The organism is Rhodococcus sp. BE178 (assembly GCF_050433545.1).
In the GTDB taxonomy this organism is placed as follows: Bacteria; Actinomycetota; Actinomycetes; order Mycobacteriales; family Mycobacteriaceae; genus Prescottella.
This window is the reverse complement of sequence record NZ_JBNPXA010000015.1, coordinates 1-112,342: the sequence shown is the minus strand read 5'-3', so window position 1 is coordinate 112,342 and position 112,342 is coordinate 1. Positions and strand designations below refer to the sequence as shown.

Annotated in this window: 115 protein-coding genes, 1 tRNA gene, 1 other RNA gene and 1 pseudogene (1 of these 118 cut by a window edge); 47 read left to right on the top strand and 71 right to left on the bottom strand. The window is 68.8% G+C overall.

Annotation, left to right across the window (positions count from 1 at the left end; translation table 11 throughout):
- The 3 genes from ilvC to J2X34_RS22835 form a co-directional block, all read right to left on the bottom strand.
- Positions 1-840, bottom strand: partial view of a ketol-acid reductoisomerase gene (gene ilvC / locus J2X34_RS22845; RefSeq protein WP_174914848.1) — the 5' portion only. The gene continues 162 nt to the left of window position 1, outside the view; 840 of the gene's 1,002 nt are visible here — the first part of the coding sequence; its start codon is at positions 838-840; its stop codon lies beyond the left edge, outside the window.
- 77 nt (positions 841-917) lie between these two features.
- A complete protein-coding gene (ilvN, locus tag J2X34_RS22840) occupies positions 918-1,421 on the bottom strand; it encodes an acetolactate synthase small subunit (RefSeq protein WP_114722510.1) in 504 nt (167 codons plus the stop codon).
- Positions 1,418-3,358 (bottom strand): acetolactate synthase large subunit, encoded by a 1,941-nt coding sequence (locus J2X34_RS22835; RefSeq protein WP_114722511.1) that lies wholly within the window; start codon positions 3,356-3,358, stop codon positions 1,418-1,420. Before J2X34_RS22835 ends, ilvN begins: the two co-directional genes overlap by 4 nt.
- Positions 3,359-3,626: 268 nt before the next feature.
- On the opposite strand from J2X34_RS22835, the gene J2X34_RS22830 reads away from it, so the two are divergent.
- The 4 genes from J2X34_RS22830 (at position 3,627) to J2X34_RS22815 (ending at position 7,250) form a co-directional block, all read left to right on the top strand.
- Positions 3,627-4,160, top strand: coding sequence for a PH domain-containing protein (locus J2X34_RS22830; RefSeq protein ID WP_114722512.1), 534 nt, complete (start codon positions 3,627-3,629; stop codon positions 4,158-4,160).
- Positions 4,161-4,347: 187 nt separating this feature from the next.
- Positions 4,348-6,189, top strand: coding sequence for a dihydroxy-acid dehydratase (gene ilvD, locus J2X34_RS22825; RefSeq protein WP_174911663.1), 1,842 nt, complete (start codon positions 4,348-4,350; stop codon positions 6,187-6,189).
- 155 nt (positions 6,190-6,344) lie between these two features.
- Entirely contained in the window at positions 6,345-6,827 is a 483-nt protein-coding gene (locus tag J2X34_RS22820; RefSeq protein WP_114722514.1) for a hypothetical protein, read from the top strand.
- Positions 6,828-7,088: 261 nt separating this feature from the next.
- Positions 7,089-7,250, top strand: coding sequence for a hypothetical protein (locus J2X34_RS22815; RefSeq protein WP_429519871.1), 162 nt, complete (start codon positions 7,089-7,091; stop codon positions 7,248-7,250).
- Positions 7,251-7,328: 78 nt separating this feature from the next.
- Here J2X34_RS22815 and J2X34_RS22810 read toward each other — a convergent pair whose 3' ends face one another.
- Positions 7,329-8,255, bottom strand: a complete 927-nt coding sequence (locus tag J2X34_RS22810) for a DoxX family protein (protein WP_429519870.1) — start codon at positions 8,253-8,255, stop codon at positions 7,329-7,331.
- 111 nt (positions 8,256-8,366) lie between these two features.
- Between J2X34_RS22810 and J2X34_RS22805 the strand changes: the two genes are divergently transcribed.
- Positions 8,367-9,512, top strand: a complete 1,146-nt coding sequence (locus J2X34_RS22805) for a PQQ-dependent sugar dehydrogenase (protein WP_429519869.1) — start codon at positions 8,367-8,369, stop codon at positions 9,510-9,512.
- Positions 9,513-9,515: 3 nt separating this feature from the next.
- Here J2X34_RS22805 and J2X34_RS22800 read toward each other — a convergent pair whose 3' ends face one another.
- The 5 genes from J2X34_RS22800 to J2X34_RS22780 form a co-directional block, all read right to left on the bottom strand.
- Complete coding sequence (locus J2X34_RS22800; protein ID WP_174911668.1) at positions 9,516-10,748, bottom strand: cation:proton antiporter; 1,233 nt, start codon at positions 10,746-10,748, stop codon at positions 9,516-9,518.
- Positions 10,749-10,770: 22 nt separating this feature from the next.
- The gene (gene gatB, locus J2X34_RS22795; protein WP_114722604.1) at positions 10,771-12,282 is read right to left on the bottom strand and encodes an Asp-tRNA(Asn)/Glu-tRNA(Gln) amidotransferase subunit GatB; all 1,512 of its coding nucleotides are present in this window, start codon (positions 12,280-12,282) and stop codon (positions 10,771-10,773) included.
- A gap of 22 nt (positions 12,283-12,304) precedes the next feature.
- Complete coding sequence (locus J2X34_RS22790; protein WP_114722519.1) at positions 12,305-13,336, bottom strand: ATP-dependent 6-phosphofructokinase; 1,032 nt, start codon at positions 13,334-13,336, stop codon at positions 12,305-12,307.
- 82 nt (positions 13,337-13,418) lie between these two features.
- Complete coding sequence (locus tag J2X34_RS22785; RefSeq protein WP_114722520.1) at positions 13,419-14,081, bottom strand: response regulator; 663 nt, start codon at positions 14,079-14,081, stop codon at positions 13,419-13,421.
- 9 nt (positions 14,082-14,090) lie between these two features.
- A complete protein-coding gene (locus tag J2X34_RS22780; RefSeq protein WP_114722605.1) occupies positions 14,091-15,254 on the bottom strand; it encodes a sensor histidine kinase in 1,164 nt (387 codons plus the stop codon).
- Positions 15,255-15,496: 242 nt separating this feature from the next.
- On the opposite strand from J2X34_RS22780, the gene J2X34_RS22775 reads away from it, so the two are divergent.
- Genes J2X34_RS22775 through J2X34_RS22765 form a run of 3 tightly spaced genes read left to right on the top strand, consistent with a single transcriptional unit; the run spans position 15,497 to position 18,080 of the window.
- Entirely contained in the window at positions 15,497-16,150 is a 654-nt protein-coding gene (locus tag J2X34_RS22775; RefSeq protein WP_429519868.1) for a hypothetical protein, read from the top strand.
- Entirely contained in the window at positions 16,147-17,508 is a 1,362-nt protein-coding gene (locus tag J2X34_RS22770) for an alpha/beta-hydrolase family protein (protein ID WP_429519867.1), read from the top strand. The genes J2X34_RS22775 and J2X34_RS22770 overlap by 4 nt, the downstream gene beginning before the upstream one ends.
- Positions 17,509-17,552: 44 nt before the next feature.
- The gene (locus J2X34_RS22765; RefSeq protein ID WP_114722523.1) at positions 17,553-18,080 is read left to right on the top strand and encodes a mycothiol transferase; all 528 of its coding nucleotides are present in this window, start codon (positions 17,553-17,555) and stop codon (positions 18,078-18,080) included.
- Here the strand turns inward: J2X34_RS22765 and J2X34_RS22760 are convergent.
- The 3 genes from J2X34_RS22760 to gatC all read right to left on the bottom strand — a co-directional run bounded on the left by J2X34_RS22760 (position 18,007) and on the right by gatC (position 21,430).
- A complete protein-coding gene (locus tag J2X34_RS22760; RefSeq protein WP_114722524.1) occupies positions 18,007-19,521 on the bottom strand; it encodes a flavin-containing monooxygenase in 1,515 nt (504 codons plus the stop codon). The genes J2X34_RS22765 and J2X34_RS22760 overlap by 74 nt on opposite strands.
- Positions 19,522-19,649: 128 nt before the next feature.
- On the bottom strand, positions 19,650-21,134 hold the full coding sequence (gene gatA / locus J2X34_RS22755) for an Asp-tRNA(Asn)/Glu-tRNA(Gln) amidotransferase subunit GatA (protein ID WP_429519866.1): 1,485 nt from the start codon (positions 21,132-21,134) through the stop codon (positions 19,650-19,652).
- Positions 21,131-21,430, bottom strand: coding sequence for an Asp-tRNA(Asn)/Glu-tRNA(Gln) amidotransferase subunit GatC (gene gatC, locus J2X34_RS22750; protein WP_031938977.1), 300 nt, complete (start codon positions 21,428-21,430; stop codon positions 21,131-21,133). Before gatC ends, gatA begins: the two co-directional genes overlap by 4 nt.
- Before the next feature lie 186 nt (positions 21,431-21,616).
- On the opposite strand from gatC, the gene J2X34_RS22745 reads away from it, so the two are divergent.
- Positions 21,617-22,267, top strand: a complete 651-nt coding sequence (locus tag J2X34_RS22745) for an ACT domain-containing protein (RefSeq protein WP_114722526.1) — start codon at positions 21,617-21,619, stop codon at positions 22,265-22,267.
- Between the two features lie 2 nt (positions 22,268-22,269).
- Here the strand turns inward: J2X34_RS22745 and J2X34_RS22740 are convergent, their stop codons facing one another.
- The 7 genes from J2X34_RS22740 to J2X34_RS22710 form a co-directional block, all read right to left on the bottom strand.
- Entirely contained in the window at positions 22,270-22,758 is a 489-nt protein-coding gene (locus J2X34_RS22740; RefSeq protein ID WP_114722527.1) for a GNAT family N-acetyltransferase, read from the bottom strand.
- A gap of 340 nt (positions 22,759-23,098) precedes the next feature.
- Complete coding sequence (gene ligA, locus J2X34_RS22735; RefSeq protein WP_429519889.1) at positions 23,099-25,177, bottom strand: NAD-dependent DNA ligase LigA; 2,079 nt, start codon at positions 25,175-25,177, stop codon at positions 23,099-23,101.
- 134 nt (positions 25,178-25,311) lie between these two features.
- Positions 25,312-26,343: a methionine synthase gene (locus tag J2X34_RS22730; RefSeq protein WP_114722529.1), complete on the bottom strand. Its 1,032-nt coding sequence runs from the start codon at positions 26,341-26,343 to the stop codon at positions 25,312-25,314.
- Positions 26,340-27,428, bottom strand: coding sequence for a tRNA 2-thiouridine(34) synthase MnmA (gene mnmA, locus J2X34_RS22725; protein WP_429519865.1), 1,089 nt, complete (start codon positions 27,426-27,428; stop codon positions 26,340-26,342). The genes J2X34_RS22730 and mnmA overlap by 4 nt, the downstream gene beginning before the upstream one ends.
- Positions 27,429-28,655, bottom strand: coding sequence for a cysteine desulfurase family protein (locus J2X34_RS22720; RefSeq protein ID WP_429519864.1), 1,227 nt, complete (start codon positions 28,653-28,655; stop codon positions 27,429-27,431).
- A gap of 53 nt (positions 28,656-28,708) precedes the next feature.
- Entirely contained in the window at positions 28,709-29,557 is an 849-nt protein-coding gene (locus tag J2X34_RS22715; RefSeq protein ID WP_114722532.1) for a lysophospholipid acyltransferase family protein, read from the bottom strand.
- A complete protein-coding gene (locus J2X34_RS22710) occupies positions 29,554-30,384 on the bottom strand; it encodes a GNAT family N-acetyltransferase (RefSeq protein WP_114722533.1) in 831 nt (276 codons plus the stop codon). Before J2X34_RS22710 ends, J2X34_RS22715 begins: the two co-directional genes overlap by 4 nt.
- 479 nt (positions 30,385-30,863) lie before the next feature.
- Here J2X34_RS22710 and J2X34_RS22705 point away from each other — a divergent pair, with 479 nt between their 5' ends.
- Together J2X34_RS22705 and J2X34_RS22700 are read left to right on the top strand one after the other, a co-directional pair.
- On the top strand, positions 30,864-31,157 hold the full coding sequence (locus J2X34_RS22705; protein WP_429519863.1) for a hypothetical protein: 294 nt from the start codon (positions 30,864-30,866) through the stop codon (positions 31,155-31,157).
- The gene (locus J2X34_RS22700; RefSeq protein WP_429519862.1) at positions 31,127-31,438 is read left to right on the top strand and encodes a hypothetical protein; all 312 of its coding nucleotides are present in this window, start codon (positions 31,127-31,129) and stop codon (positions 31,436-31,438) included. The genes J2X34_RS22705 and J2X34_RS22700 overlap by 31 nt, the downstream gene beginning before the upstream one ends.
- A 123-nt stretch (positions 31,439-31,561) precedes the next feature.
- On the opposite strand, the gene J2X34_RS22695 is transcribed toward J2X34_RS22700, so the two are convergent.
- Both J2X34_RS22695 and J2X34_RS22690 read right to left on the bottom strand, forming a co-directional pair.
- Entirely contained in the window at positions 31,562-32,518 is a 957-nt protein-coding gene (locus J2X34_RS22695) for an electron transfer flavoprotein subunit alpha/FixB family protein (protein ID WP_114722535.1), read from the bottom strand.
- Positions 32,519-32,563: 45 nt separating this feature from the next.
- The gene (locus J2X34_RS22690; protein ID WP_114722536.1) at positions 32,564-33,364 is read right to left on the bottom strand and encodes an electron transfer flavoprotein subunit beta/FixA family protein; all 801 of its coding nucleotides are present in this window, start codon (positions 33,362-33,364) and stop codon (positions 32,564-32,566) included.
- Positions 33,365-33,604: 240 nt separating this feature from the next.
- Here J2X34_RS22690 and J2X34_RS22685 point away from each other — a divergent pair, with 240 nt between their 5' ends.
- From J2X34_RS22685 to J2X34_RS22675, 3 genes are read left to right on the top strand one after another with little or no spacing between them, the layout of a single operon-like run.
- Entirely contained in the window at positions 33,605-34,420 is an 816-nt protein-coding gene (locus J2X34_RS22685) for a class I SAM-dependent methyltransferase (RefSeq protein WP_429519861.1), read from the top strand.
- Positions 34,417-36,003, top strand: coding sequence for a 1,4-alpha-glucan branching protein domain-containing protein (locus J2X34_RS22680; protein ID WP_429519860.1), 1,587 nt, complete (start codon positions 34,417-34,419; stop codon positions 36,001-36,003). The genes J2X34_RS22685 and J2X34_RS22680 overlap by 4 nt, the downstream gene beginning before the upstream one ends.
- Complete coding sequence (locus J2X34_RS22675) at positions 36,003-37,247, top strand: glycosyltransferase family 4 protein (protein ID WP_429519859.1); 1,245 nt, start codon at positions 36,003-36,005, stop codon at positions 37,245-37,247. The genes J2X34_RS22680 and J2X34_RS22675 overlap by 1 nt, the downstream gene beginning before the upstream one ends.
- Before the next feature lie 29 nt (positions 37,248-37,276).
- Here J2X34_RS22675 and J2X34_RS22670 read toward each other — a convergent pair whose 3' ends face one another.
- The 3 genes from J2X34_RS22670 to ald form a co-directional block, all read right to left on the bottom strand.
- Positions 37,277-38,056 (bottom strand): acyltransferase, encoded by a 780-nt coding sequence (locus tag J2X34_RS22670; RefSeq protein ID WP_429519858.1) that lies wholly within the window; start codon positions 38,054-38,056, stop codon positions 37,277-37,279.
- A 53-nt stretch (positions 38,057-38,109) separates the two neighbouring features.
- Positions 38,110-38,457, bottom strand: coding sequence for a hypothetical protein (locus J2X34_RS22665; RefSeq protein WP_254622589.1), 348 nt, complete (start codon positions 38,455-38,457; stop codon positions 38,110-38,112).
- Positions 38,458-38,580: 123 nt separating this feature from the next.
- On the bottom strand, positions 38,581-39,705 hold the full coding sequence (gene ald, locus J2X34_RS22660) for an alanine dehydrogenase (protein ID WP_429519857.1): 1,125 nt from the start codon (positions 39,703-39,705) through the stop codon (positions 38,581-38,583).
- 193 nt (positions 39,706-39,898) lie between these two features.
- Here ald and J2X34_RS22655 point away from each other — a divergent pair, with 193 nt between their 5' ends.
- Positions 39,899-41,206, top strand: coding sequence for a PQQ-binding-like beta-propeller repeat protein (locus tag J2X34_RS22655; protein ID WP_429519856.1), 1,308 nt, complete (start codon positions 39,899-39,901; stop codon positions 41,204-41,206).
- Positions 41,207-41,209: 3 nt separating this feature from the next.
- On the opposite strand, the gene J2X34_RS22650 is transcribed toward J2X34_RS22655, so the two are convergent.
- The 8 genes from J2X34_RS22650 to ctaD form a co-directional block, all read right to left on the bottom strand.
- Entirely contained in the window at positions 41,210-42,367 is a 1,158-nt protein-coding gene (locus J2X34_RS22650; protein ID WP_429519855.1) for a THUMP-like domain-containing protein, read from the bottom strand.
- Between the two features lie 17 nt (positions 42,368-42,384).
- Complete coding sequence (locus J2X34_RS22645) at positions 42,385-43,368, bottom strand: class I SAM-dependent methyltransferase (protein WP_114722542.1); 984 nt, start codon at positions 43,366-43,368, stop codon at positions 42,385-42,387.
- Positions 43,369-43,497: 129 nt separating this feature from the next.
- Positions 43,498-44,277 carry an enoyl-CoA hydratase/isomerase family protein gene (locus J2X34_RS22640; protein WP_114722543.1) on the bottom strand — a complete coding sequence of 260 codons (780 nt, stop codon included), beginning with the start codon at positions 44,275-44,277 and terminating at the stop codon, positions 43,498-43,500.
- 10 nt (positions 44,278-44,287) lie between these two features.
- Entirely contained in the window at positions 44,288-45,151 is an 864-nt protein-coding gene (locus tag J2X34_RS22635; RefSeq protein WP_114722544.1) for an NUDIX hydrolase, read from the bottom strand.
- A 55-nt stretch (positions 45,152-45,206) separates the two neighbouring features.
- Positions 45,207-46,037: an ABC transporter ATP-binding protein gene (locus J2X34_RS22630; protein ID WP_114722545.1), complete on the bottom strand. Its 831-nt coding sequence runs from the start codon at positions 46,035-46,037 to the stop codon at positions 45,207-45,209.
- Between the two features lie 60 nt (positions 46,038-46,097).
- Positions 46,098-46,847, bottom strand: coding sequence for a peptidyl-tRNA hydrolase (locus tag J2X34_RS22625; RefSeq protein WP_429519854.1), 750 nt, complete (start codon positions 46,845-46,847; stop codon positions 46,098-46,100).
- The gene (gene serB, locus J2X34_RS22620) at positions 46,844-48,067 is read right to left on the bottom strand and encodes a phosphoserine phosphatase SerB (RefSeq protein WP_429519853.1); all 1,224 of its coding nucleotides are present in this window, start codon (positions 48,065-48,067) and stop codon (positions 46,844-46,846) included. Before serB ends, J2X34_RS22625 begins: the two co-directional genes overlap by 4 nt.
- Before the next feature lie 154 nt (positions 48,068-48,221).
- A complete protein-coding gene (gene ctaD / locus J2X34_RS22615) occupies positions 48,222-49,958 on the bottom strand; it encodes an aa3-type cytochrome oxidase subunit I (RefSeq protein ID WP_114722548.1) in 1,737 nt (578 codons plus the stop codon).
- A gap of 391 nt (positions 49,959-50,349) precedes the next feature.
- Between ctaD and J2X34_RS22610 the strand changes: the two genes are divergently transcribed.
- The 3 genes from J2X34_RS22610 (at position 50,350) to J2X34_RS22600 (ending at position 52,858) form a co-directional block, all read left to right on the top strand.
- Positions 50,350-51,315, top strand: coding sequence for an ABC transporter substrate-binding protein (locus tag J2X34_RS22610; RefSeq protein ID WP_397484727.1), 966 nt, complete (start codon positions 50,350-50,352; stop codon positions 51,313-51,315).
- 99 nt (positions 51,316-51,414) lie between these two features.
- Positions 51,415-52,374, top strand: coding sequence for an ABC transporter substrate-binding protein (locus J2X34_RS22605; protein WP_429519888.1), 960 nt, complete (start codon positions 51,415-51,417; stop codon positions 52,372-52,374).
- Between the two features lie 7 nt (positions 52,375-52,381).
- Complete coding sequence (locus tag J2X34_RS22600) at positions 52,382-52,858, top strand: NUDIX hydrolase (RefSeq protein WP_429519852.1); 477 nt, start codon at positions 52,382-52,384, stop codon at positions 52,856-52,858.
- A 15-nt stretch (positions 52,859-52,873) separates the two neighbouring features.
- Here the strand turns inward: J2X34_RS22600 and J2X34_RS22595 are convergent, their stop codons facing one another.
- Entirely contained in the window at positions 52,874-53,260 is a 387-nt protein-coding gene (locus tag J2X34_RS22595) for a VOC family protein (protein WP_429519851.1), read from the bottom strand.
- A gap of 144 nt (positions 53,261-53,404) precedes the next feature.
- Here J2X34_RS22595 and J2X34_RS22590 point away from each other — a divergent pair, with 144 nt between their 5' ends.
- Positions 53,405-53,893: an RDD family protein gene (locus J2X34_RS22590; RefSeq protein ID WP_114722553.1), complete on the top strand. Its 489-nt coding sequence runs from the start codon at positions 53,405-53,407 to the stop codon at positions 53,891-53,893.
- A gap of 78 nt (positions 53,894-53,971) precedes the next feature.
- On the opposite strand, the gene nrdF is transcribed toward J2X34_RS22590, so the two are convergent.
- From nrdF to J2X34_RS22570, 4 genes are read right to left on the bottom strand one after another with little or no spacing between them, the layout of a single operon-like run.
- Positions 53,972-54,946: a class 1b ribonucleoside-diphosphate reductase subunit beta gene (gene nrdF, locus J2X34_RS22585; protein WP_114722554.1), complete on the bottom strand. Its 975-nt coding sequence runs from the start codon at positions 54,944-54,946 to the stop codon at positions 53,972-53,974.
- A 34-nt stretch (positions 54,947-54,980) separates the two neighbouring features.
- Positions 54,981-57,167, bottom strand: coding sequence for a class 1b ribonucleoside-diphosphate reductase subunit alpha (gene nrdE / locus J2X34_RS22580; protein WP_114722555.1), 2,187 nt, complete (start codon positions 57,165-57,167; stop codon positions 54,981-54,983).
- A complete protein-coding gene (gene nrdI, locus J2X34_RS22575; RefSeq protein WP_114722556.1) occupies positions 57,125-57,583 on the bottom strand; it encodes a class Ib ribonucleoside-diphosphate reductase assembly flavoprotein NrdI in 459 nt (152 codons plus the stop codon). Before nrdI ends, nrdE begins: the two co-directional genes overlap by 43 nt.
- A 50-nt stretch (positions 57,584-57,633) precedes the next feature.
- Positions 57,634-57,867, bottom strand: a complete 234-nt coding sequence (locus J2X34_RS22570; protein ID WP_114722557.1) for a redoxin NrdH — start codon at positions 57,865-57,867, stop codon at positions 57,634-57,636.
- Positions 57,868-58,432: 565 nt separating this feature from the next.
- Between J2X34_RS22570 and J2X34_RS22565 the strand changes: the two genes are divergently transcribed.
- A complete protein-coding gene (locus tag J2X34_RS22565) occupies positions 58,433-59,323 on the top strand; it encodes a siderophore-interacting protein (RefSeq protein ID WP_429519850.1) in 891 nt (296 codons plus the stop codon).
- Positions 59,324-59,396: 73 nt separating this feature from the next.
- On the opposite strand, the gene J2X34_RS22560 is transcribed toward J2X34_RS22565, so the two are convergent.
- Positions 59,397-59,969: an NADPH-dependent FMN reductase gene (locus tag J2X34_RS22560; protein ID WP_114722558.1), complete on the bottom strand. Its 573-nt coding sequence runs from the start codon at positions 59,967-59,969 to the stop codon at positions 59,397-59,399.
- 102 nt (positions 59,970-60,071) lie between these two features.
- Between J2X34_RS22560 and J2X34_RS22555 the strand changes: the two genes are divergently transcribed.
- The gene (locus tag J2X34_RS22555) at positions 60,072-60,686 is read left to right on the top strand and encodes a TetR/AcrR family transcriptional regulator (RefSeq protein WP_114722559.1); all 615 of its coding nucleotides are present in this window, start codon (positions 60,072-60,074) and stop codon (positions 60,684-60,686) included.
- Between the two features lie 9 nt (positions 60,687-60,695).
- Positions 60,696-61,517 carry an META domain-containing protein gene (locus J2X34_RS22550; protein ID WP_114722609.1) on the top strand — a complete coding sequence of 274 codons (822 nt, stop codon included), beginning with the start codon at positions 60,696-60,698 and terminating at the stop codon, positions 61,515-61,517.
- A gap of 15 nt (positions 61,518-61,532) precedes the next feature.
- Here J2X34_RS22550 and J2X34_RS22545 read toward each other — a convergent pair whose 3' ends face one another.
- On the bottom strand, positions 61,533-62,096 hold the full coding sequence (locus tag J2X34_RS22545; RefSeq protein ID WP_429519849.1) for a nucleosidase: 564 nt from the start codon (positions 62,094-62,096) through the stop codon (positions 61,533-61,535).
- A gap of 108 nt (positions 62,097-62,204) precedes the next feature.
- Here J2X34_RS22545 and nadE point away from each other — a divergent pair, with 108 nt between their 5' ends.
- Both nadE and J2X34_RS22535 read left to right on the top strand, forming a co-directional pair.
- Positions 62,205-63,050, top strand: coding sequence for an ammonia-dependent NAD(+) synthetase (gene nadE, locus J2X34_RS22540; protein ID WP_114722561.1), 846 nt, complete (start codon positions 62,205-62,207; stop codon positions 63,048-63,050).
- Positions 63,051-63,074: 24 nt separating this feature from the next.
- Positions 63,075-63,842 (top strand): SDR family oxidoreductase, encoded by a 768-nt coding sequence (locus J2X34_RS22535; protein WP_429519848.1) that lies wholly within the window; start codon positions 63,075-63,077, stop codon positions 63,840-63,842.
- A 9-nt stretch (positions 63,843-63,851) separates the two neighbouring features.
- Here J2X34_RS22535 and J2X34_RS22530 read toward each other — a convergent pair whose 3' ends face one another.
- Both J2X34_RS22530 and moaA read right to left on the bottom strand, forming a co-directional pair.
- The gene (locus J2X34_RS22530; protein WP_258557957.1) at positions 63,852-64,121 is read right to left on the bottom strand and encodes a MoaD/ThiS family protein; all 270 of its coding nucleotides are present in this window, start codon (positions 64,119-64,121) and stop codon (positions 63,852-63,854) included.
- Positions 64,114-65,187: a GTP 3',8-cyclase MoaA gene (gene moaA, locus J2X34_RS22525; RefSeq protein ID WP_429519847.1), complete on the bottom strand. Its 1,074-nt coding sequence runs from the start codon at positions 65,185-65,187 to the stop codon at positions 64,114-64,116. The genes J2X34_RS22530 and moaA overlap by 8 nt, the downstream gene beginning before the upstream one ends.
- Before the next feature lie 62 nt (positions 65,188-65,249).
- On the opposite strand from moaA, the gene J2X34_RS22520 reads away from it, so the two are divergent.
- Genes J2X34_RS22520 through J2X34_RS22510 form a run of 3 tightly spaced genes read left to right on the top strand, consistent with a single transcriptional unit; the run spans position 65,250 to position 67,871 of the window.
- Positions 65,250-66,464 (top strand): molybdopterin molybdotransferase MoeA, encoded by a 1,215-nt coding sequence (locus J2X34_RS22520; protein WP_429519846.1) that lies wholly within the window; start codon positions 65,250-65,252, stop codon positions 66,462-66,464.
- Positions 66,465-66,478: 14 nt separating this feature from the next.
- Positions 66,479-67,465, top strand: coding sequence for a bifunctional molybdenum cofactor biosynthesis protein MoaC/MoaB (gene moaCB / locus J2X34_RS22515; protein ID WP_174914857.1), 987 nt, complete (start codon positions 66,479-66,481; stop codon positions 67,463-67,465).
- Complete coding sequence (locus J2X34_RS22510; protein ID WP_174911765.1) at positions 67,458-67,871, top strand: molybdenum cofactor biosynthesis protein MoaE; 414 nt, start codon at positions 67,458-67,460, stop codon at positions 67,869-67,871. The genes moaCB and J2X34_RS22510 overlap by 8 nt, the downstream gene beginning before the upstream one ends.
- Before the next feature lie 110 nt (positions 67,872-67,981).
- Here J2X34_RS22510 and J2X34_RS22505 read toward each other — a convergent pair whose 3' ends face one another.
- Entirely contained in the window at positions 67,982-68,194 is a 213-nt protein-coding gene (locus J2X34_RS22505) for a hypothetical protein (RefSeq protein WP_147283537.1), read from the bottom strand.
- Here J2X34_RS22505 and J2X34_RS22500 point away from each other — a divergent pair.
- On the top strand, positions 68,157-69,656 hold the full coding sequence (locus J2X34_RS22500; RefSeq protein WP_258557958.1) for a DEAD/DEAH box helicase: 1,500 nt from the start codon (positions 68,157-68,159) through the stop codon (positions 69,654-69,656). The two genes, J2X34_RS22505 and J2X34_RS22500, sit on opposite strands and share 38 nt — an antisense overlap.
- Positions 69,657-69,673: 17 nt before the next feature.
- On the opposite strand, the gene bluB is transcribed toward J2X34_RS22500, so the two are convergent.
- Together bluB and J2X34_RS22490 are read right to left on the bottom strand one after the other, a co-directional pair.
- Entirely contained in the window at positions 69,674-70,303 is a 630-nt protein-coding gene (gene bluB / locus J2X34_RS22495; RefSeq protein ID WP_174911768.1) for a 5,6-dimethylbenzimidazole synthase, read from the bottom strand.
- A 59-nt stretch (positions 70,304-70,362) separates the two neighbouring features.
- Positions 70,363-71,433, bottom strand: coding sequence for a CobW family GTP-binding protein (locus tag J2X34_RS22490; protein ID WP_174911771.1), 1,071 nt, complete (start codon positions 71,431-71,433; stop codon positions 70,363-70,365).
- Between the two features lie 182 nt (positions 71,434-71,615).
- Here J2X34_RS22490 and J2X34_RS22485 point away from each other — a divergent pair, with 182 nt between their 5' ends.
- The 3 genes from J2X34_RS22485 (at position 71,616) to J2X34_RS22475 (ending at position 73,453) form a co-directional block, all read left to right on the top strand.
- Complete coding sequence (locus J2X34_RS22485) at positions 71,616-72,332, top strand: (2Fe-2S)-binding protein (protein ID WP_174911774.1); 717 nt, start codon at positions 71,616-71,618, stop codon at positions 72,330-72,332.
- A 275-nt stretch (positions 72,333-72,607) separates the two neighbouring features.
- The gene (locus tag J2X34_RS22480) at positions 72,608-72,904 is read left to right on the top strand and encodes an antibiotic biosynthesis monooxygenase family protein (protein ID WP_114722616.1); all 297 of its coding nucleotides are present in this window, start codon (positions 72,608-72,610) and stop codon (positions 72,902-72,904) included.
- A 69-nt stretch (positions 72,905-72,973) separates the two neighbouring features.
- Positions 72,974-73,453 (top strand): GNAT family N-acetyltransferase, encoded by a 480-nt coding sequence (locus J2X34_RS22475; RefSeq protein WP_174911777.1) that lies wholly within the window; start codon positions 72,974-72,976, stop codon positions 73,451-73,453.
- Between the two features lie 76 nt (positions 73,454-73,529).
- Here J2X34_RS22475 and J2X34_RS22470 read toward each other — a convergent pair.
- The 3 genes from J2X34_RS22470 to J2X34_RS22460 all read right to left on the bottom strand — a co-directional run bounded on the left by J2X34_RS22470 (position 73,530) and on the right by J2X34_RS22460 (position 75,294).
- Positions 73,530-73,602, bottom strand: a tRNA-Ala gene (locus J2X34_RS22470).
- A gap of 366 nt (positions 73,603-73,968) precedes the next feature.
- On the bottom strand, positions 73,969-74,718 hold the full coding sequence (locus J2X34_RS22465; protein ID WP_114722567.1) for a DsbA family protein: 750 nt from the start codon (positions 74,716-74,718) through the stop codon (positions 73,969-73,971).
- Positions 74,719-74,805: 87 nt separating this feature from the next.
- Positions 74,806-75,294: a MauE/DoxX family redox-associated membrane protein gene (locus J2X34_RS22460; RefSeq protein WP_114722617.1), complete on the bottom strand. Its 489-nt coding sequence runs from the start codon at positions 75,292-75,294 to the stop codon at positions 74,806-74,808.
- Positions 75,295-75,367: 73 nt separating this feature from the next.
- On the opposite strand from J2X34_RS22460, the gene J2X34_RS22455 reads away from it, so the two are divergent.
- Positions 75,368-76,123 carry a VIT1/CCC1 transporter family protein gene (locus tag J2X34_RS22455; protein ID WP_254622592.1) on the top strand — a complete coding sequence of 252 codons (756 nt, stop codon included), beginning with the start codon at positions 75,368-75,370 and terminating at the stop codon, positions 76,121-76,123.
- A gap of 39 nt (positions 76,124-76,162) precedes the next feature.
- Here J2X34_RS22455 and J2X34_RS22450 read toward each other — a convergent pair.
- From J2X34_RS22450 to J2X34_RS22430, 5 genes and pseudogenes are all read right to left on the bottom strand, one after another.
- Positions 76,163-77,362 (bottom strand): annotated as a pseudogene (locus J2X34_RS22450) (MFS transporter); the annotation flags it as partial.
- A gap of 35 nt (positions 77,363-77,397) precedes the next feature.
- On the bottom strand, positions 77,398-79,035 hold the full coding sequence (pgm, locus tag J2X34_RS22445) for a phosphoglucomutase (alpha-D-glucose-1,6-bisphosphate-dependent) (protein WP_174911782.1): 1,638 nt from the start codon (positions 79,033-79,035) through the stop codon (positions 77,398-77,400).
- An 81-nt stretch (positions 79,036-79,116) separates the two neighbouring features.
- On the bottom strand, positions 79,117-79,461 hold the full coding sequence (gene crcB, locus J2X34_RS22440; RefSeq protein ID WP_114722618.1) for a fluoride efflux transporter CrcB: 345 nt from the start codon (positions 79,459-79,461) through the stop codon (positions 79,117-79,119).
- On the bottom strand, positions 79,458-79,820 hold the full coding sequence (locus J2X34_RS22435) for a fluoride efflux transporter FluC (protein WP_114722571.1): 363 nt from the start codon (positions 79,818-79,820) through the stop codon (positions 79,458-79,460). Before J2X34_RS22435 ends, crcB begins: the two co-directional genes overlap by 4 nt.
- Positions 79,821-79,843: 23 nt before the next feature.
- The gene (locus tag J2X34_RS22430; protein WP_220181929.1) at positions 79,844-80,065 is read right to left on the bottom strand and encodes a cupin domain-containing protein; all 222 of its coding nucleotides are present in this window, start codon (positions 80,063-80,065) and stop codon (positions 79,844-79,846) included.
- On the opposite strand from J2X34_RS22430, the gene J2X34_RS22425 reads away from it, so the two are divergent.
- Positions 79,967-80,440 (top strand): N-acetyltransferase family protein, encoded by a 474-nt coding sequence (locus J2X34_RS22425; RefSeq protein ID WP_429519845.1) that lies wholly within the window; start codon positions 79,967-79,969, stop codon positions 80,438-80,440. The two genes, J2X34_RS22430 and J2X34_RS22425, sit on opposite strands and share 99 nt — an antisense overlap.
- Here the strand turns inward: J2X34_RS22425 and J2X34_RS22420 are convergent.
- From J2X34_RS22420 to J2X34_RS22405, 4 genes are all read right to left on the bottom strand, one after another.
- On the bottom strand, positions 80,410-81,201 hold the full coding sequence (locus J2X34_RS22420) for a DUF1295 domain-containing protein (protein WP_114722619.1): 792 nt from the start codon (positions 81,199-81,201) through the stop codon (positions 80,410-80,412). The genes J2X34_RS22425 and J2X34_RS22420 overlap by 31 nt on opposite strands.
- A 103-nt stretch (positions 81,202-81,304) precedes the next feature.
- The gene (locus tag J2X34_RS22415) at positions 81,305-82,534 is read right to left on the bottom strand and encodes a class I SAM-dependent methyltransferase (protein WP_429519887.1); all 1,230 of its coding nucleotides are present in this window, start codon (positions 82,532-82,534) and stop codon (positions 81,305-81,307) included.
- 68 nt (positions 82,535-82,602) lie between these two features.
- Positions 82,603-83,355: a DUF1365 domain-containing protein gene (locus J2X34_RS22410; RefSeq protein ID WP_114722574.1), complete on the bottom strand. Its 753-nt coding sequence runs from the start codon at positions 83,353-83,355 to the stop codon at positions 82,603-82,605.
- On the bottom strand, positions 83,352-84,674 hold the full coding sequence (locus J2X34_RS22405) for an NAD(P)/FAD-dependent oxidoreductase (RefSeq protein ID WP_174911793.1): 1,323 nt from the start codon (positions 84,672-84,674) through the stop codon (positions 83,352-83,354). Before J2X34_RS22405 ends, J2X34_RS22410 begins: the two co-directional genes overlap by 4 nt.
- A gap of 170 nt (positions 84,675-84,844) precedes the next feature.
- Between J2X34_RS22405 and J2X34_RS22400 the strand changes: the two genes are divergently transcribed.
- On the top strand, positions 84,845-85,339 hold the full coding sequence (locus tag J2X34_RS22400) for a DUF5994 family protein (RefSeq protein ID WP_181818821.1): 495 nt from the start codon (positions 84,845-84,847) through the stop codon (positions 85,337-85,339).
- A gap of 63 nt (positions 85,340-85,402) precedes the next feature.
- Here the strand turns inward: J2X34_RS22400 and ssrA are convergent.
- Positions 85,403-85,774, bottom strand: a transfer-messenger RNA (tmRNA) gene (gene ssrA / locus J2X34_RS22395).
- A 226-nt stretch (positions 85,775-86,000) separates the two neighbouring features.
- On the opposite strand from ssrA, the gene J2X34_RS22390 reads away from it, so the two are divergent.
- A complete protein-coding gene (locus J2X34_RS22390; RefSeq protein ID WP_114722575.1) occupies positions 86,001-87,209 on the top strand; it encodes a lipase family protein in 1,209 nt (402 codons plus the stop codon).
- 204 nt (positions 87,210-87,413) lie between these two features.
- Positions 87,414-89,429, top strand: coding sequence for a peptidase (locus J2X34_RS22385; RefSeq protein WP_429519844.1), 2,016 nt, complete (start codon positions 87,414-87,416; stop codon positions 89,427-89,429).
- A gap of 74 nt (positions 89,430-89,503) precedes the next feature.
- Here J2X34_RS22385 and smpB read toward each other — a convergent pair whose 3' ends face one another.
- The 6 genes from smpB to prfB form a co-directional block, all read right to left on the bottom strand.
- The gene (gene smpB, locus J2X34_RS22380) at positions 89,504-89,977 is read right to left on the bottom strand and encodes an SsrA-binding protein SmpB (RefSeq protein ID WP_114722577.1); all 474 of its coding nucleotides are present in this window, start codon (positions 89,975-89,977) and stop codon (positions 89,504-89,506) included.
- Positions 89,978-90,060: 83 nt separating this feature from the next.
- A complete protein-coding gene (gene ftsX / locus J2X34_RS22375; RefSeq protein ID WP_114722578.1) occupies positions 90,061-90,966 on the bottom strand; it encodes a permease-like cell division protein FtsX in 906 nt (301 codons plus the stop codon).
- Positions 90,967-91,029: 63 nt separating this feature from the next.
- Positions 91,030-91,719 carry a cell division ATP-binding protein FtsE gene (gene ftsE / locus J2X34_RS22370; RefSeq protein WP_114722579.1) on the bottom strand — a complete coding sequence of 230 codons (690 nt, stop codon included), beginning with the start codon at positions 91,717-91,719 and terminating at the stop codon, positions 91,030-91,032.
- 65 nt (positions 91,720-91,784) lie between these two features.
- Positions 91,785-92,273, bottom strand: a complete 489-nt coding sequence (locus J2X34_RS22365; protein WP_429519843.1) for a hypothetical protein — start codon at positions 92,271-92,273, stop codon at positions 91,785-91,787.
- On the bottom strand, positions 92,270-93,172 hold the full coding sequence (locus J2X34_RS22360; protein ID WP_114722581.1) for a mechanosensitive ion channel family protein: 903 nt from the start codon (positions 93,170-93,172) through the stop codon (positions 92,270-92,272). Before J2X34_RS22360 ends, J2X34_RS22365 begins: the two co-directional genes overlap by 4 nt.
- A 5-nt stretch (positions 93,173-93,177) precedes the next feature.
- A complete protein-coding gene (gene prfB / locus J2X34_RS22355) occupies positions 93,178-94,281 on the bottom strand; it encodes a peptide chain release factor 2 (RefSeq protein WP_114722582.1) in 1,104 nt (367 codons plus the stop codon).
- Between the two features lie 327 nt (positions 94,282-94,608).
- On the opposite strand from prfB, the gene J2X34_RS22350 reads away from it, so the two are divergent.
- From J2X34_RS22350 to J2X34_RS22330, 5 genes are all read left to right on the top strand, one after another.
- Positions 94,609-95,658 carry an ABC transporter substrate-binding protein gene (locus J2X34_RS22350; protein WP_181818822.1) on the top strand — a complete coding sequence of 350 codons (1,050 nt, stop codon included), beginning with the start codon at positions 94,609-94,611 and terminating at the stop codon, positions 95,656-95,658.
- Positions 95,655-96,482, top strand: coding sequence for an ABC transporter permease (locus tag J2X34_RS22345; protein ID WP_114722584.1), 828 nt, complete (start codon positions 95,655-95,657; stop codon positions 96,480-96,482). Before J2X34_RS22350 ends, J2X34_RS22345 begins: the two co-directional genes overlap by 4 nt.
- A complete protein-coding gene (locus tag J2X34_RS22340; RefSeq protein WP_114722585.1) occupies positions 96,482-97,282 on the top strand; it encodes an ABC transporter permease in 801 nt (266 codons plus the stop codon). Before J2X34_RS22345 ends, J2X34_RS22340 begins: the two co-directional genes overlap by 1 nt.
- Positions 97,282-98,322: an ABC transporter ATP-binding protein gene (locus tag J2X34_RS22335; RefSeq protein WP_429519842.1), complete on the top strand. Its 1,041-nt coding sequence runs from the start codon at positions 97,282-97,284 to the stop codon at positions 98,320-98,322. The genes J2X34_RS22340 and J2X34_RS22335 overlap by 1 nt, the downstream gene beginning before the upstream one ends.
- A 69-nt stretch (positions 98,323-98,391) precedes the next feature.
- A complete protein-coding gene (locus tag J2X34_RS22330; protein ID WP_114722587.1) occupies positions 98,392-99,387 on the top strand; it encodes an Lrp/AsnC family transcriptional regulator in 996 nt (331 codons plus the stop codon).
- 174 nt (positions 99,388-99,561) lie between these two features.
- On the opposite strand, the gene J2X34_RS22325 is transcribed toward J2X34_RS22330, so the two are convergent.
- From J2X34_RS22325 to J2X34_RS22315, 3 genes are read right to left on the bottom strand one after another with little or no spacing between them, the layout of a single operon-like run.
- The gene (locus J2X34_RS22325; RefSeq protein WP_114722588.1) at positions 99,562-100,035 is read right to left on the bottom strand and encodes a DUF3830 family protein; all 474 of its coding nucleotides are present in this window, start codon (positions 100,033-100,035) and stop codon (positions 99,562-99,564) included.
- 42 nt (positions 100,036-100,077) lie between these two features.
- Positions 100,078-100,812, bottom strand: a complete 735-nt coding sequence (locus J2X34_RS22320; protein WP_114722589.1) for a gamma-glutamyl-gamma-aminobutyrate hydrolase family protein — start codon at positions 100,810-100,812, stop codon at positions 100,078-100,080.
- The gene (locus J2X34_RS22315) at positions 100,805-102,304 is read right to left on the bottom strand and encodes an aldehyde dehydrogenase family protein (protein WP_114722590.1); all 1,500 of its coding nucleotides are present in this window, start codon (positions 102,302-102,304) and stop codon (positions 100,805-100,807) included. Before J2X34_RS22315 ends, J2X34_RS22320 begins: the two co-directional genes overlap by 8 nt.
- A gap of 185 nt (positions 102,305-102,489) precedes the next feature.
- On the opposite strand from J2X34_RS22315, the gene hisN reads away from it, so the two are divergent.
- Positions 102,490-103,272 carry a histidinol-phosphatase gene (hisN, locus tag J2X34_RS22310; protein ID WP_429519841.1) on the top strand — a complete coding sequence of 261 codons (783 nt, stop codon included), beginning with the start codon at positions 102,490-102,492 and terminating at the stop codon, positions 103,270-103,272.
- Positions 103,273-103,389: 117 nt separating this feature from the next.
- A complete protein-coding gene (locus J2X34_RS22305) occupies positions 103,390-103,716 on the top strand; it encodes a hypothetical protein (protein ID WP_114722592.1) in 327 nt (108 codons plus the stop codon).
- 9 nt (positions 103,717-103,725) lie between these two features.
- Here J2X34_RS22305 and J2X34_RS22300 read toward each other — a convergent pair whose 3' ends face one another.
- The 3 genes from J2X34_RS22300 to J2X34_RS22290 form a co-directional block, all read right to left on the bottom strand.
- Positions 103,726-105,216, bottom strand: a complete 1,491-nt coding sequence (locus J2X34_RS22300; protein ID WP_114722621.1) for a DUF4153 domain-containing protein — start codon at positions 105,214-105,216, stop codon at positions 103,726-103,728.
- Positions 105,217-105,313: 97 nt separating this feature from the next.
- Positions 105,314-106,309 (bottom strand): HAMP domain-containing sensor histidine kinase, encoded by a 996-nt coding sequence (locus tag J2X34_RS22295; RefSeq protein WP_114722593.1) that lies wholly within the window; start codon positions 106,307-106,309, stop codon positions 105,314-105,316.
- Positions 106,306-106,962 carry a response regulator transcription factor gene (locus J2X34_RS22290; RefSeq protein ID WP_114722594.1) on the bottom strand — a complete coding sequence of 219 codons (657 nt, stop codon included), beginning with the start codon at positions 106,960-106,962 and terminating at the stop codon, positions 106,306-106,308. Before J2X34_RS22290 ends, J2X34_RS22295 begins: the two co-directional genes overlap by 4 nt.
- A gap of 216 nt (positions 106,963-107,178) precedes the next feature.
- On the opposite strand from J2X34_RS22290, the gene J2X34_RS22285 reads away from it, so the two are divergent.
- Together J2X34_RS22285 and J2X34_RS22280 are read left to right on the top strand one after the other, a co-directional pair.
- Positions 107,179-108,588 carry an acyl-CoA dehydrogenase family protein gene (locus J2X34_RS22285; RefSeq protein WP_429519886.1) on the top strand — a complete coding sequence of 470 codons (1,410 nt, stop codon included), beginning with the start codon at positions 107,179-107,181 and terminating at the stop codon, positions 108,586-108,588.
- A 44-nt stretch (positions 108,589-108,632) separates the two neighbouring features.
- Positions 108,633-109,853, top strand: a complete 1,221-nt coding sequence (locus tag J2X34_RS22280; protein ID WP_429519840.1) for an acyl-CoA dehydrogenase family protein — start codon at positions 108,633-108,635, stop codon at positions 109,851-109,853.
- Here J2X34_RS22280 and J2X34_RS22275 read toward each other — a convergent pair.
- Both J2X34_RS22275 and J2X34_RS22270 read right to left on the bottom strand, forming a co-directional pair.
- Positions 109,846-111,108 carry a tyrosine-type recombinase/integrase gene (locus J2X34_RS22275; protein ID WP_429519839.1) on the bottom strand — a complete coding sequence of 421 codons (1,263 nt, stop codon included), beginning with the start codon at positions 111,106-111,108 and terminating at the stop codon, positions 109,846-109,848. The two genes, J2X34_RS22280 and J2X34_RS22275, sit on opposite strands and share 8 nt — an antisense overlap.
- Positions 111,109-111,324: 216 nt before the next feature.
- Positions 111,325-111,591, bottom strand: coding sequence for a helix-turn-helix transcriptional regulator (locus J2X34_RS22270; protein ID WP_429519838.1), 267 nt, complete (start codon positions 111,589-111,591; stop codon positions 111,325-111,327).
- Between the two features lie 119 nt (positions 111,592-111,710).
- Between J2X34_RS22270 and J2X34_RS22265 the strand changes: the two genes are divergently transcribed.
- Positions 111,711-111,968, top strand: coding sequence for a helix-turn-helix domain-containing protein (locus J2X34_RS22265; protein WP_429519837.1), 258 nt, complete (start codon positions 111,711-111,713; stop codon positions 111,966-111,968).
- Positions 111,965-112,201 carry a helix-turn-helix domain-containing protein gene (locus J2X34_RS22260; RefSeq protein ID WP_429519836.1) on the top strand — a complete coding sequence of 79 codons (237 nt, stop codon included), beginning with the start codon at positions 111,965-111,967 and terminating at the stop codon, positions 112,199-112,201. The genes J2X34_RS22265 and J2X34_RS22260 overlap by 4 nt, the downstream gene beginning before the upstream one ends.
- Positions 112,202-112,342 lie beyond the last annotated feature (141 nt).

Here is a 112,342-nt window from a genome sequence, read left to right as displayed (position 1 = left end):
CTGGATGTCGGCCAGGATCGCCTTCATGCGCTCCTTGGTGCCGGCGTCGATAACGCGCGGGCCGGACAGGTAGCCACCGAACTCGGCGGTGTCGGACACCGAGTAGTTCATGCGGGCGATGCCACCCTCGTACATGAGGTCGACGATCAGCTTGAGCTCGTGCAGCACCTCGAAGTAGGCCATCTCGGGGGCGTAGCCCGCCTCGACCATGACCTCGAAACCGGTCTTGACCAGTTCCTCGGTGCCACCGCAGAGCACGGCCTGCTCACCGAAGAGGTCCGTCTCGGTCTCTTCCTTGAACGTGGTCTTGATGACGCCGGCGCGGGTGCCACCGATGCCCTTGGCGTAGGACAGAGCCAGGGCCTGGCCCTCACCCTTCGGGTCCTGGTGGACGGCGATCAGGGCCGGGACGCCCTTGCCGTCGACGAACTGACGACGCACCAGGTGGCCGGGGCCCTTCGGGGCGACCATGCCGACCGTGACGTTCTCCGGAGCCTTGATCAGGTCGAAGTGGATGTTGAGGCCGTGGCCGAAGAACAGCGCGTCGCCGTCCTTCAGGTTCGGCTCGATGTCGTTCTTGAAGATCGACGCCTGAGCGGTGTCGGGGGCGAGCACCATGATGACGTCGGCCCACTCGGCAACCTCGGCCGGCGTGCCCACGGTCAGGCCCTGCTCCTCAGCCTTGGCGCGGGACTTCGAACCCTCCTTGAGGCCGATGCGCACATCGACACCGGAATCGCGCAGGCTCAGCGAGTGCGCGTGGCCCTGGCTGCCGTAGCCGATGACCGCGACCTTGCGGCCCTGGATGATCGACAGGTCTGCATCGTCGTCGTAGAACATCTCGACTGCCACAGTTCTTACCTTCCCTCTGGGTTCTATGAACGCTTGATTGTCTGTTGTTGTCGGGTGTGACGGTACTAGCGGGTGGCCGTGATGGACTTCGGCCCACGGCCGACCGCCACCACACCGGACTGCACGATCTCGCGGATGCCGAACGGATCGAGCATGCGCAGGAGCGCATCGAGCTTGGAGTGGGTACCCGTGGCCTCGATCGTGACGGCCTCCGGCGCGACGTCGATCACCTTGGCGCGGAACAGGTTCACCGTCTCGATGACCTGCGTGCGCACGCTGGCATCTGCGCGCACCTTGATCAGGATCAGCTCGCGCGCTACCGACGCGTCGGTGTCCTGCTCGACGATCTTGATCACGTTGACCAGCTTGTTGAGCTGCTTCGTAACCTGCTCGAGCGGGAACTCGTCGACCGTCACGACGATCGTCATGCGCGAGATGTCGGGGACCTCGGTGCCGCCGACGGCGAGCGACTCGATGTTGAATCCCCGGCGGGAGAAGAGTGCGGCGACGCGCGCCAGCACGCCCGGCTTGTCCTCGACGAGAACACTGAGGGTGTGACTGGTGCTCACTGGCGATCCTCTCCTGCTGCGGCCTCGCCGGCACGCTGCTCGCGTTCCATGGCCTCGTGGATGGCGGCGGGCTCGGACACAGCCTCGTCGTCGTCGAACAGCGGCCGGATTCCCCGGGCCGCCATGATCTCGTCATTGCTGGTGCCGGCGGCGACCATCGGCCACACCTGGGCGTCGGCGCCCACGATGAAGTCGATGACGACGGGCTTGTCGTTGATCGACTGTGCGGTGCGGATCGCGTCCTCGACGTCCTCCTCGCGCTCGACCCGGATGCCGACACAGCCGAGAGCCTCCGCCAGCTTCACGAAGTCCGGGATCCGCACCGCGCCATGGGTGCCCAGGTTCGTGTTGGAGTAGCGCTCGTCGTAGAACAGGGTCTGCCACTGGCGGACCATGCCGAGGTTGCCGTTGTTGATCAGCGCGACCTTGATCGGCACGCCCTCGACGGCGCACGTGGCCAGTTCCTGATTGGTCATCTGGAAGCAGCCGTCACCGTCGATTGCCCACACCTCGGTGCCGGGCATGCCCATCTTGGCGCCCATCGCGGCGGGCACCGCGTAGCCCATGGTGCCCAGGCCGCCCGAGTTGAGCCACGTGCGCGGCTTCTCGTAGTTGACGAACTGCGCGGCCCACATCTGGTGCTGGCCGACACCGGCACAGTAGATCGCATCGGGGCCCGCGAGGCGGCCGACGGTCTGGATCACGTACTCGGGCGAGAGCGCGCCATCCGCCGGGCGGTCGTACGCCAGCGGGTAGGTGCGCCGGATGCCGTCGAGGTACGCCCACCACTCGGTGAGGTCGAGGGTGGTGCCCGTCGCCTGGTCGGCACGGATCGCCTCGATCAGCTCGGTGATGACCTCCTTGCAGTCGCCTACGATCGGGACGTCCGCATGGCGGTTCTTGCCGATCTCGGCAGGGTCGATGTCCGCGTGGATCACCTTGGCGTCGGGCGCGAACGAATCGAGCTGCCCGGTGACGCGGTCGTCGAAGCGAGCGCCGAGCGTGATCAGCAGGTCACTCTTCTGCAGCGCCGCAACGGCGGCCACGGTGCCGTGCATGCCCGGCATGCCGCAGTTGAGCTGGTGGCTGTCCGGGAACGCGCCGCGCGCCATGAGCGTGGTGACGACGGGGATGCCGGTGAGCTCGGCCAGTTCGAGCAGCTCGGGCGAGGCGTCGGCCTTGATCACGCCGCCGCCGACGTACAGGACCGGCGACTTGGCGTCGGCGATGAGGCGCGCAGCCTCACGGACCTGCTTGCCGTGCGGCTTGGTGACCGGGCGGTAGCCGGGCAAGTGCATCTCCGGCGGCCACGAGAACGTGGTCTGCGCCTGCAGGATGTCCTTGGGGATGTCGACGAGAACCGCGCCCGGGCGGCCGCTCGACGCCAGGTAGAACGCCTCGGCCAGGATCCGCGGGATGTCGACGCCGTCGGTGATGAGGAAGTTGTGCTTGGTGATCGGCATGGTGATGCCGGAGATGTCGGCTTCCTGGAAACCGTCGGTCCCGATCAGCGAACGCGCCACCTGGCCGGTGATCGCGACGACGGGGACCGAGTCCATCTGAGCATCGGCGAGCGGGGTCACCAGGTTGGTCGCACCCGGACCCGACGTCGCCATGCAGACGCCGACCTTGCCGGTCGCCTGGGCGTAGCCGGTCGCGGCGTGACCCGCGCCCTGCTCGTGACGCACCAGGACGTGCCGAACCTTCTGCGAATCGAAGAGCGGGTCGTACACCGGCAGAACGGCACCACCCGGGATACCGAACACAGTGTCGACCTCGAGCTCCTCGAGGGCGCGGACCACGGACTGCGCGCCGGTGACCCGCTCGGGGGCGACCTGACGACGGTTACCGGTCGGCGTGGCGGCGGCCGCGGTTGTCGGGCTGGCTGCTCCCGACTTGCGCGGCGTGGGTTGAGGCCGTGCGGTTGGTGCGCTCACTGGAAAGTCCTCTGATTCTGGCTCCGGGCAACAAAAAACCCTCGTCAGCATCCGCTGTACGAGGGTGGCGCGTCGTTATCTGGCGAGTTGTAAGAACCGGCTCAGGCGACGACGCGCCGGCCGATTACGAGCAACTCATTCTGCTTCACGCGCTCGACGGTAGGCGCGTCAATGGTAGACAGTCAACTTTGGTGAGTGCGCTGTCCCAGAATGTAAGATGCCTCGGCTGCAGTGCGAAGATGTAGAGGTGTCATCTCCTCAGCAGCCCGTGCCACCGGTGCCATCATCCCATACGCCCTCAGACGACCGACAGGTCATCCGGATTTCCCCACTCGCCCTGATGGCGTGCTTGTTCCTGTTGTTCTGCTTGAGCTTCCCGGTTCTCGGATGGCCGGCCGCGTTCGGCTGGACGCTGGTGATCCCGTTCCTGATCGGGGCCTGGGTCCTGCGCGTGCGGACCACTGTCGGCCCGGACGGCCTCGAGCTGCGCCGAGCCTTCTCTTCGCAGTCCATATCGTGGGATCAGATCAAGGGCTTCCGCTTCCCCAAGCGCGGCTGGGCACGCGCCGAACTCCTCGACGGCAACGAGGTCTCCCTGCCCAACGTGACCTTCGGACGCCTCCCGCAGCTCGCGTCGGCGAGTGGCGGCCGCGTCACCGACCCGTACGCCGCAGCCCGCGAGGCACAGGCGGAGAAGTCTCGCGCCGAGGCCGCGGCGGCCGACGAGGCCGCCCAGTCCGTCGAATCTCCGGGGGCCGCGAAGCCCGAGTCCGCCGGCGATTCGGAGCCGGATACCGACTAGCTCGCGCGCGGGGGTAGCGTCCAACCAGGATGTCTCTCGCTCCCACCGGAGATGACGAGGCTGCCACACCAGCCGAAATCGGGTCCAGCGACCAGCACCTTCACGGACCCACCAGTTCACGTATTACGCCGCGCTCGGCGAGCACAGCCCGCCGCCGAGAACCGCTGATCGACGAAGGAATTCGCCCATGCCCCCGCTGAGGTCACGCACCACCACCGTCGGACGCAACGCTGCCGGAGCCCGTTCGCTCTGGCGCGCAACCGGTATGACCGACTCCGACTTCGGTAAGCCGATCGTCGCGATCGCGAACTCCTACACGCAGTTCGTGCCCGGCCACGTTCACCTGAAGAACGTCGGCGAGATCGTCGCCGAGGCCGTCCGCGCAGCGGGTGGCGTGCCGCGCGAGTTCCACACCATCGCCGTCGACGACGGCATCGCGATGGGCCACGGCGGCATGCTCTACTCGCTGCCGAGCCGCGAGATCATCGCCGACTCCGTCGAGTACATGGTCAACGCGCACACCGCCGACGCCCTGGTGTGCATCTCGAACTGCGACAAGATCACCCCCGGCATGCTCAATGCCGCGATGCGCCTGAACATCCCGACAGTCTTCGTCTCCGGCGGCCCGATGGAGGCCGGCAAGGCCGTCGTCGTCGGCGGCGTCGCGCAGGCCCCCACCGACCTGATCACCGCGATCTCGGCGAGCGCCAACGACTCCGTGTCCGAGGAGGGCCTGGACGAGGTCGAGCGCAGCGCGTGCCCCACGTGCGGTTCGTGCTCGGGAATGTTCACCGCCAACTCGATGAACTGCCTCACCGAGGCACTCGGACTCGCACTGCCCGGCAACGGTTCCACGCTGGCCACCCACGAGGCGCGTCGCGCCCTCTTCAGCAAGGCCGGCACCACCGTCGTCGAGGCGGCGCTGCGCTACTACCGCGACGAGGACGAGTCGGTTCTGCCCCGGAACATCGCCTCCCCCAAGGCGTTCCGCAACGCGATGGCACTCGACGTCGCGATGGGCGGCTCCACCAACACGGTGCTGCACACCCTCGCGGCCGCGCAGGAAGGCGAGGTCGACTTCGACCTGAGCACCATCGACGAGATCAGCCGTCGCGTGCCGTGCCTGTCGAAGGTCTCCCCCAACTCGGACTACCACATGGAGGACGTCCACCGCGCCGGTGGCATCCCCGCTCTCCTCGGTGAACTGCGCCGCGCGAACCTACTCGAGACCGACGTCTCGACCGTCCACACCAAGAGCTTCGACGAGTGGCTCGACACGTGGGACATCCGCTCCGGCAAGGCGTCCGACGAAGCACTCGAACTGTTCCACGCAGCCCCCGGCGGTGTGCGCACCACCGAGCCGTTCTCGACGAACAACCGCTGGTCCGCGCTCGACACCGACGCCGAGGGCGGCTGCATTCGCGACCTCGAGCACGCGTACACCGTCGAGGGCGGCCTGTGCGTGCTGCGCGGCAACATCGCCGTCGACGGCGCGATCCTCAAGACCGCGGGCATCGACGAGGAGCTGTTCTCGTTCCAGGGTCCGGCCGTCGTCGTCGAGTCCCAGGAGGCGGCGGTCTCGGTGATCCTCCAGAAGCAGATCAAGCCGGGCGACGTCATCGTCGTGCGTTACGAGGGCCCCAAGGGTGGTCCGGGCATGCAGGAGATGCTGCACCCCACTGCCTTCCTCAAGGGTGCCGGTCTCGGCAAGGTGTGTGCACTGGTCACCGACGGTCGCTTCTCGGGTGGCACGTCCGGCCTGTCGATCGGGCACATCTCCCCCGAGGCTGCGTCGGGCGGTGTGATCGGTCTGGTCGAGGACGGCGACCAGATCCGCATCGACGTCGCGACCCGCACCCTCGAGGTCCTCGTCGACGACGAGACGCTCGCGCAGCGCCGCGCCAAGATGGAGGCCTCCGAGCGCCCGTGGCAGCCGGTGGATCGTCAGCGCTCGGTCACCACCGCACTGCGCGCCTACGCGGCGCTGGCCACGTCGGCCGACAAGGGCGCCGTCCGCCACGTGCCGTAAGAGGTCCTGCCGCTCCGCTTTTCGCTGTGCCGCGTCCCCGATCGGGGGCGCGGCACAGCCGTTTCCGGAGCGGCAGATCTGTGGATACCGAGAAATCCATCCACAGATCGCGGATCGAGCACCGTCGACGGCTCCGGCGACGTCAGGCTCGATACATGGATTTCGACGGCACACCACTGGTGTTCAGGTCCGACGCACTCGGTCGCGGCTTCACCGACCACGAACTACGCGCGGCCCGACGGTCGCGGGAACTGCTCGCGGTCCGACCCGGGGCGTACGTCCGCGCCGCCGACCTCGCCCGACTCGATTCCGTCGCGCAACACAGACTGGCGGTCCTCGCCGCGGCGTCGTCGTGCCCGGATGCCGTCGTCAGCCACGTGTCGGCGGCGGTACTGCACGGGATCGCCGTGTGGGCCGTGCCGCTGCGGCGGGTGCACTCCACCCTCGACCGCGCCTCCGGCGGCAAGATCACCACTCGTCGACATGTGCACGTCGCACGCTGCCCGCCGAGGACATCGTCGTCGTGGACGGTGTGCCGGTCACAGCGCCCGCCCGAACGATCGTCGACCTCGCGCGGACGACGCCGTTCGAGAGCGCGGTGGTGTCGGGTGACAACGCGCTCGCCACCGGACTGGTGACGCCCGAGGATCTCGACGACGCGCTCGTCCGGTGTCGTGGCCGACGCGGGGCGGCACAGGCGGCGCGGGCGGTCGCGTTCATGGACGGTCGGAGCGAGAGTGTCGGCGAATCCCGCAGCCGTGTACTGATCCACCGCGCCCGGCCGCCGGCACCGGAACCAGCGGGACCTGTTCGACGGCGATTCCTGGATCGGCCGTGTCGACTTCTGGTTCGAGGGCGAGCGCGCGGTCGGCGAGTTCGACGGGCTCGGCAAGTACGCCGTGCATCTGCGCCCCGGTCAGACCACCGAACAGGCGGTCATCGAGGAGAAGCTGCGCGAGGACCGGATCCGCACGGCCGGATACGGCGTCGCGCGATGGGGTTGGCGGGAGCTGAGCACACCCGAGGAGGTGGTGCGACGGCTGCGGTGCGCATTCGGCTGAGCCCGCCGCCGCTCCGGAAATGGTCGTGCCGCTCCCCCGATGGGACGAGCGGCACGACGAGAACCGGAGCGGCAGGCGTCAGATGACGGGGTTGGCCCCGTTGAGGAAGATCCACACACCGACACCCACGGCCGCACCGAGGATCAGGATCACCGTCGATCCGACGTACGGGCGGGTGGCCCACTTGCGGCGGCCGTCCAGGGAGATCCGGCCCGGACCGGTCAGGATGATCGCGGCCGCGGCCGCACCGAGCACCGTCTCGTACTCGATGCCCTCGGGCGCGAAGTACTCGAGGCCGGGCACCATGGACTGCTTGAGGCACCACGCGTTGATCATCACGGCGACCACCGTGGCGGCCGCGATCGGAGTGAGCAGGCCGAGGATCAGCAGTGCACCGCCGGCCACCTCGCCGACCGCGCCGGCCACCGCGAGAACCCGCGCGTGGTCGAAACCGGAGTCCACCAGGATGTCCCGGTAGCCGCCGAGGCCCGGCCCGTTCCACCATCCGGTGAGCTTCTGCAGGCCGTGCGCGAGCAGCGTGCCGCCGACCACGAGTCGCAGGACCAGCAGACCGAGATCCAGCGTGCCGCGCCGGTTGTCCGCCCCGCCGTCCGAGCCCGGCATCGGCGGGACCGCGACCGGGGCGGCGACCGTCGACGCATCGCCGATCGGCTCCGACACGATCGGCTCGGACACGATCGGCGGGGACACGATCGGCGGGGACAGCGTCGGCGTCGGCACGGTGGCGTCGTCGCGCTGGATCACGGTGGTGGGCTGGTCCTCGATGCCGGTCGGCGCGGGAGCGGGGCGGAAGGCGGGAATCTGCTCCGTCGGCAGACTCGAGGCGCCCCTGTCGTCGAAGTCGAGGTCGTCGTCGGTGTGCGCCAACGGTCGGCTCCCCCGGTCGACGGACTGCGCGGCGAACCTCTCGGTCGGCTGATCGAACGGGCTCGGCGCGGACCCCGCGCCGGTGGACTCGGTGTGATCTTTCGACTTGTCAGTCACGCATGGCAGCCTAGGACGGTTCGTGGAGCTTGACCGGGTAGCGAGGCCCGGCGCGCCGGTCACACCGCGCCGCGTGGCGCACCCCGCCCGGCCTTCCGTAACGTCTGCACCATGACGAAGGGTGTACCGGGCCGGAAGGTGCGAGGGGCGGCCACGGCAGCCATCTGTTCGATCGCTGTGGTGGCGGCCGCCGGATGCGCGCGGTTCGACGACTCCACATCGTCGCCGTTCACCCCCGAGCCGACGTTCGGTTCCGGTGCGGAGGTGCAGCCTCGCGAACCGTCCGCACCCTCGTCGGTGCTGCCCGAGCCGTCGACGCCGAACGACCCCTGCTTCGACCGCGACCCCAATGTCATTGCCACGTGCCTGGATGCGACCGGCGGGCTGGTGATGCTGCCCGACGGCGGCTCCGCGTTGGTGGCGGAGCGTCGCACCGGGCGCATCGTGCGGGTGGCGCCGGGTGAGAAGCCGACCGAGTTCGCCAGGATCCCCGTCGATTCCGGATCCGACGGCGGCCTGCTCGACATCGCGCTGTCCCCCACGTACACCGAGGACAACCTCCTCTACGCCTACATCACGACGGGCAGTGACAACCGGGTGGTCCGCATCGCGCCCGGGGACACGCCCAAGGACGTCCTCACCGGAATTCCGCGCGGCGACGTCGGAAACGCCGGCGCACTGACGTTCTCGACGCCCGGCGAATTGATGGTCCTGACGGGCGACACCGGCAATCCCGCGGCCGCGGCCGATCCCGCGTCGCTCGCCGGGAAGCTGCTCGGTGTGACCGCGCTGTCCTCGACCCCGAATCCGCCACGGCCCGCCGTCGTACTGTCCGGGCTGGGTCGGGCGGGCGACGTGTGCGCGGATCCCGGTGGTGGCGTGTGGGTCACGGACCGTACGGCACTCGAGGATCGGATCCAGCGCGTCCGACCGGACGGAACCGTCGGGGCGCCCGCGTGGACGTGGCCGGACAAGCCCGGGGTCGCCGGATGCGCCGCCGCACGGGGCGCGGTCGCGGTCGCCCTGACCGACGCGCAGGCGATGGCGGTCCTGGCTACCGAGCACGACACCGGTGCCGTCACCTCGGCGCCGGCCCTGCTGGCGCAGAAGCTCTACGGCCGTCTCGGTGGGACGGTGATCAGCGGTGCCGGCGAGATCTGGGCGGCCACGGTGAACAAGTCCGGCGGGGAGCCCGGTCCCACCGACGATCGTGTCGTGAAGCTTCCGCTGCCGAGCGGTGGCGGCGGGACCGACTGACGCTCAGGCGCTCGCGGGTCTGGCCGTCTGCGGGTCTCGCCGATCTCCGTGCTCGCCCCGGTCGCCGCGTGCCAGCGCGCTCGCGAGCATCGGCAGCACCAGCACCGTGATGGCTCCGGCCGCGACGAGGATCGACGCCGTCGCATTGGACATCTCGCCCGCCGACACCGCGACGCCGGTGACCGCGACGATGAGCGGAAGACCCGTGGTCGAGTACAGCGCGATCTGGAGTTGCTCGCGGGTGTCGAAATTCGCGCCGGCCGGTCCCCGGTCGTAGCGCGACGCGACGAACACCGGGAGACCGCGGGCCACCAGCAGCAGGCCGAGGAAGGCGAGCAGGACCACCGGCTCGCCCGCCACCGCGGACACGTCGATCGCCATCCCGGACGTGACGAAGAAGATCGGGATCAGGAGCCCGAACGCCAGGCCCTCGAGTTTCGCCTCGAGCTGCTCGTTGCCGTCGGGCACCGCGCGTCGCAGGATGAATCCGGCCGCGAAGGCGCCGAGGATGACGTCGAGGTCGAACACCGCCGCGACGGCGATCAGCGCCACCAGCAGGAGCATCACCAGGCGAACCGTCGTCTGGGCCGTGGTGTCCGCGCCGCGGCGGATCACCGCGAGCAGGTCCGAGCCCTCGCGCAGGATCCTGGTCGGCAGCATCGCGACGACGACCGCCACCACCGCGAACGCCGCGAGCACGACGAGGGACATGATCGCGCCGCGGGCGCCGAGCAGCACGGCCATCGCGATCACCGGGCCGATCTCGCCGACAGCGCCGTGGTTGAGCACCGCCTTGCCGATCGGCGTCTCGACGAGCCCGCGATCCTTGAGGATCGGCAGCAGCGTGCCGAGTGCCGTCGACGTCAGCGCGATCGCCACGGCGATCTCCGAGTGCACCAGACCCGCCGCCCCCAACGCGGCGACGATCCCGAACGCGACGGCCAGGCACACCAGCCACGTGACGAGGGCGCGCCGACCGCCGCGGCCGGTCAGCTCCTCACGGTCCACCTCGTATCCGGCGAGGAGGAACAGCATGCCCAGTCCGAGTTCCCGCAGCATCTCGATCTCGCTGCCGGCGTCGGCAAGTTCGAGCACGTAGGGACCGATCACGATCCCGGCCACGAGCAGCAGCACGACCTCGGGCACGAGCTTGCGGGGCAGTGATCCGGCGACCAACGGCGCGACCACGGCCGCGACGGCGATCCAGAACAGTGAGGTGGCGACGGCGGCGTCCATGCGCCGCTACATTACTGCCCGATCAGCTGCACGCCGCGATGACGAGCTCCTTGACACGCGCCGGGTCGGCCTGCCCGCGAGTTGCCTTCATCACGTCGCCGACAATCTTGCCGGCCGCCGCGACCTTGCCGCTGCGGATCTTGTCGGCGATGTCGGGGTTCGCGGCCAGGGCCTCGTCGACCGCGGCCTGCAGCTTGCTGTCGTCACGCACGACCACGAGCTCCGGGTGCGCGGCGAGGATCTGTGCGGGATCGCCCTCACCGTCGAGCACGTAGTCGACGACCTTGCGGGCGAGCTTGTTGGTGAGCTTGCCCTCGGCGACGAACCCGATGACCTCGGCGACCTGCGCGGGCGTGATGGGCAGCGCGGTGAGCTCGACGCTCCGGGTGTTCGCCTGCTGGCTCAGGTAGGCGACCCACCACGAGCGGGCCTCGGACGCGGGCGCGCCGGACTCGGTCGTCGCGATCACCAGGTCGAGGGCGCCGGCGTTGACGAGGTCGCGCATCTCCTCGTCCGAGACACCCCACTCCTGCTGGATGCGCGCGCGGCGCAGCCACGGCAGCTCGGGCAGCGTGCCGCGGAGTTCCTCGACCCAATCGGCGTCAGGCGCGACGGGCTCGAGGTCGGGCTCGGGGAAGTAGCGGTAGTCCTCGGCGGTCTCCTTGCGGCGACCGGCGGACGTGGTGCCGTCGGCCTCCTGGAAGTGCCGGGTCTCCTGGATGATCTCGCCACCGGAGACGAGGACGGCGGCCTGACGGCGCATCTCGTAGCGGACGGCGACCTCGACGCTCTTGAGCGAGTTGACGTTCTTGGTCTCGGTGCGGGTGCCGAACACCTCCGCGCCGATCGGCATCAGCGAGACGTTCGCGTCGCAGCGCAGCGAGCCCTGGTCCATGCGGACGTCGGAGACGTCGAGGGCCTTGAGCAGATCACGCAGGGCGGCGACGTACGCGCGGGCCACCTCGGGCGCGCGCTCACCTGCACCGGTGATGGGCTTGGTCACGATCTCCACGAGCGGGACGCCGGCGCGGTTGTAGTCCAGCAGCGAGTGGCTCGCACCGTGGATTCGGCCGGTGGCGCCACCGACGTGCAGCGACTTACCGGTGTCCTCCTCCATGTGCGCGCGCTCGATGTCGACACGCCACGTGCTGCCGTCGTCGAGCACCACGTCGAGGTAGCCCTCGGTCGCGATGGGCTCGTCGTACTGCGAGATCTGGTAGTTCTTCGGCTGGTCCGGGTAGAAGTAGTTCTTCCGCGCGAACCGGCCCCACGGGGTGATCGAGCAGTTCAGCGCCAGGCCGATACGGATCGCGGACTCGACGGCGGCCTGATTGACCACCGGCAACGCTCCGGGCATGCCGAGGCACACGGGGCACACCTGGGTGTTGGGCTCGGCACCGAACTCGGTGGGGCACGGGCAGAACATCTTGGTCTTGGTGTGCAGCTCGACGTGCACTTCCATGCCCAATACGGGCTCGAACTTCGCGAGGACGGCGTCATAGTCGAGAAGGTCAGCGGACACGGCGGCAGTCATGGCCATGAGTTTATGCGCCCCGTCACCCGAAGAACGCGGCCGCCTCCCGGTAGCGCTCGACGGGCACGGTCTTGAGCTGTTTGGTCGCCTCCGACAGCGGCACCAACTCGATGTTCGTGCCGTGCAGCGCCACCATCTGACCGAACTGGTTGCTGTGCGCGGCGTCGGTCGCGTGGACGCCGAATCGGGTCGCGAGGACCCGGTCGTACGGGGTCGGCGTCCCGCCGCGCTGCACGTGCCCGAGCACCGTCGTGCGCACCTCCTTGCCGATGCGGTGTTCGATCTCGACGGCCAACTGCTGCGCGACACCGGTGAAGATCTTGTGTCCGAACTCGTCGATGCCGCCCTCGCGGAGCGTCATCGACGCCGGGTCGGGCGAGGCCCCCTCCGCGACCACGCAGATGAAGTGCGAGTCGCCGCGCTGGAAGCGCTTCTTGACCAGCGCGCACACCTCGTCGACGTCGAACGGCTCCTCGGGCACCAGCGTCAGATGCGCGCCCGACGCCATGCCGGACTGCAACGCGATCCAGCCCGCGTGCCGGCCCATCACCTCGACGAGCATCACCCGCTGGTGTGATTCGGCGGTGGTGTGCAGCCGGTCGATCGCGTCGGTGGCGATGGTCAAGGCGGTGTCGAAGCCGAACGTGACGTCGGTGCAGTCGATGTCGTTGTCGATCGTCTTGGGCACCCCGACGACGGGGACACCGCTGTCGGCGAGCCAGCTCGCGGCGGTGAGCGTGCCCTCGCCGCCGATCGGGATCAGCACGTCGATGCCGTTGTCGTCGAGGGTCTGTTTGATCCGGTCGAGGCCGTCGTGCAGTTTCTGCGGGTTCACCCGCGCGGTGCCGAGGATGGTGCCGCCGCGCGCGAGGATCCGGTCAATGCGGTCCTCGTTGCGCATCTGCATCTTGCGGTCCTCGAGCAGACCCCGCCAGCCGTCCTGGAACCCGACGACGGTACTGCCGTAGCGCGCGTCCGCAGTGCGCACGACAGCGCGGATGACGGCGTTCAATCCGGGGCAGTCGCCGCCCCCGGTCAGGATTCCGATGCGCATCACGGCCCCTCTCGGCCATCGCGGAGCAGAGCGGTCCCTTCTCATCTTGCCGCGCCCGCGCCGATCAGGCACGCCGAGTCGATCAACCGGGCGTGACCAGTCCCGTTTCGTAGGCGAGGACGACGGCCTGCGCACGATCCCGCAGCGACAGCTTCGCCAGCACCTTCCCGACGTGCGTCTTGACGGTCTGCTCCGCAACGAACAGGCGTTCGGCGATCTCGGTGTTCGACAGCCCGGCCGCGATGAGTTCGAGGACCTCACGCTCGCGCGGCGTGAGCGACTCCAACCGAGTGTTCCGCGGGCGCGGCGCCGAACGCCGACGGGTGACGTCCGCGATGAGACGACGCGTGACGCTCGGCGCGAGCAGCGCCTCACCGGCCGCGACCACCCGCACCGCCCGGATCAGCTCCTCGGCCGGCGCATCCTTGAGCATGAACCCGCTCGCCCCCAGCCCGAGGGCCTCATAGACGTACTCGTCGATGTCGAACGTTGTGAGCATCAACACCCGAACCGGATGTTCCGTTGTGGCGGAAAGGATTTCACGTGCCGCGTCGAGACCGTTCATCTCCGGCATCCGCACGTCCATCAGCACCACATCGGGGCGCAGGCGCTTGACCTCGCTGACGGCGACCCGCCCGTCCGGCGCGTCACCGATGACACTGATGTCCGGCTGTGCACCGAGCAGCGCGCCGAAACCCTGCCTCACCATCGCCTGGTCGTCCGCAATGAATACCGTGATCGCCACCGTGACAGACTAGGCGGCCGGCCCGGCCGGGGTGCCGGCCACAACCGGGACACTCCCCGGAATATGGGCCCGGACCTCGAATCCCCCGCCGTCGAGTGCGCGGGTGTCGAGTGTGCCGCCGACGGCGCGGGCACGATCCCGCATGCCGGCGATCCCGCTGCCACCCGACGACTCGGGACGCGGTTCGGCTCCCACCGCGGGACCGTTCGTCACGACGAGCGACGTAACGGCGGGCGAGAAGTCGACGACGACCTCCACGTGCGCGCCCGGACAGTGCCGGCTGGCATTGGCCAGCGACTCCTGCAGGATCCGGTACACCGTCAGCCCCGTCGTCTCGGAGATCGCGGACGGCTCCCCGGAGATGCTGCGCGACAGCGACATACCGGCACGGACGCTGCCGTCGAGCAGTTCCTCGATCTGCGCGACGCCGGGCTGCGGGGCCCGCTCGGTGGTGTCCCCGTCGCTGCGCAGCACGCCGAGCAGGCCTCGGATCTCGTTGAGCGCCTCCCGCGCGGTGGCACCGATGGATTCGAACTCCGCCCTCGCCTCGTCGGACACCGAGTCCAGCCGATACGGCGCGCTCTGCGCCTGCACCACGACCATCGACATGTGGTGGGCGACGACGTCGTGCAGGTCACGGGCGATCCGCGCCTTCTCCTCGAGGATCGCGCGGCGGGCTCGTTCGAGTTCGCTGGTCTGCTCCTGGGCGGCGAGCTGGCGCCGCGAGATCACCAGCCAGCGGATCAGCAGCCCGAACAGCACGAGGACCGTGAGACCCACCGCCCAGCCGCGCCCGTCCTGGCCCGGCGTGTCGGCGAGGAAGAGCAGCGTCGTCGCGCCCCACGCGACCGCGACCACCGGGATCGGCGACCGCAGGCTCACCGCCAGCAGCAGCGCCATCAGCACCATCACGTGGACCACCTGCCACGGGAAGTCGTAGTCGTCGGCGCGCTGGTACACCACCGGGATCACCAGCGCGCCCGCCGCCGAGATGGCCCATCCCAGCGCCGGATTAGCCCGGATCAGCAGGAGCGGCAGCGCGGCGAGCCCTCCGATCAGCGGCTGCACGCCGGCGGGCACATGGTGCGTCACGTGGAGCGTGGGCCACGCGATCGCGTACAGCACCGCGGTCACGAACAGCACCACCAGGTCCAATCGCTGCCCCGTGCTCATCCGCTTCAGGCGCGGGGCCGCGGCCGAGACCGCGCCCTGTGCCGCACGGTCGAGTGCACGATTTCGTTTCCTCACACCCGGAAACACTAGGAACCGGGACTCGAAATGTCCTCATACCCAGGGGTGAGATGCGACTGGCTCCGGGGTATCAGGCGCCGGCCGCGATCACTCCCGCGACGTGCCACGGTTCGGCACCGCGGGGTGATGTCGCAGGGTAGCGCCCATTTCTAGCGTCGTTTGTCATGCGAACTACGAGATGGATCGGATCCGTCCTCGCCGTGACGATCGGCGGGATGACGCTCACCGGGACGGTGTCGGCCCCCACCGCCGACGCGCACTCCCCGGCACGGGAGAACCGAGCGGCCGCGGCCGCCGTGACGTTGCTGACCGCCGACGACCACGCCCTCGCCGCGTCCGCGATTCCCGACGACTTCGCCGCCGTCATGGGATATCGGCCGACGGTGATCGACGGCACGGTCGTCAATCCGCTCGGCGCGTGCTCGTCGCCGATACCGCTGCCTGCCGAGTTCGACACGGCCTGCAAGGCACACGATCTGGGGTACGACCTGCTGCGTTACGCACACCGCGGCGGCGGCGACCTCGGGGCCTGGGCGCGCACCGAACTGGACGCGCAACTCGACCGACGGATGCACGCGGCGTGCGACGCCCGGGCTGCAGACCGGACGTCCTGCTTCGCGATGGCGAACACCGCGACGGCCGCCGTGGGGATGAACTCGATGCGTCAGGGGTTCGGCGCACCGGTCGACGAACCGTGGATCCGGTACGGCCTGGGTGGGCTGCTCGGCACCCTCGGAGCGCTGCTCGTGACCCTGACTCTGCGGAGGATCAGGCCGATGCTCGGCCTTGTCGCTCCCAGCCCGGCGGTGGCGGCATGAGCGCGATCCCCGGCGCGCATGCCGGGAGCGCCCGATTCGCGGTCACCGTTGCGTTGCCGCGGGTGAGCACGTCGGTGGCCATCGCCACCGGAGCCGTCGCCTCGCTGGCGCCGTCGCTACTCCCCCGAACCCCTGTCGCGCAGGGCGTGTTCACCGGAATTCTGGTGGCGCTGTGCTGGGGCGTGGCCGCACTGCTCCGACGGCTGCGACCGGCCCGCGGCAGCCACACGCACGACGCCGCCCGGGCCGGCGCAGCCGTGCCGGCAGGCCTGATCCTCGCGTGGTCGGTGGCGTCGGCGGACCACTGGCAGAACGCGCTCCGCTCGGCGATGAGCCTGCCCGCGATCGGTCCGGGACACTGGGCGCAGGTCGCGTTCTGGGCGGTCGCGGTGTGTCTCGTACTGTTCGGCCTCACCCGGGGATGCGTCACGCTCGCGCGACGCCTGGGATGGGTGCGCTGCGTCGGCCTGCTGGTGGCGATCGTCCCCCTCGCGGGCCTGATCGCGGTACCGCGGGCGGCTTCGGCTGCAGCGCAGCATTTTCGGACCACCAGCTCGGTCATCGACACCAGTCTCGTTGCAAACGAACAAAACTCGATCGTTCCATGGAAGACGCTCGGCGCGGAGGGCCGGCGGTTCGTGGCCGGCGTATCCGATCCGCGGGCCGTCCGCACGTATGTCGGGCTCGACTCGGCGCCCGACGTCGCCGCCCGGGCCGCGCTCGCGGTGGACGAGCTCGACCGCACGGGCGCGTTCTCCCGATCGCACGTCGTGGTCGCCGTCCCGACGGGTTCGGGATGGATCGACGGCGAGGCCGCCCGCGGTATCGAGCGCAGGTTCGCCGGCGACGTCGCGACCGTCGGCATGCAGTACTCGTACGCGCCCAGCTGGGCGACGTTCCTGTTCGGCCGGGCCGACGCGGAGGAATCTGCGCGGACACTGTTCGCGGCGGTGTCGGCACGGATCGCCGAACTGCCCGCCGATGCCCGGCCCGCGCTGCACGTGTACGGCCAGAGCCTCGGGTCGGTGGGCGGCAGCGCGATCTTCGACGACGCCGACGACCAGCGGGCGCGCGCGTGCAGCGTTCTGTGGGCCGGCCCCCCGGCCGGGGCGGTGCGCACCGACGGTGCGACGGTGCTCGCGAACAGTTCCGATCCGGTGGTGTGGTGGTCACCGTCGCTGCTGACCCGGGCACCCGACCTCGGCGACGTCCGCGTCGACGCACCTGTGCCGCAATGGATTCCCGGTATCAGCTTCCTGCAGACCGGCGTGGACATGCTGTTCGCGCTCGACGCTCCCACCGGGCACGGGCACCGGTACGGCGCCGATCAGGGACTACAGATGCCGGACTGCGCCTGATCCGAAGACGCCCACGACCGGCGGTGTGCGCTTACCGTGGACACATGACCCCACAGAAGGAGACGGACGCGGCCCGCGAGATCCTGCGGGACAACTTCGAGCGCATCCGGGAACTCGCGGTCGAGGTGTGCGCCGGCCTGACACCCGAGATGTCCGACTACCGGCCGGGGCCGAACGCCAACTCGATCGCGTGGCTGATCTGGCACCTGACCCGGGTCCAGGACGATCACGTGAGCGACATCGCCGACGTGGAGCAGGCCTGGACGTCCCGGGGTTGGCGGGAGCGGTTCGCCCTGCCGTTCCCGGCCGGCGACGTCGGCTACGGGCACAGCAGCGCCGACGTCGGCATCGTGCACGCGGACGCCCGATTGCTCGCCGACTATCACGGCGACGTGCACCTGGCGACGCTCGAGTACATCGACGAACTCACCGCCGACGAGCTGGACCGGATCGTCGATCGCCGCTGGGATCCGCCCGTGACCGTCTCGGTGCGCCTCGTCAGTGTGATCGGCGACTGCCTGCAGCATCTGGGGCAGGCCGCGTACGTGCGGGGGTTGTTCGAGGCGCGGTGATCCGGAAGTCGCGGCGGTCGGGGCGTCGGGTCCGGCGCCGGTAGGCCGTGACCGTGCCCGGCCAGTTGGTGGTGATCTTGCCCGACGCGGTGCGATACCAGCTGCTGCACAAGCTCCACACCGAGTCGGCGAGCTTGCGTTGGATGCGGTCGTCGAATCGGCGCTCGACACCGGCGTCCACCTCGACCGCACACCCCGGCTGCTCGACGAGCCACTCGACGAGTCCGGCGATGTGCCGGGCCTGGGACTCGAGCATGTACACGATCGATCCCGAGCCGAGGTTCGTGTTGGGACCGTACATCAGGAACAGGTTGGGGAACCCGGCCGTCGTGACGCCGAGATACGCGTGGGCGCCGTCGGACCAGGCGTCGTCCAGACTCCGTCCGGCGCGTCCGCGAATCTTCATAGGCGCGAGGAATTCCGTTGCGGCGAAACCGGTCCCGTAGATGATCACGTCGGCCGGGTGCAGGGTTCCGTCGACCGTCCGCACACCGTCGGGTTCGATGCGGTCGATGGCGCCGACGACGACGTCGACGCTGCCGCGCGTCAGTGCCGGGTAGTACTCGTCCGACAACAGCATCCGCTTGCAGCCGGGCTCGTAGTCCGGCGTCAGTGCCGCCCGTAGCGCCGGATCGGTGACCTGCTTGCGCAGGTGCCTGCGCGCCAGTGCGCCCGCGATGCCGCCGCGCCACCTGGTGTCGAGCAGGCCGACGGTGAGCAACTCGAATATCCCCCAGGTGACGAGGCGTTCGCCCCGCAACGTCGCCGGCACCGACCGGAAGATCCGGTGATGCCGGTCCCCGTACACACGATCGGGTTTCGGGAGGATCCACGGCGCCGATCGCTGGAACAGCGTCAGCCGGCCCACGTCGGCGGCGATCGCCGGCACGAACTGGACCGCGCTGGCACCGGTGCCGATCACCGCGACGCGTCGGCCCGCCAGATCGACGTCGTGGTTCCACTCGGCCGAGTGGAAGGCGGGCCCGGCGAACGTCTCGCGTCCCGGAATGTCGGGCAGCGCCGGGCGCGACAACTGGCCGACCGCGGTGACGAGGACGTCGGACTCGACGATCTCACCATCGGCGGTCCGCACCGACCACCGGTTGACGTGCTCGTCGAACTCGGCCTCGATGACCGTGACCCCGAACCGGATCAGCGGCCGCAACTGATGCCGCTCGGCGATGTCGCGCAGGTACGCCAGGATGTCGGGCTGCTCCGAGAACCGCCGCGACCATTCGGGATTGGGCTCCGACGAGATCGAATACAGCGGCGACGGCACGTCGCACGCCGCGCCGGGATACGTGTTGACGCGCCACACACCGCCGACGTCGTCGCCCTTCTCCAGGATCGTGATGTCCGTGAGCCCGGCACGACGCAACTCGAGCGCCATTGCGATTCCGCCGAATCCGGCGCCGATGATCGTGATCGACGGCTTTCCCACTTCGATCCTCCTGGCATCCCGCACACATCCTGCTGCCCCGGAGCCTAGTCCCCCACGACAGCGAACAGCCCGGATCCGAATGTCCGGATCCGGGCTGTTGCCGAACGCGTTCGGTGACGCGCCGGGCGTCAGCTCACGGGCGACGCGATCGGCCCGCGGGCGGCCTCGTAGGCCGCGCCGACGCGGTACAGGCGCTCGTCGGCCAGAGCCGGGGCCATGATCTGCAGACCGACGGGCAGGCCGTCATCCGCGGACACACCCGACGGAACCGACATCGCGCAGTGGCCCGCCAGGTTGGTCGGCAGGGTGCACAGGTCGGACAGGTACATCGCGAGCGGGTCGTCGACCTTCTCGCCCAGCTTCCACGGCGTGAACGGGCTGGTCGGCGAGACCAGCACGTCGACCTTCTCGTACGCGGCGTCGAAGTCACGCGCGATCAGCGTGCGGACCTTGAGCGCCGAACCGTAGTAGGCGTCGTAGTAGCCCGACGACAGCGCGTAGGTGCCGATCATGATGCGGCGCTTGACTTCCTTGCCGAAGCCGGCAGCGCGGGTCGCGGCCATGACCTGCTCGGCGCTCATGTCGCCGTCGTCGACCCGCAGGCCGTACCGCATGGCGTCGAAGCGCGCGAGGTTGGACGACACCTCGCTGGGCAGCACCAGGTAGTACGAGGCCAGCGCGTACTCGAAGTTGGGGCACGAGACCTCGACGACCTCGGCACCGAGGGCCGTCAACTGCTCGACCGCGGCGTCGAACGACGAGATGACGCCCGGCTGGTAGCTGTCGGAGTGCAGTTCCTTGACGACGCCGACGCGCACGCCCTTCAGGTCGCCGGTCGCGCCCTGGCGGGCCGCCTCGACGACGGGGCGGACGGGCTCGTTCAGCGACGTGGAGTCACGCGGGTCGTACCCGGCGATCACCTCGTGCAGCAGCGCGGTGTCGAGGACGGTGCGGCCGCACGGGCCACCCTGGTCGAGCGACGACGCGCAGGCGACGAGACCGAAGCGCGAGACGGTGCCGTACGTGGGCTTGGTGCCGACGGTCGCGGTGACCGCGGCGGGCTGCCGGATGGAGCCGCCGGTGTCGGTGCCGATCGCGAGCGGGGCCTGGTACGACGCGAGCGCCGCGGCCGAGCCGCCGCCCGAGCCACCCGGGATCCGCGTGGTGTCCCACGGGTTGCGGGTGGGCCCGTACGCGGAGTTCTCGGTGGACGAGCCCATCGCGAACTCGTCCATGTTGGTCTTGCCCAGGATCGGGATCCCGGCCTCGCGCAGCTTGGTGGTGAGCGTCGCGTCGTACGGCGACACCCAGCCCTCGAGGATCTTCGACGCGCACGTGGTCGGCATGTCGGTGGTGGTGAAGACGTCCTTGAGCGCGATCGGCACGCCCGCGAGCGCCGACGACGGCGCCTCACCGGCAGCGAGAGCGGAGTCGACCTCCTTGGCCGCGACCAGCGCCTGCTCGCCCGCAATGTGCAGGAACGCGTGCAGTTCGCCGTCCACCTGACCGATCCGGTCGAGGTGTGCCTGCGTGGCCTCCACCGACGAGATCTCGCGCGAGTGGATCTTCGACGCCAGCTCCGAGGCGTCGAGACGAGTCAGATCGGTGCTCATTCGCCCTCTCCCAGGATCTGCGGAACGGCGAACCGATCCTGTTCGACGGCCGGCGCACCCGACAGCGCCTGCTCGGGCGTCAGCCCCGGCACGATGACGTCCGGCCGCGTCACGTTCGCGATCGGATTGGGGTTCGCGGTGGGCGGGACATCATCTGCCGCGACCTCGGACACCGCCTTCACGTGGCTGAGAATCGAATCCAGCTGACCGGCGAACTCGTCGAGTTCTGCGTCGGTCAGGGCAAGCCGGGACAGCCGGGCGAGGTGGGCGACCTCGTCACGGGAGATGGCAGGCACCTTCGGTGACCCCTTTCAGGTCGAAGTGAACGTTCCCGACCAGCCTAGAGCGTGGCCGGATCGGTCGTGCAGCCCGTCACCCCAGCGGACGCGAGCCCGGGGTGAAAGGATAGGGAACGGCGGGGGTGCGCACTGTGTCCCGTCTTCGGCGTCGGACCCGGCACCGAACGAACGGAAAGGCAGCACGTGTCCTACCTGCTCCGCGTCCAACTCCCCGACCGACCCGGCAGCCTCGGCGCACTCGCCGTCGCACTCGGCTCGGTGGGAGCGGACATCCTCTCACTCGACGTCGTCGAGCGAGGATCCGGATTCGCCGTCGACGACCTGGTGGTCGACGTCGAGGCCGGGTCACTGCCGGACACTCTGATCACCGCGGCGGAGAAGCTCCCCGACGTCCGGGTCGACTCCATCCGCCCCTACTCCGGCATCCTCGACACCCACCGCGAGCTGGAGTTGATCGACCACGTCGCCACCGCGCACTCCGACCGCCTGCAGGTCCTCGTCGACGGGGCGCCGCGGGTGCTGCGGGTCGGCTGGTCCACCGTCATGGACATCGGCCCGCACGGCTCGTTCCGTGTCGTCGGTAGCCCGGGCGCACCCGAGACGCACGCCGGCGACGCGCCCTGGATGCCACTGAAGAAGGCCACGGTCCTCGACGGCAACGACGACTGGGTGCCGCAGGTGTGGCGCGACATGGACACCACCCTCGCGGCCGCCCCGCTCGGCAGCACCGGCCGGGCACTGCTACTCGGGCGCCCCGGCGGACCGGAGTTCCGCCCGTCGGAGGTGGCGCGACTGGGCTACCTCGCCGGCATCGTCGCCACCGTCCTGGGCTGACGTCAGACGAGTTCGCGCACCAGCGCGGTCAGCTCCATGCCGGGGATCGGCTCCCAGTTGCGCTCGGGCGCGGGAACGAAACCGTTGCGGTCGTAGATGCGTCGCGCGTCGACCATGTCGGGCTGCGTGGAGATGACGACCGCGCGGTCGCCGCGGTCGTACGCGACGTCGAGCACGTGGCGCACCAGCGCGGAGCCGACGCCCTTTCCGCGCGCCGACGCCGCGACCGCGAGCATGCGGAACTCGAGTTCACCCTTCTCGGCGACGTCCGCGAACGGCGACTCCGGCTCGGCGATGGTCACCGAGCCGACGATCTCGCCGTCGACCAGTGCCACCACGACGTCGGCCTGGTCGGCACGGGTCGCGGTGTCGCGCAGTCGCTCCGCGTACATGTCGCTGTCCGATACGAAACCACCGTCGATGTAGACGTCGGCAGTGAGCTCGCCGACAGTGTCGTAGTCGGCAGGTGTGACGGGCCGGATATCGATCATGGCGTCACTATGTCAGCCACTGGCCGCCGTCAGAAAACCGATTCAGATGCCCCGAGCGGCGCAAATGAGACACGCGCCACATTTGGGACGGTCTGCGATCGAGGCCGCCACTGCCCCGGCCGACGCCGCAACTCCGGGCGCACGCCCGCCCCCGAACTATTCCGACCAGCATCGATGGCGCGAAGTTCACCATGCGCACACTCGGCGGTCCGTCGCGAATTTCCGGCCGTCGGAATTCCACCGAAAACGACACCACGTCGTAGCGTGGCGTTCATCACGTAGACAAGCGCGGCGCGACAGTGTGAATGTTCCTGTCGCGCTGCGCTTCTGCCACGAAACGTCAGATGCCGTCCGGTCCGTTTTCGAGCAGACGGCGGAATCCTGCCTCGTCGAGGATCGGCACACCGAGTTCCTCTGCCTTGGCCGCCTTGGAACCGGGGGCGTCGCCGATCACGACGAACGCCGTCTTCTTCGACACCGAACCGGCCGCCTTGCCGCCGCGGATCAGGATCGCTTCCTTCGCCTCGTCCCGGGAGAACCCCTCGAGCGAACCGGTGACGACGATCGACAGGCCCTCGAGGCTGCGCACGATCGACTCGTCACGCTCGTCCTCCATCGACACCCCCGCCGCGCGCCATTTCTCGACGATGTCCCGGTGCCAGTCGACGGCGAACCATTCGACGACGGCCGCCGCGATGGTGCCGCCCACCCCGTCCACCGCCGCCAGTTCGTCGACACCGGCGTTCTCGATGCGCTCCAGGCTGCCGAACTCGCCCGCCAGCGCCCGCGCCGCCGTCGGGCCGACGTGCCGGATGGACAGCGCGACCAGCACGCGCCACAGCGGTTGCTGCTTGGCCGAGCCGAGGTTGTCGAGCAGGCGCCGGCCGTTCGCCGACAGCTTCCCCGCCTTGGTGCGGAACAGCGACGCCTGCATCAGGTCGTCCTCGGTGAGCGAGAACAGGTCGCCCTCGTCGCGGATGACGCCGGCCTGCAGCAGCGCCGTGGCCGCCTCGTACCCGAGGACCTCGATGTCGAACGCGCCTCGGCCCGCGACGTGGAACACGCGCTCGCGCAACTGCGCCGGGCACGACCGCTGGTTGGGGCAGCGGATGTCCGCATCGCCCTCCTTGGCCGGGGCGAGCGTCGTGCCGCACTCGGGGCACTCGGTGGGCATGACGAACTCGGTCTCGGTGCCGTCGCGCACGTCGACGACCGGGCCGAGCACCTCGGGGATCACCTCTCCGGCCTTGCGGATCACGACGGTGTCGCCGATCAGCACGCCCTTGCGCTTGACCTCGGAGCCGTTGTGCAGCGTCGCCAGCGCGACCGTCGAACCGGCCACCAGGACCGGCTCCATGTACGCGAACGGGGTGACCCGGCCGGTGCGGCCGACACTGACCCGGATGTCGAGGAGTTTGGTGGTGGCCTCCTCCGGCGGGTACTTGTACGCGACCGCCCAGCGGGGCGCGCGCGACGTGGAACCGAGGCGGCGGTGCAGGGCCATCTCGTCGACCTTGACGACCAGACCGTCGATCTCGTGCTCGACGTCGTGGCGGTGCTCGTCCCAGTACTGCACCTTCTCGACCACCGCGTCGATGCCGACCACGCGCGACGTGTGCGACGACACCGGCAGCCCCCACGCCGCGAGTGCGGTGTAGGCGTCGTACTGGCCGACCGGGTCGAAGCCCTCGGTGCGGCCGAGCCCGTGACAGATCATGCCGAGCCGGCGCCGCGCGGTGACGGCCGGATTCTTCTGCCGCAGCGAGCCGGCCGCCGAGTTGCGCGGATTCGCGAAGGGCGCCTTGCCTTCCTGGACCAGGGACGCGTTGAGGGCCGCGAAGTCCTCGAGCCGGAAGAACACCTCGCCGCGCACCTCGAGCAGCGCGGGAATCGGGTATTCGTCACTGGGCGTGAGAGTTTCGGGGATGTCGGCGATGGTGCGCGCATTGAGCGTGACGTCCTCGCCGGTGCGACCGTCACCGCGGGTGGCCGCGCGGACCAGCTTGCCGTTCTCGTACACCAGATTGAGCGCGACGCCGTCGATCTTCACCTCGCACAGGTAGTGCAGATCAGGACCGGTCTCGACTTCTACACGCCCGGCCCAGGTGCGTAGTTCGTCGTAGTCGAAGACGTTGTCGAGGCTGAGCATCCGCTCGAGATGGTCGACGGCCTTGAACTCGGTCGCGAACCCGCCGCCGACGAGCTGCGTGGGCGAGTCCGCCGTCCGCAGGTCCGGGTGGCGTTCCTCGAGCGCGTTCAGCTGCCCGAACAGTGCGTCGAACTCGCCGTCGGAGACGACCGGCGAGTCGAGCACGTAGTAGCGGAACTGGTGGTTGCGGACCACCTCGGCCAACTCCTGCCAGCGTTCGCGATCCTCGGCACTCGCAGGCTCCACCGCGGCGTCGGACGGGCTGGTCATGGCGGTAGCGGCTTCGTTCTGGTCCACCTGGGAAGGTTATCGCAGCCAGCTGACAGGTTTCGCCTCGCGACAGTGCTCCTCGAACGGGAACTCCGGTCACGCCGACAGCGCGAAAACGTGCCGCGAACTCCCGTTCAGGCCATGGCGGACGGGTCGGCACCGTCGGCGAAGGCACGGGTCAGCTCGTTCGCCGACCGCAGGGCCGTGCGGGCCCAGTCCGCGTCCGCGCCCGCCAGACCGCACGCCGGGGTCACCGTCACGCGCGACGACAGCAACTCACGCGCGAAGCCCAGGCGATCGAGCAGACGGGTCGCCGGCTCGGCCAGGTCCCGCCAGCCCGGTGTGCGTTCGGGCGCGGTGGTGGGCACCAGGCCCAGCGCCAGGTCGATTCCCGCGTCGAGCAGTTCGCCGATGCCGTCGAGGTCCGCGGTGCGCAGCGTGGTCACGTCGAGGCCCACCATCGACGCACCACTGCGATGCAGCAGACCGAGGGGGGCGTCGGCGGCGCAGCAGTGCACCAGCACGGGCGCGCCGACCCGCTCGATCGCCGACTGCAGCAGTGCCAGCGCCTCCGGTTCGGGCAGCGCACGCGGGGTCTGCAGGATCGACACCCCGGACAGCGAACCCGCGAGGACCGCGGGCAGTCCGGGCTCGTCGAACTGGACCACGACCGGTGAACCGAGGCGCCGCGCCGTGTCCGCGACATGGGCCGCGACACCCTCCGCGAGCGATTCGGTGAGATCGCGCAGCGCACCCCGATCGGTGAGCACCCGGTGCCCGGCGTGCAGTTCCAGTTGCGATGCGAGCGTCAGCGGGCCGACGGCCTGCACCTTCACCGGCTGGTCGGTGCCCCGGCGTCCCGCCAGCTCCCACGCCTCCTCGAGGGCATCGAGGTCGCGGGCCAGCAGGTCGCGGGCGGTGCGGGTGGCCGCGCCGACCCGTTGCGTGAGGCGGTAGCCGGTCGTGGAGGTGTCGAGCGGCATGTCGATCAGCAGCGCCGCGGCCCGGCCGATCATGTCGGCCCCGATGCCGCGGGCCGGAAGTTCCACCAGGTGCGGCAGGGCGGGCAGTTCGCCGACGACGATCTCGGCGGCCGCCCGCGGATCGGTCCCGGGCCAGGAGCCGACGCCCGTCGCGACGCCGACGGGAACGCGGGCGCCCGTCACGGACGGTCCGCGGAGGTTCCCGAGATGGTGCCGCTGCCGATGACCACGTCCCCGTCCTCGTCCGGGTGGTACAGGACCACGGCCTGCCCCTTCGCGACACCGGTGAGCGGTTCCGACAACTGCACCGAGATCCCGCCGTCGACTTCCTCGGCCACCGCGCGGGCGGTGCCACCGTGGGCACGCACCTGAACGACGCACTCGATCGGACCCTCGGGCGCCTGCCCGGACGTCCAGATCGCGCGCTCGGCGGAGATGGTCCACACCTTGAGCCGCTCGGCCGAACCGACCCGGACCGTACCGGTTTCGGGCTCGATCGACGTCACGTAGCGGGGCTGACCGTCCGCGGCCGGGCCCTGCACACCGAGCCCCTTGCGCTGACCGATGGTGAACCCGTGGACGCCGTCGTGCTCGGCGAGGACCTCACCGGAGTCGGCGTCGACGACCGCGCCGGGACGGATCCCGATCTTGGCGCCGAGGAACGCGCGGGTGTCACCGGACGGGATGAAGCAGATGTCGTGGCTGTCGGGCTTGTTCGCCACGGCGAGGCCGCGCTCGGCGGCCTCCTCGCGGATCTGCTCCTTGGGGGTGTCACCGACCGGGAACATGGCCCGCGACAACTGCTCCGAGGTGAGCACCGCGAGCACGTAGGACTGGTCCTTGTCGGCGTCGACGGCGCGGCGCAGGACGCCGTCCTCGAGCCGCGCGTAGTGACCGGTCGCGACGGCGTCGAAGCCCAGCGCGATCGCGCGGTCCGCGAGCGCCGCGAACTTGATCTTCTCGTTGCATCGCAGGCACGGGTTGGGGGTCTCCCCCGCCGCGTACGCCTCCACGAAGTCGTCGATCACGTCTTCCTTGAAGCGGTCCGCGAAATCCCAGACGTAGAAAGGGATTCCGAGCACATCCGCCGCACGCTTGGCGTCGCCCGCGTCCTCCTTGGAGCAGCAGCCACGCGACCCGGTCCGCAGTGTGCCCGGCGCCGTCGACAGTGCGAGGTGAACACCGACCACGTCGTGGCCGGCCGCCACCGCACGGGCCGCCGCGACCGCGGAGTCCACGCCGCCGCTCATCGCTGCCAGAACTCGCATCTACCGATTCCCTCCGTGTGTTCCCCGAGCGCCGGCACTCGCCAGTCCGGCGGCGCGGGCACGCTCGATCACCTGCGGCAGCGCCGACAGCAACGCCTCGACGTCCCGCTCGGTCGACGTGTGCCCCAACGAGAATCGCAGTGATCCACGCGCGAGGACGGGGTCGACGCCCATCGCGGTCAGTACGTGACTCGCGCTCGCGACGCCGGCCGTGCACGCCGAACCCGTGGAGCACTCGACGCCGGCGACGTCGAGCAGCATCAGCAGCGAGTCGCCCTCACAGCCGGGAAAAGTGAAGTGCGCGTTACCCGGAAGCCGCGCGGCACCGGTGGCGCCGTTGAGGATCGCATCGGGGACCGCGCGCCGGACGCCGTCGATCAGGCTGTCCCGCAGGGCCGCCAGCTCGGCGCCGCGCACGTCCATGTCGGCGGTCGTGATCTGCAGCGCGGACGCCAGTCCGACGATCGACGCGGTGTCCTGGGTTCCGGAGCGCAGGTCGCGCTCGTGCCCGCCGCCGTGCAGCAGCGGCACACACGACACCTGCCGGCCCAGCAGCAGGGCGCCGACGCCCTGGGGGCCGCCGAACTTGTGCCCGGCGATGCTCAGCGCCGACAGGCCGCTCGCTGCGAAGTCGACCGGCAGATGCGCCGCCGCCTGCACCGCGTCGCTGTGGATCGGGACGCCGAACTCTGCGGCGACGGCCGCGATCTGCGCGATCGGGTTGATCGTGCCGATCTCGTTGTTGGCCCACATGACGGTGACGAGGGCCGTCTCGTCGGCGTGCACCGACAGGTCGGCCCGCACGACGTCGGGGTCGACGGCACCGTCCGCGTCCACGGGCAGCCACGTCACGTGGGCTCCCTCGTGGGCCACGAGCCACTCGACGGCGTCCAACACGGCGTGGTGCTCGACGGCACTGGCGAGGATGCGGGTGCGTTTGGGGTCGGCGTCGCGGCGGGCCCAGTAGATGCCCTTGACGGCGAGGTTGTCGCTCTCGGTACCACCGGAGGTGAAGATCACCTCGGACGGCCGGGCCCCGAGGCAGGCGGCGATGGACTCGCGGGACTCCTCGATCCGGCGCCGGGCCGACCGACCCGATCCGTGCAGTGACGAGGCGTTACCCACCGTGGCGAAGACCTCGGTCATCGCCTCGATCGTTGCCGGATACATGGGTGTGGTCGCGGCGTGGTCGAGGTAGACCGCTGAGCTGGTGGCAGACGAGATCATGACTCGACAAGGATAGCCGTTCACCCGGACCCGTCACGCCGCGGAGACCCCCGTCACGCAGCACGTGCGCGACGACGACCTTCCAGACGCGCAAGGATGCGGTCCGCGCCCACCGCAGCGCCGCGGCGGACCTCGCATTCACACCGCTCGGCCAGCTCCCGACGGTCGCGGCCCGGGGCCTGCAGCGCCCCCAGCGTCACCCGGGCCCGCAGGCCGCGACTCCTGAGCACCCGGCGCATCGAGGCTCCGATCGAGTCGTCGCCCACGAAGCACGGCCCGGTCGTGTGCGCCCCCGCCGCGTCGACATACTCCACCAGCACCGGCTGGACGGGCCGCTGCGCGTCGACCGCGGCCTGGAACAACGCCGGCCGGAACCGACCGAACGCCCGACCACACCACGTGGTCCCCTCCGGAAAGACGATCACCGTGTCCCCCGCGAGCAGCCGATCCCGCGCGGTGGCGACCGTGTCCGGCAGGCCGCGCAGGTTGCCCCGCTCGATGGGGATCACCCCGGCCCGCCGGGCCACGCCACCGAGCAGCGGCCAGGTCAGCAGGTCGGCGCGGGCGACGAACCGACCCGGCAGCACCGCCGCGAGCACCAGGACGTCGAGCCACGAGACGTGCCCGGCCACCACGAGCGTCCCGCCGGGCACTCGGGCCGGCGACGCGGACACGTCGATCCGGATACCGATGCCGCGCAGTGCTGTTCGCGCGAACATTCGATGGCATGCCACCCGCGGCTGCCGCGGGAGCAGTCGCACGATCGGCAGCAGCACCGACGCCGACGCCACCGCCACCAGCGCGATCCAGCGGCCGCACGCGACCGCGACCGGGACCCGCTCGGGGCGCCGCGGCAGGCAGCCGTCGCCGCACGGGCTCGTCGGTAGCCACGAATGACTCATGCCGCGGCCTCGATCACCGCCGACGCGCGCCGCAACCGCTCGAGGTAGCGGGTGTCGGCGTCGTGCAGGCTCTGCAGGGCCACGAAGTCGGCGACACCGAAGTCCGGGTCGTGCGCGGGTTCGCCGCAGATCTTCGCGCCCAGCCGCAGGTAGCCACGCAGCAGCGGCGGCACCGACGGCCGCAGCGGCGCGGCGATGTCGTCGAGGGGACGGCCGTCCACCCGGACCGGACGCAGCGGTCGCGCCCACGTCGACGGATCGGCGGCGTGGCGGCTCAGCAGGAAATCGCGCACGCCGCGCACGTTCGCACCGGCAACCGCGTCGGGGCGGTCCTGCATCGGCACCGACACACAGCCCATGACGGTGTCGTGGCCGGTGAGCTGCAGGTAGTGCAGGATCCCCGCCCACATCAGTGCCAGGACCGAGCCCGAGCGGTGGTCGACGTCCACACAGGCCCGTCCCATCTCGACGACCCGCCGTCTCGCGGGGTCGAGCGCCGACAGGTCGAACTCGGTCGCGGTGTAGTAGCCCCCGGCCGCGACCGCGGCGTCGGGCGGCAGCATCCGATAGCAGCCGACGAAGTCACCGGAGACGTTGTCGCGGACGAGGAGATGGTCACAGAAGTCGTCGAACCGATCGGCGTCGATCCGCTCGGCAGACGGGGGGAGGACGAAGCCGGGTTCGGCGGCGAACACGCGGTAGCGCAGGCGCTGCGCCGCCTCACGATGCTCGCGGTCGGAGGAGACGAGGAGGGAGTAGCGGGATCTGGTGGTCCCTGAAGTCACGGGCGCGGTGTAGACGGTCTCGACGAGTGGCGAAGTTGTCATGCCAGAGGTCTATCGAGCCCGTCCGGCGACGAGGCATCAGCCGCATGTCGACGGGATGCCGGTTCGGTGAACGTCACTGCCGCGCGCGAATTGACGCCCCGCGCGCACGATTGCACGCGCGGGAGACGAATTCGCGCGCGCGGCGGCTGTGGACAACGTCGGAGTTGTCCACAGCAGCGCGAACAGGCGTCGCGCATCGCATCTGCGACGTCGAAGATCGAGGCCATGACCGAGCCTGCACCTCGAACACTGAGACGACGCGATGCGCTCTCCCGAGGCTTCACCGACGCCGAGATCCGCACGCTCTGCCGAAACGGAGGTCTGCGCAGGCTCCGTCCGGGCACATACCTGAGCGCAGTAGCCGATGCCTCGATGGACCCCGCGCAGCGACACCGCGAACTGATCCGGGCGACGCTACCGGGACTGAATCCCGACGCCGTCGTCAGTCACCAGTCCGTCGCGGTGACCGAGGACGGTCATTGTGGGACATCCCACTCGACCGCGCACACGTCACGCGGAACCGGACGGGAGGTGGACGGCGCACCCGGCACCTGCACTCGCACAGCGCACCCCTCCTCGACGGGGACGTGATCGTGCGCGACGGCATCCAGCTGACGTCCGTCGTACGCACCGTTGCAGACCTGTGCCGAACGGAATCGTTCGAAGCTGCGGTCGTCGTGGGCGATTCGGCGCTGCGCTCGGCGGCCGAGAGCCCCGGCGCGGTGGCCGCAGCGCTCTACAGGTGTCCCTCCTCGACCCCGACGGTCTGCTGATCGGACGCGTCGACTTCCTGTTCGCCGCCGCAGGCGTGGTGGGCGAGTTCGATGGGAAGGTGAAGTACGGCAAGTACCTTCGCCCAGGCCAGGATGCCGGCGATGCCGTGTTCGCAGAAAAGCAACGTGAGGACAGGATCCGCGACGCCGGCTGGGAGGTCGCGCGGTGGACGTGGCGAGACCTCGACCGTCCGGACGTGATCGGAGCGAGAGTTCGTCGATCGATGCAGCGGCGCGACGACCGGCCCCGCCCCCTGGGCGCGGTGCTGCGCGCGAATTGACGCCCCGCGCGCACGATTGCGCGCGCGGGAGACGAATCCGCGCGCAGCGGGAAGTGGACGGGCACAACACAAAACCCCCGCCACCGGAACCGGTGACGGGGGCGTGCGAGCCTGGGACCGGGATCAGCCCTTGTGAGCCTTGACAGCCTCGGTGAGCTGCGGTGCGACGTTGAACAGGTCGCCGACGACGCCGAAGTCCGCGATCTCGAAGATCGGGGCCTCTTCGTCCTTGTTGACCGCGACGATGGTCTTCGAGGTCTGCATGCCGGCGCGGTGCTGGATGGCACCGGAGATGCCGAGCGCGATGTACAGCTGCGGCGAGACCGTCTTACCGGTCTGACCGACCTGGAACTGGCCCGGGTAGTAGCCGGAGTCGACGGCGGCGCGCGATGCACCGACGGCGGCACCGAGTGAATCGGCGAGCTCCTCGACGACCGAGAACTTGTCGGCGCTGCCGACGCCACGGCCACCGGAGACGACGACCGACGCCTCGGTGAGCTCCGGACGATCGCCACCGACGATCGGGGCACGCGAGACGACCTTGACGGCGCTCTCGTCCTGAGCCGGAACCTCGACGACGACCTGCTCGCCGGCAGCAGCCTGCGGCTGGGCCTCGACGGCACCCGGGCGGACCGAGATGACCGGAACCTCGCCGTTGGCCTTGGCCTCGACGGTGAACGCGCCACCGAAGATCGAGTGGACGGCGCTGCCGTCGGCCTTGACCTCGACGACGTCGGACAGCAGGCCGGAGCCGATGCGAGCTGCCAGGCGACCGGCAACTTCCTTGCCCTCGGTGCTGGCGGCGGTGACGACGGCGGCCGGGCCGGCGGTCTCGACCAGGCCGGCGAGGACGTCGACCTTGGGGGTCACGAGGTAGCCGTCGATGTCGTCGGACTCGGCGACGTAGATCTTCGCGGCACCGGCGGCAGCCAGCGCGTCGGCCAGCTTCGCGGCGGTACCGGCCGGGCCGGTGACGACGGCAGCCGGCTCACCGAGAGCGCGGGCGGCCGTGATGAGCTCGGTGCTGACCTTCTTGAGTGCACCCTCGGCGTGCTCGACGAGCACGAGTACTTCTGCCATTGCTTACTTCTCCCTGTCTTCTCTGCTGGTCTCGAGGGGGCGCGATCAGATGATCTTCTGGCCCACGAGGTACGCGGCGATCTTGGAGCCGCCGTCGCCCTCGTCGGCGACGCGCTCACCAGCGGTACGCGGGGGCTTGGGGGTGGATGCGGTGACGGTGGTGCCGGCGTTGGCGACGCCCACGGTCTCCGGATCGACGCCGAGGTCGGCCAGGGTGAGGACCTGAACTTCCTTCTTCTTCGCGGCCATGATGCCCTTGAAGGACGGGAAGCGGGGCTCGTTGATCTTCTCGGTGACCGAGACGATGGCCGGCAGACCGGCCTCGAGGCCGAAGACGCCCTCGTCGGTCTCGCGCTCGCCGGTGACCTTGCCGTCGGCGAGGGTCAGCTTGCGCAGCTGCGTGAGCTGCGGCAGGCCCAGGTACTCGGCGATGATGGCCGGGACGGCGCCGATGCGGCCGTCGGTGGCCTCGTTGCCGGCGATGACGAGATCGGCGGCCTCGCCGTTCTCGAAGCCGATCTGGCCGAGGGCCGCGGCGAGGGTCCAGCCGGTCTGGACGGCGTCGGAGCCGTGCAGGGCGGGATCGTTGACGTGGACGGCCTTGTCGGCGCCCATCGACAGAGCCTTGCGGATGGCGTCGGTGGCACGGTCCGGTCCGGCGCACAGCACGGTGACCTCGCCGCCCTGGGCCTCCTTGATGAGGAGAGCTTCTTCCACTGCGCGCTCGTTGATCTCGTCGAGCACGGCGTCGGCGGCCTCGCGGTCAAGCGTGAAGTCGCCGTCGGAGAGCTTGCGCTCGGACCACGTGTCGGGGACCTGCTTGATCAAAACGACGATGTTCGTCATGGGTCTTCGTCGACCTCCTGTGTCTATCTACCTGATGATCGCGAGCGGCTCCGCGAGATGCCGAGCTCTCGTAAGTAATTTCGTTGCACGTTGGCTGTGCGACAGATTACCCCACGTTAAGTTACCCACGGGTAACTTAGGCGAAATCCGGTCTCACCATAACCGCCTACCGGGCGTTTCATGCGTGTGATGTGGACCACCCCGACCGCCGTCGACACCGCGGGCACTAACCTCGCTGGGGTGAGCGAATCCACAGTTGGTTCCACCGCCGAGTCCCTCGACACCACGACGCCGTCCCCCGACGACGCCGCGACGCTGCCGTTGACCGGCGAGCGGACCGTGCCCGGAATCCCCGAGGAGAACTACTGGTTCCGGCGCCACGAGGTGGTCTACCGCGACCTGCTCCCCCGCTGCACCGGCCGCACCGTCCTGGAGGCCGGATCCGGAGAAGGCTACGGCGCCAACATGATTGCCGACGTCGCGAGCAAGGTCACCGGGCTCGACTACGACATCTCCGCCGTCGAACACGTCCGTGCCCGGTACCCCCGGGTGGAGATGCTGCACGGCAACCTCGCGGAGCTTCCGCTCGCGGACGGTTCCGTCGACACGGTCGTGAACTTTCAGGTGATCGAGCACCTGTGGGACCAGGCGCAGTTCCTGCGCGAGTGCCACCGTGTCCTGACGCCGGGCGGCGAGCTGCTCGTCAGCACGCCCAACCGGATCACGTTCTCCCCCGGCCGGGACACCCCCCTCAACCCGTTCCACACGCGTGAACTCAACGCCGCCGAGCTCACCGAACTGCTCGTCGAGGCCGGCTTCCGGGTGGCGGTCATGACCGGCGTCCACCACGCCGCGCGTCTGCGCGCGCTCGACACCAAGCACGGCGGCTCGTTCATCGACGCCCAGATCGACCGCGCCCTGGCCGGCGAGCCGTGGCCCGAGGATCTCACCCGGGACGTCGAGGGCATCGACGTCGACGACTTCGAACTCCGCGAAGCCGACATCGACGACAGCCTCGACCTCGTCGCCATCGCGATCAAGGATCCTGTGGCATGACCGACACTCAGGGGGGTCGGGCCGCCGAGGCCCGAGAGCCGGGCATGTTCTGCCTGGTACTGCACTCGCATCTGCCGTGGCTCGCGAACCACGGCCGGTGGCCGGTGGGTGAGGAGTGGCTGTACCAGTCGTGGGCGGCGACGTACCTGCCGGTGACGGCCGTGTTGCGCCGGCTCGCCGCGGAGGGCCGCTCACGGCTGCTGACGCTCGGCATCACGCCGGTGCTCGCTGCCCAACTGGACGACCCGCACTGCCTCGACGGCATGCACCACTGGCTCGGCAACTGGCAGATCCGCGCGCACGAGGCGGCGGGGATGCCGTCGGCGTCACACAAGGAACTCGGTGCGCGCGAGCACCGCGCGTCCGCCACGGCGCTCGCGGACTTCGAAACCCGTTGGCGCCACGGCGGATCCGCGGTGATCCGCGAACTGATCGACGCCGAGGCGATCGAACTGCTCGGCGGCCCGCTGGCCCATCCGTTCCAGCCGTTGCTCGATCCCCGCCTGCGCGCGTTCTCGCTCGCGGAGGGCCTCGCGGACGCGAAGGCCCGCTGGGACCACACACCGTCCGGCATCTGGGCGCCCGAGTGCGGCTACACGCCGGGCATGGAAATCGGTTACGCAGCCGCGGGCGTGTCGCACTTCATGGTCGACGGCCCCGCGCTGCGCGGCGACACGTCGGAGGGTCGGCCGGTGTGGGACTCCGACGTCGTCGCGTTCGGCCGCGACCTCGAGGTCAGCTACCGCGTGTGGTCCCCCAAGACCGGGTACCCGGGCCACGCCGCCTACCGCGACTTCCACACGTACGACCACGACACCGGGCTCAAGCCCGCGCGCGTCACCGGGCGCAGTGTGCCGTCCGAGCAGAAGGCCCCGTACGACCCGGACCTGGCCGCCGCGGCGATCGACAAGCACGTCGAGGACTTCGTCGAGACGGTCCGACGACGACTCCGCAGCGAGTCCGAGCGCATCGGCAGGGACGCACTGGTCGTCGCCGCGTTCGACACCGAACTCTTCGGGCACTGGTGGTTCGAGGGCCCGCAGTGGCTCGAGAAGGTGCTGCGCGCGCTGCCCGAGGCCGGGATCGACGTCGGCACCCTCGCCGATGCACGCGCCCGTGGCTACGTCGGCGCACCCGTGGAACTGCAGGACTCGTCGTGGGGTTCGGGCAAGGACTGGCGGGTGTGGGCCGGCGACCAGGTTTCCGACCTGGTCCAGCTCAACGCGGAGGTCGTGCAGACCGCACTCGACACCATCGACAAGTCGCGCGATGCGAATCCGGGCAGACCGGAACTTCGCAATCGGGTCCACGACCAGATGTTGCGTGAGACGCTGATGGCGGTCTCGAGCGACTGGGCGTTCATGGTCAGCAAGGACTCGGCAGCCGGGTACGCGCGGGATCGGGCCCACAAGCACGCCCACGCGCTGCGGGAAATCGCCGACGCGGTCGCGTCCGGCCGGGACGACGTCGCACGCCGTCTCGCGGACGGATGGAACGCCGCCGACGGCCTGTTCCCCGCCCTCGACGCGCGGCGCCTGCCCGGTCCGCTGACTGATACAGCCGCATTCGCTGGGAGCGTGTGATGAAGATTCTGATCGTGTCGTGGGAGTACCCGCCGGTCGTGGTCGGCGGGTTGGGACGGCACGTCCATCACCTCGCGACCGAACTGGCCGCCGCCGGCCACGAGGTGGTGGTGCTGTCGCGGCGGCCGTCGGGCACCGATCCGACGACGCACCCGACCGTCACGGAGATCTCCGAGGGCGTTCTGGTGGTCGCGGTCGCCGAGGATCCGCCGCACTTCATCTTCGGTGAGGACATGCTGGCGTGGACGCTCGCGATGGGCCACGCGATGGTCCGCGCCGGGGTCGCGCTGTCGAAGGGCGGCATCGGTGAGGGCTGGCAGCCCGACGTCGTCCACGCCCACGACTGGCTGGTGGCGCATCCGGCGATCGCCCTCGCCGAGTTCTACGACGTCCCGCTGGTCTCGACGCTGCACGCGTCGGAGGCAGGCCGGCACAGCGGCTGGATCTCGGGGCGGATCAACCGTCAGGTCCACTCGGTGGAGTGGTGGCTGGCGAACGAGTCGGACTCGATCATCACGTGCTCGGCGTCCATGGAGGACGAGGTCACTCAGCTGTACGGACCCGAACTGCCGCCGATCACGGTGATCCGCAACGGCATCGATGTCACCACGTGGAGCTACCGCCCGCGCGCACCGCGGTCGGGGCCGGCGACGCTGCTGTACGTCGGACGGCTCGAGTACGAGAAGGGCGTGCAGGACACGATCGCCGCACTCCCCCGAATCCGGCGCAGCCACCCGGGCACGACGCTGGCCGTCGCGGGCGAGGGGACCCAGTTCGAGTGGCTGCAGCAGCAGGCCCGCACGCACCGAGTGGCACGTTCGGTGACGTTCCTCGGCAACCTCGACCACGAGGAGCTGTTGAGCTGGCTGCACGGCGCCGACGCGATCGTGCTCCCCAGCCGGTACGAGCCGTTCGGGATCATCGCCCTCGAGGCGGCCGCCGCGGGCACACCGCTGATCACCTCGACCGCGGGCGGGCTCGGCGAGGCCGTCGTGGACGGCGTGACCGGACTGTCGTTCGAGCCGGGGGACGTGGACGGACTGACCTCCGCGGCCCGCGAGGTGCTCGACGATCCCGCCGCCGCTCAGACGCGGGCGCGGGCGGCTCGCGAGCGGCTGACCGCCGACTTCGACTGGCGCAAGGTCGCCGAGGAGACGGTCCAGGTGTACTCGGCGGCCAAGCGCCGCGTGCGGCATCCTTTGGCACGCCCCGAGATTCCCGAGCGCCCGCTACCCGGTCGGTAGCGGGCCGCCCGGCCCACGCCCGAGCCCACTCACTGTGAGGCGCCGGCGCCGTTCCCGTTGACGGCGGCGGCGCCGTTCATGGTCTTCTTGCGGGCGATGTCCTCGAGCGCGGCGATGTACTTCGCCCGCTCCGCGGCGCCGGCCTCCCAGTCGACGCGACGGTTCTTGACCGCCTTGGCGGGCGAGCCGACGGCGATGCTGAAGTCGGGGATCTCGCCCTTGACGACGGCGTGCGCGCCCAGCACGCAGCCGCGGCCGACGCGCGTGTTCCGCAGGACCGTGACCTTCGCGGCGATCCACGTGTCCGGTCCGATGCGCACCGGTCCCTTGACGATGCCCTGATCCTTGATCGGGACGTTCACGTCGTCCGTCCGGTGGTCGAAGTCGCAGATGTAGCACCAGTCCGCGACGAGGGTCGACGCACCGATCTCGATGTCGAGGTACGTGTTGACGACGTTGTCCTTGCCGAAGACGACCTTGTCGCCGATCCGCAGGGATCCCTCGTGGCAGCGCAGGGCGTTGCCGTCACCGATGTGCACCCACTTGCCGATCTCCAGGCGGGAGAGTCCCGGCGTCGAGTGGATCTCCACGTTCTTGCCGAGGAACACCATGCCGCGCGTGATGATGTGTGGGTTGGCGAGTTTGAACTTCGCCAGACGGTAGTAGCGAACCAGGTACCACGGTGTGTACGCCTTGTTCGCGATGACCCACTTCAGCGAGGCCGGCGTCAGGAAACGTGCCTGCTCACTGTCCCGACGTCGGGATCCACGCCACCTCGAGCGCAACGGTGCGCCCCACATGCTCGTCATGACACGTAAGCCTACGGACCGCCACTGTGCGCCCCGTCACGTGCCCCGTCCGGTCAGAGGGCGGCGTGCCTGCTCACGCTGTGGCCGCCCCACGAGTGACCACTCCAGCGCGGCTTGACCCACACCTGACGCCGCCGGGTGCGCCGACGACGCGACGCCCGGACCCAGTCGTCGTCGTGCGCGACCGCATACGCCACCAGCGCCCCACCGAGTGCGGTGACGAGCATCGCGACCACCGACGCCATCACCAACCCGATCGCGCCGGCGATGCCGGCGACGAGCATCGAGGTGACGACACGGCCCGCGGACGGCGATCCGAGGAGGTGGTTGTCGATATCGGAGACCCCAGGACCGGGGTCGACTGTGACCGCTTCGGATTCTGTCCGCGTTCCCGGCTGCATGGATCTATTAGACACAATTCCTCGCCGCGTGTCGCAGCGGATTTCGATAAACGATCGGCAACGATAGTTTCCCCGACGAATTACATCCGTGGCGTTCACGCCAACAGGACAATTCAGTCGGGATCAGCCACACAGTGCGGTCTCGACCGAGACGTACGGCAACGCGTGCGCCAGCGCCACCGGCGCGTGCGTCACCTGACCCGACCAGGCATTCAATCCCATCGCCAGCGCAGGGTCGGCGCGCATCGCCCCACGCCAACCCTTTTCCGCGATCACCGAGACAAACGGCAACGTAACGTTTACCAACGCGCGGGTGGACGTATGGGGAACAATGCTCGGCATATTGGGAACCGCATAAATAATAGAATTGTGAACCATATAGGTGGGTTGGTCGTGGGTCGTGGGACGCGAATCCTCGAAGCACCCGCCCTGATCGATCGCGATGTCCACCAGCACACTGCCCGGCAGCATCCGGGACACCTGCTCGGACGAGACCAACCGCGGCGCGCGGGCACCGTGCACCAGCACGGCGCCGATCACCAGATCCGCGTCGACCAGCGTCCGCTCGAGTTCCGTCCGGGTCGACACGACGGTCGAGATACGGGCCCCGAAGCGGGCGTGCAGCGCGCGTAGGCGCTCGACGTCGCGGTCGAACACGGTCACCCGTGCGCCCATCCCCACCGCGACCGCCGTGGCGTGGGTCCCGGCGCTCCCGGCGCCGATGACCACGACACCGGCGGGTGGAACGCCGGGCACCCCGCCGAGCAGGATGCCGCGTCCGCAGCCGCCCGCGGTGGATTGCAGCGCGTGCGCCCCGACCTGCGTGGCGAGGCGGCCGGCAACCTCGCTCATCGGCGCCAGCAGCGGGAGCGAGCCGTCGGCGCGTTCGACCGTCTCGTACGCGATCGCGGTGACGCCACTCGACAGCAACGCCTCGGTGCACTCGAGCGACGCCGCGAGATGCAGGTAGGTGAACAGCACCTGCCCCCGTCGCATCAGTTCGAACTCCGGCGCGAGCGGCTCCTTGACCTTCACGATCAGGTCGGCCTCGGCCCAGACGTCTTCGGCGTGATCGACGATCCGGGCCCCCGCGGCGACGAACTCACCGTCGGACATCGACGAACCGTCGCCCGCCCCACGCTCGACGACGACGTCGTGTCCCTGCGCACGCAGTTCGGTGACCGAGAGCGGGGTCAACGCGACCCGCAGCTCACCGCTCTTGATCTCCTTCGGCACACCAATTCTCATGATGCCTCCTCCGCGCGGACCTGCCGGGTCACGGAACTGCCGGGTCCCGACGCGCTGCGGATCGGGCGGGATCGAAGCGCGGATCGGGGACCTTCATCGAGGGTCCCACGAAATGCGCCGGGGCGGTTCGGCGACCGCACATCGCAGCCGGGATAATCTCTGGTCCGAGCAGATCCCTACCCAAGGAGATGTAATGCGGCGTGCCCTACGGTCGTCGGCGGCGGCGCTGACGGCGATCTCGGCCCTCCTCCTCGCAGGATGCGGCGGGGATTCCGGCACCGCGGACGTCTTCGGTGCGGGCGGATGGCCGGGAATGCACGCCGATGCGCGGAGCAGCAACACGAGCCCGGTGACGGGATCCCGGTCGCTCGACTTCCAGTGGTCCCGCCCGATCGGCGGCCCCACCCCCACGAACGCCTCGGTGGCGGCGAACGGACAGGTCTTCCTCACCGCACGCACCGACGAGGGCTGCAACCTCCTCTCGTTCCAGATCGACACCGGCCGCAAGCGCTGGTGCACCCGGATCGGCCCGGGCGCCGCGACCTCGACTCCCGTGGTGGACGCCGCCACCAACATCTACATCGGCGACGAGGGCGCGATGAGCTCGTTCAACGAGCGCGGCCAGTTGCGCTGGCGTACACCTGTGTCCGGCACTCCGCGGTCCGCCCAGTTCACCAGCGACGGCAACCTGCTGTTCATCACGCAGCTCGGCCAGATCAACGTCCTCGATCCGCAGACCGGCTTCAAGGTGGCGCCGTCGTACGACCTGATCCCGCCGGCGTCGTACACGCAGGGTGTGAATGTCGAGCCCGTTCCGAACGACCAGGGCCTCGACGGGTGCCTCGCCGGCGGGCAACAGTGCCCGGTCGCGAACACGCCGGCGATCGATCTGGACAACGGTCGCTTCGTGTTCACATTCTGGCGCCCCTTCGCCCCACAGGCCGACCTGGTCGCGATGCGCTACACCGGAGGTGACGATCCGAGGATCGTCGAGGACTGGTCGACCGGCACGCTGCCGGGCGGCCCCGCCGGCGGCCCGAACCTGTCCGCGGACGGAAAGACCGTGTACACCAACGACAATGCCGGGCACCTGTGGGCCGTCGACGCCGAGACCGGTGAACCGCGGTGGAGCTACGACGTCGGCTACCCGACCCTGGGCACCCCGTCCACGTCCGCCGGCGGACTGATCATTCCCGCCGGCGCGGAGAAGGGTCGGCTGCTGGCGCTGCGCGATCGCGGCGACCACGCCGAACTGGTGTGGGAGCGAGCCGATCTGCTGCAGCTCGGCGTGCCCGCGCAGACCGCCGGCACCACCGGATACACCGTCGTCCGGGACGGCGACGCCGGACTCGCACTGCTGACATTCGACACCGAGACCGGCGAAACGCTCGACCAGGACCCCCTGCCCGGGGCCACCGGGTTCACCGTCGGTACCTCGATCGGACCGGACGGCGAGGTGCTCACCCCGACCCTGATCGGGGAACTGTTCGTCCTGAAGTAGGCGTCAGTCCCGCGCGGCACACACGAAAGCGACGGGCGTCCGGCCGATCCTGGTGAGTACCACCGACATCGGCGTGGTGCCGCGCAGTTTCAGGCGCGGCCGCAGCACCGCCGGATCGATGTCGAGACCACGGACCAGGATCTCCGCCGACCCGCAGTCGCGCGCGGCCAGTTCCTGCCGCAGCGCCTTCTCGGTGTACTTGAGCCGCGCCAGTACCCGGAAACCGCGCACGCCGTCGGGCACGCTGTCGCCGGTGAGGTAGGCGATCCGCGGGTCCAGCTGCCACAACCCGTGCCGGGCCGCGTAGTGGCGCACCAGGCCGGACCGCACGACGGCTCCGTCCGGGTCGATGATCCACTCCCCCGGTTCGCGCTCCGGGATGTCGTCGGGCTCGGCGTCGGTGATCTCCCAGGCCGTCCCGTCCGAACGCAGCACGCTCGCCCGGCGCCGCACGCCTGGGCCTGCCAGCCCCGGCGACCACAGGCACGCCTCGCGCACCCCGCCGTCGAGCGAGACCACCTCCACCTCGCCGTCCCAGTCGAGCCGGTCGAAGTCGAGGCCCGGGGCGCACTTCACCGCGAGATCACGCCCGGCGTAGACGTCGAGCAGGTCCGGCAGCGGCGGCATCAGGGCCGCCGGGTCGTGTGTGCGCCTACCGCCGGAACGTCGTGCGGGGTCGGCGATCACGACGGTGTCGCGGGTACAGGGTCGTAGCGCGTCGGCGCGCACGAGCGTCGCGCCGGGAACGTTGTGGGCCGCCATCGCCAACCGGACGGGGTCGAGATCGCTGCCGATCACGGTGTCCGCCAGCGGAACCAGCGCCGAAAGCTCGGCACCGATCGAGCAGGTGACGTCGTGGACGCGGCGGCCCGCGAGCCGGACGCCGCGGTGCCGCGCCACCACGATCGGCGTCGCCTGCTGCAACGCGTCGTCGGTGAACAGCCAGGACCCGGCACCGTCCAGCTTGGCCTGCGCCTTGCGCCGCAGCAGCACCGTCTCGATCAGCAGTGCCGCGCGGTCACCGAAACGCGCACGCGCCCGGCCGATGTCGGCCAGTCGCGTACGCGTCGACAGCTCCGATTCCGCCGTCTCCGCCAGCGCCGCGATGCCGTCCGCGCTGCGCAGGTATCCGACGTCGTCGGTCGTGAAGTCGTATCCCAAAGCTCGTTCGGCTCAGTTCAGTCGGTGGCGCCCGGCTTCACGCCGGTGATCATCACGTTGTAGAAGAAATTGCGCGGAACCACGTGCTGGAGCACCTTGTCGTCCAGCCAGCTCAGCGACTTGAAACCACCGAACGCGAACCTGGCCCAGCCCCAGCCCAGCTTCTCCGGCGGCACGGCGGCCTCGAAGGTGCGGACCGGCCAGCCGAGCAGCGCGGCGGCGAACTCCTCCGTCTTGGCCTTCACCTCGACGGCGCCGGCCGACTTCGCGATGTTCTCGAGGTCGGTGGGATCGAACGTGTGCAGGTCGACGACGGCCTCGAGCGCGGCGGCACGGGACGACTCGTCGAGCTCGGCCTGCGGACGACGCCAGTCGGACAGGAACGGCAGCTTGGTGACGTTCGTGGTCGCAGCCCACGTCGCGCGCCCGAGCCAGCGGGCGTAGAAGTTGCCGATGGTGCTGGGCTCGCCGGCGAAGACGAACCGGCCGCCCGGCTTGAGCACGCGCAGCACCTCGCGCAGCGACTGCTCGACGTCCGGGATGTGGTGCAGGACCGCATGGCCGACGACGAGGTCGAAGGTGTCGTCCTCGTACGGGATGGTCTCCGCATCGGCGACGCGGCCGTCGACGGGCAGCCCGAGGTGCTCCGCGTTGCGCATCGCGACCTTGACCATGCCCGGGGACAGGTCGGTGACCGAACCGGTCTTCGCGACGCCACCCTGCATGAGGTTGAGCAGGAAGAAGCCCGTTCCGCAGCCCAGTTCCAGCGCCCGCTCGTACGGCAGCGGCTGATCGCCCGCGACGGCGTCGAACCGGCCCCGCGCGTACTCGATGCAACGCTCGTCGTACGAGATGGACCACTTGTCGTCGTAGGTCTCCGCTTCCCAATCGTGGTACAGGACCTGGGCGAGCTTCGTGTCCTTCAACGCAGCCTCGACCTCTTCGGCGGTTGCGTGCGGGTTCGGCGCGGGATCGATCCCGTCGTTCGGGCTAGCAGTCATGCAGCGAATCCTACCCAATGGTAAGGAATGAACAAGTTCTAGTTTTGGGCCTCGGGGGGCCCGATTTGCGCACTTGCCGCGGTTCCGGACGACCGGAAACGCCGACAAGTGCGCAAATCGCGGTGAGCTCTACTTGCCGGTGAACTTCGCCTTGCCGGGGCCGTTCTCGACGAACGACTCCATGCCGATGGTGCGGTCCGCGGTCGCGAACAGCGACGCGAACAGGTGCTGCTCGATCTTCAGGCCGGTCGCCAGGTCGGTGTCGAGGCCCTGATCGATCGCGGCCTTCGCGGCGGCGATCGCGCGGCTCGCGGCGCCGGTGAACTGCGACGCCCACTTGCGGGCGGCGTTGTACACCTCGTCGGGAGCGACCATCTCGTCGATCAGGCCGATCTGCAGGGCCTCCTCGGCGCCGACGAAGCGGCCCGTGAACACCATGTCCTTGGCCTTCGCCGGGCCCACCAGGCGGGCGAGGCGCTGCGTGCCGCCACCGCCGGGGATGACGCCCAGCAGGATCTCCGGGACACCGAGCTTGACGTTGTCGCCGGCGATGCGACGATCCGCACCCAGCGCGACCTCGAGGCCGCCGCCCAGCGCGTAGCCGGTGATGGCGGCGACGGTCGGCTTCGGGATGTCGGCGATCGCACCGAGCGCCGACTGCAGGTCGGCGATGATCTCGCTCATCTGCACGAAGTCGAGCTCCGCCATCTCCTTGATGTCGGCGCCCGCGGCGAACACCTTCTCGCCGCCGTAGACGACGACAGCCTTGACCTCCGGATCGACGGTGGCCTGCCGGGCCGCGGCCCGAATCTCTTCCTGCACCTGACGGTTCAGCGCGTTCATCGGGGGGCGCGCCAGACGGATCGTGCCGATACCTTCGGAAACCTCGAGGGTCACAAACTCAGCCATGTGACTGAGGCTACTGGTCGGCGCCCCAGGGCAACGCCCCGGTGTCGTAGTACCCCTCGTCGCCGGGGAAGGCCACCCGCGGCTTGCCGTCCACGAAGCTCAGCTCGGGCAGGATCGGCGAGATCTCCGGCTCCGCAGAAAGAATCGCGTCGACGCCGTCGAACCGGCCGAGCGCGTCGAGCTGACTCCACGTGGGCGGCAACAGGACACTGCGACGCTCACGCCAGTCGTCGACGGCCGCAGCCGGAGTCCGCCACGAGACCTCCGCGGCCTCCGACGTGTCACCGTCCGCCAACTGCCCCTCCGGGAGCACCGCGACGAAGAAGCGCGTGTCGTACCGGCGCCCCTCCTGGACGGGGGTGATCCAGTTGGCCCACGGACGCAGCAGATCCGTTCGCAGGACCAGGTTCTCGCGCGCGAGGAAGTCCGCGAACGACAGCTCCCGCGACTCGAGCTGGCGACGCGCCTGCGCGTACCCGGTGGTGTCGGCGACGACGGTGTCGACGGTGGGGCCGGCCAGCAGCACGCCGCACTCCTCGAACGTCTCACGAACCGCCGCGCACACGAGGGCCTTGGCACGGGCATCGTCGACGCCGAACCTCTCGGCCCACCACGACAGCGGCGGACCGGCCCAGCGGACGTCGGCGTCCCCGTCGGACGGATCCACGCCGCCGCCGGGAAACACCGTCATACCGCCCGCGAATGCCATCCCCGCCACACGCCGCAGCAGGAAGACCTCGACGCCCGCGTCGCCGTCGCGCACGAGCATCACGGTGGACGCGTCCTTCGGCGCCGGGACGGTGGTGGCCGGTGCGGTGGTATCCGGTGCGACGGCGCCGACGGAAGCGGCGCCCGACTCTCGAGAAGTTCCCATATCCGGAACCTACGCCCCGAGTGACGAACGCCTCACCACCGGTCCGGTCCGCGTGTCAGGCCCGGTGCAGGCCGGGATGCCGCGTGCGGCGGGCGAAGAATCGGCCGTCGACGCGGTCGAGGGTGATCGCCTGGCTGAAAGCCTCGCTCAGGTTCTCGGCCGTGATGACGTCGTCGAGCAGGCCCTGCGAGACCACGCGGCCCTCCGAGAGCAGCATCGCGTGCGTGAAGCCCGGCGGGATCTCCTCGACGTGATGGGTGATGAGCACCGTCGCCGGCGAATCCGGGTCCGCGGCCAGGTCACCGAGGCGCGCGACGAGTTCCTCACGGCCACCGAGGTCGAGGCCCGCGGCAGGCTCGTCGAGGAGCAGCAGTTCGGGGTCGGTCATGAGCGCACGAGCGATCAGCACGCGCTTGCGTTCACCCTCGGACAGCGTCCCGTAGGTGCGGGTCGCGAGATGCTCGGCGCCGAGACTCTCGAGCATCTCGACGGCCCGCTCGGTGTCCATGTCCTCGTAGCGTTCCCGCCAGCGTCCGAGCACCGAGTAACCGGCCGACACCACCAGGTCGCTCACGATCTCGTCGGCCGGAACCCGATGCGCGAGCGCCGACGACGACAGCCCGATCCGTGGCCGCAGCTCGGTGATGTCGACCTTGCCGAACGTCTCGCCGAACAGTCGGGCCACGCCGGCGGTCGGGTGGACCTCGGCGGCGGCCATGCGCAGCAGCGACGTCTTGCCGGCGCCGTTGGGGCCGAGCACGACCCACTTCTCGTCCAACTCCACTTGCCAGGAGACCGGGCCGACGAGGGTCGCTCCGCCACGGCGAATCAGGACGTCTTCGAAATCGATGAGGAGATCAGGATCTGGTTCCGACACAGCGACCATCTTCCCGTACTCGGTTGCGGCCGCATCGACTGGACCCGGACCTGCGTGTCGCCCTGGGGATCAGGGAATCGGGGCGATCACCGTCATCGAACCGGGCGCCACCTCGGTGAACCCCGCATCCCGCACCGCCACAGCGGCACCCCTGCCGACTTCGTCACACAGCGCGGCCCACGACCGCGGGTCGGCGTCCCGGACGGCACAGCGGAATCCGTCTGCCGCCCACTGCCGCACGCGGTCGACGGGCATGGCACCCGCCAGGATCATCGACGCGTGCCCCACCTGGGCGGCGGCCTTGCCGACCGTCATCTCGAGGGACGCGTCGATCCACAGCGTCGGCAGTGCCGGGTCGACCGGTCCCGGCTCGTCGTGGTCCAGGTCGGTGCCGCCGATCTGCAGCTTCTTGATCCGCGGATCGAGGTCGCCCACCCGCCCCGGGACGAGCGCGCGGGCCTGCGCGCCGTCCACGTCGACGGTGACGCCGTCGACGTCGCACGCCGCGAGCCACTGGGCTCCGCGGGCGCGGCGGGCCACCTTGCGGATGCGCGCGTCGGTCCACTCCCGGAGCGCGTGCTGCCACGGCCCCGGATCGCCGCCGGCGTCCGGCCCGACACGCTCGTCGAGACACAACGCGACCGTCGCGGAGGCGGCCGCGGCGAGCAGCGCGCTCCGCGCGGGCGGTTCGATCTTCGGGATGTGCAGCACGATCGGCATCGCCAGTACCTGAGCCGGATCGGCCGGATCCGGTCGATTACCGTATCCGGCGGCCAGCACGGCGTGGCGTGCCGCGAAACCGTCCCCGGTCAGGGTCATGCGATCGGCACGCGCCGCACGACACCGTCCACCGCGTCGGCGGCCTCGACCTCGTCGCGGGTCACGCCGAGCACGAACAGCACCGCATCGAGGAACGGATGCGACAGCGCGGTGTCCGCGACCTCGCGCAGCGCCGGCTTGGCGTTGAACGCCACACCCAGACCGGCCGCGGTCAGCATGTCGATGTCGTTGGCGCCGTCGCCGACCGCGACGGTCTGCTCCATCGGCACCCCGACCTCGGCGGCGAACTTGCGCAGCGCGACCGCCTTCGCGGCGCGGTCGACGATGTCGCCGACCACGCGCCCGGTGAGCTTGCCGTCGACGATCTCGAGGGTGTTGGCCTGGACGAAGTCGAGCTCGAGCTCGTGCGCGAGGCCCTCGATCACCTGACGGAAACCACCCGACACGACACCGCAGTGGTAGCCGAGGCGCCGCAGCGTCCGGATCGTGGTCCGCGCACCGGGCGTGAGCTGCAGATCGGCGGCGACGTCGTCGATGACCGACGCGTCGAGTCCGGCGAGGGTCGCGACGCGCTGGTGCAGGGACTCGGTGAAGTCGATCTCGCCGCGCATTGCCGACTCGGTGACCGCGCGGACCTCGTCCTCGACACCGGCCCGCGCCGCGAGCATCTCGATGACCTCACCCTGCACGAGCGTCGAGTCGACATCGAACACGATGAGCCGCTTGGCGCGCCGGGCGAGCCCGCCGCGCTCGACGGCGACGTCGACGTTCTCACCGGCCGCGACCTCGGCCAGGCCGGCACGCAGCTGCGCGTCCGCCTCGGCGCCGGTGCCCGACGCGGTAACCATCAGCTCGAGGCCGGTGACCGGATAGTCGGCGACACCACGGATGGAGTCGATATTGGCGCCCTGCCGTGCCAGCTCACGCGACAACGAACGGAACGCCCGGGCGCTGACCGGGCTGCCGAGCACGACGACCGCGTGGGTCGACACCTGACGGCTCGCCGCGTCGGCGCCGATCTCGACATCGACGTTCATGCCGACCGTGTCCATCGCCTCCTCGAGCTCCTCCTGGAGGGCTTCCGGGTCGGCGGGACACAGGACCAGCACGCCGAGCGTGAGGCGACCGCGGATCACCACCTGCTCGACATCGAGCAGGCTCACATCGTGGCGGGACAGTGCCCCGAAGAGCACCGACGTGACGCCGGGCCTGTCCGGACCTGTAACCGTCACCAGAACAGTGGCGTCTGACGCACCCACCGAGAACTCCGTTCGTTTGGGCTCGAACTACGTACAAAGAAATCCGGCCCCCATTCTGCCAAGTCGAGGTGGCGGCACGGGAAAGGCCCCGCCAGCTCCCTCGACATCGGGGATCGGGCGGGGCCTTCCGGTAGAGCAGGGACCTTCCGGTCCGCTAGGACTTGCTGTCTTCCAGGACCGCGGTGGCGTGCTTGCCGCCGTGTCCGATACCGACATGAGCCTCGTCGCGCAGGCGCTCGACCATGTGCGGGTAGTGCAGCTCGAACGCCGGACGCTCCGAACGGATCCGGGGCAGCTCGGTGAAGTTGTGGCGCGGCGGCGGGCAGGTGGTGGCCCACTCGAGCGAGTTGCCGTAGCCCCACGGGTCGTCGACCTTGACGACCTCGCCGTACCGGTAGCTCTTGAAGACGTTCCACAGGAACGGCAGCGTCGAGGCACCGAGGATGAACGAGCCGATCGTGGAGATCGTGTTCAGCGTGGTGAAGCCGTCGCTGGGCAGGTAGTCCGCGTAGCGACGCGGCATGCCCTCGGCACCGAGCCAGTGCTGGACCAGGAAGGTGGAGTGGAAGCCGACGAACGTGGTCCAGAAGTGCCACTTCGCGAGGCGCTCGTCCATCATGCGGCCGGTCATCTTCGGGAACCAGAAGTAGATACCCGCGTAGGTGGCGAACACGATGGTGCCGAAGAGCACGTAGTGGAAGTGCGCGATCACGAAGTACGTGTCGGTGACGTGGAAGTCGATCGGCGGGCTTGCGAGCAGGACGCCCGACAGGCCACCGAAGAGGAAGGTCACGAGGAAGCCGACCGAGAACAGCATCGGCGACTCGAACGTCAACTGTCCCTTCCACATCGTTCCGATCCAGTTGAAGAACTTCACACCGGTCGGGACCGCGATGAGGAACGTCATGAAGGAGAAGAACGGCAGCAGGACGGCGCCCGTCGCGTACATGTGGTGCGCCCACACGGCGATCGACAGGGCCGCGATGGCCATCGTGGCGTACACCAGACCGCTGTAACCGAAGATCGGCTTACGCGAGAAGACCGGGAAGATCTCCGAGACGATGCCGAAGAACGGCAGCGCGATGATGTACACCTCGGGGTGACCGAAGAACCAGAACAGGTGCTGCCACAGCAGGACGCCACCGGTTGCCGGGTCGAAGATGTGGCCACCGAGGTGACGGTCGACGAACAGGCCCATGAACGCGGCGGTGAGCAGCGGGAACGCCAGCAGGATGAGGATGGCGGTGATGAGGATGTTCCACGTGAAGATCGGCATCCGGAACATGGTCATGCCCGGTGCGCGCAGGCACACGATGGTGGTGATGAAGTTGACGCCACCGAGGATGGTGCCCAGACCGGCAACCGCGAGGCCCAGGATCCACAGGTCCGCACCGATGCCGGGCGAGTGCAGCTCGCTCGTCAGCGGGGTGTAGGCGGTCCAGCCGAAGTCGGCCGCGCCACCCGGAGTGATGAAGCCGGCGGTGGTGATGATGGCGCCGAACAGGTACAGCCAGTAGCTGAACGAGTTCAGACGCGGGAACGCCACGTCGGGCGCGCCGATCTGCAGCGGAACGATGTAGTTGGCGAAGCCGAACACGACCGGGGTCGCGTACAGCAGCAGCATGATCGTGCCGTGCATCGTGAACAGCTGGTTGAACTGCTCGTTGGACAGGAACTGCAGGCCCGGAACAGCGAGTTCGGTTCGCATCAGCAGGGCCATGAGGCCACCGATGAGGAAGAAGGCGAACGACGTCACCAGGTACATGATCCCGAGCACCTTGGGGTCGGTGGTCGTGATCATCTTGTAAATGAACGAGCCCTTGGGTCCCTGCCGTGGCGGGTAAGGCCTCGCTGCTATCTCTGGGACTGGCTGGGGCGCTACGGCAGTCACTAATCCTCCTGAATGTGCCCTTGATCGCTCCGCAGGCTCCGCTCTGAGCGCCGATCCCGGGCTGGCGAGATAGGCGTTCGCTGGCTTGCGCTCATCGAATCGTAGACGGTGCCTTCGGGGCCCGCGGACCGGGTCCTACTCCCTGTCGTACTCGGGCCGTAGTTCCCTCGGCCCACAGAGCCGCGAGCAGGACTTTAGTCCCCCACCGGACCATCCGCCGGATGCGTCACGGCGTGTCGGTGCGGGTCGACCGACGCCCGAGCGTCACACCACAGAAGTCGACCACCGGGAACCCCACCTCCCCGATTGTTAAGGTTTTGCTTACCTAACCCCCTTCCTCTTGGAGTCTCGACCCGTGCACACACAGACCCGACGCCGCACCCTCACGTCCCTGGCCGCAGTCGGCGTGGCCGTCAGCCTCGCCCTCACCGGTTGCTCGTCCAGCGGGAGCACCGCCGATACAACGGCGTCCGCGACCGACGAGTTCCCGCGGACCGTCCAGCACTTCCGCGGCGCGACCGACATCGACGCCCAGCCGCAGCGGATCGTCACGCTCGACAACAGCTACGCGGACGCCGTCCTGCTGCTCGAGTCCCCTCTCGTCGGCTACGTCGACTACCGCGGACAGGGCCTGCCCGACTACCTCGGCGACGCACGCGACAAGTACGCCGCCGACGCCACCTCGGTCGGCAAGGTGTCCAACGCGAGCCTCGAGAAGGTCGCGCAGCTGCAGCCGGACCTGATCCTCTCCGCCGAGGTCCGCGACGGAAAGAACTACGAGGCGCTCTCCACCCTCGCCCCGACGGTGTTCTCCCAGTCGACCGGCCCCACGTGGAAGGACAACATCCGCCTCGTCGCGAAGGCTCTCGGCAAGGAGGATCTGGCCGAGCAGAAGATCGGCGAATACGAGGCCCGGGCGAAGGCGATCGGCGACGAGATCAACGCCAAGGCGGACAACCCCGACGTCTCCGTCGTGCGCTTTGCCGGCGAGCCGACCGCCCGCCTCTACCGGACGACGTCGTTCAGCGGCATCGTCCTCGCCGACGCCGGACTGGCCCGGCCGGACAGCCAGGGTCCGGACCCGGCCGACGCCGGCAGCATCATGAATTCGATCAGCCCCGAGCGGATCAACGAGGCCGACGCCGACGTCATCTTCGTCGCGACGTACGAGGATCCCGAGGGCAAGTCGATGAAGGCGGCGGAGGCCTTCCTGCAGAACCCGCTGTGGGGGACGCTGAAGGGCCGCATCGTGGAGGTCGACGACGCGATGTGGATGACGCCGGTCAGCATCCAGGGCGCGCACAAGATCCTCGACGACCTCGCGCAGGCATTCGGGGTGGATCCGCACAACGGCTAACCTGAGTCGGCCGCACCCGCCGAGCTCGTCGAACAGGAAGTCGTCGCATTGTCCAGTTCCCAGCCCGTCCGCACCGTCCGTCGAACCGCCGTGGCCGCGATGGCGGCCGCGACGCTGGTGGGACTCGCCGGCTGCAGCAACACGCCGGACGACGACGCGAGCACGATCGTGCGGACCACGACGAAGATCGCCGGCGCGGGTGTCGTGGGCATCGAACGCGACACCCACGCCGCGTGTGCGCCGGCCACCCCGGCCGACCCCGGGGCCCCGGATCCGCAGCGCATCGTCGTACTCGACAGCGCCGCAATGGATTCGGTGTGCGCACTGGGACTGTGGCAGCGCGTCGTGGGTGCCGCGACGTCCGACGCCGGAACCCCGCAGCCGTCGTACCTCGGTGCCGGGGTCTCGGCGCTGCCGAACGTCGGACCCGCCGGCTCCCCCGACGTCGGCCTGATCGCGGCGGCCGCCCCCGACCTGATCCTGGGCTCCGAACCGGCCGATCCGGCACTCGCCGACCGCCTTCGGGCGGTGGCACCCACCGTGTTCGTCGGCGCCGACCCGGTGCAGTGGAAGGACCGCTTCCTCGCATCGGGGAAGGCGCTGGGTCGCGGCATCTCCGCGCAGCAGGCTCTCGACGCCTACACCGCGGATGCCAACCGAGTCGGGGCCGAGATCAACGCCCGGCAGACGCAGGCGTCGGTGGTCCGGTTCGGCTCGGATTCCTTGGCGATCGAGGGGCCGGGCAGCTTCTCGGGTCAGGTCCTGGCCGACACCGGCGTACAGCGACCGGCGTATCAGCGACTCGACGTGGCGTCCAAGGACATCGACGATCTCGGCGACGCGGAGGGCGATCTGATCTATGTCAGCTTCGACGGATCGGGCGGGCTCGAACACGGAACGTCCGTCATGGAGTCCGACGACTGGCACGAACTCGGTGCCGTGACCGACAAGCGCGTCTTCGCCGTCGACGACGCGATCTGGAACGACGGCAACGGCCTCGTCGCGGCACGGGCGGTCGTCACCGACCTGCAGCGCAGCCTCAACGAGTACGTCAGCTAGGCCGACGATGCCGGTCCCCGAATTCGTTGCGGCCCTACGTGAACACGTCGGTCACACCCCGCTGTTCCTGTCGGGCGTCAGCGCCGTCGTGATCGACGACGACGGTCGCCTCCTGCTCACCCAGCGGGCCGACAACGGCCGGTGGGCCGTCGTCTCCGGCATCCTCGAACCCGGCGAGAAACCCGGCGCCGCCGTACTGCGGGAGATCCGCGAGGAAACCGGGGTGGACGCGGAACTGGTGCGTGTCACCAGCGTCGACACCGCCGGCCCCGTCACGTATCCCAACGGCGACATCGCCAGCTATCTCGACGTGTGCTTCCTCGTGCGCGCCGTGTCGGGTGAGGCGCGCGTCGCGGACGAGGAGAACCTCGACGTGCGTTGGTTCTCGCCCGACGGCCTCCCCGCCGACCTGACCGAGTCGTCACGGATGCGGATCGAGAAGGCGCTCGGCGACGACCCGCGGGCCTGGTTCGTCCGCGAGTGAGTGCGTCACTCCCCCTCAGCCTTTCGCGGTCTCCCACAACCCCATGACGTTGCCCTCGGTGTCCCGGAAGTAGGCGGCGAAGCCCATCTCGCCGACGGGCTGCTTCGCCGAGACCGTCGCGCCACCGAGCGACTCGATCTTCGCGAGCGCGGCATCGATGTCGGGGACGTCGATCGTGATCACCGGCCCCTTGGGATCCTGGTCCGCGCGCCGGAACATGCCGCCACCGATGTACCCGGGTTCGGTCGGCATCCCCGAATCCTCGACCGGCCCGGTGGACACGCCGGTGTACTCGAGCTCGGGCATCTCGGTGACGTTCCAGCCGAATGCCACCTTGTAGAAACTTCGTGCCCGGTCACCGTCGTCGAACGGTACCTCGAAATGCACTACTCGACCACTCATTGCCGTCTCCTCGATCGTCGTCGGGCATCGTCGGCTCGGTCCTACAACCTCGACACTAGGCGCGGCTCACCTCCGCGACAACGGTCCGAACGAAACCTGGCCCTCGCCATTGCCTTTCGCGGCAGCTTCCGTCACTCTTCTGCGGTGACCACATCAGGGTTCGACGCAACCAGGCCCCCGGGAACGACACCGGTGCCGACGGAACTTCCGGACAAGCACGGCGAGTCGGACGACCCGCGGTATCCGTCGCCGCGCCAACTGCGTCAGGCGATCGCCTTCGTCATCGACCTCGTCCTGCACATCGCAGTCGGCGTCGTCGGAATGATCGTGTGCCTCGATATTCCGGCAGTGTCGGATTGGGCACCGCTCGCGCTCCCGATCGGATGGATCCTCGCGTCACTCCTGCAGCGCGTCGTGGCCCAGCGAATCTTCCACACGACCGTCGGCAAGGCACTGACCGGCGTGTGTGTCATCCGCCCGTCCGACGGGCAGTGGCCGACCACCGGCTGCCTGCTGAAGTGGTGGCTGATCGGGGCGTTCGACGTGGTCGGCACCTTCACGGACAGCACGTGGTTGGGCGACTACGACGACTCGCCGGCCGTCGTCCGCCGCAGGGACGTCACCCTTCCCTGAAAACACCGACGGCCGAATGTCACACCGGTTCAGTCCAACTGAACCGGTGTGACATTCGGCCGAAGTGGTGCGGGTGGGCTAGAAGTCCCAGTCCTCGTCCTCGGTGTTGACAGCCTTGCCGATGACGTAGCTCGAACCGGAGCCCGAGAAGAAGTCGTGGTTCTCGTCCGCGTTGGGCGAGAGCGCCGACAGGATCGCCGGGTTGACGTCCGTCTCGTCCTTCGGGAACAGGCCCTCGTAACCGAGGTTCATCAGCGCCTTGTTGGCGTTGTAGCGCAGGAACTTCTTGACGTCCTCGGTGAGCCCGACCTCGTCGTACAGGTCCTGCGTGTACTCGACCTCATTGTCGTACAGCTCGAACAGCAGCTCGAACGTGTAGTTCTTGAGATCGTCCTTCTCGGCCTGGGTCAGCTGCTCGAGTCCGCGCTGGTACTTGTAGCCGATGTAGTAGCCGTGCACGGCCTCGTCACGGATGATGAGGCGGATCATGTCGGCCGTGTTGGTGAGCTTGGCCCGCGAGGACCAGTACATCGGCAGGTAGAAGCCCGAGTAGAACAGGAAGCTCTCGAGCAGCGTCGAGGCGACCTTGCGCTTGAGCGGGTCGTCACCGCGGTAGTAGTCGAGGACGATCTGCGCCTTGCGCTGCAGGTTCGGGTTCTCCTCCGACCAGCGGAACGCGTCGTCGATCTCGCGCGTGGTGCACAGGGTCGAGAAGATCTGCGAGTAGCTCTTCGCGTGCACCGACTCCATGAACGCGATGTTGGTGAGCACGGCCTCCTCGTGCGGGGTGACCGCATCGGGGATCAGGCTCACGGCACCGACGGTGCCCTGGATGGTGTCGAGCAGCGTCAGGCCGGTGAACACGCGCATCGTGAGCTGCTGCTCGTTCGGCGTGAGAGTGGCCCACGACTGGATGTCGTTGGACACCGGCACCTTCTCCGGCAGCCAGAAATTGCCGGTGAGGCGATCCCACACCTCGGCGTCCTTGTCGTCGGGCACGCGATTCCAGTTGATCGCCGACACGCGACTGACCAGCTTGATCTTCTCGCTCACGATTCCCTCACTTCGTTCAAGCTCTTCACTACGGTCACAGCATGCACGAGACGCAACCCTCGACCTCGGTGCCCTCGAGTGCCATCTGACGCAGGCGGATGTAGTACAGCGTCTTGATGCCCTTGCGCCACGCGTAGATCTGCGCGCGGTTGACGTCACGCGTGGACGCGGTGTCCTTGAAGAACAGCGTCAGCGACAGGCCCTGGTCGACGTGCTGCGTGGCCGCAGCGTAGGTGTCGATGATCTTCTCGTACCCGATCTCGTACGCGTCCTGGTAGTACTCCAGGTTGTCGTTCGTCAGGTACGGCGCCGGGTAGTAGACGCGACCGATCTTGCCTTCCTTGCGGATCTCGATCTTCGCGGCCACCGGGTGGATCGAGCTGGTGGAGTTGTTGATGTACGAGATCGAGCCGGTCGGCGGGACGGCCTGCAGGTTCTGGTTGTAGATGCCGTACTTCTGCACCGACGCCTTGAGCTCACGCCAGTCGTCCTGCGTCGGGATGTGCACGCCGGCGTCCGCGAACAGCGCACGCACCCGCTCGGTGGCGGGCTCCCACACCTGGTCGGTGTACTTGTCGAAGTACTCACCCGACGCGTACTTGGACTGCGGGAAGCCCTTGAAGTGGGTGCCGCGTTCCTTCGCGATCTCGTTCGACGCACGGACCGCGTGGAACACGACCGTGTAGAAGTAGATGTTCGTGAAGTCGACGCCCTCTTCGGAGCCGTAGTGGATCCGCTCGCGAGCGAGGTAGCCGTGCAGGTTCATCTGCCCCAGGCCGATCGCGTGAGAGTCGTTGTTGCCCTGCTCGATCGACGGCACCGAGTAGATGTGGGTCTGATCCGAGACGGCGGTCAGCGCGCGGATCGACGTCTCGATCGTCTTCGCGAAGTCCGGCGAGTCCATCGTCTTGGCGATGTTCAGCGAGCCGAGGTTGCACGAAATGTCCTTGCCGACATGGCTGTAGGACAGGTCGTCGTTGAACGTCGACGGCGTCGAGACCTGCAGGATCTCCGAGCACAGGTTGGAGTGCGTGATCTTGCCCTCGATCGGGTTCGCCCGGTTCACCGTGTCCTCGAACATGATGTACGGGTAGCCCGACTCGAACTGCAGCTCGGCGAGGGTCTGGAAGAACTCACGCGCCTTGATCTTCGACTTGCGGATCCGCTTGTCGTCGACCATCTCGTGGTACTTCTCGCTGACGTTGATGTCCGCGAACGGCACACCGTAGATGCGCTCGACGTCGTACGGCGAGAACAGGTACATGTCCTCGTTCTTCTTCGCGAGCTCGAACGTGATGTCCGGGATCACGACGCCCAGCGACAGCGTCTTGATGCGGATCTTCTCGTCCGCGTTCTCACGCTTGGTGTCGAGGAACCGGTAGATGTCCGGATGGTGGGCGTGCAGGTACACCGCGCCGGCGCCCTGACGCGCACCGAGCTGGTTGGCGTACGAGAACGAGTCCTCGAGCAGCTTCATGATCGGGATGACGCCGGAGCTCTGGTTCTCGATCTTCTTGATCGGGGCGCCGTGCTCTCGAACGTTACTGAGCAGCAACGCAACTCCGCCGCCGCGCTTGGACAGCTGCAGGGCCGAGTTGATCGAACGACCGATCGACTCCATGTTGTCCTCGATGCGCAGCAGGAAGCACGACACGGGCTCGCCGCGCTGCTTCTTGCCGGAGTTGAGGAACGTCGGGGTGGCCGGCTGGAAGCGACCGGCGATGATCTCGTCGACCAGCTCGGTCGCGAGCGTCTCGTCGCCCGCGGCGAGCGTGAGCGCAACCATGCAGACGCGGTCCTCGAAACGCTCGAGGTAGCGCTTACCGTCGAACGTCTTGAGGGTGTAAGAGGTGTAGTACTTGAAGGCACCGAGGAACGTCGGGAAGCGGAACTTCTTCGCGTACGCACGGTCGATCAACGACTTCACGAACTCGCGGGAGTACTGGTCGAGCACCTCGGGCTCGTAGTAGTTCTCCTTGACCAGGTAGTCCAGCTTCTCGTCCAGGTTGTGGAAGAAGACCGTGTTCTGGTTGACGTGCTGGAGGAAGTACTGGTTGGCCGCCTCGCGGTCCTTGTCGAACTGGATCTCACCGTTCGGTCCGTACAGGTTCAGCATCGCGTTGAGCGCGTGGTAGTCCAGCTCCCCCGCCGACGCGTCGGGTCGTGCCGCAGCGCGCTCTACACTCCCAGCCGGGGCTGAATCTGTGATGGTCGGTGCCACTGTTCACTCTCCATGAATTGTTCGAGGCCCTCGCGCACGGCGATGACATCCTCTGGTGTTCCCATTAGTTCGAAGCGGTACAGGTACGGCACCTGACACTTCTGAGAGATCACGTTCCCGGCGAAGCAGTACGACTCGCCGAAGTTCGTGTTGCCGGCAGCAATCACCCCGCGGATGAGCGAGCGATTGTGCTTGTTGTTCAAGAATCGGATGACCTGCTTGGGCACGTAACTCGTGTCGCGCCCCATCGCCGTCGTGCCGCCCCCATAGGTGGGGAGGATCAGGACGTAGGGCTCGTCGACTCCGAACGCGCCTTCACGGTCATGGAGCGGGATGCGCGCGGCGGGGACACCGAGCCGCTGGACGAATCGGTGTGTGTTCTCCGACACGCTGGAGAAGTACACCAGCGATGCCATCGGTGTTCACCCTCTTACTCGAGCTGAGATTCGACCGGCCCCGCGACGCTTCAAGCAGCGTTTGCGGTGAGGGTCTTGATGCGATCGGGACGGAAGCCCGACCAGTGGTCGTCACCGGCCACCACGACGGGGGCCTGGAGGTATCCGAGGGCCATCACGTAGTCGCGTGCCTCGGGGTTCTCGGAGATGTCGACGATGTCGTATTCGAGACCGGCCTTGTCGAGGGCGCGGTAGGTGGCATTGCACTGAACGCAGGCGGGCTTGGTGTAGACGGTGATGCTCATGATGGTCCCTCTTTCCACGGCCTGACGAGCTACGGATGCGTGCTCTGCATGCCGAGGAAAAGAGCCTGTTTTCCGACCCGGGATCCGTTTCGTTCCCGTTGTGCCCCTCGGCTGTGTAGACACTACACCTAGTGGCCGACAGAAACGCACAACCCGAGATCTTGTGAGTGACACGGTTGATATTCGCAGGTTGACCCCCTCCCGGCGGCGCGCCGAGACCCACTTTCGGCGTGTCGCAGATCACGTTTGCGCCGGTGATTTCGGTCACCTCCGAACCGTCTCGGACGCGCCCCGGACGCGACACGCCGCGGACACGCCGAAGACGCGCCGGCGGTGCCGTCACAAGCACCCTCGACGTGTGTTCACGGACACACTCACAACCCCTCGCCGCCCCACTCGCGCAAACGTCGGGAGCGCCGGTGCGGATGCCGGCCCCAGGTTTGGGGCGGAGGGGTCCGGACGTCGCGCCGACCACCCCGAGCGACGCACCCCGCGGCGCGTAACTGGCCGGTAACTGGCAGGCGGCTTCCGCCGTCGCCGCACCGCGGTGTGCCAATGTGATCAGGTGCCGTCGAACGAGAGCCCCTACTACTTCGCGACCGTGTCGCGGGTAGTTCGCGTGACGCCCAACATGCAACGGATCACCCTCGCCGGCGGCGACCTGACCCGCTTCACCTCGAGCGGCGACCCCGACGAGCGGCTCCTGGTGGTGTTCCCGCCCGACGGCACGGACCGCCCGCCCGCGCCGGAACCCGTCGGAGACGGATGGGACTTCCCCGGCACGGAGAGTCCCGAGATGCGCAGCTACACCGTTCGCCGCTGGGACGCCGCAACCCACGAGATGGACATCGACTTCGCCGTGCACGACGGCGGCGCCGCCGTGCGATGGGCCCTGCAGGCGCGCCCGGGGCAGGCGCTCGGGGTGACGACGGCGTCCGGCTGGTACCGCCCGCCGACCGAATCACGCTGGCAGCTGCTGATCGCGGACATGACCGCGCTACCCGCAGTGGTGCGCATCGTCGAGGGCCTCGAGCCCGGCACGCGCGTCCACGTGATCGCGGAAGTCACGACGGCCGCGGACGCGCAACGCCTCGACACCGCCGGCGACGTCACGTTCACGTGGCTGCACGGCACCGGCAACGGCGTCGGGCCCAGCGCCCTCGCCGCCGCCGCGAGGTCGTGGACCCCACCCGACGGCCCCGGCTACGTGTGGTTCGCCGGTGAGGCAGGCCTCTCGCGCGAGGTGCGCCGGTGGGTGCGGCACGACCTGGGCTGGCCGTCCGACCGGTACGACGTCATCGGCTACTGGCGCGCCGACAAGGAGGCCTGGACCGCGCGGTACGAGCAGGCGCGCGAGCAGATCGAGGCGGCTCAGCTGGCGGCACTGACCGCGGGCGGCGACTTCGACTCGGTCCGCGACGCCGTCGACGCGGCGATGGAGCAGGCCGGGCTGTGAGCACTTCCTGAAACGCCGAATGTCACATACGTTCAGTCGAACTGAACGCATGTGACATTCGGCGAAAAGGACGTCAGGCGTTCGCGAGGGCCTCGGACGCCTCGGACGCCTCGACCAGCGCGGCGACGACGCCGGCGACCTGCTGCGCAACCTCGGCGTTCTCACGCGGGTGCTGGTCGCCGAACTTCTGGATGGTGCCGCCGATGGAGAGTTCGACGTCGAGCACGTTGCCGCCGGCGATGCCGAGAGCCTTGCGGGTGTCGTCGTGCGCCCACTTGGCGGCGTTGGGGCTCGGGGACGCGCTGATCACGGCGACCGGCTTGTCCTTGACGGCGCCGGTGCCGTACGGACGCGACAGCCAGTCGATGCCGTTCTTCAGGACGGCGGGGATGGTCCCGTTGTACTCCGGGGTGACCAGGAGCAGGGCGTCCGACTCGGCCGCAGCCGCGCGCAGCTCATCGGCGCCGGGGATCATGGCACCGGGGACGTCGACGTCCTCGTTGTAGAAGGGGAGGTCGCCGAGACCCTCGTAGATGGTGAGCTCGACACCCTCGGGTGCGACAGCTGCCGCGGTCTCCGCGACCTGACGGTTGACGGAGCCGGCACGGAGGCTGCCGACGAGGACGAGAACGCGGGACTGAGACATGGGAAGTTCCTTCGGTGATCCGGTCGATAACGCCGTGGACATGTATAGCAGCACAAACGGACCGCGGTCCACTTGCATTCCCGCCTGGGCTACGATGCTCACGTGAACAGCCCGCTGCTTCCGCTGGTGGACGCCGAGATCCCCGAGCGATGTGATGCCGCCCGCAATCGGAAACTGCTCCTCGACGCTGCCGCTCGACTGGTCGCCGAGCGAGGCGTCGACGCCGTGACGATGGAGGCCGTCGCCGCCACGGCCGGAGTCGGCAAGGGCACCGTCTTCCGCCGCTTCGGCAGCCGCTCGGGCCTGATGAACGCGCTGCTCGACCACACCGAGCGCGAACTGCAGCACGCCTTCATGTTCGGGCCCGCACCGCTCGGGCCGGGCGCCGACCCCGTCGTCCGCCTCGTCGCGTTCGGGCGTGCACGCCTCGACATGGTCGCCGTCCAGGGAGACATCCTGCGGGCCGCCGAGGACTCCCCCGAGTTCCGGTTCGCCGGTCCGGCCCGGGCCGTGAGCCTGCGACACATCGTGACGCTCCTCACCGTCGCGGGCGTCGACGGGGACACCGAACTTCTCGGCACAGCCCTGCTGGCACCGCTCGAGGCGAGCCTCGTGCTGCACCAGATCCGCACCCTCGGAATGTCGGAGAGACGGATCGCCGACGCCTGGGAAGACCTGGCCCGCAGGATCACCCGTTCGGCGCCGCCCGCCGACTAGGGTGTGGTCATGCGCACGTCGTTGGTCGTCCTCGCCCTCCTGTCTGCAGCCACGCTGACCGCGTGTGGCAGCAGCACCGACGGTGCGGATGCCGGGACGACGTCCGCGAGCACGTCGGCGTCGGCCGCTGCTGCGCCCGAGGACGCGCTGTGGGGGCACACATACCTCTCGGTCGCCGTCACCGGTACCGCCATCCCCGGCGGCGGCCCGCTCGAGGTCGCCTTCCCCGAGAAGGGGAACATCGCGATGAGCGCGGGCTGCAACCGCGGCGTGAGCAGCGTCGACCTGTCCGGCGGAGTCGTGAAGACCGGTCCGATCGCGACCACCATGATGGCCTGCCCGGGCGACCTCGCGGGCGCCGACAAGTGGATGACCGACCTGTTCGCCACCCAACCGTCGTGGACGCTGACCGGCGACATCCTTACGCTCTCGTCTCCCGGAACCACCGTCACGCTCGCCGACAAGAAGACCGCGAATCCGGATCGCCCGCTCGTCGGAACGACGTGGGTGGTCGACTCGCTGATCGGCCCGAACGCGATCTCGACGTCGGCGGCCCTCGAGACGTCGGCACCGACGTTGACGATCGGCGACAACGGGCAGGCCACCGGATCCACCGGATGCAATCGTTTCAACGGTCCCGCCCAGGTCGGCGAGGGCACCGTCACGTTCGGTCCGCTGGCCACCACCAGGATGGCGTGCCCGACGGACGTCGCCGAGGTGGAGCAGGCCGTGCGGCACGTCCTCGACGGCGAGGTCACCTACACGATCGACGGCGACACCATGAAGCTGATGCGCGCCGACGGCACCGGCCTGGGACTGCGCGGCCAGTAGGCGACCACGCCGACGTCAAAGCGTCTCGCGCAGCCACTCCCCGAGCACCCGCGCGCTCGCGTCCACCTGCGCCGGCCAGTCCATCGCCGAGTCGTCGGCCTGATCGCTGACGTGCTTGACCAGTCGGCAACGCGCACCGACCTGCGCGCACGCGAACGCGACGGCGAACCCCTCCATGTCGACCAGGTCGGCCCGGGCGGCGAGTGCATCGCGGATCTCGCCGTCGGAGATGAACGAATCCCCCGTCGCGAGGACCGAGCCGTCGCCGTCCTCGACCTCGATGACGTCACGCACGGGGTGACCGAGCGAGCGCAGCACCTCGCTGCTGATGTCGTGGTTGAGGACCGCCGACGGCAGGTAGAGGCCGCTGTGATGGGTATGCAGGGCGCCGGCGGTACCGATGTTCACCACGAGCGGCAGCCGATCCGGATCGCATTTCGCGAGTGCGTGCGTGACCGCGACCGCCGCGGCCACCTTGCCGATGCCCGTCACGACGACGTCGAGGCCGTCCGGAACGTGCGCCGCCTCGCCTGCCGTGGCGCTCACCACGAGGATGCCGGTGCTGCCGGTGCTGCTCATCAGGGTCTCCCGTGTTTCTCTGCCGACGCCGGTGGGCGTGCGGAATCACATCCTGCCGTGCCGGTTCGCGTTGCTGCACACCCGACCCGTGCTCGCTACAGTTCTGCCATGGCAATTTCGCGCGCCCGGATCATCGAGGAACTCGGCGTCGAGTCGACGATCGATCCGGCAGCCCAGATCCGCAACCGTGTGCAGTTCATCAAGGACTACCTGCGGTCCACCCCGGCGAAGGGCTTCGTGCTCGGAATCAGCGGCGGCCAGGACAGCACGCTCGCCGGCCGACTGACCCAGTTGGCGGTCGAGGAGCTGCGCGCCGAGGGCCACACCGCCGAGTTCGTCGCGGTCCGCCTGCCGTACGGATCGCAGTTCGACGAGCACGACGCGCAGGTGGCCCTGAAGTTCATCGGACCGGACCGGTCGCTGACCGTGAACGTCAAACCGGGTGCCGACGCGACCATCGCCGAGGCCTCACAGGCCATGCGAGGACTGCTGGGCGACGGCGGGCTGCTGCGAGACTTCGTGCGCGGCAACATCAAGGCGCGCGAGCGCATGATGATCCAGTACGCGGTCGCGGGCGAGCTCGGCTACCTGGTGGTGGGTACGGATCATGCCGCGGAGGCGCTCACCGGGTTCTTCACCAAGTTCGGCGACGGCGGCGTCGACCTCACCCCGCTGACGGGACTCACCAAGCGGCAGGGCGCGGCACTGCTGCGCGAACTCGGCGCCCCCGACTCGACGTGGCGCAAGGTGCCGACCGCGGACCTCGAGGACGACCGGCCCTCACTGCCGGACGAGGTGGCGCTCGGGGTCACCTACCACCAGATCGACGACTTCCTCGAGGGCCGGGACGTCACCGACGAAGTGGCCGAGAAGCTGGAGCGGATGTACCGCAACACCCGCCACAAGCGGACGGTTCCGGTGACTCCGCTCGACACGTGGTGGCGCGAGGACTGACGATCCACGACCGAGGGGGGATCCATGACCAGATTTCTGGTGGCGGGCGGCACCGGTGTCGCCGGGCGGTCCGTGGTCGCCGAACTGCTGCGCCGCGGCGAGCCGGTGCGGGTGCTCAGCCGCCACGGCGGGGCGCCGAGCAACGGTCTCGAGCACGCCGCCGGGGATCTGGTGAGCGGTGAGGGACTCGCGGCCGCCCTCGACGGCGTGGATGTCGTGATCGACACCACCGACGGCAAGACCCGCAGTACCCGGGCGGTGTTCACGACCGGCGCGACCAACCTGCTCGCCGCCGCGCGGTCGGCGGGCGTCTCCCGCGCGGTGCTGCTCTCGATCGTCAATGTCGACCGCGGGACGTTCGCGTACTACCGGGCCAAGACACAGCAGGAACGGCTGTACAGCGACTCACCGCTGCCGACGCAGGTGGTGCGCGCGACGCAGTTCCACGAGTTCGTCCCGATGATCTGCGCGCCGGCGTCGAAGGTCGGGCTGATCCCCGCGTTCACCCGCACCCGGTTCCAGCCGATCGACACCGCCGACATCGCCCGCGCGCTGGTCGACGCCGCCGTCGCGGATCGGGTGTCCAACGACCCGACGACGATCGGCGGACCCGAGGTCCTGACGATGCGTGAGATGGCACTCGCGTGGAAGGCGGCCACCGGCGCCCGCGGCCGGGTCACGAACCTTCCCATGCCCGGCAACATGGGCACCTTCTGGAGGAACGGTTGGAACCTGGTGCCGGACAAGACGTTCGGCACCGTCACCTTCGCCGAATGGCTGCGCGGCCGGTGAGCCGCAGAGCTATCCGCCCGCGAACGGCGGCAGCACGTCGACCTGCGCGCCGACCGGTCGCGACAGGTCGCGGGTGAGCTCGGAATCGACCAGGTACGCCGCGACGCCCAGGATCTTCTCCATCCCGGCGCCGTAGCGGTCGACGAGTACCGCCGTCAGGTCCGCGAGATCGGCGTCCATCGGCACCGACAACGTCTCCGTCGTGCAGTCGGCCGCCTCGGCCGCCGCCGCGAAGTACCGCACCTCCACCGTGCGCACCGCCCCGAGTGTGTCAGCCACCGATCGCTCCCATGCTGCGTTGCGGGGGAACGAATCCCGCCGCGTTGATGCCGTGACCGGCCCACTTGTCCCACATCGCCGCGCGCCACAACTGCGCGAGTTCCTCGTCGTCGGCACCGGAGCGCAGCGCGTCCCGCAGGTCCACCTCGCGATCACTGAACAGGCACGACCGGACGGTCCCCTCCGCGGTGAGCCGGGTGCGATCGCAGTCCCCGCAGAACGAGCGGGTCACCGAAGCGATGATCCCGACCGTGGCCGGACCCCCGTTCACGAGCCACTCCTCCGCGGGCGCCGACGGATCCTCGCGGCCCACCTCCCGCAGCTCGAAGCGCTCGCCGAGGACGGCGAGGAGGGTCTGCGCGTCCACCATGTTCTCCCGCGCCCATTCGTGGTCGGCATCGAGGGGCATCTGCTCGATGAACCGCAGCGCGCATCCGGAGTCGAGGCACCACTGCAGCAGATCGGCTGCCCCGTCGAGGGTTTCGGCCATCAACACCGCGTTGATCTTCAGTGGCGCGAGTCCGGCGTCCTGGGCGGCGCGGATCCCCGCGAGCACCGAGCTCAGTCGGTCACGGCGGGTCAGTTCCGCGAAGTGTGCCCGATCGACCGTGTCGAGCGAGACGTTGATCCGCGTGAGCCCGGCGCGGGCGAGGGCGTCGGCGCGGTGCTCGAGCCCCACCGCATTGGTCGTCATCGACAGGGGAATCCCAGGCACCGCGGCGGCGCAACCCGCGACGATGGTCTCGAGGTCGCGGCGCATCAGCGGCTCTCCACCGGTGAACCGGACCTCCCGTACCCCCAGCCGGTGCACGGCGACGCCGACCAGTCGGACAATCTCGTCGGCGGTGAGCAGCTGCCGCGCCGGGACCGCCGGCAGACCCTCCGCGGGCATGCAGTACGTGCAGCGCAGCGAGCACTTCTCGGTGATGGAGACCCGCAGATCTCGCGCGATCCGCCCGAAACTGTCCACCAACTCGGGAACGTCGGGACGTCCGGTCGTCGCGGGCGCGGTCCGCACAGCAGGAATGCCGACGTCCACCACCGTTCCCGTTCGTACCGCGCTCATGCCCCCCAGTATGCCGCTGTACCGCCGCCCGAGTGCGGGGAAGATGCCTAGGATTGGCACTCATGGCACAGCGTCCTGGGCACGAGCACCGCGGCACTGCGAGATCCGTCGAAGAACACGCCGCGGAGGTGGGCCGACTCCTCGCGCCGCTGCTGACGCGACCGTCCGAGACCGTGCGCCTCGACGACGCGCTGGGCCGGGTCCTGTCGTACGACATCACCTCCCCCGTCGATCTGCCACTGTTCCGCAATTCGCAGATGGACGGATTCGCGGTCGATGCCGTCTCGGTGGCGGCGGTTCCGGTGACGCTCCCGGTGGTCGGCACCGTCGCCGCCGGCCCGGCCGAGCCTGCCCCGCACGTGCCGGGAACCGCGGTGCGGATCATGACCGGGGCGGTGATTCCCGATGGCGCGGATGCCGTTGTGCCGGTGGAGGACACCGAGGTGATCGACGGAAAGGTGACCGTCAGTCGGCCCCGGGACCGCGGCGACTACGTCCGCGAGCGGGGCAGCGACGTGTGCACCGGGATGCTGCTGCTGACGGCCGGAACGCTGCTCGAACCGCGACATCTCGGGGTGCTGGCCGCGGTCGGGCTCGGGTCGGTGGCGGTGCGGACCCGGCCCCGCGTCGCGGTGATCACGACCGGCGCGGAACTGGTGGACGCCGGCACCACACCCGCGCCGGGACAGATCTACGACTCCAACGGCGCCGCGCTGTCCGCGAGCCTGCGGGCCAACGGCGCCGAGGTCGCGGTGGTGGACCGCAGCAGCGACGAGCCCGACGCCTTCGGTGCCGCGCTGCGCCGCGCGGTTGCCCGCACCGAACTGGTGATCACCTCGGGCGGGGTGTCGATGGGCGACTACGAGGTGGTCAAGGACGTCCTCACCGAACTGGGCGCACGGTTCGGTCCGGTCGCGATGCAGCCCGGCGGACCGCAGGGCCTGGCGTTGGTCGACGAGATCCCGGTCCTGACGTTCCCCGGTAACCCGGTGAGCACGATGGTCTCGTTCGAGGTGTTCCTGCGCCCGCTGCTTCGCCGCGCGGTGGGACTGCCCGCCGTGCCGACCGAGGATGCCGTGCTCGGCCACGCGGTCACGTCGATCGCGGGCAAGCGCCAGTTCCTGCGCGGCCGCCGCACCGACACCGGGGTCGAGGTGGTGTCGGGTCCCGGATCGCACCTCGTGGCGGCGTTCGCGTGGGCCGATGTACTGATAGACGTTCCCGCCGCCGTCACGTCCCTGGCGGCGGGCGATCGAGTGAAGGTGTGGCCCCTGTAGTGAGCGAACAGAACATGAGCGAGCTGAGCCATCTGGACGGCGAGGGCCGGGCCCGGATGGTGGACGTGAGCGCGAAGGCGGACACCACCCGGATCGCCGTCGCTGCCGGCGAACTGGTGACCACACCGGAGGTGGTCGCGCTGGTCCGCGCCGACGACATGCCGAAGGCCGACGTCCTCTCGACCGCGCGGATCGCGGGCATCGCCGGCGCCAAGAAGACCTCCGAGCTGATCCCGCTGTGTCACCAGCTGGCACTGTCGTCGGTCAAGGTCGAGTTCGGGTTCACCGACACCTCGATCACGATCGAGGCCACCGCGAAGACGAAGGGCCCCACCGGGGTCGAGATGGAGGCCCTCACCGCGGTCGCCGTGGCCGGCCTGACGCTGCACGACATGGTCAAGGCCGTCGACCCGGCCGCGACGCTCGACGGCGTCCGGTTGCTGACCAAGGAGGGCGGCAAGCGCGGGCAGTGGCGGCGCGACGACGCGACGCCGACCGCCGCCGCCACGGTCACCGACGTGCGGGCCGGTTCCGCGACCGTCCTCGTCGCGTCCACGGGTGGCGCGCGGGGTACCCGACCCGACACCACGGGCCCGGCGATCGTCGGCTGGCTCGAGACCCGCGGCCACACTGTCCGCGGCCCGCTGGTCTACGCCGACGCCGACATCGCGGCGGGCCTGGCCGACGCACTCTCCGACGCCCCCGCGCTGGTGATCACCACCGGCGGCACCGGGGCCTCCCCCACCGACGCGACACCCGAGGCCACGCTCGCCGTCCTCGATCGGCAACTGCCGGGCCTCGCGGAGGCCATGCGCCGGCGCGGCACCGAGGTGACCCCGCACGCGTCGCTCAGCCGCGGCGTCGCCGGGTTGGTCGGGCGCACCGTCGTGGTGAACCTGCCGGGGTCGCCGGGCGGGGTAAAGGACGGCCTGTCGGTGCTGGACCCCGTCCTCGATCACCTGTTGGCGCAGGTCGCGGGGGGCGGTGCACACGATGCGTGAGCTGCTCGCGCGCATCTGCGCCGAACCACTCGATCCAGCGGTCGTCGACGCCGCAGTCGCCGGGCCGGAGCACGGCGCTGTGGTGGTTTTCACAGGTGTCGTCCGCGACCACGACGGCGGCCGGTCGGTGTCGGCGCTCGAGTACCAGGCCCACCCGGACGCCGGACGGTTCCTCCGCCAGTGCTGCGAGCAGGTCTCCGAGCGCACCGGACTGCCCGTCGCGGCGCTACATCGGGTGGGGCAGTTGACCATCGGCGATCTGGCGTTGGTCGCTGCGGTGGCCGCACCGCACCGCACCGAGGCCTTCGCCGCGTGCGCCGAACTGGTGGAGCGGATCAAGGCCGAGGTGCCGATCTGGAAACGTCAGCGGTTCGCGACCGGCACGTCCGAATGGGTGGGTTTGTGACCCGGTCGGAGCGGCCCATCGGCCGACCCGCACAGCCCCGGATACCGGAACCCGGTATGGTGGCGAGTACTGGACGTCCGCTTGCGAGGCGTCCAGCGTCGTAGAACGCTTCACTTCGCGCCGGATCCGAGCGAGTGCTCGAATGCCCAGAGGGCATCCACGCCCGCCAACGAGTGCAGACGAGTGCACCAGCACAAGCATTTCTTGCGGCGATCGATCTTGCCTCCCGGCAATGTCGCCACCTTGTGCAGGCCGTGCACCGGGACCTCCCGGCCGTAGGCGTGCATGACGAATGCCCGAAAGGCACCGACGAACTTGTCCACCAGCGTCACCACCCCGTCCGACGAATCGGCAACTCCCTCCTTCGAGTCCCTGGGCGTCCCCGCCCCGATCGTCACCGCTCTGACCAACGGCGGCATCACCGCGCCGTTCCCCATCCAGGTCGACACCCTCCCCGACACTCTCGCCGGCCGCGACGTCCTCGGCCGCGGCAAGACCGGCAGCGGCAAGACCCTCGCGTTCTCCATCCCGCTCGCGGCCCGCCTCGCCGGCGGCAAGCGCCGCCCGGGCAAGCCCCGCGGCCTCGTCCTCGCCCCCACCCGCGAGCTTGCGACGCAGATCACCGCGACACTCGAACCCCTCGCCGACGCACACGGTCTGCGCGTCACCACCATCTTCGGCGGTGTCTCGCAGCACCGCCAGGTCAAGGCGCTCGAGGCCGGGGTCGACATCGTCGTCGCGTGCCCGGGCCGCCTCGAGGACCTGATGAAGCAGGGCTTCGTCAAGCTCGACGGCATCGAGATCACGATCCTCGACGAGGCCGACCACATGGCGGATCTCGGCTTCCTGCCCGGCGTGACCCGCATCCTCGCGGCGACGCCGGCCGGTGGCCAGCGACTGCTGTTCTCGGCGACGCTCGACAACGGCGTCGACAAGCTGGTCAAGCGGTTCCTGCAGAACGAGGTCCTGCACTCCGTCGACGAGGCGAACTCGCCGGTCGCGGCGATGACCCACCACGTCTACGACGTCTCCGGCGTCGAGGCCAAGAAGGCCCTGATCCACAAGCTGGCGTCCGGTCAGGGTCGGCGCATCTTGTTCATGCGCACCAAGCACCAGGCCCGCAAGCTCGCCCGCCAGCTCACCGAGTCGGGCATCCCGTCGGTGGACCTGCACGGCAACCTCTCCCAGGCCGCGCGCGACCGCAACCTCGCTGCCTTCTCGGAGGGCTCGGCCCGCGTGCTGGTGGCGACCGACGTCGCGGCGCGCGGCGTCCACGTCGACGAGGTCGAACTCGTGGTCCACGTCGATCCGCCGGCCGAGCACAAGGCGTACCTGCACCGCTCGGGTCGCACCGCGCGCGCCGGCAGCGCCGGCGACGTCGTCACCATCGTGCTGCCCGATCAGCGCAAGGATCTGTCCGCGCTGATGCGCAAGGCATCGATCAAGGTCACCCCGGTCCAGGTGACCGCCGACTCCGAGCACGTGATCCGTCTCGTCGGCGAGCCGGCCCCGCACGTGCCGCCGGCCCCCAAGACCGACAAGCCGGCCGGTGACGCGCGCCGCCAGCAGGGACAGCGTCCGGGCCGTGGCGGTCAGGGCGGCCAGGGCCGAAACAGCCGGGGTCCGCGAGCGGAAGGCGCCGCCACCACCGGTGGTGGACGCCGCCGCTCGGGCGGACGTCCGGGCGGCGGCAGCGGAACGGGCGCCACCGGTTCCGCCGGCTCGCAGGGCGGCGGAACCCGTCAGGCGTCGCAGGGCGGCGGCTCGCGCCGCCGCCGCGGCTGACACCCCTCAGGAACGAATCAGAAGCGTTCCCAGTGGATCGCGTCGGCCAGTGCCCGACGCGTCCGCCAGCCGAAACGCTCCAGATCGGGCACCTCCTGGAACTGGTCCACCTTGCCGACGCACAGCCACGCGATGGGGCGGACCGGGGCCGGGATGTCCAACAGTTCGGTGAGGTACTCCTCGTCGTAGAACGACACCCACCCGACGCCGATGTTCTCGGCGGCCGCGGCCAGCCAGAGGTTCTGGATGGCCAGCACCGCCGAGAACAGGCCGGTGTCGTCGATGGTGTGCCGGCCGAGGATGTTCTGGCCACCGCGCGACGGATCGTAGGTGACCACGATGCCGGTCCCGCTCTCGCGGATGCCCTCGATCTTGATGGGGTCGAACGTCTTCCGGCGATCCTCGGGCAACGAGTCGGCGAAGGCACGGCGACGGTCGGCGACGTGGTCGGCGAACGTCGCGAGGGTGTCGGGGTTGCGGACGACGATGAAGTCCCACGGCTGCGTGTTGCCGACGCTCGGTGCCGCGTGTGCCGCACCGAGCACCCGTTGCAATGTCTCGTCGGGGATCAGCTCGCCGCTGAACTCGGCGCGGACGTCACGGCGTCGGCGGATGGCTTCGTATACGGAAACAAGAGATTCGGTCACCACCCCACGGTAGCCGTCCCCGGAAAGCCCTCCCGGTAGAGCTGCTCGCGGGTATCCGATCAGGCGTCGACGGTGTAGCGGTGCACGCCCATCATCGTGTCCGCGTCGAGCCCCTCGGCCTCGGATTCGGTGCAGGCGTCCAGCATCGCGTCCACCGAGTCTGGATCCAGGTCGGTGCCGATCACGACCAGTTCGGTCCGACGGCGCTCGCCCGGGTTCCACCGCTGCGGATGGAACGCGATGTGGTCACCCACCACCTGCAGCAGGTACTTCTGTTGATGACCCCGCACGCCGAAGTACACGTACCCCTTGATCCGGTACACGCCCGCGGGCTGCTTCTCCAGGAAGCGGATGAGCCGACGCGGGTGCATCGGCAATTCGGACGCGAACGTGACGCTGTCGTAGAGCGTGTGGATGTGCGTGTCGTGATCGCCGCCGCATTCCCCGCAACCGGCGGCGTCTGCTGCGTCGGCGAGCAGATCGTCGAACGACAACTGTTGTCCCGGCCGGGGTTCGGGCCGCGGGGCACGGTCGAACAGCAGGCCGGGATCCACGCGCCCCTGCACGGTGGAGACCACAGCCGCCCGCGGATTGATCCCGCACACGTCGCCGAGAAGGGTGTCGTGGTCCTCCCCGCCGATGCGGTCCGTCTTGTTCAGCACGATCAGGTCGGCGATCGCGATGTGCTGGTCCAGTTCCGGATGCCGCGCCCGGCTGTTCTGGTACTCGGCACCGTCGACGAGCATGACGAGACCGCCGTACGTGATGTACGGGTTCTCACTGCCGAGTACCAGCCGAATCATGTTGCGCGGCTCCGCGAGTCCACTCGCCTCGACGACGATGACGTCGATCTCCGACGTCCGGTGCGCCAGCCGGTCCAGCATCGCGTCCATGTCGCTGACGTCCACCGCGCAGCACATACAGCCGTTGCTGAGCGCCATCATCGAATCGACTTGCCCCGCAACCATCATCGAGTCGATGTTGACCGAGCCGAAGTCGTTGACGATCACGCCGATCCGGGTGCCGCCGTTGTTGCGGAGCAGATGGTTGAGCAGGGTCGTCTTTCCCGACCCGAGGAAACCGGCCACGACGACGACAGGGATCGACCGCGGACCACGTTTCTTCGCCACTCCTCGATCCTCCGCGCCCCGAGTCACCTACATCACCGACCGGCCATGCTACTCGGTTGGGGCCGGTGTGTTTCCACTCGCGCGAGAGCCCATACAACAATGCCCCGGTCAAATGCCATATCGTTGGCGACATCGACGCACTCTCCCACCTGATCCGCACTCGCCCGGCGACCGAGCTTCTCGTGTCGTCGCCCTCCGAGGTCTCCAGGACCCTGGCCTCGCTGGCCACCGTCAACCCCTACTTCGTCGCCACCACAGGCGATCCCGGCCTGGGCGACTGGCGTCCGGCGAGTCGGCTGTACGACGAAGCGGACGCGCTCGCCGAGGTCGTCGGACATGTCGGAGCGCGCATCAGCTCGACGGAGTATCGCGTCGCGGCGTCGACGCTGTTCCTCGGGTATGCGGCGCGGTTGTGGTCGCTGGTGCTGGGCGGGGCCGTCCGTGATCGACGACTGCTGGACCTGGATCCGGCCGAGTTGCTGTGGCTCGACGACCACGGTCAGATCCGGTTGCACGTGCGCGAGCCTCGCGGCTGGGAGGGCGCAGATCTGGTGGATCTCGTGCGGGCGATGGTCCTCGACCGTCACCTCGAACCGATGGTCGACTCGATCCGGTCCGCCGAGCCGATGTCCGAGCGCCTGCTGTGGGGCAATGCGGCGTCCGCACTGATCGGGGCGGCGCGTGTGCTCGACGGCGACACCCGCACCGACGCCATCACCGTGACCGAGACGATCCTCCGTGATCCCCGCCTGACCGACACCGTCGACCGTGAGGGCGCGGGCTACCGACGTCGGAGCTGCTGCCTGTTCTATCGCACGCCGGTCTCCGGATACTGCGGCGACTGTGCGCTCACCGGTCCGAGCGAATCCGTCCACCACCAGGGGGACGAGTCGGTGTGACCACCGCAGGACCCGGCCACGCCACGATCGAGTTCGGCCGGTCGCACGTCCACCTGCGCACGGCTGACGCCCAGTCCGACGTCTCGAGAAATGGTCATTCGACCCAGCCGACGTGCTTCAGGCCACAAATTGCACTACAGTTCAAAAAGTTGCCCGACCCCCCCTGGGCAGCAACGGGCCCGCCCAGAATTCCCCCCTGCCTGGGCGGGCCGTCGGGTGGTGGCGCGTGAGACTACTCCGCGTCACCACCCGGCACCGTGTGCGAGGATCCGTCGATGATCCTCGAGCATGCACCACTGCAGGTGAGACCGGGACAGGCCGCCGCATTCGAAGCGGCGTTCAGCCAGGCCAGAACGATCATCTCGGCGATGAAGGGGTTCCGGCGCCTCACGCTCTCACGCTGCCTCGAACGCCCCGGCGCTTATCTCCTCCTGGTGGAGTGGGACACGCTCGAGGACCACACCGAAGGGTTCCGCGGATCGGCGGAGTACCAGGACTGGCGTCGGCTGCTGCACCACTTCTACGACCCGTTCCCCACCGTCGAGCACTACGCGCCCGTCGACGACGCCTGACACGCCCGCCACTGGCGCGGCGTGCAGGGACCGCCGGGGACGGCACCCGACCCTGCAGAATGAGCGCTCATGGAATCACTTGCCATCCTGAGTGACGTCGACGCCGGCGAGCTGCTGACCCTGCAGCGGGCCGCCTACGTCACCGAGGCACAGGCCCACCACGATCCGAACCTTCCGCCGTTGATGCAGACGTCGGAGGAGCTGCAGCGCGAGCTGCGGGACGACGCGGTGCTCGCCCTCGGACTGCGCGACGACTCGTCGCGACTGGTGGCAGCGGTGCGCGTCCGCATCGGGCAACCCGACCGCCGGACCGCCGAACTCGGCCGGCTGGTGGTCGCACCCGACATGCAGGGGCGGGGCCTGGGCAGCAGGCTACTGTCCCTCACCGAGCAGCATCTCCCGGAGTCGGTCACCGAGATGCGGTTGTTCACCGGCGAGTTCAGCAGCGGGAACCTGCGGCTGTACGCGCGGTTCGGCTATCACGAGACGCACCGCACCCCGACACTGTCCGGCTACGATCTTGTGCACCTCGCCAAGACCGTCGGCTGACGGCCGTCCGCGCCGATCGGCGATACGTAAAAACTCCGGGCCACGATCGTGATGATCGTGACCCGGAGTTTCGGAGTGGAGCTAAGGGGACTCGAACCCCTGACCCCCACACTGCCAGTGTGGTGCGCTACCAGCTGCGCCATAGCCCCGTGTTGAGTTGTTCTCTGCGCTTCGGGAGTGACTCCCTCGTGCTGAAAGAAAGTTACACCATCGCCGTCGCGGGCAACAAATCGCCTGGTCAGAGGAAAGCAGGCCGTGGGGGGGGGGCCCCGCGGGGGGGGGGCCACCGGTTGGTTGCTTTGGCACCGCCCCGCGCCGCGCCCCGCCCCCCCCGCGCCCCCCCCAGACACGCGCCCGGTGTCACCCCCCGGGTGTTAGGGGGGGGGGGCGGGGTGGGGGACCCCCCCGTTTTCTAAAATATAGTCACCCCGGCGCGGGCGCGCCAAACACCGCGGGGGTCCCGCGCCCCGCGGGGGGGGGGGCCCCCCCGGGGGGGGGCCCCCCACCACCGGGTCCTACTGCGTCACCTGCGACACCCAGTCGGGGTTGCCGAGCGCGTCGATCACTTCACCGTTGTGGACGACGGCCGGGGTGCCGGTCGCGCCGGACGCGGCGAGGGCCTGACGGCCGGTCTCGGCGTCCGCGGCAGCCTGCTGCATCCGCTCACCGCTGGTGATGCAGTTGACGGCGGCCTCGTTGGCGCCGGCGTCCTTCGCGAGCTTCGCGAGGTCCTCGTTGGAGAGGTCCGACTTGCCGTTCTCCGCGGGCTGGTTGGCCGGCGAGAACAGCTCGCCGTGGAACGTGGAGTACGCGATGGCGTCCCCGGTCTGGGCGACGCACTGCGACGCGGCGACCGCGCGCGTGGAGAAGTCACCGCTGGCCGAGAGCCGGTTGAGGAAGTTGAGGATGTGGTAGCGGACCGCGAGCTTGCCGTCGTCGACGGCCTGCGCCACCTCCTGGCCGTGCTTCTGCTCGAGCTGCGCGCAGAACGGGCACATCGGGTCCTCGAACACGTCGATCGTGTTCGTGACGTCGGGCAGGCCGAGGCGCACGACGCCGGCGTCCTCCATCGTCACCTGGACGGCGGAGTTCTGCACCCCCCCGTATCCCTCGTTCCGCGGCTTGTCGTTGTCCTTGGTCAACAGGATGCCGCCGATCACCAGCGCCGCGATCACGACGATCGCGAGACCGCCGACGATGTACGTGGCCTTGCTGGAGGTCGGTTGAGGGTTGTACTTGGCCGACTTCGGCTTCTTCGAACTCACTTCGCGTCCTTCGTCATAGGTGTGAGATCCGTTCGGGGAACTGACTGCGGCGCCTGCTCCATCATGTGGGCAGGCACAGCTCGACGACTACTCTGCCACCGCTGCCTGAGCGGGTACTGAGAGCGGTCCGCGGGAGCGCGGGCCGAGGGACAGCGGGCTCCGCGGGAACACCACCAGCCACACCGCCAGCGCCAGGAAGCCGACGTCGCGGGCGACCTCCCGCGCGTAGTCCCACCCGTCGACGTCGGCGACACCACCGCCGCCGAAGCAGCCGCAGTCGATCGACAGACCGCGCGCCCACACGGAGACGATGACACCGATCAGAACGAGCAGCGCGGCCGCCGACACGATGGCGGTCAGTCGCACACCCAGGCCGATCACCAGGAACAGTCCGAGCGCGATCTCGAACATCGGCATCGTGTACGCGACGGGACGGACGAGATCCTCGGGCAGCAACTGGTACGCGCGCACCGCGACGACGGTCTGGGTGGGGTCGATGAATTTGATCCATCCGGAGATCAGCCACACAGCCGCCAGACCGAAGCGCGCCAACAGGCTCACAATGCGTATCCACACGCCCCACACGCTACCGAACAGGTATGCCTCGGCTTTCTAGATCATGTGCGTTTTCGCAGCTAGATTCGGCTGTGTGAACGACTCTGCCCCCGATCCCGACACGTCGAACACGGCGTCCCCGGCCGCCCGGCCGCACGACTTCGACCACACGCATTCGGACGTCTCCGGCGGCTGGCTGCGCGCGGCGGTGTTCGGCGCAATGGACGGTCTGGTGACCAACACGTCGCTGATCGCGGGCGTCGGCGGCGCGGGCGTGGAAGCACACACGGTGATCCTCAGCGGTGTCGCAGGTCTGGTGGCCGGCGCATTCTCGATGGCGCTCGGCGAGTACACGTCGGTGTCGACGTCCAACGAGCAGATCGACGCCGAGGTGCGGGTCGAACGCCGGGCATTGCGCAGGCATCCCGAGGCGGAGGAGGCCGAGCTGGTCGAGACCTTCACCACAATGGGCATGAGCGAGCAGACGGCGACGGCCGCGGCCGCGGAGGTGCACGCCGACACCGAGCGTGCCGTCAACATCCACATCACCCACGAGCTGGGCGTCAACCCGCTGGAGAAGCCGTCACCGCTCGTGGCGGCCGGCTCGTCGTTCGTGATGTTCTCGATCGGCGCGATCATCCCGCTGATCCCCTACCTGCTGGGGTTCGAATCGCTGGTCGCGGGGCTCGCGGTGGGCGGCTTCGGTCTACTGCTCGCGGGCGCGCTCGCGGCGCACTTCACCGCCCAGTCCAGGATCCGTGGCGCACTCCGGCAGCTGGTGTTCGGTGCGATCGCGGTCGGTGCCACCTACGTGGTCGGCGCGCTCATCGGAATCGGTGTGCCCGGCTGACGCTGCATCCGACGCCTCCCCGTCGGTGTCGGTGTCGTCCGGCACCCGCCCCTTGGGCACCAGGAACCACAACACCATCGGCAACAGCATGATGGTCCCACTCACGGCCCAGGCCGCGCCGTAGGACCAGGCCTGCGCCACGATCCCGGCGACGAGCGGGCCGGCGAACGCGCCCACGTCGTTCATCATCTGGAACAGGGCCAGGACCGGGCCACCGCGCCGCTTGGACCCGACGACGTCGGCGACCGCGGCCTGCTGCGCCGGTCCCATCACACCCGACCCGATGCCGCACACCGCGGTCGCGATCAGGAATACGACGATGTTGTCGCTGGCCCCCATCGCGATCGTGGACACTCCGCAGATAGCCAGTCCGACGAGCATGAACGGCTTGCGGCCGATGCGGTCGGTCATCCGCCCCGCCTGCATCAGGACGGCGGCGTTGCCGAGCGCGAACACGGTGAGGGCGATCGCGGCCGTGGTGCCGTCGCCGTCGAGCATCTCGACGACGAACAACGGCACCAGCGAGATCCGGACACCGAAGATCACCCAGCCGGTGACCAGGTTCGCGCCGAGTGACGCCCGGAACATCGACGACTGGAGTCCCTCTCGGATCGTCATGATCGGCATCGCCCCGTGGACCTCCGGCGCGGCCAGGTGCGACTTGCGGAGCGCGAAGAACACGACGGTCGCGGCAACGAGCAGGGCGACCGCGTAGATGACGAACGGGACGCGCAGACCGAACCGCACGAGTGCGCCACCGAACAGCGGTCCCGTGATCGTGCCGATCAGGAACGCCGCCGAGTACACACCGGACACCCGCCCGCGGCCACCGGGTGGCGACATGCGGATCAGCAGGCCCAGTGCCGACACGGTGAACATCGTGGACCCGATGCCGCCGAGACCCCGGAACACCAGCAGCTGCCAGTAGTCCTGCGCGAACGCGCACGCCCCCGTCGAGACCGCGGTGATGATCAACCCTGCCAGATAGGTGGGCCGCTCCCCCAGCTTCTGCACCAGGGTGCCGCTCATCGGCGCGAAGATCAGCCGCATCAGCGCGAACGCGCTGATCACGGCACTGGCGGCGGTGACGCCGACGTCGAAGCTGCGGGCGAACTGCGGCAACGCGGGCGCCACGATGCCGAACCCGACGGCGACGATGAACGCCGACACGACGAGTACCCAGATCTCCTTGGGAAGTTTCGCCTCAGCGCTCGTCGAGGTAGACGTCAATTTTCTCATTGCCGATCAATCTATCGGCGCACTCGAACGGTGGTTCAGCCCAGTCCCAGTGCCCGGGAGACCACGTCCTGCGCCGCGGCCTGCACCTGCGCGAGATGGTCGGGGCCACGGAACGATTCGGCGTAGATCTTGTAGACGTCCTCGGTGCCGGACGGCCGCGCCGCGAACCAGGCGTTCTCGGTGGTGACCTTGAGCCCGCCGATCGCCGCACCGTTCCCGGGCGCCGACGTGAGCGTGGCCGTGACCGGTTCACCGGCCAGGTCGGTCGCGGTGACCTGTTCCGGCGACAGCTTCGACAGCACCGCCTTCTGGTCGCGGGTCGCGGGCGCGTCGATCCGCGCGTACGCGGGATCGCCGAACTGCCGGGTCAGTTCCCGGTACCGCGCCGACGGGCTCTGCCCGGTGACCGCGGTGATCTCGGCCCCGAGCAGCGCCAGCAGGATGCCGTCCTTGTCGGTGGTCCACACGGTGCCGTCGTGGCGCAGGAACGACGCCCCGGCGCTCTCCTCACCGCCGAAACCGAGCGAACCGTCCAGCAGTCCCGGAACGAACCACTTGAATCCGACCGGCACCTCGACGACGGGTCGGCCCAGCCCGCCGGCCACCCGGTCGATCATCGAGGAACTGACGAGGGTCTTGCCGACCTTCGTGGTCGGCGACCATCCCGCGCGGTACGTGTAGAGGTAGTCGATGGCGACCGCGAGGTAGTGGTTGGGGTTCATCAGCCCGCCGTCGGGGGTGACGATGCCGTGCCGGTCCGCGTCGGCGTCGTTACCGGTGGCGAGGTCGAACCGGTCCCGGGCAGCGATCAGCGACGCCATCGCGTACGGCGACGAGCAGTCCATCCGGATCTTGCCGTCACCGTCGAGGGTCATGAACCGCCACGTCGCGTCCACCAGGGGATTGACCACAGTCAGGTCGAGCCGGTGCCATTCGGCGATGGCGCCCCAGTAGTCGACCGATGCGCCGCCGAGCGGGTCGGCCCCGATCCGCAGGCCCGACGCCCGGATCGCGTCGAGGTCGAGCACGGTGGGCAGGTCGTCGACGTAGGCGGCGAGGAAGTCGTAGCGCCCGGCCGTCTCGAGCGCCCGCGCGAGCGGGACACGCGCGACGGCGGACAGTCCCGAGCGCAACAGGTCGTTGGCGCGGTCCGCGATCACGGTGGTCGCATCGCTGTCCGCGGGGCCGCCGTGCGGCGGGTTGTACTTGAAGCCGCCGTCGCGCGGCGGGTTGTGCGACGGTGTGACGACGATGCCGTCGGCCCGGGCGGCCGGACCGGACGCGTTGTGCCGCAGGATCGCGTGGCTGACCGCTGGCGTCGGGGTGTAGCCGTCGCGTGAATCGATCACCACCGCAACATCGTTGGCGACCAGAACCTCGAGCGCTGTCGCCCAGGCCGGCTCCGACAGCGCGTGCGTGTCGCGACCGAGGAACAGCGGACCGGTGATGCCCTGCGCGGCGCGGTATTCGACGATGGCCTGCGTCGTCGCGAGGATGTGGGCCTCGTTGAACGCCGAGTCGAGGCTCGAGCCTCGGTGTCCGGACGTCCCGAACACCACCTGTTGCAGCGGATCCGCCGGGTCGGGGGTGCGCGTGTAATAGGCGGACACCAGATGCGCCAGATCCTCCAGATCCTCCGGCAACGCCACCTGTCCCGCTCGTTCGTGCACCATCTGCCCCTCCGACTTCGACCCGATGAAACGCTGTGGAACGCTTCGGCTCCATCGTGCCAGGACCGGAGGCTACCGGCCGGTTCACGAGGTGATCCGAAACCCCGCCCACGCGAATCCGATACCGACGGCGAGACTGGCCGCGACATACACCGCAGACGTCACGGACCGCCGCACCCGGGTCAGACCGACAGCCTCGTTCGCGAACGTCGAGTATGTGGTGAGGCCCCCGCAGAAACCGGTGCCGAGCACTGCGAACACCGCCGCCGGCAGCGTCGCGCCCGCGAGCAGACCGAGGATCAGACAGCCGACGGCGTTCACGACGAACGTGGGCACCGGGAAGCTGCCGTACGAGTGCAGGTGTCGTCCGGCGAGATACCGCACACCCGCTCCGACGCCCCCACCGAGCGCGACCCACAACACCGTCACGACACCGACCCCCGACGCGTGTGCCACACCTCGCCTATCCCCATGCCGAGACGCGCGGCGAACAGCGCCGGCACCAACGTCGCGAGGAGGTACAGCACCGCGACGCCCGGGTTCTGCACGACATCGACCGCGAACGTCGAGAACGTCGTGAATCCGCCCAGCACCCCGACCCCGAGGAACAGCCGCCACAACCGGTCCGGTCCGACCATCGCCGCGAGCACTCCGAGGAGCAGCGAACCGACGACGTTGACCACGACGATGGTCCAGATACCGGGGAACTGCTGGGCCAGCAGGTAGCGCACACTCGCACCGATCGCCCCACCTGCCGCGACCACGGCCAGCGTCCGCGCCTCGGTCATCGCCCGCCGTCCTTCCCTTGCGGTCACCGCGCCTGTGAGTCGGTCCGGCCCGCGCGGGACCGACCGCGCGAACCCGGCGTCCGCGCCCTCATGATCATCGCCGCCACGAAGTATCGGCACGGTGATTGTCCGTCATTGACGAACCGGTGCGGGGCGTCCGCCTCGAAGTACAGCGTGTCCCCGGCGGCGAGCACCCATTCGCTGTCGCCGACGCCGACCGTGAGCCGGCCGTCGAGGACGTGCACGAACTCGTGCGAGTTGGGGGCGTACGCCGGGAAGTGCCCCGCGTCGCACCCTGGAAGACGCGGTCGGCGTACCGGTACTGCGTCGAGGAATCGATCTATCTGGCGCCGTGGGCCACCGGTCGACGGCTCGGCGGTGCGCTGCTCGACCGGACGCTCGCCGAATGCGCCCGCCTCGGCATCCGCGAGGTGATCGCGGTGCTGACGTCGGAGACCGGCGCGCCCGACTCCGGCTCGTGCCACCTGCACCGCAGGCGCGAGTTCGAGGTTGCCGGACGGCTGCTCGGCGTGGGGTTCGAACACGAGACGTCCCTCGACACGATCATCATGCAGCGCGCGCTACCCGATCATCCACGCGGCGGCAACGGCACGAAATAGCTGGTGCGCTGCTGGTAGTCACGGTACCCGGGCCGCTCGGCCATGTGCTGCTCGAGCAGGCGCGCACCGGTCGCGAAGACCAGGAAGTACGTCATCGCCAGCGGCGAGAGGATCGTGAGAACGCCGGGCCACGTCTGCGCGGCGACGAGGAAGATCCCCCACCACACGCACGCGTCGCCGAAGTAGTTCGGATGACGAGTCCAGCCCCACAGGCCGCGGTCCATGATCGTGCCGCGATTCGCCGGGTCCGCCTTGAACGCCGACATCTGTGCGTCCCCGACGGATTCGAACACGACCCCGACCGTCCACACGATCACGCCCAGTACGGTCAGCACCCCGCAGGGCCCGTGCGTGACGGCGGCGACCTGAACGGGCAGAGAGACGAACCAGAGCGCGATGCCCTGCGTGATGTAGATCTTGCGGATCGCGGTGAGCGTCCGGTTCCCGCCGGCGTCGTCGAGGAGCTTTTCGTAGCGCGGGTCCTCTCCGTGCCCGCGCGAGCGCCGCTCCATGTGTATCGCGAGCCGCAGTCCCCACACCGCAACGAGGCCGGCGAGCAGCCAGCGTCGCCACTCGTCGCCGTCGCCGAATGCCGCCGCAACCAGCGCGACGAGGACGAAGCCGACACCCCAGGACACGTCGACCACATTGTGCCGGGCCCGCCGGAACCCGAAGGCGGCGGTGACCACCATGAGGATGACGATCGCGATCACACTCGTGATGGTGACGAGCGCGAAACCGCCCCAATCGAAACCGTTCATCTCGAGACCATTCATCGCGCCGCCCATTCCGTCCGCACGTTCCCCACCTCGAGGCCCGCGGCCTCGACAAGTCCGACGGTCTCCCCCGGCCCGGTCGTCGTCATCACGCATCCCTCCGGTCGAGGACGATCTGCTGCACGTCGAGGTAGCCCGAGCGGAACCCGGCCTCCGAGTAGCAGAGGTAGAAGTGCCACATCCGGCGGAAGACGTCGTCGAATCCGAGCGCGGCGACGTCGTCCGCGTGCTCGGCGAACCGCTCGTCCCACAGCCGCAGCGTCCGCGCGTAGTGGTCGCCCATCGACAACCGTTGCCGCACGCGCAGGTTCGTCTGATGTTCGGTGATCTCCTCGATCGCCCGGACGGATGGCAGGAATCCGCCGGGGAAGATGTACTTGTGCACCCAGGTGTAGGTGTTGCGGGTGGCGAGCATCCGGTCGTGCGGCATCGTGATCGCCTGGATCGCGACTCGTCCACCGGGCGCCAGCACCCGATCGAGGGTGCGGAAGTAGGTGCCCCAGAACTGGTGCCCCACGGCCTCGATCATCTCCACCGACACCACCGCGTCGTACCGGCCGTCGACCCGCCGGTAGTCCAGCAGATCCACCTGTACCCGGTCGGCGTATCCGGCCTCGGCGATCCGCTTGCACGCCAGGTCCTGCTGCTCGGTGGACAACGTCACCGATCGAACGGTCGCGCCGCGGGCGGCCGCCCGGATCGCGAGTTCGCCCCAGCCCGTGCCGATCTCGAGCACCCGGCTGCCCTCGCGCACACCCGCACCGTCGAGCAGGTGGTCGATCTTGCGGTGCTGGGCCGAGACCAGGTCGTCCCACGACGGGACGGTCTCGTCGCGTCCGAACAGCGCACTGGAATAGGTCAGCGTGTCGTCGAGGAACAACCCGAACAACTCGTTCGACAGGTCGTAGTGGCGCGAGATGTTCGAGCGGGTGTTGCGGGTGGTGTTCTTCTCGCTGCCCGGCGGCTTCGGAATCACCATGCCCCGCAGGCGCTGCAATGGGCCCGGGATCAGCGTCGCGGCGCGGGCCGCGAACACCTCGAGCACCGCGGTGAGGTCGGGTGCCGACCAGTCACCGGCCATGTACGCCTCGCCGAAGCCGATCAGTCCACTCCGACCCACCCGCGCCGTGAAGTCACGCGGCCGGTGCACGAGCATGACCGGCGCATCCGGCGCGGCGGGATCGCCCAGGACGCGGCCGTCGGGGAACTCGACCCGGACAGGCAGTCGCGAGACGGCGTGCCGGAACAACCCGTCGGCGATCCGGCCGGCGGCCTGCGCTCGCGGCCCGCTCGGCACCCGGTGCAGATCTCCCCACATGCAGCGGCCCGTGGTCGAGTCGGGCGAGATCGAACTCCGGGTCGTGGCCCCGATCGTGGTCGCGGTCATCACACTGCCTCCTGTCGCTGATGCACGGGCCGAGGGCGTATCGGCAGCCCCCTCGCCCACAAGCGGATTCCCTGCCAACGGATCTGCGCGGCCACCCGCAACGGGGCCAGCGGCACCGCGAGCGCCGCCCGGAGGACCTCGCGCGTCGTCGCGTCCCGCCGTTCGCCGATCACGGTCGCCACGAACGGCGACTGCCCCTCACGCTCGAGGGAGATGACCAGCCGTAGCGCGGCGCCCGGGACCGGCAGGGTCATCCGGTACTCACCGTCGACGTCGTTGAACGGCGAGACGTAGAACTCCTTGGTGGCACGCGCGGCCCCCGCGCTGTCCGGCCGCAGCAGGTAGCAGTGCCGCTCACCGTAGGTGTTGTGCACCTCGGCGATCACGCAGACCGGTCGGCCGTCCGCGCCGTGGCACCAGAACACGCTGAGCGGATTGAACACGTATCCGAACACTCGAGCGTTGCTGAGCAGCAGCACCTTTCCGCCGTCCAGGTCGATCCCGTGCGCGGCGAGGAAGGCATCGACGTTCTGCCGCAGGGTCCGCGACAGATCGCCGAGGTGGTCGGAGGACGCGAATCCGGCGAGCGGCGCCAGCAGCCTCGGAAGGTGCGGAAGGCGCGGCAGGTTGTCGACGTCGACCAGCCAGCTGTAGCTGCGATAGCGGAAGACGTTGTGCAGCGGGGCGGTTCGTACGTGTCTGATCACGGTCCGGTAGATCGCCGGCGTCTCGGGAATCGACTGTGTGGTCATGTCCAGCGCCCTCCGACACTCTCCGCGGCGCGCAGTCCGGACAGCGCGCCGTCCTCGTGAAAGCCCCAGCCGTGGTAGGCGCCGGCGAACGCCACGACGTGGTCGCTCAGCTCGGGCAGCCGGCGCTGCGCGGCGAGCGAGGCAGGCGTGTACTGCGGGTGCTCGTAGACCATGGTGTCGAGCACCAGGTCCGGATCGACGACGTCCTTGCCGCCCAACGTCACCAGGTAGCGCTCGCCGGTGTCGGGTAGTTGCTGCAGCCGCGTCATGTCGTAGCTCACCAGCACCTGCTCGGGCCGCGCGGCGCAGAAGGGGATCCGGTAGTTCCACGACGCGCGGGCCCGCGACCTGCGCGGCAACACCGATTGGTCGGTGTGCAACTGGGTGTGGTTGACCGAATACGGCATCGCGCCCAGCACCTCGTGCTGCAGCGGAGTGGGCGCCGCGAGCATCTTCAGCGCCTGCAGCGGGTGGGTGGCGACCACCACCGCGTCGAACCGGCGCAGCCGGTCTGCGTCGTCGCGGATCTCGACATGATCCGCGTGCCGGTGTACGGCCCGCACGGGCGTCGAGACCCGCACGTCGTCGATGTGGTCGGCGATGCGGCGCACGTATTCGGCGCTGCCACCGCGCACGGTCCGCCAGGTGGGCGAACCTCCGACACCGAGCATTCCGTGGTGGTCGAGGAACGTGAACAGGTAGCGGGCCGGATACTGCAGCGCGGTCTGCGGGTCGCACGACCACACTGCCGACACGAGCGGCGTCATGAAGTGCGCGACGAAGTAGGGAGCGAAGCCTCCGGTCGCGAGGAAGTCACCGAGCGTGATCTCGTCGGCGTCCCCGTCCTCCAGCAGGGCGGATGCCCGGCGGTGGAAGCGCTTGACCTCGAGCAGCATCCGCACGTACTCCCCGCGCAGCAGAGTCGACACGGTGGGCGCCAGCCCGCGCAGGCCTTGGCCGCCCGAGTACTCGAGCCCGCAGCCGTCGCAGCGCACCGACATGCTCATGTCCGAGTCCTGCGTAGGCACATCGAGTTCGGCGAACAGGCGAAGCAGGGTCGGGTAGGTGCGGTCGTTGTGGACGATGAAACCGGTGTCCACCGCCAGACCGTCACCCACCGGTGTACGCACCCGATGAGTGTCCGCGTGGCCACCGAGGCGTCCGTCCGCCTCGTAGAGCGTGACGTCCGCGTCCTTCGCCATCACCCAGGACGCGGTCAGCCCGGCCACACCTGCACCGACCACCGCAATCCGCCGTCTCTCGCCGCTACCTGTCACGACCACCCGTCCCTCCGCCGCTGTCCTGCTGTCACGAGGCATTCGGAGGCGACAGGCGCCGCGATTGGTCCAGAACGAAATCGACCACGATCCGGTCCACAGCCCAGCGTGTAGCGTTGAGGTATCGCGCAGCACTTCACGTCGAGCGTTCTGCTCACACGGGCCGCGATTGGAAATTAGCGGCCGATTCGCGGCCACACCAGGAGCGTCAGGTGACGCACACTTCTACCCGCTCGGACCTGAAACGTACCGCGGCTTCCCCCGAGGACGGACAGCCGTTCCCGACACCGACCCGAACCCCGCGACTGCTTCTGCGGACGGGCGGACCGCGCGACGTCGACGGGGTCTGGTGGCCGCGCACTCGGAACCTCACGGCCGAACTGCACGATCTGATCACCAAACTCACCCCGAGTCTCGGCGCCGTCGCGAGCATCCGATTCGGCTGGAACTCCGTCAGCATGATGCAGCGGCGAATCGACATCGACGACGGCGTCGAGATCACCGGCCCCGAGACGGGCCAGCCGGGCAACGTTCTGCGCGTCTACGGGCGAGGCGGCCGCCACCTCGACCTCGTCGTCGTGCGTCCCGGACTCGACACCCACTACGGGTATCAGCTCATGCGCCGGGTCGTCGATCCGTCCTGGGCCCGGCCGCCGGTACACGCGTCCGCGGCAGTCCCGGAGGAACACGGACGGCCCCCCGCTTGACCCCACCGCCGAGACAGCAAAAGGGCCCGGTCGGAAGGCGATTACCTTCTGACCGGGCCCGTTTGGTGGAGCTGCCGGGAATCGAACCCGGGTCCTCCGCCGCTTTGCCAGGGCTTCTCCGTGTGCAGTTCGCTATGTCTCTACTTGGATCTCCCGGTCTCGCGAACAAGCCGTGATGACGATCCCAGTCGCTGTTGGATGTCCCGCCCCACTCCGCGACCGAGTGGAACGGTAGAGCCCTCTAGCTGATGCCAGGGTCCGGGGCGAGGGCACACCCGGTCTGACAGACACGCAGTCGCTACTTAGGCAGCGAGGGCGTAGTCGCGCTGATTGGAATCGGCGCTTATTGGTTTGCAGCGACGCTTACGGTGGTCTCTTGCCTGCACCGACACGCTTCCCCTGACTCAACGTACGCAGTCGAAACCGTTCAGCCCCGTACGTCCCCGCGTCTCTCGCGGGGCTACTTACTTTAACCCGCGCGGGCGCGCGAATCATCCCAATTATCGCCGACCGGTTCGAACCACTCCCCGGCACCCCCACGACAGATCACCCCATCTGCGCATTTCCCCGTTCCGGGTCGCCTCGTTCCGTTAATGTCGTGCCCCGAGACGGCCGGTCGAGTGACGTTCGCCACTCGCTACTCGTACGGGGGAAACAGGGTATGAGTTCGTTCGCACGTCGATTGATGTCCGCTGCCACGCTCGCGATCGCGGCCGTGGTGGTGGGCACCCTCGCGTCACCAGCCTCGGCAGGCGCGGAGCCCGCCTACCCCACCCCGTACAGCGACCCCTTCTACGCCGCCCCACCCGACATTGCGTCGAAGGCGCCGGGCGACGTCCTCGAGAGCCGGCGCGCGGACACGTGGATCCTGCCCGGCACCGAGGTGTGGCAGATCAAGTACCGGTCGACCAACTCGGCCGGTCGACCCATCCCGGCGGTGACCACGGTGATCAAGCCGGTGGGCGCACCCGCCGACATGCCGGTCCTGTCGTATCAGGCGATCGTCAACTCCCTGGGGTTGCGATGCGCGCCGTCTGCGGCCCTGTTCACCGGCGAGATCAAGGACGCGTTCGGCATTCCCCTGGCGCTCGCAATGGGGTGGGCGCTCGCCATTCCCGATCACCTGGGCCCCGACAGTGCGTACGGCGCGGCCAAGCTCGGCGGCATGATCACGCTCGACGGGGTTCGCGCCGTCAAGCGCCTGCCCGAGCTGCGCCTGGGCGGCAGCCCGGTCGCCCTCGCCGGATACTCCGGCGGCGGCATGGCCACGGCCTGGGCCGCAGCCCTCAACCCCACATACGCCCCGGACGTGAAACTTGCGGGTGTCGCACAGGGCGGCGTTCCGGCGAGCATCGAGGAGATGGCCGTGGGGCTGGGCCTGGCCGACCGGCACCCCGGCTTCGGTCTCGGCTTCGCCGCGGCGGTGGGTCTCGAGCGGGAGTACCCGGATCGTCTCCCGCTCGGCTCCCAGCTCAGCCCCGCCGGGATCGCGCTGCGCGACGAACTCAAGGACGAGTGCCGCACCCTGATCATCGCGAAGGGCCTGCTGCACAGCGTCAGCGAGGTCGCGAAGTCCACAAGCCTGATCCAGGACGAGGACGTGCGCGCGGTGATGCGTGAGAACAGTCTCGTCGACTTCCCGGGCGTGCCGACCGCGCCGGTGTTCATGTGGCACGGCGCGTCCGACGAGCTCACGCCGTTCCGGTCCGTGGCCGCGACCGCCGACCGGTACTGCAAGGCCGGTGCGACGCTCGAGTTCCACGCCTACCCCATCGCCGAACACATGACGAACGCCGTCGTCGGCCTGCCCGAAGCCTTCATGTATCTGAAGGATCGCTTCGCCGGCCTGCCCGCTCCGAGCAACTGCTGACCCCGGCAGAACCGTTTACGCCAGGTCGCGAATCGTATATGTCCATCCCTCGAGATTCGTTCGCCGAAACACCTGGACGGTCGTTCAGGTTCCCCTAGCCTGCTCGCCAGATAGCTGACGCCTGCGCTCGTGAGGGGACTTCCGCCGATGAAAACTCGATTCAGATTCGTTCGACGGAGGGCATTACCGCTTCTCGCTGCTGCCGTGGCATTCACCGTCGCCGGCGCCGCGGCAGCGGTGTCGGTCCCGTTGTCGCCGAACCCGACCGAACCCGGACCGCCCACCGATCCCGTCTACGGACTCGCGGGCGGTTGCTACACGCTCACCTCCGACGTGTCCCCCGGATTCGTCACGCGGGACGGCGACGGCTTCCGCACCGGCGCCGACGTCGACTCCGCGTCCCGCTTCCGGATGCAGGCCGCGCAGCTGGGCCGGTTCCTGTTCTTCGGCGCCGACACCGCGATGCTCGCCGGCGAGTCCGGCCGGGTCTTCGCGTCGCCGCAGGCCACTCCGGCCGCCGACTGGGCACTGACGTTCACTGACGGCGCCTACACCGCCACGGCCGTCACCACCGGCAAGCAGTTGAGCGTGGGCCGGTCCGACGGTCGCCTGACCATCACCGATCCCGGCGCCGACCCCGAGGCGGGACGCTTCCGTCTCGCGGCCGCCGACGGCTGCGCCGACTTCCCTGAGGCGGAGGTGAACGCCACCGGGATGCCCGTCGGAGCGACAGCGGACGGCGAGGTACGGGGGTTCATCGACGCGCACGTCCACATGAACGCCAACGAATTCATCGGCGGCAGCATCCGCTGCGGCGAGCCGTACTCCCCGCTGGGAGTCGCCGTCGCGCTGCAGGATTGCGAGGACCACAAGCCGGACGGGCTGCCCGCGCTGCTCGAGAACGTGCTCTCCCACGGCAACCCGTTCGAGTCGCACGACACGACGATGTGGCCGAGCTTCGCCGACGTCCCGTCGTACGACTCGATGACCCACGAGCAGACGTACTACCGCTGGGTGGAGCGCGCGTGGCGCGGCGGGCTGCGGATCTTCACGAACCTGCTCGTCTCGAATCGCGTGCTGTGTGAGCTGTATCCGCTGCGCAGCAACCCGTGCGACGAAATGGAGACGGTCCGGATCGAGGCCCGGCAGGCCCACGAGATCCAGGACTACGTCGACGCGCAGTACGGCGGACCGGGCCGTGGTTGGTTCCGGATCGTCAGCTCCCCGCAGCAGGCCCGCGAGGTGGCGGCGTCGGGCAAGCTCGCCGTCACACTCGGGATGGAGATCTCCGAGCCGTTCGGCTGCGGGCTGTCGGGCGGCGTCCCGCAGTGCACCGAGCAGGACATCGACGCCGGCCTCGACGAGCTGTACGCGATGGGCGTGCGGCAGGTGATCCTGACCCACAAGTTCGACAACGCGTTCGGCGGAGTGCGCTTCGACGAGGGACTGACCGGCACCGCGGTCAACATCGGCAACTTCCTGGGCACCGGCGAGTTCTGGAAGGCCGAGCAGTGCACCGGAGTCGCGACCGACAACCCGATCGGCAACGTCGGCGACGACGTCGTGGAGTTGGCGAAGTCACTGCCGCCGGGGGTCACGCTGCCCGTGTACCCAGAGGGTGACGTCTGCAACGCGCGGGATCTGAGTCCGCTCGGCGAGCACGCGATCCGCGCGATGATGCAGCGCGGCATGATCGTCGACATCGACCACATGGGCGTCAAGACCGCCGACTCGGCGCTGCGGATCCTCGAAGAGGCGAAGTATTCCGGCGTGGTGTCGAGCCACGGGTGGACCGACGCGTCGAACTACCCGCGGATCTACAAGCTCGGCGGGTTCGTGGCGTCGTACGCGGGGCCGTCGGAGAACTTCGTCAAGGAGTGGCGAGAGGCGCGGCAGGGACGCGACGACGACTACTACTTCGGCTACGGCTACGGTGCCGACACCAACGGCTTCGGTTCGCAGCCGGCGCCGCACAAGGACGGCACGCGCGGGGTCGAGTACCCCTACACTACGTTCGACGGCGGCACGGTGATGGATCAGCAGCGAGCCGGCACCCGCGTGTTCGACTTCAACACCGACGGTCTGGCGCAGTACGGCATGATCCCCGACTGGATCGAGGACATGCGCGTGTATGCCGGCGACGACGGTGCGCAGTTCATGGACGACATGTCCCGCGGCGCCGAGGCGTACCTGCAGATGTGGGAGCGCGTCGCGAAGTAGGGCAGACATAGAAGCAACGGTGGCCGCCTCCCGTTCGGGAGGCGGCCACCGTCGTCAGTTCACCGGGAACTCGGTCAGCGCATGCCCTTGACGCGGCGCCCGAGCTCGCGCGTCACCTCGCGTTCGGCGGTGCGGCGCGCCAGATCCTGACGCTTGTCGTAGTCCTGCTTGCCCTTCGCGAGCGCCAGCTCGACCTTGACCTTGCCGTCGGAGAAGTACATCGACAGCGGCACCAGCGTCTGGTTGCCCTCGCGGGTCTTGCCCACCAGATGCTCGATCTCGCGCTTGTGCAGCAGCAGCTTGCGGGTGCGCCGGGGCGAGTGGTTGGTCCACGTGCCCTGCGTGTACTCCGGGATGTGCAGTGCGCGCAGCCACACCTCGCCGTCGTCGACGGTGGCGAAGGCGTCCACCAGGGAGGCCTTGCCCTCGCGCAAGCTCTTCACCTCGGTACCCAGCAGGGCGACGCCGGCCTCGTAGGTGTCGATGATGGTGTAGTTGTGTCGCGCCTTACGGTTGGTCGCGATGACCTTGCGGCCCTTCTCTTTCACGTGCGGGCCCTCACAGTCCTCGTTCCGCCGTCACTCTTCGTACCGCTCCAGCATAGGAGCTTGCGCAAGCCGATAACGCCGCACTACTCCCGGACGTACAGGCGCAGTGCGATGTACGCGGTGATCGCGGCCATGCCGGCACCGACGATCACCACGAACGGCGACACCAGCAGCACGTCACTGTTGGAGATCCGGGCCACGATATTGGCGTCGTAGATGTCGCCGAGGACGTCGTCGATGAACATGTTCTTCGCGGTGAACAGCCCGGCGATCGCCAGGACCGAACCGATCAGCGAGGCGACCACGGCCTCGAGCAGGAACGGCAGCTGCGTGTACCAGCGGGTGGCGCCGACCAGACGCATGATGCCGACCTCTGTGCGGCGGGTCAGCGCGGCGACCTGAACCATGTTGGCGATCAGGAAGATCGCGGCGATGGCCTGCACGACGGCGATCGCGAACGCCGCGTTGCGGACACCGCCGAGGACGCTGAACAGGCGGTCGACCAGCTCCCGCTGATTGAGGATGCTCTCGATGCCGGGACGCGCCGCGAACTCGTCGTTGATGACACCGAAGCGCTCCGCATCGCTGAGCTTGACCTTGAACGAGGCCGGGAAGCTCTCCGGGCTCACCAGGGACGCCAGTTCCGGGTTGTCCTTGAACACCCGGTCGGTGGCGTCGGCGACGGCGTCGTCGCGGTTGAGGTACTGCACCGAGACCACCGAATCGGTGTTCTCGAGATCGCTGCGGATGCCGCGGCAGATGTCCGCCGCACAATCCGGGTCGGACGCGGAGATGTCGTCGGTGAGGAACAGCTGCACCTCGACGCGGTCCAGGAAGATCTGCTGGGTCTTGTCGGCCATCTGCACGACCAGCAGACCGCCGCCGAACAGTCCGAGCGAGATCGCGGTGGTCAGGATCATCGCGACGGTCATCGTGAGGTTGCGGCGCAGGCCGGTCAGGACCTCACTGAAAATGAAACTGGCACGCATCGGGGAATCGCAGTCCTTGAGTCGTCTGTTCGAGAGGATCGGTGGGCGGGTGCCGTCGCGGGCCTAGCGGCCGACGGCGTACACGCCTCTCGCTTCGTCGCGCACCACCTTGCCGAGATCGAGCTCGACGACGCGGCGGCGCATCGAGTCGACGATGTGGTGGTCGTGCGTGGCCATGAGCACGGTGGTGCCGGTGCGATTGATCCGCTCGAGCAGCAGCATGATGTCGGCGCTGGTGTCGGGGTCGAGGTTGCCGGTGGGCTCGTCGGCGAGCAGGACCAGTGGACGGTTCACGAACGCGCGGGCGATCGCGACGCGCTGCTGCTCACCGCCGGACAGCTCGTTCGGCAGGCGATCGGCCTTGCCGGACAGTCCGACCAGGTCGAGGACCTCGGGGACGGTGCGCTCGATCATCGAGCGCGACTTGCCGATCACCTCGAGCGCGAACGCGACGTTCTGCGACACCGTCTTGTTCTGCAGCAGCCGGAAGTCCTGGAAGACGTAGCCGACGCTCTGCCGCAGCTTCGGCACCCGTCGACCCGACAGCTTGTTGACGTGGAAGTCGGCGACGTAGATGTCCCCCGAGCTGGGGGTCTCCTCCTTGAGGAGGAGCTGCATGAACGTGCTCTTGCCCGAGCCCGACGGCCCGATCAGGAACACGAACTCGCCCTTGTCGATCTCGACGTTCACCTTGTCCAGGGCGGGCCTGGTGGAGGCCTTGTAGAACTTGGAGACATCCTTGACGCTGATCACGGGAAGCCAGTCTAGCCGTTATCGAACAGTGACCTTGGGTAACGACGCGCACCGATCCGCGCGTGTCAGCCCTGCGGCGTCGGCGCCGTGGTCGTCACCTCGTCGGACGGGCCCGACTCGGGTTCCTGCGACAGCTGCGGAGCAGGTGGAGGCGTGGTCGTCGTCTGCTGCGACGTCCCCGACGTGGTCGTGCCACTGCCGGCGCCCGGCGTCGTGGTCGGCGTGCTCGACTGCTGCCCACTGTGGCTCGTCTCCGACGCGGGCGACGACGACGGCGTGGCGCTCTCCGACGACGACGGCTGAGTGGAGCTTTGCGGCGGCGTCGACGGACTCTCGCTCTGCCGCTCATCCGCCGGCAAGGCCGGATCCCCGGTGCTGACGGCCGGCTGCGTGCCGTGCGTCGAGGCGTCGGTCTCCTGATTGACCTGGGCGTTGAGCATCGCCAGACCCAGCCAGAGCACGCACATGGCCACGGTCGTGGTGCGCATGCGGCCGCCGAACAGCTTGCGCGGAATCCGCTTCCACAGCAGCGACACCTTCTCCTGCGGGCTCATTCGTCGCCACCTCCCACCGCGTCGTTCTCGAGTTCGGCCGCGACGGTGATACCGGCGCGTCGCAGCGCCGTCACGACGCGCACACGCAGCGCCCGGCCGACCTGGAACTGCTTGCCGGGCAGTGTGCGGGCCACCATCCGGATGCTCACCTGATCCACCGCGAGGCTCTCGACTCCCATCACCGACGGGGTGTCGAGCAGCAGCGGGCGCAGGCCCTTGTCCTCGTACGCGTCGACACCGACGCGGTGCAGGATGTCGTTGACGTGGTTGATGTCGGCGGTCGCGGGGATCGGCACGTCCACCACCGCGCGCGCCCAGTCCTTCGAGAGGTTGACCGCCTTGACGATCTGCCCGTTGGGAACGGTGATGACTTCGCCGTCGGCGTTGCGCATCCGGGTCACCCGCAGGGTGACGTCCTCGATCACACCCTCTGCGTCCGTGGACGACCCGGTGATGGCGATCTGCACTGTGTCACCGAAACCGTACTGACGCTCGGTGATGATGAAGAACCCGGCGAGGATGTCCTGGACCACACGCTGCGCGCCGAAGCCGAGTGCGGCACCGAGCACCGTCGCCGGAGCCACGAGGCTGCCGATGGGCAGGCCGAGCAGACCGAGCACCTTCACCGTCGCGATCACGTAGATCATCGTGATGACCACCCACGTGATGACCTGCGCCACCGAGTGCCGGTGCTTGGTGGCCTCGGAACGGACCAGGGCGTCGCCCTGCTGGTAGTTGTCGTCGATCTGCTGAGTGATCCGACCGCCGGCCCAGTTCACGAAACGGGCGACGATCAGCGCACCCAGAACCGTCAGCGCAATGGGAAGTCCGGTGACTTCGAGCCATGCACGCAGTTGGACGTATGGGGTGAAGGTCAGTGCGAGGGTTGTGGTCTGCATACGTCCTAGGCTTGGGTTTCGCTCATCCGCCAGCGGATGCCGGCCTCGATGAATCCGTCGATTTCACCGTCGAGCACTGCCGACGGGTTGTTGACCTCGTACTCGGTGCGCAGGTCCTTGACCATCTGGTACGGGTGCAGCACGTACGAGCGCATCTGGTTGCCCCACGAGCTGCCGCCGTCGCCCTTGAGCGCGTCCATCTCGGCGCGCTCCTCCTGGCGCTTGCGCTCGAGCAGCTTGGCCTGCAGCACCCGCATCGCGGACACCTTGTTCTGCAGCTGCGACTTCTCGTTCTGACACGTGACGACGATGCCGGTGGGGACGTGTGTCAGGCGCACCGCCGAGTCCGTGGTGTTGACCGACTGGCCACCCGGGCCGGACGAGCGGTACACGTCGACGCGGACGTCGTTCTCGTCGATGTCGATGTGGTCGGTGGTCTCGACGACGGGCAGCACCTCGACCTCGGCGAACGAGGTCTGGCGGCGGCCCTGGTTGTCGAACGGGCTGATACGGACGAGACGGTGCGTGCCCATCTCGATCGACAGGGTGCCGTAGCTGTAGGGCGCCTTCACCGCGAAGGTGGCGCTCTTGATGCCGGCCTCTTCGGCGTAGGAGGTGTCGTAGACCTCGACGCCGTAGCCACGCTTCTCGGCCCAGCGGATGTACATGCGCATGAGCATCTCGGCCCAGTCCGCGGCGTCGACGCCGCCGGCGCCGGCGCGGATGTTGACGAGCGCGTCACGCTGGTCGTACTCGCCCGAGAGCATGGTCTTGACTTCCATCGCCTCGATGTCGGCGCGCAGGGTCGCCCGCTCGACGTGGACGTCGGCGACCGCGTCGGGGCCCTCCTCCTCGGCGAGCTCGTAGAGCACGGCCATGTCGTCGAGGCGCGAGCGCAGTTCCTCCACGCGGCGCAGCTCCGCCTGGGCGTGCGACAGCTGGCTCGTCACCTTCTGCGCGTGTTCCTGGTCGTTCCACAGCTCCGGATCGGACGCCTGGTGTTCGAGTTCGTCGATGCGGCGGCGCAGCTCCTCGACGTCGAGAACCTTCTCGACCGTGGTCAGAGTGGTGTCGAGCTCGTTGAGGTCAGCGGAAACGTCAGGATGCACAGTTATCCAGGCTACCGGGTCCATCACGGTGACATCGCTGCGACCGCAGTCACACCGGCCGCGATGCCGACCCTCGCGCCGCGGATCCGCCGAGCAGCGGTCCCCCAAACCCGTCCCGGGTTCACCTCTAGCTCACCCCAGGGCCGCCTGTAGGCGAATTCGAGTGACAATCCTTAAGACAATTGTCTACTTCGCCCACTCTATTGCTTCAATCTGGCGAATATGCAACACTCATCCGACTCGTGGCCTGGGTCACAGCCCACGAAGAACCTCGCCGTCGGCCGCGTCGACTTGTTCGGACGCCTCAACCCACATCCAGGAAGTCAGATGAAACGTCGCCTCGCACTCACCGCAATCGCCCTCGCAGTGGGCGCCGCCGCCTCCTTGACCGCATGCACGCCCGGGACGTCATCGGCGTCCGAACTCGTCGTCACGACGTTCGGTGGCGAGTGGCAGAAGAACTTCACCGATGCCGTGGTGAAGCCGTTCGAGAAGGAGAACAACGTCACGGTCAAGCAGGTGACGCTGTACAGCTCGGACGCGCTCGCGCAACTCCAGGCCCAGAAGTCGAGCCCGCAGATGGATGTCGTCTTCTTCTCCGGGGGCCAGGAGGCGGTGGCAGCCAAGGACGGACTCCTCGCGCCGATCGACCCGTCCGCGCTCACCAACGGTCCCGACCTGATCGCCCAGGCGAGCAACGATCTCGCCGGCGGGCAGGGACCGGTGGTTCAGATCACCCCGATGGGGCTGCTGTACCGCACAGACAAGATCGACGAGCCCACGTCGTGGAACGACGCCTTCAACCCCGAGTACCGGCAGCACGTCGCCTTCACGGACCTGTCGAACAGCTACGGCACCCTCGGGATGCTGATGATCAACGGCACCCGGGGCGGGACGATCGACGACGTCACCCCCGGTATCGACGCGATCGGCCAGTCGGCCCGCGCCGGCGACTCCATCATCACCAAGACGTCGTCCGACCTCCAGCAGGCCTTCGCGGCCCGCGACATCTGGCTGGCTCCCTACTCGCAGGACTACGCGGAGACGCTGCGCAAGGCCGGCCAGCCTGTCGGCTTCACCATGCCTCGTGAGGGCACGACCGGGTCGTTCATCACCGCCAACGTCGTTGCCGGCCGCCCCAACACCGACCTCGCCACCAAGTTCATCGACTACGCACTGAGCGCGGGCGCCCAGGAGAAGTTCGTCACCGGCATGGCCTACTCGCCGGTGAACACGAAGGCAGTCGTCCCCGCTGACCTGCAGTCCAAGATCCTGTCGGGCCCGACGCTGGAGAAGCTGGTCAGGTTCGATCCGGCGCAGATCACCGGGAAGTCCGCGGCTTGGCAGAACCAGTGGCAGGAGCAGATCGCGCGATGAGGAAGCGCTCCGCCGAACCCTGGCTGTTGGTGCTGCCGCTCATTGCGCTGCTTCTGATCGCATTCGTGATCCCCGTCGCCAGAACACTTCTGGCCAGCTTCACCACAGATTCCTCCGGGTTCACCCTCAGCAACTTCACCAGGTTCTTCGGGTCGTCGGTCTCTCTCGGCGCATCGGAGCGGTCACTGCGGATGGCATTCATCCAGACGATCGTCTCGGTCGTCATTGCCGTACCGCTGGCGTACATCATGGCCGGGCTCTCCGCGAAAGCGCGGGCCTTCATGATGATCGCGACAATCCTTCCGCTGATGACCAGCGTCGTCATCCGGACGTTCGGCTGGGTCATCCTCATGGGCCCGTCCGGCCCGCTGGCGAAGATTCCGGGTTTCCTGGATCTGAGCCAGGCTCGACAGGGTCTGCTGGGGACCGAACTCGGCGTGAACATCGCCATGATCCAGGTGCTGGTGCCGTTCGCGGTCCTGTCGGTTCTCGGTGTCATCAACGGGATCGACGTGCGGCTCCGGGAAGCATCCCGAACCATGGGCGCGGGATTCGTCGGAACCTTTCGGCACGTGATACTTCCGCTGTCCCTACCGGGCATCGTCTCCGGAGCCACGCTGTGCTTCGCACTGTCGATCAGTTCGTTCATCACACCGAACCTCATTGGTGGAGCGCAGCTTCCGGTGATTGCCGGATTCATCTACCACGATGCGACGGTCAGCAACGACATCCCCTTCGCCGCGACGCAGGCGGTGCTGATCCTGGCGGTCGTCGTCATCACGATCGCGGCGACCAACCGAATTGCGAACGCGAGGATGAAATAGTGGTTCGATCAACTCCGCTTCCGTTGAGGATCGCCGGCAAGGTCTTCCTCGTTCTCATCGCACTGTTCATGCTGGCCCCGCTCGCGGTGGTGGTGGGAGCCGCGTTCAACTCGGATCAGTTCCTGGCCTTCCCACCCGAAGGTCTCAGCCTGGAGTGGTTCGCGGATGCGCTGGCCGACACCACGTACACGTATCCGTTCCTGTTCAGCCTGCAGGTCGCCCTCATCGCCGCGGTGGGTGCGGCCGCGATCGGGACGGCCTTCGCCATCGGGATCGCACGTCACAAGGTTCCCGGTTCGGGTGCACTGCAGTCGTTTGCCCTGTCGCCGCTGACCATGCCGAGCATCATCTTCGCGATCGGCATCCTCCAGACGGTGTCCCAGTTGATGGGCGGATCCTCGCCCTGGATCCTGATGCTCGCGCACGTCGTCATCACCGTCCCCTACGTCGTCCGAACGGTCCTCGGGGTGATCGCGAGGTCCGACGGGTTCACCGAAGAGGCCGTCCGGGTGATGGGTGCCAGCTGGTGGCAGCGCTACTGGCACGTGCTGCTACCGATGTGCCGCCCCGGAATCATCGCCGGCGCCTTCCTGGCCTTCATCGTCTCCTTCGACGACGCGGTCATCGCGCTCTTCCTGCGGACACCCCAGCTCCAAACACTCCCCCTCGCCATCTACGGACAGCTCGAGTTCAGCGCATCGCCGACGGTGGCGGCCGTCTCGACTCTCTCGATGGCCCTCACCGCGATTTCAATCCTGGCGATCGAGAAGATCGTCGGTCTCGGAAAGGTCTTCAGCTAATGGCCGATCTCACCATCGCCGACGTTCACAAGACATTCGGGGACGTGAAGGTACTCAAGGGCGTCGACATCCACGCGAAATCGGGCAGCTTCGTGTCGCTGCTCGGTTCCAGTGGCTGTGGCAAGTCGACGCTGCTGCGGTGCATCGCGGGCCTCGAGACCGTCGACTCCGGGACCATCTCGGTGGGCGGAGAGGACGTCACCGACCTCGCGCCGGAGAACCGGCGGCTGAGCATGATGTTCCAGAGTTATGCACTCCTAACGCACATGAGCGTGCTCGAGAACGTCCGCTTTCCCCTGCGGATGCGCGGAAAGGCGCACGGAACCCGCGCCGAACAGCGGGACCTCGCCGTGCGGGCGCTGGAACAGGTCCAGATGGATCACCTGGCGTCGCGCATGCCACGACAGCTGTCCGGCGGCCAACAGCAGCGCGTGGCATTGGCCCGCGCGATCGTCGGTGGCCCCCGGCTGATCCTGCTCGACGAACCTCTGTCGAATCTCGATGCACGCCTCCGCGAGGACATGCAGGTGGAACTGGTGTCGCTGCAACGGAGTCTGGGCGTGACCACCGTTTTCGTCACGCACGATCAGGACGAAGCACTGAGCATGTCCGACCAGGTCATTCTGATGCAGGGTGGCGTCGTCGAGCAGTCCGGTACGCCCGAGGATCTCTACGCGAACCCGGGCACGCGCTTCGCTGCCGATTTCCTGGGGGCCGCGAACCTCCTCGACGTCACGGGGGGCGCGGATCGGCGCGCGTCGGTGGGCGATGTGACCGTGCCGGCCCCGGAGACCTTCGGTGGCGAGTCGCTGCTGATGGTCCGGCAGGAGGACATCCGGGTCAACGCACCGGACGGCTGCGACGCGCACCTGACCGCGGTGGTCAAGTCCCGAGTGTTCCGGGGAAGCGAGCTGCTGATCGTGGTGGAGGCGGCGGGACAAGAGCTTCGGGCCGTCGCCCCGACCTCGACGATCGCGTACCCGGGCAGCGAGGTGACGGTTTCCTGGCGCAGCGAGCAGAGTCGGATCCTGACGAAATAGCGTCGGAGACATGGTTACACTGTGTAATTCTCTTCCCGCACATAAATTCTCATACGAAGGCTGCAGACCATGAGTCAGAAGGGCAATGACACGGGCGACACCGATCGGCTCATTGCGAGCGCACTGCAGGTAAACGGACGCGCCTCCTGGGAGGCCATCAGTCGCGTCATCGATCTTCCGTCGCGGACCGTCATGCGACGTGGACAGCATCTGCTCGACACGGGATGCGTGCGGGTGTCCACCTATGTCGATGCGAACAAGTTGCTGCACGCACGGGGTGTACTCATTCGCCTCGGCACCGAGATCGACCAGGTGGCCCAGGTGGCCAGCAGGGTGGCAGCGCTGCCGGGTGCGTCCTCGGTGTCGATCCTCGAGGGTTCGGGCGACATCGTCGCTCTCGTTCTCGTGGAGAGCGCCGAGGCGCATCAAGTGTTGCTGTTGCAGACGCTTCCGGCCATCCCCGGCCTGCGGGCGTTCGAGGTCAGTACCGTTCTGCGGTCCTACCTGATGGGCCTGGACTGGCACGCCGGGATACTGCCGGCGGAGCAGGTCGAGGCCCTTCGTAAGTCCGCACCCTGGCACGCGCCGTCGACCAGCTCCACGCCGGTGGTTCTCGATGCCGTCGACCAGAACCTGATCGACCAGCTGAGCAACGATGGGCGGGCGACGATCTCGATGCTCGCGCAGGACGCCGGCATCAACGCGCAGACCGTTCGTCGTCGGCTCGACACCCTGTTCGGTGTCGGCGTCCTGCGGGTTCGCACCGAGGTGGCGCCCACATTCTTCGGCTTCAAGGTCGAGGCCATGCTGTGGCTGCACATCCGCGGAGGAGACATCGAGAGCATCGGCGGTTCACTCGCCACTCATCCGTCCGTTCGATACTGCGCGGCTCTCACCGGGCACGCCGGACTGTTGGTCGACGGACTGTTCACGGACGAGGAGGCGCTGTTCGACTTCCAGAACAGCGTGATCGGATCCCTGACAACCGTGGAGATCGCCGAATCCCGGGTGGTACTCAAAGCCGTTCGTCGCGGCCCGTTGTTCGTCGACGACGTCGTGGCCTGACCTCGGTCTCGATACACCCAGCGCCGCACCACACGCGATGTGGTGCGGCGTTTCGGCGTGCGGTCCGTACCGAACACCTTTGAGCCGAACAGTTTCCGCCCGAACCTGCGCAGACGAATGGGGCCGTGCCCGCCGGCTACGTCGGCGGCGGGCACGGCCCCACTGGCTTCGGAGCTATTCGACGCGACCGATCGTGAGCTTCTTCAGCCCGGTGATCCGGATGTCGGCCGAGGCCTTCGCGAAGTCCGCGAGTCCTTCGGTGACGGTGGCGAACACGTTGACGGGGGTCCATCCGAGCGGACCGAACGTGCGCACGCCGGGGGCGTAGCAGACGCCGACCTCGTACCACTCGAACGGCAGGCCGCCCATCTGCATCGGACGCTGGTAGTACCAGAGCACGTCACCGACGCCCGGAATGACCTGCTGGTTCTCGAACGGGACTGCCTCCGGATCGAAATTCTGAGCCTCCTCGGGAAGGCCGGTCATCACCTCCGGTCCGGCGTACATCGCGTGCATCGCATCGACGGTCACGGGCTTCACCAGCGCACCCCATAACGCGTCGCACGTCTTCGGTGCCAGGTCGAGGTGCATGGTGGCGATGGCACGGGGGCCGTTCTCGTATTCGAAGAAGAGCTTCTGCTCGGTCACGGGGTTCCTCTTTCTGTTCGGTGCATTCTTCGGTCTCGGTGGTCAGGCGGTTTGTCGGTAGCTCTTGACGGCTGCGACGAACGGAGCGATGAACTCTTCCTGTCCGGCGAACTCGTCGGCGCCGCACATCTTCTCGGGATGCCACTGCACGCCCGCGGCGTACCAGTCGGTGGTCGACTCGATCGCTTCGATCGTCCCGTCCGCGGCCGTCGCGGTCACGGCGAAACCATCCGGGCAATGCGAGATCGCTTGCTGGTGAATCGAATTGACACGCATACCTCGAACGGCGGACGGCGCCGGGCCGGACGCGATGTCGATCTCGTGACGGTGGTCGAGTTGGGCCTCGGGCGCGAGCCCGTACGGGTGCAGGTCCCGGACGGCGGGCAGGTCGACGACCCGGCTGCCGTGGAGGGCCGCGAGCAGTTGCATTCCGCGGCAGATGCCGAAGACCGGCAGACCGAGTTCCCGTGCGGCCACGACGAGCGCATGCTCGGTCACGTCACGGGTGGTGGCGTCGGGCGGGGCACCGACGTCCTCGCCGCGGGCGATCCACTCGCCCACGTCCTCTCCCCCGGAGAGCACGAGCCCGCTCACGTGCGAGAGCAGGGTCGCGGCGTCGTCGCCGGTGCATTCCGGAACGAGGATCACGGACAGGCCCTGCGCGGCGAAGAACCGGACGTACTCGGTGCCCACGGTGAACAGGTCGGTCCGCTCGCCGAGGTAGGTGGGGAGATCGCGCCGCCACGTGGTGATCGCGATCAGGGGGCGATCAGCCATCGAGCTTCATCCAGACCGCGGTGGTGTCGGTGTACTTGTGCAGTGCATCGGCGCCCTTGTCCCGCCCGAATCCGCTCTCCTTCACACCGCCGAAGGGAAGGCGCATGTCGCCCTCCTCGTAGCAGTTCACCCAGATCACGCCGGCCTTCACGGCACGCGTGACGCGGTGGATCGCGGCGACGTCACTGCCCCACACCGAGGCCGCGAGTCCGTACCGGGTGTCGTTGGCGACGCGGATCGCCTCCGCCTCGCTGCTGACGCGGATGACCGAGAGGACCGGCCCGAAAACCTCCTCCTGCGCGATCCGGGAATCGGGATCGACGTGATCGAGGACGACAGGAGCGAAGTACGAGCCCCCTTCGAGGCCCTGCACCACAGCGCGCCGCGGGCTGCCGGCGGCCAGGACCGCCCCCTGCTCGAGCGCGTCCGCGACCTTGGCCTCGATCCCGGCCACCGCGCCGGCGCTGACGATGGCGCCGAAGGCGGTACCGGCGTCGAGCGGGTCCCGCGGCTGCAGCGCGGCAGCAATCTCGCACGCCGCGGCGACAGCCTCGTCGGCGTTGTCCTCGAACACGATCAGCCGAGACGAGGCACTGCACATCTGGCCCTGGTTGAAGAAGGCGTTCTCGGCGGCGCTGGCGGCGGCGGCCCGGATGTCGGCGTCGGGCAGGACGATGGTGGCGGATTTCCCGCCGAGCTCCGGCCACACCCGCTTGCCGTTCGATTCGGCGCTGTACTTCATGAAGGCGCGCCCGGTGACCGGCGATCCCGTGAAGGTCAGGACGTCGACGTCGGGGTGCCGGCCGAGCGCCTGACCGGCGTCCCGACCCAGGCCGTTCACGACGTTCAGCACACCCGCCGGCAGTCCGGCCTCGCCGGCCAGTTCCGCCAGTCGCAGTGCCGAGAACGGCGTCTGCTCCGACGGTTTCACGACCACCGAGTTGCCGGCGAGGAGTGCGGGCGCGAGCTTCCATGCGGTCATCGTGAGCGGGAAGTTCCACGGCACCACGGCGGCCACCACGCCGGCCGGGGCCTCGACCGAGTACGCCAGCACGGACGCCTCGTGCGCGATCAGCTTGTCCGACAGCTTGTCGGCGAGTTCGCCGTACCACCGGATGCACTTCTCGACTGCTGCCAACTCCACGTTGAGCGCTTGGGACACCGGCTTGCCCATCTCGAGCGAGATGATGGTGGCCAGTTCCTGGGCGTTCTCCCCGACGAGGAGGGCCCACTTCTTCAGGACCTCGCCCCGCTCGCGCGCCGGCGCCGTGGCCCAGCCGGACGTCCGGAAGGCCGATCGGGCGACGTAGACGGCGAGGTCGACGTGCATCTCGTCGCTTGCGTGCAGTACCCCGAGCGACCGGCCGTCGCGTGGCGAGATGACCGGCACGCATTCGGCGCCGTCGAGCGACACGAGTTGCCCGCCGATATAGGCGCCCTCGAGCCGCATCACATCCTGCATCGCGTCGCGCGCAGTTGAACTGAGCGACATGTAACCGTCCCTTCGACGACCGAGGATTGTGGCTTCCGCCACGATTCGCGCTCAAGAGTGTCACATCCGCCAATGTTCAGCAATCAGTAGTCCATATTCGTCACTGATTGCCGGTTATCCATCCGAATCCGCCTGAGGCCTTAGCTGGAAGCAACCGCGGGAGGGCGCCGGTAGGCTTTGCTGTCGTGACCGCACGCGCCGCCGACCTGACTCTCGCCCGCCGCATCGCCGACGAGGCCGACGCCATCACCCGCGCTCGATTCGGCGCGCTGGATCTGAAGGTGGATTCCAAGCCCGACCTCACCCCGGTGTCGGATGCCGACCTGGCGGTGGAGCGGGCAGTGCGCGCGACGTTGGCGGTGGAACGGCCCGGCGACGACGTCCTCGGCGAGGAGTTCGGCGGCGACGCGAAGTTCGAGGGTCGGCAGTGGGTGATCGACCCGATCGACGGCACCAAGAACTTCGTGCGCGGTGTCCCGGTGTGGGCCAGCCTGATCGCACTGCTCGAGGACGGCGTCCCCGTCGTCGGCGTGGTGAGCGCCCCGGCACTGAACCGTCGCTGGTGGGCGTCGGCCGGTGAGGGCGCGTGGGCGTCGTACGACGGCGGCGACGCCCGACGGCTGTCGGTGTCGGCGGTGGGCGACCTGGCGTCGTCGAGCCTGGCGTTCTCGTCGCTGTCCGGGTGGAAGGAACGCGGCATCCGCGACCGCTTCGTCGACCTCACCGACGAGGTGTGGCGCATCCGCGGCTACGGCGACTTCTTCTCCTACTGCCTGTTGGCCGAGGGCACGCTCGAGATCGCGGCCGAGCCCGAGGTGTCGCTGTGGGACCTCGCGCCGCTGGACCTGCTGGTCCGCGAGGCGGGTGGCCGCTTCACCAGCATCGAGGGCGCCGACGGCCCCCACGGCGGCAGCGCGGTGGCCACCAACGGCCTGCTGCACGACGAGGTCCTGGCCCGCCTTCGCTGATTCCCCCGCGATTTGCGCACTTATCGGTGTGATTCGGGCTCCGCCGACACCGATAAGTGCGCGAATCAAGGGAAGGCAGGTCCAGCACAGACACGAGTAGCGACGGGAGTGACCGGGATGGACGCGGACGAGGTCGACTTCGCCCACACTGATCAGGCGAGCCGCAAGCGTCGGGAGAAGGCGCTGGAACTGGCGCGGTTCGTGTGGGACCGCTCGATCACCGGCGCCGAACTGCTCGACCTGCCCGACGATCGGCTCCGCAAGCTGGCACGGGCGGCCGGCGCGAACCCGCCGAGTACCCGCGAGACGTGGACGGTGGCCGCGGAGTTGGTCGACGAGAAGACCCGGTGGGCCCAGGCCCATCCCGACGATCCGCGCGCCGCACCCGCGCACGCCGACGAGAAGATCATGTGGGTCAAGCCGCCCATCGTTCCCTGGCACTGACGTCCGCCCTCACCAGGACCCGTGGGTACACGCCGTCACCGGCCGGCCCCGCAGGATCTCCCGTGCCCGCGATCGGGCCGCGTTGTACTCGAACCACGCCGTACCGCCGCCGACGTCGATGCCGGACAGCGCGCACGAGCGCACAGGTTCGGCGAGCCGGTCGAGCGCGGGCACGGCGTCGACGGACAACCCGCCCAGGTACGCGACGTCGATGTCGCCGGTCGCGGCGTACCGCTGCACGTTCCGTTCGGCGATGTAGCCGTCCGGGTTCAGCGCCGCGAACCCGAGCAGGCCGATCGCGGCCGACGCCAGCACCGCCCGGGGCAGCCACCGCGCCGACATCCTGATTCCCGCCAGGAGCAGCAGCACGAACACGACTCCGAGCCACAGCTCGGTCGCCATCACGCTCAGCCGCAGCCGGGTGAATCCGAACTCGTTCTCGTACAGCGACATCCGGTGCACCGCCGACGCCACGACGACGAGCCCGAGACCACAGAGCAGGCCCAGCAGCACCCGAGCGAGCGCCCGGTCCCCCGCGCTGCGGCGGTCCACTTTGCGCACCGCGACGGCGACGAGAGCCAACGTGAGAACGGTGACCGCCGCGAGCTGCCAGAAGCCCTGCCGCGCGTAGTTCGCGTAGGTCAGTCCGACGGTGTCCCGGACGTGCCGGTCCCCGCCGAACAGCACCCGCACCTGCACCGCGACGAAGCCCGCGAACAGTGCGTCGAGCAGCGCGAGCGGCACCGCCCACTCCCACCGCGCGAGCGGGTGGCCGGGTCCGGGTGCGAGGGCATCGAATCGCGGCGTCCGCCTCCGCAGGTACGCCGACGCCAACGCCATGCCCGCGACGAAGAGACCGAGGAGCACGCGCCCGGCGGGATTGCCGACCCGGACGTCGGGCAACGCGGCGTCGAACAGTCTGCCGAACTCCGGGTCCGCGCTGACGAACAGCGATCCGAACACCGCCAACAGTGCCACGCTGATCGCGGCCACAACGAAGACCCGAACCGGCTCGACCCTGCGCCCGGGCCGCAGCCGAGCACGACCGCGGCGCACCCAACCGGTCACCCGGACCGGGGTGAGCCACAACGCGACGGACGCGAGCGCAAGCCCGGTCCACGTCCAGCCCCCCACCAGCGCAACCGATCCCACCACCCAACTCGCCACCACACACAGCGCCACCAGCCAGTCGGCGCCGCGGAGCGCCGCCACCGCGAGCAGGGCGAGCGCACCGACGACCACCACGAGCTGTAGCGGCGTCGGGCGCGGGCGCACGGTGACGAAGGCCGTCGCCGCCACCGCCGCTCCGGTGAGGAGGTACGCGATGCTCACCACCGTCACCTGCAGCGTCAGGGTCGCGATGGTGCCGGCGGTCAGCGCGGCCACCAGGGCCCCGCGGGGCGCCATCGATGTCCGGTCGCTCCGCCACACGTCGCGGCGCCAGTGCCACAGACCGTCGGTCGGGACGAACTCCGGCGGGATCGTCGTCGGTGCGGTCATGATGTCCTCCTCGTCTGTGCCCGGCCGTGGGCGGGCAGGCGTCATCGCGGGACCGGAAAGGTCCGGTCCCGAGCGGATGTCGATCGTGAGTTGGGGTCTAGCCCTGGGGCAGTGTCACCCGGATACAGCAGCCGGACGCGGTGTCGAGGACTTCGATCCGGCCCGCGTGCAGATCCACCGCCCAGCGGGCGATCGCGAGGCCCAGCCCTGTTCCGCCGTCCTGGGCACCGCCGCGCGCGAAGCGTTCGAACACCCGGGAACGGTCCGCCGCGGGGATTCCGGGGCCGTCGTCGTGGACGTCGAGGATCAGCTCGCCGGCGTGCGGGTCGGCGCGGACCCGGATCCGGATCCGCACGGGCACGTCCTGCGAACCGTGCCGGGCCGCGTTGTCGACGAGGTTCGCGATCACCTGGTGCAGCCGGGCGGTGTCGGCCACGGCCCGCAGTCCGGTCGGCGAGACGTCCACGTCCACCAGCAGCGGTCGCGCCGGGCTCGACGCCTGCCGGATCACCTCGCCCAGGAACGGCTCGACCTCGAAGGCGCTCTGCTGCAGCGGAACCGCACCTCCCTCGATCCTCGACAGATCCAGGAGGTCGGCCACCAGGCTGCCGAGCCGCTCGGTCTGCGCGAGCGCCGACCGCATCGTCGACTCGTCGGGCGACTCGACCCCGTCGACGACGTTCTCGAGCACCGCCTGCAGCGCCGCTATCGGCGTGCGCAGTTCGTGCGAGACGTTGCCGATCAGTTCACGGCGGTACCGGTCCTCGGCCTCGAGGTCCTCGGCCATCTGGTTGAACGCCGTGGCCAGTTGCCCGATCTCGTCCCGCGACGTGGACCGCACCCTGCGCGAATAGTCGCCGGTCGCCATCGCTTTCGCCGCGGCGGTCATCTCCCGCAGCGGCGAGGTCATGCCGTGCGCGAGGACCTGCGTCACCACCAGCGCCGCGACGAGCGCCGACAGGAGCGCGAACCGGAACTGCCACTGCGACGTGGCCCAGAACGTCAGCGAGGCGAGCAGCAGCGAGGCGACCACGAGCAGGCCGGTCTTGGCCTTGAACGAGCGCAGCGGGTCGAGGGGACGGGGCCAGTTCATCTCGGGACCTCGAGCGCGTAGCCCACCCCGTGCACGGTGCGGATCACGTCGCCACCGAGCTTGCGGCGCAACGCCTTCACATGACTGTCGACGGTGCGACTGCTCGCGGCGTCGCCCCAGCCCCACACCTGCTCGAGCAGGGTCTCGCGGGCGATCGCGGCGCGCGGCCGCGACGCCAGGTGCGCCAACAGGTCGAATTCGGTGCGGGTGAGGTGCACCTCGACGCCCGCCGCGCGGACCGAGCGGGCACTGAGGTCGATCGCCACGTCGCCGAGCACCAGCAGGTCCGACTCCGCCGCGCGGTCGGCCCGGCGCAGCAGCGCGGCGACCCGGGCGACCAGCACCCGCATGCTGAACGGCTTGCTCAGGTAGTCGTCGGCGCCCACCCCGAGCCCGATCACCATGTCCGTCTCGTCGGCCCGCGCGGTCAGCATCAGCACCGGAACCGCCCGAGACGCCTGGATGCGGCGGCACACCTCGAGCCCGTCGAAACCGGGCAGCATGACGTCCAGCACGACGACGTCGGGACCGAATGCCTCGCACTCCGACACAGCGGTCGGTCCGTCGTAGGCGGCCCGCACCTCGTAACCCTCGGCGCGCAGCCGCGCAGCGATCGATTCGGAGATCGTGCGTTCGTCGTCGACGACGAGCACTCTCCGCCGGTTCGCCCCATCTCGGTTCGTCACGATCTCGACTGTATTGGGCGGTTGTGGGGATGCCCGGCAGGAGTTGTGAAGGTTGTGTGCAGGTTTTCGGCCGCAGCGCGAAATGCCCGACTCATGACACTCATCACTTTCGGGATTCGCTCGACTTCATATCTTACTCCAGAGTAAGGTGGTGAATCGTCCAAGACCGAACACCGAGAAATGGTGACCATGAGCAAGCAAGACGTTGTGAAGACGAACGGCGCCAAGCGTGAGCCCCGCGACACCTCGGCGGTCGGCTTGAACCCGGTCAAGCGCGATGCCATGGGCGCCGCGATGCGCGTGCTGACCCGGATCACGGGTTCCGACCTGGCCGAGAAGTACAACCTGCGCCAGACCATCGATCGCGTCACCTACGAGGGCACCAAGACCGGCTTCAAGACCCTCGGGGCCGCGACCCGCACGTTCAACCGGGTCTCCGGCGGCGGCGCGCCCAAGCGCCTGCCCGACGGTGCCACCAAGAACGCCGGCTACTTCGACCTGACGCCCGACGACGACCAGAAGATGATCGTCGAGACGGTGCGCGAGTTCTCGGCCGAGATCCTGCGCCCGGCCGCGCACGACGCCGACGAGGCCGCCGCCGCACCCGCGGATCTGCTCAAGCGCTCCGCCGAACTCGGCATCACCCTCATCAACATCCCCGAGGAGTTCGAGGGTGTCGCCTCCGAGCGCGGCGCGGTCACCAACTCGCTCGTCGCCGAGGCCCTCGCGCACGGCGACATGGGCCTGGCGCTGCCGATCCTCGCCCCAAGCGGCGTAGCCGTCGCCCTCACCCAGTGGGGCACCGACGAGCAGCAGAAGACGTATCTGCCCGCGTTCGCCGGCGAGAACGTGCCCGCCGCCGCGGTCGTGGTGAGCGAACCGCGCACGCTGTTCGACCCGTTCGCGCTGCAGACCAAGGCCGTCCGCTCCCCCAGCGGCTACCGGCTCAACGGTGTCAAGTCGCTGGTGCCCGCGGCCGGGTCGGCGGAACTGTTCGTCGTGGCCGCCGAACTCGATGGCCGCCCGGCGTTCTTCCTCATCGAGTCCGACACCAAGGGCCTGGTGGTGGAGGCGGATCCGAGCATGGGCCTGCGCGCCGCGGGCCTGGGCCGGCTGATCCTCACCGATGTCGCGGTGCCCGATTCCGCGATCCTCGGCGACGGCGACGCCGACCAGCGTGCGCGCGAGTACGCCGACGCGATCCGTCTCGCCCGCCTGGGCTGGGCGTCGCTCGCGGTGGGCACCAGCCAGGCCGTGCTCGACTACGTGATCCCCTACGCCAACGAGCGGGAGGCGTTCGGCGAGCCGATCAGCCACCGCCAGGCCGTCGCGTTCATGATCTCGAACATCGCGATCGAGCTCGACAGCATGCGCCTGGTGACCCTGCGCGGCGCGTCCCGCGCGGAGCAAGGCCTCTCGTTCGCCCGCGAGGCGGCGCTGGCCCGCAAGCTCGCATCCGACAAGGGCATGCAGATCGGCCTGGACGGCGTCCAGCTGCTCGGCGGGCACGGCTACACCAAGGAACACCCGGTGGAGCGCTGGTACCGCGACCTGCGAGCCATCGGCGTTGCCGAAGGCATCGTCCTCATCTGACGCCGACCCGATCTGTCGAATCTTTCGACTAGGAGACCTTTTCGATGATCAATCTCGAACTTCCCAAGAAGCTGAAGGCCTCTGCGAACCAGGCGCATCAGGTCGCAGCGGAAATCTTCCGGCCCATCTCCCGCAAGTACGACCTGTCCGAGCACGAGTACCCCAAGGAACTCGACACCATGGCCGCCATGGTCGAGGGCCTGAACGACTCGGGCCAGGGCGCGTCCGGTGCGGCACTGGGTCGTACCAGCGACCAGAACGGTGACGAGCCCAAGGTCATCGGCAACGCCAACGGCGGCAACATGGCGTCGCTGATGAACGTGATCGAGACCTGTTGGGGCGACGTCGGTCTGACGCTGTCGATCCCCTACCAGGGCCTCGGCAACTCGGCGATCGCCGCGGTCGCGACCGACGAGCAGCTCGAGCGCTTCGGCAAGGTGTGGGCCTCGATGGCCATCACCGAGCCCAGCTTCGGCTCCGACTCCGCCGCCGTCACCGCCACCGCGGTGCTCGACGGCGACGAGTGGGTCCTCAACGGCGAGAAGATCTTCGTCACCGCCGGTGAGCGCTCCTCGCACATCGTGGTGTGGGCGAGCGTCGACAAGAGCAAGGGCCGCGCGGCGATCAAGTCGTTCGTCGTGCCGCGCGAGGCGCCGGGTCTGAGCGTGGCCCGCCTCGAGCACAAACTCGGCATCAAGGCGTCCGACACCGCGGTGCTGCTCCTGCAGGACTGCCGGATCCCGAAGGACAACCTGCTCGGCAGCCCGGAAGTGAACGTGGAGAAGGGTTTCGCGGGTGTCATGCAGACGTTCGACAACACCCGTCCCATCGTCGCCGGTATGGCCGTGGGCCTGGGCCGGGCGGTGCTCGAGGAGTTGCGCAGCGTCCTGGAGGAGGCCGGCGTCGAGATCTCGTACGACACCCCCGCCTACAACCAGCACGCCGCCGCCGCCGAGTTCCTGGCGCTCGAGGCCGACTGGGAGGCGTCGTACCTGCTGGCGCTGCGGGCGGCGTGGATGGCCGACAACAAGAAGCCCAACTCGCTCGAGGCGTCGATGTCGAAGGCGAAGGCCGGGCGCACCGGAACCGCGGTGTCGCTCAAGGCCGTCGAGCTCGCCGGCAGCTACGGGTACTCGCAGCGCCCGCTGCTCGAGAAGTGGGCCCGCGACAGCAAGATCCTCGACATCTTCGAGGGCACCCAGCAGATCCAACAGCTCATCATCGCCCGACGACTGCTCGGCAAGACCTCGTCGGAGCTCAAGTAGTCTGGCCCGAAACAACTTTCAGGACCGTTTCCGTCCCCGTCGACTCCGGTTCGACGGGGACGGAAGCGTCCGGATCGGCGCCTGATTTCGGATCGGTCCCGCATCGGTCCCGCATCAGAGCCGCGTCAACGGCGGAGCGGGTCCGCTCCCCCTCCCCTGGCCAAAGGTGGGTGTACACCTCGAGAGTCGTCTCTGCGGACTCGTGCCCGAGTCGTTCCTGGACCGTCTTCACGGATGCGCCGGAGTGGATCAACGCGCTCGCGTAGAAGTGCCGGAGGCTGTGCCATGTGATCGCCGGATCGAGGCCGATGCGATTGCGGACAGCCCGGAACGAATGCGAGACCGTCGACGACGACCACATGCGCCCGTACATCGTGCGGAATACTGGCATCGATCGATCGCTGCACGGGTTCTCAGTGAGCTCCTCGGCTATCGCCTCAAGCGCCATGTCCGACAGTGGCAGCACCCGCTCGGCGGCCGACGTCTTCAGCGGCGCCCACTCGAACGCGGACGTGCCCGTCTTCGATTGCTCGGTGATCGTCATCTCGCGTCGGAGGAAGTCGACCGCCCGGATGCGAACGCCGGCGATCTCTCCCCCGCGGAGGCCGGTGGCCGCGCCGACGATGATCATGCGCGCGAACGTGGGATAGGGCATCACCGCGTTCCGGCCCTTCGGGACGCCAACTCGCGCGGCTTCCTCGAGTTTCCACACTTCGTCCACTGCGATGAGCTCGCGGCGCGCGACTGCTCGCACCCCCGCTTGCTGCTTCCGCTTCTTCCCGATGCCGGCGGCCGGCGACTTCAGTAGCAGGCCGTCCTCGACAAGCATGTTGAAGAACCCGGCAACCTGGCCGCACCAGCCATTGGTGGTGTTGGGCTTCAGGCCGGTGCAGCCATTCACCCACGGGCGCCCGCTCTCGAGATGCTGTTTCCATGTGCGTATGTCGGATGGCTTGACTGATCCGATCGCAGAATTCTCTAGCCGCCCGAGGTTGCGACCGACCAGCTCGCGCACGCGACGCGTTCCGTCAGTCTTGGCTGCGTTCTCCCAGTCGGCCCACATCTTGCCGACGGTGACCTCCTGATCCTTCGGGTTGATCCACTCCCCTCGGCGGACTTCACGCTCGCGGTCGCCCACCCAGTCCTTCGCGTCGCCTTTAGTGTCGAACGTCTGCGAGCGTTCAATGCCGTCCGATCCGCGGTATCGACCTACCCAGCGGATCCGGCCTCCGCGCTCACGCTTCTGGACCGCCACTACATCCCCTTTGTCTCGATCCGGTAACCGACTGAGTGTTTGCTCGACCCTGTCGGCGCCAGCCCCTAACCTGTCCTAAATTCGTACACACGTTCGAACGGAGACTCGTCTATGAGTAGCGGGCGCGAAGCCGACTTCTTCCCGGTTGGCGCCGATGACACCACGACCACATTGACCGACCTCGTCGTCGAGGCCCTCCGGATGGGAGTGCCCGTGTCAGAGCTGCTTGCCTTCTAACGAATCCTGGACCGCCTGTAGGAGTTCGGCGACTGTGACGCCGAGTGCGGTTGCGATCGCGATCCCCTGCCGGATGTCCATATCCCGCTCCGCATTTTCGATGCGGCCGATCGTCGCGCGGCTCAGGCCCGACTCTCGAATGAGGTCAGCCTGAGTCATGCGCCGGCGTCCACGAAGCGCTCGAATCTCGTTTGCGATGGCATCGCGAACTGCGTCAGCTTCCGGCAGGCGTCTATCTGCATCCATATGGGGGATAATAGCCTCCGTACGGGCATAGGCAAGCCTGTTGTTACTGAATCGATACAGACGAGACTCGCGAATCACAGGCTTGTCATTGCCTCCAATTGGAGGCTAACGTTCTCCATATGACAGCCGTTGACTCTCAAACGGCGGACCACTACCGCATAGTGGAGTTGGTTCGCCTCCAGATCAGGATCGCCGACAAGTCCCACCGCGAGGTTGCCGAAGCGATCGGGGTATCGACAAAGACGTTCGCGCGTCGCATCACCGGGGAGCGGAGGTTTACGGCTCTCGACCTCTTCTATATCGCGGCCTATCTGGGCATTGACGTATCGACATTCATTCCACCAGACCTCGCAGTCCCGACGGCTGCGGCGGCATGAGCACCTCGACCATCCGCCCCGCGCTCACCGCGATCGACGTGGCCGAGCGCCTGGCGATGCATCCGAACTCGGTCTATCAGCTCTTCACCCGCAAGACTCACCCGATCCCCCACCTGCGTACCGGCAAGAAGGGGATTCGCGTCCAGGCGGACACCTTCGACCGCTGGCTCCGCGAAGAGGAACAGATGAGCGTCGGGGCATCCCCGAGAAAGCGGACTCCCGGCCTGATCTAGGCCACACCTTCCCCACATCTCCACGCCACGCAACCACGTGGCGCGTCCTTTCACACCTTCATAGCGTGATTCAGCCTGGTGAGCGCGACAGCTCATACACCTGCCATTGGTTTCAAAGGTGCCCAACTTGCCGTATTCCAT

Excerpts from the sequence above, each read along its gene's own strand:
- gatA (WP_429519866.1), bottom strand. The coding sequence starts at position 21,134 with ATGAGCACCGATCTGACTCGTCTCGACGCCTCGGAGCTGGCGTCGAAG.
- moaCB (WP_174914857.1), top strand. The coding sequence starts at position 66,479 with ATGAGCGAGCTGAGCCATCTGGACGGCGAGGGCCGGGCCCGGATGGTG.
- J2X34_RS22805 (WP_429519869.1), top strand. The coding sequence starts at position 8,367 with ATGACGAAGGGTGTACCGGGCCGGAAGGTGCGAGGGGCGGCCACGGCA.
- J2X34_RS22365 (WP_429519843.1), bottom strand. The coding sequence starts at position 92,273 with ATGAGCCCGCAGGAGAAGGTGTCGCTGCTGTGGAAGCGGATTCCGCGC.
- ftsX (WP_114722578.1), bottom strand. The coding sequence starts at position 90,966 with ATGCGTGCCAGTTTCATTTTCAGTGAGGTCCTGACCGGCCTGCGCCGC.
- J2X34_RS22280 (WP_429519840.1), top strand. The coding sequence starts at position 108,633 with ATGATCAATCTCGAACTTCCCAAGAAGCTGAAGGCCTCTGCGAACCAG.
- J2X34_RS22665 (WP_254622589.1), bottom strand. The coding sequence starts at position 38,457 with ATGCAGCCGGGAACGCGGACAGAATCCGAAGCGGTCACAGTCGACCCC.
- J2X34_RS22800 (WP_174911668.1), bottom strand. The coding sequence starts at position 10,748 with ATGGACGCCGCCGTCGCCACCTCACTGTTCTGGATCGCCGTCGCGGCC.
- J2X34_RS22550 (WP_114722609.1), top strand. The coding sequence starts at position 60,696 with ATGCGCACGTCGTTGGTCGTCCTCGCCCTCCTGTCTGCAGCCACGCTG.
- J2X34_RS22270 (WP_429519838.1), bottom strand. The coding sequence starts at position 111,591 with ATGGATGCAGATAGACGCCTGCCGGAAGCTGACGCAGTTCGCGATGCC.
- J2X34_RS22260 (WP_429519836.1), top strand. The coding sequence starts at position 111,965 with ATGAGCACCTCGACCATCCGCCCCGCGCTCACCGCGATCGACGTGGCC.
- J2X34_RS22520 (WP_429519846.1), top strand. The coding sequence starts at position 65,250 with ATGGCACAGCGTCCTGGGCACGAGCACCGCGGCACTGCGAGATCCGTC.
- mnmA (WP_429519865.1), bottom strand. The coding sequence starts at position 27,428 with ATGCGAGTTCTGGCAGCGATGAGCGGCGGCGTGGACTCCGCGGTCGCG.
- J2X34_RS22820 (WP_114722514.1), top strand. The coding sequence starts at position 6,345 with ATGGATTTCGACGGCACACCACTGGTGTTCAGGTCCGACGCACTCGGT.
- nadE (WP_114722561.1), top strand. The coding sequence starts at position 62,205 with ATGGCAATTTCGCGCGCCCGGATCATCGAGGAACTCGGCGTCGAGTCG.
- J2X34_RS22775 (WP_429519868.1), top strand. The coding sequence starts at position 15,497 with ATGCGAACTACGAGATGGATCGGATCCGTCCTCGCCGTGACGATCGGC.
- J2X34_RS22595 (WP_429519851.1), bottom strand. The coding sequence starts at position 53,260 with ATGAGTGGTCGAGTAGTGCATTTCGAGGTACCGTTCGACGACGGTGAC.
- J2X34_RS22680 (WP_429519860.1), top strand. The coding sequence starts at position 34,417 with ATGACCGACACTCAGGGGGGTCGGGCCGCCGAGGCCCGAGAGCCGGGC.
- J2X34_RS22330 (WP_114722587.1), top strand. The coding sequence starts at position 98,392 with ATGAGTCAGAAGGGCAATGACACGGGCGACACCGATCGGCTCATTGCG.
- J2X34_RS22360 (WP_114722581.1), bottom strand. The coding sequence starts at position 93,172 with ATGCAGACCACAACCCTCGCACTGACCTTCACCCCATACGTCCAACTG.
- ilvD (WP_174911663.1), top strand. The coding sequence starts at position 4,348 with ATGCCCCCGCTGAGGTCACGCACCACCACCGTCGGACGCAACGCTGCC.
- J2X34_RS22710 (WP_114722533.1), bottom strand. The coding sequence starts at position 30,384 with ATGACAACTTCGCCACTCGTCGAGACCGTCTACACCGCGCCCGTGACT.
- J2X34_RS22605 (WP_429519888.1), top strand. The coding sequence starts at position 51,415 with ATGGCGGCCGCGACGCTGGTGGGACTCGCCGGCTGCAGCAACACGCCG.
- J2X34_RS22690 (WP_114722536.1), bottom strand. The coding sequence starts at position 33,364 with ATGACGAACATCGTCGTTTTGATCAAGCAGGTCCCCGACACGTGGTCC.
- J2X34_RS22300 (WP_114722621.1), bottom strand. The coding sequence starts at position 105,216 with ATGACCGCACCGACGACGATCCCGCCGGAGTTCGTCCCGACCGACGGT.
- J2X34_RS22320 (WP_114722589.1), bottom strand. The coding sequence starts at position 100,812 with ATGGCTGATCGCCCCCTGATCGCGATCACCACGTGGCGGCGCGATCTC.
- J2X34_RS22765 (WP_114722523.1), top strand. The coding sequence starts at position 17,553 with ATGACCCCACAGAAGGAGACGGACGCGGCCCGCGAGATCCTGCGGGAC.
- J2X34_RS22535 (WP_429519848.1), top strand. The coding sequence starts at position 63,075 with ATGACCAGATTTCTGGTGGCGGGCGGCACCGGTGTCGCCGGGCGGTCC.
- J2X34_RS22475 (WP_174911777.1), top strand. The coding sequence starts at position 72,974 with ATGGAATCACTTGCCATCCTGAGTGACGTCGACGCCGGCGAGCTGCTG.
- J2X34_RS22295 (WP_114722593.1), bottom strand. The coding sequence starts at position 106,309 with ATGAACTGGCCCCGTCCCCTCGACCCGCTGCGCTCGTTCAAGGCCAAG.
- J2X34_RS22410 (WP_114722574.1), bottom strand. The coding sequence starts at position 83,355 with ATGACCACACAGTCGATTCCCGAGACGCCGGCGATCTACCGGACCGTG.
- J2X34_RS22675 (WP_429519859.1), top strand. The coding sequence starts at position 36,003 with ATGAAGATTCTGATCGTGTCGTGGGAGTACCCGCCGGTCGTGGTCGGC.
- J2X34_RS22790 (WP_114722519.1), bottom strand. The coding sequence starts at position 13,336 with ATGCGCATCGGAATCCTGACCGGGGGCGGCGACTGCCCCGGATTGAAC.
- J2X34_RS22345 (WP_114722584.1), top strand. The coding sequence starts at position 95,655 with ATGAGGAAGCGCTCCGCCGAACCCTGGCTGTTGGTGCTGCCGCTCATT.
- J2X34_RS22670 (WP_429519858.1), bottom strand. The coding sequence starts at position 38,056 with ATGACGAGCATGTGGGGCGCACCGTTGCGCTCGAGGTGGCGTGGATCC.
- J2X34_RS22695 (WP_114722535.1), bottom strand. The coding sequence starts at position 32,518 with ATGGCAGAAGTACTCGTGCTCGTCGAGCACGCCGAGGGTGCACTCAAG.
- J2X34_RS22500 (WP_258557958.1), top strand. The coding sequence starts at position 68,157 with ATGACGAATGCCCGAAAGGCACCGACGAACTTGTCCACCAGCGTCACC.
- J2X34_RS22435 (WP_114722571.1), bottom strand. The coding sequence starts at position 79,820 with ATGACCGAGGCGCGGACGCTGGCCGTGGTCGCGGCAGGTGGGGCGATC.
- J2X34_RS22600 (WP_429519852.1), top strand. The coding sequence starts at position 52,382 with ATGCCGGTCCCCGAATTCGTTGCGGCCCTACGTGAACACGTCGGTCAC.
- J2X34_RS22350 (WP_181818822.1), top strand. The coding sequence starts at position 94,609 with ATGAAACGTCGCCTCGCACTCACCGCAATCGCCCTCGCAGTGGGCGCC.
- J2X34_RS22560 (WP_114722558.1), bottom strand. The coding sequence starts at position 59,969 with ATGTCTCAGTCCCGCGTTCTCGTCCTCGTCGGCAGCCTCCGTGCCGGC.
- J2X34_RS22630 (WP_114722545.1), bottom strand. The coding sequence starts at position 46,037 with ATGGTCGCTGTGTCGGAACCAGATCCTGATCTCCTCATCGATTTCGAA.
- J2X34_RS22635 (WP_114722544.1), bottom strand. The coding sequence starts at position 45,151 with ATGGGAACTTCTCGAGAGTCGGGCGCCGCTTCCGTCGGCGCCGTCGCA.
- nrdI (WP_114722556.1), bottom strand. The coding sequence starts at position 57,583 with ATGGCATCGCTGGTGTACTTCTCCAGCGTGTCGGAGAACACACACCGA.
- J2X34_RS22570 (WP_114722557.1), bottom strand. The coding sequence starts at position 57,867 with ATGAGCATCACCGTCTACACCAAGCCCGCCTGCGTTCAGTGCAATGCC.
- J2X34_RS22640 (WP_114722543.1), bottom strand. The coding sequence starts at position 44,277 with ATGGCTGAGTTTGTGACCCTCGAGGTTTCCGAAGGTATCGGCACGATC.
- J2X34_RS22770 (WP_429519867.1), top strand. The coding sequence starts at position 16,147 with ATGAGCGCGATCCCCGGCGCGCATGCCGGGAGCGCCCGATTCGCGGTC.
- J2X34_RS22720 (WP_429519864.1), bottom strand. The coding sequence starts at position 28,655 with ATGATCTCGTCTGCCACCAGCTCAGCGGTCTACCTCGACCACGCCGCG.
- J2X34_RS22265 (WP_429519837.1), top strand. The coding sequence starts at position 111,711 with ATGACAGCCGTTGACTCTCAAACGGCGGACCACTACCGCATAGTGGAG.
- ald (WP_429519857.1), bottom strand. The coding sequence starts at position 39,705 with ATGAGAATTGGTGTGCCGAAGGAGATCAAGAGCGGTGAGCTGCGGGTC.
- J2X34_RS22415 (WP_429519887.1), bottom strand. The coding sequence starts at position 82,534 with ATGTGGGGAGATCTGCACCGGGTGCCGAGCGGGCCGCGAGCGCAGGCC.
- J2X34_RS22625 (WP_429519854.1), bottom strand. The coding sequence starts at position 46,847 with ATGACCCTGACCGGGGACGGTTTCGCGGCACGCCACGCCGTGCTGGCC.
- J2X34_RS22545 (WP_429519849.1), bottom strand. The coding sequence starts at position 62,096 with ATGAGCAGCACCGGCAGCACCGGCATCCTCGTGGTGAGCGCCACGGCA.
- J2X34_RS22420 (WP_114722619.1), bottom strand. The coding sequence starts at position 81,201 with ATGAACGGTTTCGATTGGGGCGGTTTCGCGCTCGTCACCATCACGAGT.
- pgm (WP_174911782.1), bottom strand. The coding sequence starts at position 79,035 with ATGGTGCACGAACGAGCGGGACAGGTGGCGTTGCCGGAGGATCTGGAG.
- J2X34_RS22740 (WP_114722527.1), bottom strand. The coding sequence starts at position 22,758 with ATGATCGATATCCGGCCCGTCACACCTGCCGACTACGACACTGTCGGC.
- J2X34_RS22405 (WP_174911793.1), bottom strand. The coding sequence starts at position 84,674 with ATGCCTCGTGACAGCAGGACAGCGGCGGAGGGACGGGTGGTCGTGACA.
- J2X34_RS22480 (WP_114722616.1), top strand. The coding sequence starts at position 72,608 with ATGATCCTCGAGCATGCACCACTGCAGGTGAGACCGGGACAGGCCGCC.
- J2X34_RS22510 (WP_174911765.1), top strand. The coding sequence starts at position 67,458 with ATGCGTGAGCTGCTCGCGCGCATCTGCGCCGAACCACTCGATCCAGCG.
- ligA (WP_429519889.1), bottom strand. The coding sequence starts at position 25,177 with ATGACCAGCCCGTCCGACGCCGCGGTGGAGCCTGCGAGTGCCGAGGAT.
- gatB (WP_114722604.1), bottom strand. The coding sequence starts at position 12,282 with ATGACTGCCGCCGTGTCCGCTGACCTTCTCGACTATGACGCCGTCCTC.
- moaA (WP_429519847.1), bottom strand. The coding sequence starts at position 65,187 with ATGAGCGCGGTACGAACGGGAACGGTGGTGGACGTCGGCATTCCTGCT.
- J2X34_RS22315 (WP_114722590.1), bottom strand. The coding sequence starts at position 102,304 with ATGTCGCTCAGTTCAACTGCGCGCGACGCGATGCAGGATGTGATGCGG.
- J2X34_RS22780 (WP_114722605.1), bottom strand. The coding sequence starts at position 15,254 with ATGAGCACGGGGCAGCGATTGGACCTGGTGGTGCTGTTCGTGACCGCG.
- J2X34_RS22715 (WP_114722532.1), bottom strand. The coding sequence starts at position 29,557 with ATGAGTCATTCGTGGCTACCGACGAGCCCGTGCGGCGACGGCTGCCTG.
- J2X34_RS22335 (WP_429519842.1), top strand. The coding sequence starts at position 97,282 with ATGGCCGATCTCACCATCGCCGACGTTCACAAGACATTCGGGGACGTG.
- J2X34_RS22655 (WP_429519856.1), top strand. The coding sequence starts at position 39,899 with ATGCGGCGTGCCCTACGGTCGTCGGCGGCGGCGCTGACGGCGATCTCG.
- J2X34_RS22390 (WP_114722575.1), top strand. The coding sequence starts at position 86,001 with ATGAGTTCGTTCGCACGTCGATTGATGTCCGCTGCCACGCTCGCGATC.
- J2X34_RS22645 (WP_114722542.1), bottom strand. The coding sequence starts at position 43,368 with ATGACTGCTAGCCCGAACGACGGGATCGATCCCGCGCCGAACCCGCAC.
- J2X34_RS22305 (WP_114722592.1), top strand. The coding sequence starts at position 103,390 with ATGGACGCGGACGAGGTCGACTTCGCCCACACTGATCAGGCGAGCCGC.